The following is a 112,733-nucleotide window of genomic DNA, read 5'->3' as shown; positions in this document are numbered from 1 at the left end:
AGGAAGGTGTCGCCAATCTGAACGAATTGTCCGGGCGCGATATGTACGCCTATCGTATATGGCGTCGCGAAGGCAGATACTCCGGTGACGCACTCGCATCGGTCACACTTCGCGGCGACATGGCGACGATGCGTGCATTCCTCCGCTTCTGCGGAAAGATCGACGCCGTTCGCGAAGACCTGTATGATCAAGTTCCCCTTCCTCGGACTGATGGAGTCGACGTAAGCAAAACGACCCTCGATCCGGACCGAGCGATCGCGATTGTCGATTACCTGGAACGGTACGAGTACGCGAGCCGGCGACACTTAACCGTCCTATTGCTCTGGCATACCGGGTGTCGTGTCGGCGAGTTGCGTGCGCTCGACCTCGGCGATCTCGACCTCGAGGGCGAACGTCCGCGCGCCGATGGACCGGCGGTCCACTTCGTCCATCGTCCTGAAACTGATACACCGCTGAAAAACAAAGAGAAAGGCGAGCGGTGGAATGTCATCAGTGCGCACGTCGCGCAGACGGTGCAGGATTATATCGACAGTCCTCGAGTCGACATTGTCGACGAACACGGCCGGTCGCCGCTTGTGACCACCCAGTACGGCCGCGTTTCGGTGTCTGCCTGCCGAGATACGTTGTACAGAGTGACCCGGCCGTGCTGGCGCGATGAGGCGTGTCCGCACGACCGTGATCCGGATGACTGCGAGTGGACTCACTACTCGAAGATGAGCCAGTGTCCGTCGTCACGATCACCCCACGATGTTCGGAGTGGTCGAGTGACCGCGCATCGACTTTCTGATGAGGATCGTTCGTTGGTTTCTGATCGGATGAATGCGAGCGAAGAGATTCTGGACAAACACTACGATCGGCGTAGCGAGCGACAGAAAGCGGAGCAGCGACGGAGGTCCTTCGAACTATGAGCGTGAGTTGCCACGTTGACCGACGACAGACATCGACTGCAAAGTACCCCCATACGGGGAGGGCGGATCGAGTTTCTCGTCGAAGCGAATTGACCGGACAGCGGCTGGATTACCTTGTATACCGCCCGTTTACGGCGAGAGAGTCGAACGGAAACCCCGGTCAACGCTTTGTAGCACGCGTTCAGCGCTCTCCATCGACGAGCATCGCGTCCTCCTCGTCTGGGGATCGAACGGAACACGGGCACTCGAAACGAAGCCGATGGAGATGCCGACTGGCTGGGAGCCTGTCGGACGTACGTGACGCCAGCGATCTTCGGTCCACCTTTAGCTGATACTGCCGGCTGCTCGAGACAATTTGGTAGAGAATCTAGTGAGACTTCCCACGAACCCGACACCGATCTCCGTCTGACTTTGAAAAATGTATATCGCTATCGTGGGCCACACGTAGGACGTGATGTCCGAAGACGAAACGCGAAGGCGATTCCTCGCAAAGACTGGAACTCTCAGCATGGTATTGGTGGCGGGATGTACAGGTAGCCGGTCGAATGCTACCGATGTATCGAACGGCGAGATGGCCGACGGAACGGGAGACGTGACCGATCCCGCGAACGCACCACGGACCAGGATCGACCGCTTCAGCGAAGCGGCCGGCACGCTGATGATCCGCACCGAAGAGAACGGTCTGCCCGGACCGAACGAGCCCATCGATTTCGATCAGAAGCCGTTTTTGACGCGGGGGCTCGGCCCCGACGGCGAGATGGTCTCCTACTACAACTTCGACGTCCAACCGACTGACCCGGCGCCGATCTACGCGCTCTTCCGTGAGGGCGAAGACGCGCCGGTCGAAGGCCAACTCAACATCATCGACGAGATCCCCGGTGATGAGGGGTACAACGACTTCTGGCACGTTCACGAGGTAACGGTGCCAGCAGACTACGAGGCGAACACGGCGACCACCGTCCAGGACTTGCGGGACGGAGGGTACGATATCATGGCTACCGAGGTCCTGAAGAACTGCCCCGTCGTCCCCGATGAGTCGACCGCCTCCCTGCGCCACAGCGAGGGCGATACGGGCCTCGTGGAAGGCTGGTACAATGACCAGGTCGTGAGCTACTTCCTGTTCGAAGAGGCTCCGCTTGCGGTGACTGACGGTTCCGTCCCCGTCTCACCCATCTACGTCACCTTCAACGAGAATCCAGGCGAGGACGGGGGCGGACCGCCGTCCGGCTTCATGACCGAAGGCGGGAACGATCAGACCCACAACGTGGTCGCCACGGTACCCGACGACGGCGGCTACTCGCCGCTGTGGACGATCAACATTTACGACAACGCTGACTTCGCCAGCGTTACCGATCTCGAGTCGGCCACGGAGGTGACATTGCTCGAGTCGGACGCGACGACTGTCAACTGTCCCGTCGTCTCCGTTGGGATGGAATAGAGTCGGTCAAGCATCACGCAGTGAGCCTCTCTACGGACGTCTGTCCTGGGTTAGTCTCACTGGCCGGTACCATTCCAAAGGCAGGTCTCTCGAAGTGAAGAGATCCCATGCATTCCGACCAGTTCGACGAGGTGCAGTTCTCGGACTATCAGCGGGTGACCAGATATATAGCATCGTTCGATGAAAGCCCGACCACCGTCAGATGGAGAAGGCGCTCTGGTACTTGCTGGTCGGCACGCGTGGCGGCGAAAACCGGGTACGGATTATCCGCGTGCTCTCCGAGCGGCCTCAGAACGCGAATCAGCTCAGCAAGACGCTCGACCTCGAATACAATACGATTCGGTATCACCTCGAAAAGCTCGTCGAGCACGATATCGCGGAAACCGGTGGTGACGATTACGGCAAGCTGTACTTCCTTACTGACCGGTTCAAACGCCACGAAGCGGAATTCGAGCAGATCATCGATCAAATAGAGAACTGAGAAATGGTGATGGAACCCACTCTCGCAATCGCGACCGTACTGTCCAGCCTGAGCATCCTGTTGTTACTCGGTCTCACCGCCGTGTGGATACGCAACTATCGGACGTTCGGGTCGTCGATGGTCCTCGGATTGCTGGCCTTCGGCGTCGTTCTCTTGGCCGAAAACGTACTCGCTCTCTACTTCTTTTTCAGTACGAACATGCTCTATGCGGGTGATCCATTCGCACAGCGGATGCTCCTAGTGCTCCGGTTCCTCCAGCTATCCGCCATCGCGTTCCTCGCCTATGTGACGATGAAATGATGACTGCTCCACCAAACGGATCTCGATAGGCTACGGTGCGATATCTCGCCACGGAGAACGTTCGACCCGTAGCACAGCCACGCCGATAGGGGAGACGGGTATCTGGACGAACGAGGACACCACCGGCCATACGGTCACATCAGCCTCGGACAATCGGGAGACAAATAGCGCGGTCGACAGCAGTGATGACCGTATCCAGGGTCGAGGAAACCACAGTTCCGACGTATACTACTGCTTCCACAGCGACGAAGACTGTTCTGAGATACGGATGACGGTTGATGTCCGTGTCGCATTCATCGGGAATCCGCTCCGCGGTGGCGATTGACAGTGGCTACGATAGTGGCGACTACTGCGGATACTACGTCTCCTCGAGCACAGGCGAGCCATAGCACAGTCAGTACTATCAACTGCCGTTCTCGTCGCACCGTCGAACGAAGTGAATGAGCCGGTAGTGGTGTGCCTGTAGGGTTCCTTGGGTACGTCGCCTTTCCATTTCTGGTGGTACCTGTCATTCGCCTGCTCTGGGGGGAATGACTCGAGGCTGTGATCTCCGGTCATGGATGGCGTGAGACCACGGTGCTGATTCTCCGCGGGATAGCTGGCCCGTCGATCGACTTGTTCGCGGAACGACGGTCGCTTCGCGAAAGCCGCTACCATCTTCGAGTGCACCGTTGGCGGTGAGCGAACGTGGGCGAGTCATTCGACAGTCGACCGAAATTCGTATCGAACTGGTCCAGTTGATCGCCAGATGACAGACAGTAGATCCCCGATGTTCTCTGGTTAGTTTCAGACGAAAAACACGTGAACTGTATCGTTCGGTGGGCCCAATCATAAACAGTTACTGCATGGATCGTTTCTTAATATCCATTAGCATTGTCCAAAAACAATAGGAAGAGGGGGAGGACCTTTCTACATTTGAAACAGTATATTTACCTGGGACTTATTATAAATTTTCTTTAGAGATCGTATATGTATAATACCCCTCTTCGATGGCTCGAGTGTATGCCCGATAATAGTAGACGACGATTTCTGAAGGGGTGCGCACTGACCGTATCAGTTGCTGGGGGATTCTCAGGAGCAGGGAGTGCGACTTCCTGGGGTGACAAAGGAACCGACGACGATTGTTCCGATGGAGATAGAGAGAAGGACTGTTCTGAAGACGACGACTGTCCAGACAACGGTGACGACAACCCGCCAGGCGACGACAATCCGCCGGGCGACGACAACCCACCGGGCGACGACAATCCGCCGGGCGACGACAATCCGCCGGGCGACGACAATCCGCCGGGCGACGACAATCCGCCGGGCGACGACAATCCGCCGGGCGACGACAACCCACCGGGCGACGACAACCCACCGGGCGATGATGACTGTCCGCCGGGCGATGACAAGCCGCCGGGCGATGACAAGCCGCCAGGAGACGACAAGCCGCCAGGAGACGACAAGCCGCCAGGAGACGACAAGCCGCCAGGAGACGACAAGCCGCCAGGAGACGACAAGCCGCCAGGAGACGACAAGCCGCCAGGAGACGACAAGCCGCCAGGAGACGACAAGCCGCCAGGAGACGACAAGCCGCCGGGCGATGACTGTCCACCGGGAGACGATAAACCACCGGGCGGAGACAACCCACCGGGCGGCGACAACCCACCGGGCGGAGACAACCCACCGGGCGGCGACAACCCACCGGGCGGAGACAACCCACCGGGCGGAGACAACCCACCGGGCGGAGACAACCCACCGGGCGGCGACAACCCACCGGGCGGCGACAACCCACCGGGCGGAGACAACCCACCGGGCGGCAACAACCCACCGGGCGGCGACAACCCACCGGGCGGCGACAACCCACCGGGCGGAGACAACCCACCGGGCGGAGACAACCCACCGGGCGGCGACAACCCACCGGGCGGCGACAACCCACCGGGCGGAGACTGTCCACCCGGCGGCGATTGTCCACCGGGCGACGACAAACCGCCGGGCCGTGACTGTCCACCGGGCCACGACAAACCGCCGGGCCGCGACTGTCCTCCAGGCCACGATAAACCACCGGGCCGCGACAACCCACCGGGCGGCGGTGATGACTGTCCGTTTGACTGGTGGAAGGACAAGCGCCACCACAAGAAGAAGTGGTCGCACTCAGGGTGGAAAAAGAAGAAAAAAGAAGAATACAAGAGCAAGGTGTGGAAGGAATTAATGAAATAACCAATCGACCGACGATCTGATCCGATAGAACGAGCATTGTACCCACTACTTTCGGTCCCGTGCCGAATACGGAGATCAGGACGGGAACGGACGTAGAACTGACGTATTTTGAGTGAGTTCGAGTCGATTCGACCATCTCGAGTGGTTTCGAACGAGAAAAAGTGGAAATCATGTTTCCATGTATCCGCCTCGGCAGCGTTCGGGTACCAATGCTGCCGACAGAGGGGGCGCTCGCTTTGAAAGCCGACACTACGGGTTTGCTCCGAAGTAGATTTCTCTTCTCCTGCTCGAGTAAGTACCGTCTCACACGTTCTGAGTCGTCCTACGGGCGGTCCAAGACGGCGTCGGTGGACTTACCTACCCCGATCTACGAGGAACAGTGTCGAGGAACGTGTCGCCCGTGCGGCGATTTGCCGCGTGACTGACCCGTCATAATAGCACGGGACCTACAGATATGCAAGGCGAGTGCCTCGGGGTCGGCCGGAAATCGAATATTTCCGTGAACAAGCGAACCAACGGTTTCACCAGATCACGAGAGAGTGACGCTCTCTCGAACGACTCCGAGATATTCTTTGCTATCGCTAATACCGCTGATATCGCTGATACCGTTGATTCCGTTGATAAATCCCCGTGCATGGTCGGAGAAACCACGACAAGAATTCCCAACGACCACGGTACTACGCCGGGTTTCGAGGCCCGGTCACAACATATGAGTACGCAACGACTCCGACCGATCGAACGATATTTTCCGACCGAACCGTGGCTCGAAGCGTATCGAGACGCGATCAACGCGAGCGACGAATACGCCGACAAATCTGCTGGGTGGGGCGTCGACTTCGATGGCTCATTCGTTTTTCAGATGGAGAACGTCCCATTCGATAGCAACGCGGTCGCCGATCTGCCGCCGGAAATCGTCGAGACGATCAAAGAACTTCTCGATCGGCCCGAAACGCAACTCGAACCGCTCCTCGAAGAAGCCCCGCCAGACGTCCGCGAACGCATCGAGTCCCGGACCGGACCGCTCGAGGAACGGGTCACCGAGGAGGTCCTGACGACGACCCTTGCGGATGTCCCGGACCGACTGTGGCCGGAACTGCGTTCGACAGCCCCCGATTCTCTCGACGATCTACTAACCCAACTCGAGGAGAACGTCGCCCCCGACGGGACGATCTACGCGTATCTGGACCTCTCGGATACCGAGTGCCGTGGCGTCGATACGGTCACCGAACTCGATGACCGACAGTATGGGTTTCGACTCGTCGGGGACTACGAGCACTGGAAGACGCTCGTTGGGGGCAACGGCGACGTCATCGACATGCTGATGGCCGGCGATTTCGAACTCGACGGCGACGTGCAGACGATCCTGCAGTATTCCGGTGCTGCGGTCGCTCTCACCGAAATTTCAGCCGGTATCGACACACGATTCATCGTCTGATCCTGTTACCGATCTGCTGACCGCCGATTGATCCTCCCCGTTACCGATCTGCTGACCGCCGATTGATCCTCCCCGTTACCGATCTGCTGACCGCCGATTGATCCTCCCCGTTACCGATCTGCTGACCGCCGATTGATCCTCCCCGTTACCGACCTGCTGACCGCCGGTCGACCTGCCAGCCACCGATCGTCGGTTGCGGTGGAACCCCGTCGTTTCCCGTCTCAGTCCGCTCGAGACCCATCTCGATGCTATCGGTATTCGATGATGAGGCCATATACGAACCCGAGCGTCCCTCCGTATACCGTCCACGCGATGACGCCAGCGACGCCAGCGATCGTGACGTCGGGCACGGGCGTCGCCACGTTCGTCACGACCGTCAACCACATCGGCAGCAGAAACACGGAGAAGAGAATACCGATCGCGATCCCGTAGCCGTTACCGAGTACGACCGTCGTCGTCGTCAGCGCCGATCGCCGGAGCACGACCGAGAGGATCGTCCGAAGGGCCTCATTGGCCCTCGAGAGTTCCAGTACCTTCGAGACGAACCCGTCGATCGATCTCGAGACGTATCCGTGAAACGGCAGCGCGAACAACACACCGAGTGCGAACATCGCGAGCCAGCCGCCGTCCAGAGTCGGTGCGCCGACGACTGCACCAATCCGGCGAATCGCGTCAGTGTCGTACAGTTGGATGACCAGCGCAGCTTGAAACCCGCCGGCGAGTCCGCCAGCAATAGCGGCTTCGACAGCTCGAACGTCGACTTCGAACGATTCGATCTTCTCAAGGAGTGGAGCCAACGCGACCCTGTACGGCGGCTCGTCAGTATCGACGGCCGAACGGACGTCGGCTCGGCGACCGGTATCTGCTCTATTACCGGTATCGGTTCCACGACCGGATTCGGCTCCACGATCGGCGTCGGAATCTGCCATACTCGCCATAGAGTGTACATTGGTGACACACCTCATCATTAGTCCGCGCATCCACGGTTATTTATACGGAACCCAAGCTTCAGTGAAGTTAAAGACAATTTATGCGACGTTCGAGGCGCAAATGATTTAGTACAGGATGTGGGCCGAAAACATATGAGCGATATATTGGCTCGTAATCTCGGCGGAAAGCACATCGTCGGAATCGACGGCACTGATTTTGGAACGCTCCATACGATTACGATGGATCCAAAATCCGGCACTCTTCGGGACCTCGTCGTCGATTCGCATAGTCAACCCTCGTCGGCCCCCAGCATCCGATCAGACGCCGACGACCGACTACGAATCCCTGTTAGCCGCATCGAAACGGTGAACGATCAGATCGTCGTTCGGTCCGGTGACTAATCGTTGAGAAAGACACCGACTCGCGGACCTAAGCCATCCCGGCTCATAGCGATTGTCGATTCGATCTCGGCCTCGAGGGACGTCAGAACTGATTGCGACATCCCATCTGATCGTCGGCCGTCTGCTTTCTATCTCTCTACAGGCACCTGTTCGGACAGCGAGTTCATGATCGGTGCGAGACGAGTCCCCATGTGAACCGGCCCGTCCATATCGTACTGCTGTTGTATGTACCCTCGAATCGGATGGACGTTCCCGAGGATCAGACCGATAAGCGTCGTCGCGGGCCCGGTAATCTCGAGCATCGGATCGTCGAGTCGACCCGTGTCGCCGTACATCGTCTGCTCGTCACCATCGATGACGAGATGGCCCGCTATCGGGCAATCTTTGGCCTCAAAGTTGACGGTAATGTCGTCATCGATGTGCTCTTTGACCTCGGGTGACGATTCGGCGAGAACGTTCGTTCGGGTCCAGAGCAGTTCCTGAAACGTGGCGGCGATCACGGGATCGTCGGAGACCAATGACGCGATGTCAACCGTTCTCGACCGCTCGATCAAGCGGTTGAACGTTTCGGGATAGTCGCGCACGAACGTCTCGACATGACCCTCGATATCCTGGAGCAACTTCGGAAGGGCTGCCTCGAGTTCGGTATCCGATTTTCTCAGCGATGCGTCGATTTCTTGAACGATGTCGTTGGTCGCCATGGCTATCGGTTCGGGCTCATCCGGCGGAGAGTCCCGTTGCTAGCGTAGAGACGATGACTGTCGAACAGTTTGATCCGTGTAATACGCGGCGGTTTATATCCGGGCCTGTGACTGTCGGTAAACCGTTACTCTCCTGTCGCGCGAACGATAACCGAGAGTGAGTCGGGAGCATCGGCCGACTCAGTCACGTTCGCCGAACGCTGACGACCGATTTCGTCTCATCGCCGTTTTCGCCTTCCAGACGTGAATCTCGGAGCGTTCCCGTCGCACCTCTTCTCGAAAGATGCTGCCCGTTTCGGACCCAACTTCTCGCGACGGTCGATCCCGTTACGGTGGTCTGGTCGGCGTCCAGGTCACCGACAACACGGATGTCTTTGCCGGCGCCCCGGATTCGGGTTACGGAACGATCTGTGAGAGCAGTTTCGACTCTATTTTTCGCAGGTGGCCACCGACAGTACCCCCGGTACAGCCGAGTTCGGTTCCGATATCGTCGTGTGTAACGGCCCGCGGAACACTGTAATAGCCCATATCGACAGCAGTCCGCAGGATCTCCTGTTGGCGGTCGGTAAGCTGGGAGTATAGCCTGTCGGTGTTCGGTTCGTAACTCCCCGTCTTGAGGAGCTTGAGCCTGATCCCATCAGGAACGTCCGGAATGGCGTTCTGGAAGCTCTGGACGTCACCAATCATCGTCACGCACAATCCGCCGCGTCGCGTAAATTCGAGTGGCGTATCGAATATGAACTCGAATTTCTTGAGCATGCTCAGCAGGCCCACGAGTTTGTCATAAGGCTTGACGTGAATGTAGGCGTGTATTACGTCGTCCACACCCGAGAGCTGATACTTACACACCATCGAGGAATCCTGCAAAATCGGTTCGAGAGCAGTTCTGTCACCCGAGAATTGATAGATAGTCACGATCGACTCGTCGTCGAGTAGATTCACGTTGTGAAGAAGTTCGCGGTCGACGTCGGGATGGTCTGCAATCCGCTTGTCGACGGGGTGTAATCCCTCGTCGTCAGGGATGATGATGCATTTTGCGTATCTCATCTCACGACGACCACCACAACGTAGGCGTACTTTTTTGTGTTGGTTATTATCTATAGTCTATGGGATCTGGAGAGTATATGAATCGACTGCGATGACGAAATCACTCCCCCCAGTCCAATCCTGACGCTGATGAATCGGTGCGACGACTGGATAACGGATCACAACTGACGTGGAGAATTAGCCGCCAGCGTCGGCTGCCGCCCAGAGCGGATAGAGGTCGTCGTCGATCGGATCGACGATCGACTCCTCGCCGATAGAGAGGCCGGGATCGCCACCGTCAACTTCTCGGACGGTGCCGATTACGGCGGCTTCGATACCCGTTTCCTCGAGGTCAGCGAGACATGGGTCGAGCGACTCCGCTGGCACGGTCGCGATCAGCCCGCCAGAACCGAAAATTCGCAGCGGATCGACGCCGGCCGCCTCACACAGGGTCGCGGTCTCCTTCCGGATCGGTACGGCGTCTCGATCCGCGTCGATCTGTACGTTCGAGGCGCGTGCTACCTCGAGCAAACCGGCTGCAACACCGCCTTCGGTCGGGTCGTGCATCGCGTTCGCGTACTCGCGGACGATGCGGCTATCCGGGACGACACTGATCTCCTCGAGAAACGTTACCGCGCGCGTGCAAGTGTCGGGATCGACCCCGAGATCGTCGCCGAAGTCGGCCGCGAGAATAGCCGTTCCCTCGATCCCCGCCGCCTTCGTAAGGACGACGGCGTCGCCGGGTTCCGCACCGCCGGTCGGAACGAAGCGCTCGGTCGTTCCCATCGCCGTCAGGGAGAGGAGCGGTCGCTCGAGTTGGTCGACGTACTCCGAGTGGCCGCCGACGATCGATGCGCCGACCGTGCGGGCGGCCTCGTCGAGATCGCGGGTTATCTCCTCGAGAACGGTCTCGTCGGCCCCGCCAGGGAGTAATACGACGGCTGTCAACCAGCGCGGATCGGCTCCCGAAACCGCGACGTCGTTGGTCGCGACGGAGACGCCGAGCCGGCCGACTTGCGAGGCGGCCAGCGATATCGGATCGGAACTGACGACGAGCGTGTCATCGCCGTCCGGCCACTCGATTGCCGCAGCATCTTCGCCATCTGCGGGTCCCTGCAGTATCGTGTCATCGGACTCGGTTGCCCCCGTTCGCTCGAACACGTGCGTGAGCAGGTCGTCGGGACTCACCTTGCCGGGCATACCACGAACTGGGACAATGAGCGGTTTGTAGCTATCGAAGCATCGATCGCCGCGACGAATCGTATCCCTATTGAGACCACTTCGGTCCCCTTTTCAGTTCCATCCGGACGCACCCCTTTTCAGTTCCATCCGGACGCTCCCCTTTTCAGTTCCAATCGGAAACGATCCAGTTCGGCCACTATCACGGTCACCGATTCGGATGCCGGACTCGGGTGGGTGTCGACCGCGCTCAGTTAGTGGGCGCAACAGCGTCCATCGTCTGGCGGATCTGCTCGTCGTTTGCGCCTCGTGGGAAACTGACTGCGATGGCGTCGATGCCGTCGATCGCTTCGTAGCGCTCGAGTTTCGTTCTGGCAGTTTCGGGATCGCCCGCGGCACAGAGATCGTCGAGGATGTTTTCCTCGATCAGTTCGAGGGCGCGCTTGCGGTCGCCGTCTTGCCAGCTGTCGTAGATTTCAGTGGCTTCGTCATAGCCCTGGCGCTCGAGCGTATCGCGGTAGAAGGTACCCATTCCACCGATATAGAATCCGATGTGTTGCCGTGTGAGCGCGCGGGCTTGCTCGGGATCGTCCAGTGCACAGCAGGTAACGCCCGCGGTAACCTGAACGTCGTCCGCATCGCGGTCGCCGAGTTCGGCGCCGCGCTCGATATCTTCGATTCGGTCTTTCATCCCATCGGGGGTGAGCATGATGCCGTGCCAGCCGTCGGAAAACCGACCCGCGAGTTCGACGGCTTTGGGCCCCATCCCGGTGACCTCGACGGGTGGCTCCGGCTCGGGCGGGTCACAGCGCAGGCGAAAGCCAGACAGCTGGAAGTCCTCTCCGTCGTAATCGACGGGTTCCCCTGACAGCACTTTTCTGACGATTTCGACTGTCTCACGGGTTCGCTTGAGTGGATTGCCAAACTCCATCCCGTGCCAGTTTTCGATTACGACGGGGCCACTCGGTCCCAGGCCCAGCCGAAATCGTCCCTCCGAAAGCTCTTGCAGCGTCGCCGCAGTCTGGCCCAGTAGTGCCGGCGATCGCGAGTAAGTATTGAGGATACTCGAGCCGATATCGATCGACTCCGTCCGCTCGGCCATCGCCGTCAGCACAGTTACGCCATCCCGTCCCCACGTCTCCGGAAGCCACGCGCAGTCGTAGCTCTTCTCTTCGGCTGTCTGCGTATAGTCGGTAATCGATTCGATCGTCGGCTGCGCGGCGACTGGTAGGTGAACGTCTCTGTCAGTCATCGTCATTCACAGAAGGAGCGTGGCCCTTTGGCTGTATGGGAACCGGAGGCGAGAGGCTGATCGTTTATGCTCTCGCACTCCGGCATCCTCCCAGGGCTAAAGCCGTGGGGTCCTCTCTGGGGAGAAGTGGTTCGGCTACGGCCGTCGCGAGCTGCGGTGACTGAGGCTTCCGTTGAACGGATCAGCCGAAACGCTGGACGGTTCACGAATGGCCCGCGAAGCGAATCGACCCGTTCTCCTGCTCGCGGGAGCAGACGACGACGTCGACGCCGTCCTCGGCGAACCGCTCTGCGATCGACTTCCCGATGCCGCTCGAAGATCCCGTAATAATAGCGGTGTCGCCGTCACCGCTGAACCGGTCGGTACTCATGCTCCATCTCCTTTTTACTTATACAATTGACAAAATCCTCCATTGTTAAGTTCGAAGGCAAATACCAATCGAATGTTAATAGAGATACGTATTGATTCCGTACTGTTAAGTGAATTCGAATCACTGCCACTGATGTTCGCACGGCGGTCGAACGACCGTCGCCGCAAGATACGTTATGACGATGGAAACACCCGATTACGGTCCGCATCGACAGGCCGAGGTTTATCTCAGCGGAATGCTCGAGGACCAACCGCCCGAGTTTCCCGTTTCGTACGAGGACCTCAAAAAACGTGCCCGCGAGGAACTCAGCGATGAGGCATTCGCCTACGTCGTCGGCGGCGCTGGCTCGGAGTCCACGGTCGAGGCGAACGACCGCGCCTTCGACAAGTGGCAGATAGCACCCCGGGTCATGCGGGACGTCTCGGAGCGTGATCTGTCCATCGAACTCTTCGGTCGAGAGTACCCCGCTCCCGTGATGCTCGCCCCCGTCGGCGTCCAGTCGATCCTCCACGAGGAAGCGGAACTGGCGGTGGCACGGGCGGTAAGCGATCTCGAAATACCGATGATCTGTAGCTCCGTCTCCTCGTACACGATCGAGGAAGTCGGCGAGGAACTCGGCGATGGTCCCGGCTGGTTCCAACTCTACTGGAGTTCCGACAGGGATGTCGCGGCTAGCTTCCTCGAGCGCGCCGAAGAGGCGGGCTTCGAGGCCGTCGTCGTCACGCTCGACACCCCGAAGATGGGCTGGCGGGAACGGGATATCGAACTCGGCTACCTGCCCTTCCTCGAGGGAGAAGGGCTGAAAAACTACTTCGAGGACCCGGCCTTTCGCAACCGCCTCGATGGAGACGACCCGTGGGAAAACGAGGAAGCCGCGATCGCGTCCTGGCAGGAGTGTTTCGGCGATGCATCGCTGACCTGGGACGATCTCGACTGGCTTCGGGCACAGACTGACCTCCCGATCATCATCAAAGGGGTACTCCATCCCGCTGACGCCCGGAAGGCGGTCGATCAAGGCGTCGACGGGATGGTCGTCTCGAATCACGGCGGTCGGCAGGTCGATGGTGCGATTCCCGCACTGGATGCGCTACCGGACATCGTCGATGCGGTCGACGAGGCGGTGGGTTCCGATAACGACGTTCCGGTTCTCTTCGACAGCGGCATTCGGCGCGGGAGCGACGTCGTTCGCGCGATAGCGCTCGGCGCCGATGCCGTCTTGCTCGGCCGGCCCTACGCGCTGGGACTCGGGATCGGCGGTGAAGACGGCGTTCGTGCCGTCCTCGAGAACCTGTTGGCGGATCTGGACCTGACCGTCGGACTATCGGGGTGTGCGAGCCTCGATGACGTCACTCGATCGACGATCCGGAGGGCAGACTGATGGGAAAGGACGTGACGGCAGACGTCAGCGCGGACACGACCATCACCGAGTGGGAGGCCGTCTTCTGGGACATCGGCGGTGTCATCCTCCCACTCGACGACGTCCAGGCCGCCCATGCGGCCTTCGTCGAAGACCTGATCGAACGCCACGATGTCGACACGACGGTCGAGGAAGCGATCGACACGTGGCGGACGACCGTGGGGAACCACTTCCGCAAGCGCGATGGGACCGAGTTCCGATCCGCCCGCGACGGCTATCACCGGGGAATCGAGTCCATCGTCGGCGAGACGGTATCTCGAGACGAATGGAAGCCGCGGTTCGACGAAATCGTGCGCTCGTCGATCGAACCGATTCCCGGCGCGCCCGAAACGATCGAGCGTCTGGCCGAGCGGGAACTGCACGTCGGCATTATCAGCGACGTCGACGACGCCGAAGGCCGACGTATTCTCGAGCAATTCGGCGTTGCTTCGCACTTCGACTCGATTACGACCTCCGAGGAGGTCGGACGCACCAAACCCGATCCGGCCATCTTCGAGACCGCTCTCGACAAGGCCGGCGTTTCTCCCGGGCGGTCGCTGATGATCGGTGACCGCTACGCCCACGACGTCGAGGGGGCCGCGAATATGGGGATGCACGGCGTCGCGTTTGGAGCCGACGACGGCCCAGCCGTCTCGTATCGGATCGAGACACCCGAGGACGTACTCGATATCGTCGATGCACCCGACAACTGATCGATTGCGCGTATCGGAGTCGGACAGCGGAGACGCTGGTTTTCCTACAGCGGACTGCTATCTGTGAACGAAACCCTGAGCTAAAGCGGTGAACATTGTAAAATAGGAAAGACAGCGTAACTATTTTCGTTAGTCACCGTAGTTATGATACTGTATACCATGTCGAGCGCGAACTGTAACCCGACGACAGATTCCGTATCAATCCATCCAACCCCATGAGCGATACGTATTTCGAGCGTCTCATCGACGAGGACGCGCTGATCGCGTATCTGGAAGACCATCTCGGAGCGGTCGGTGAGTACGACATCGTCCGTCACCAGGAGGGCCACTCGAACGAAACGCTATTTGTTACCTGGGGTGACCGAAGGCTCGTTATCCGACGGCCGCCGCCAGGTGAAACCGCAGATACGGCTCACGACGTCCTCCGGGAGTATCGCGTCACCAACACACTGGCCGACACCGACGTACCGGTTCCGAACCCGATCCTCGCCTGCGAGGATCACGACGTCATCGGGAGCGATTTCTACGTCATGGAGCAACTCGAGGGGGACGTCCTCCGCGAGGACGAACCCGAACGGTTCGCCGAACCCGAACACCGCCAGCGGATTGGCCGGGAACTCGTCGACAATCTGGCGAAAATTCACGACCTCGATTACGAAGCGATCGGCCTCGACGAATTCGGTCGTCCCGCGGGTTACACGCAGCGCCAGGTCGACCGCTGGGGCAAGCAACTCTCGTGGGCGTTCGAGGTCACCGAAGAGGAGCGAGAAGTACCCGACCTCCACGACGTCGGCGATTGGCTTCGAGAGTCAGTTCCCGAGACCCATCCCCACACGCTCGTCCACGGCGACTACAAACTCGACAACGTCATGTTCGCGCCGGGGACACCACCGGAGCTCGTCGGAGTCTTCGACTGGGAAATGTCCACGCTCGGCGACCCACGTGCGGATCTTGGCTGGATGTTATCGTACTGGCGCGACGCAAAAGACCCCGACCCGACGATTCCCGAATTGACGACCCAGTTCATGGAACGGGAGGGCTACTCGAGCCGTCTCGAATTAGTCGAGCGCTGGGAAGACCGAACCGGCTTCGAGTTCGAACACGAACGGTTCTACCGCACACTGGCCGTCTACAAACTGGCCGGACTCGGTGAAATGTTCTTCCGGCGGTACCTCGAGGGCAACAGCGACGATCCGATGTATCCGAAAATGCGCAAACGCGTTCCGGCGCTGGCCGCGCGAGCAAAACGCATCATCGAGGGCGACGAACCGCTATAATCGTCCTCGTGCCGGTCTGGGAGACGGACACGGCTGTCGCCGGCTCAGATAGAGAACGATTGTCTGGCATTTCTCCCCGACGAGAGACGATCCGCTGTTCGAAGGAGACGTGTAGACCGAACTGGCTCGCGTAAAGGTATATAGAACGTTCATTTGTGATGGCAGATAGAAGTGACCGAAAGTCACGACGAACGGGCAGGGAGTGACTATTGAAGAACTGTTCGGTACTGAATTTCGCCGCTATCACGACTCAGCGGAGACGCGGAAAACCGGAAACAACCCGCTTAACATTGCTAATCCGTGTCGGTGGTATTAAGATACTTCCGACCGACGACACGTCCATGTCACTCGAAAGCATTGACCGCGTTGCAGTTCTCGGCGCGGGAAACATGGGACACGGGATCACTGAAGTAACGGCTATGGCCGGCTACGATGTCACGATGCGCGATATCAAAGACGAGTTCGTCGACGACGGCTACGAGTCGATCGAGTGGAGCCTTCGAAAGCTCGAGGAAAAGGAGATGATCGACGAACCGGCCGACGATGTCCTCTCGCGGATCGATACGACGACGGATCTGGAGGCTGCCGTCGCCGACGCCGACCTCGTGATCGAAGCGGCACCCGAGGAACTCGACCTGAAACACGACATCTTCTCGGACCTCGAGGAGTACACGAGCGAAGACACGTTGCTTGCAACCAATACCTCGAGTCTGCCGATTACGGACATCGCGGAGGCAGTCGACACCGCCGAGCGCATCCTCGGCCTTCACTTTTTCAACCCGCCGGTGAAGATGGACCTCGTCGAGGTCATCTATGGCGGAGAGACAAGCGACGAAGCCGCTGAGGCAGGCTACGAGTGGGTCGAATCGATCGACAAAACGCCGATCTACGTCCGCAAGGACGTCCGCGGCTTCGTCGTCAACACTATCGTCGGTCCGTTCGGCGGCGAGCCGGCGTGGATGGTTTCGGAGGGCGAGGCAACGATTCGGCAGGCCGACGCGGCGATGGTTCACCAGCGAGGCTATCCGATGGGGCCGTTCGAACTCGGCGATCTCACCGGAATCGACGTCGGCTATCACGTCCGAAAGGAAGCCAGCAGCCCAATCCCGCCGATCATGGAGGAAAAAGTCGAGGCCGGCGAACTCGGTCAGAAGACCGGCAAGGGTTTCTACGACTACGAGGACGGCGACGGCGCCGACTACGAGCCTGGTGAGGGCGAAGGGTTCGACACGCTCCGGGTGGAAGCCCGAATGATCAACCGCGCCGCCTATCTCGTCGGCGAAGGCGTCGCCAAACCCGAGGAAATCGATACCGGCGTCCAACTTGGTCTCGGGTTCCCCGAAGGCATCTGCCGACGCGGGGACAAGATCGGCCTCGACACGGTCCTCGAGAAACTCGAGACCCTCTTCGAGGAAACCGGCGCGGAGCGCTTCGAACCCCATCCCTACCTCGAGGAACTCGTCGAGGAGGGCAACACGGGCGAGGACGCCGGTGCTGGCTTCTACGATTACGGCGATGACGGCGGATTCGGCCCCTTCCACAACCTGAACTACGAACTCGAAGACAACGTCCTCCAGGTCGAACTCGACCGGCCGTCACGAATGAACGCCCTTTCGAACGATTTGCTTTCCGAGATAGACGACCTCTTCTCTTCGGTCGACACCGACGAGATCCGGTGTGCGACGATAGAGGGTGCGGGCGATCAGGCATTCAGCGCCGGCGCTGACATCTCCAGCTTCAGCGATGTCGATCCGACAGATCTGATGGACGTCACTCCCGCCTTCGAGACGATTAACGACTTTCCCCGTCCCGTCGTCGCAAAGATCGACGGCTTCTGTCTCGGCGGCGGCCTCGAACTCGCACTCTCGTGTGACCTGCGAATCGCCACAGAGCGCTCGTCGTTCGGGGTCCCCGAAATCACACTCGGTCTGATCCCCGGTGGCGGCGGGACCCAGCGTCTCACCCGCATTCTCGGGGAAACCCGCGCAAAGGAACTGGTCTTCCGGGGCAACCACATCGACGCAAACCGCGCCGAAGAGTGGGGTCTGGTCAATCGCTCGGTCGACCGCGACGAGTTCGACGAGATGGTAGCCGAGTTCGTCGACGATCTGCGGACGGGTCCGCCGATCGGTCTCAAGGTCGCCAAGAAGGTCATGAACGAAGGGCAAGACGCCAGTCTCGATGCTGCACTCGCCATGGAGAGTCAGGGCTTCGGTCTCTTGACGAGTACGGAGGACGTACTGGAAGGCACCGCTGCATTCGCCGAGGATCGCGACCCCGAGTTCGAAGGAAAATAACATGCCCGGCGGACCGGACGATCCGTCAGGGTGGCCCGAGTGGCAGTCGTTCGTAAATCGCCACGGCTTCCTGTCGTGGCTCGATGTCGAGGTCGATCACCTCGCAGACGGGCGGGCGGTCATGGTGCTCGAACAGAACGACGACTTCGAGAACCCCGTCGACAGCGAGGGACACGATCCGGTCCACGGCGGCATCGTCGCGACGCTGATCGATTCCTCGAGTGCGTTCGCGCTTCGAACCATGCTCGAGAACCCGTCAGGGGCTTACTTGACGACGACGGATCTCAACGTCTCGTATCTCCGGCCGGCGACCGGCGATCTGCGAGCCGAAGCCGAGGTGCTTCGGGTCGGCGGCTCGACCGGAGTCACCGACGTCACCGTCGTCGGTGCCGACGGTGAAGCTGCTGTCGGGCGGACCACGTACCGTCTGTTCCGGAACGGACTGGACGAGTAATCGACCCCCTCGCGTTCGACGACTTCGAGAGAGTCACGGCGACGCGTGTGATAGTCACGTCGTTTCCGGATCGTCTCCGAGATCCTCGAAAATCCGTGGGTCGGTCTGAAACTTGAGAACGTTATGGACCGCCGAATTGCGAATATTTGCGATGACCGTCCCATAATCCCTGTAGCAGTTGTGAATCCACTTCGAGATTTCCTGGCGATCCCGAAACATCATCACCGTTTTCCACTGGTAGTCACCATCGGAGAGGAAGAAGAACAGCGTGTGTTTGTCCGCCTGGATGTATTCCATCGCGTCGCGCCAGTTGTCGGCGAAGTGTTCGGGATTGAACTTGAATTCGAACAGCGCAAAGATGTAGTACTCTTCGTTCGGGATGATCGCCTCGCGGAAGACTCCTTCGTCGCGCATCCGCCGAATCGATTCGCTGACGGTTACGTGAGAGACGTCGATATCGTACTCTGACTCGAGAACCTGTGTGAGTTCTCGTGACGACAACTGTGGATCGCTGGAGAGTTCACTGAGAATTGCAATGTCGCGATCCTTGAACTCCCAGTTCGGTGGGTCGTTGCTCATGATTTCGTCCTCGTTACGGAATTCGCCATTTTATGCCAACCCGTCAGTCAGAAACTCGCGGAGGCGATCGGCGTACGCGTCCGGCCGATCCTCGGGGACCCAGTGGTAAGCGTTCGACAGCGGCGCGAGTTCGGTGTTGCCGATGTCGTCGGCCAACCGCTCGGCGTAGGCGTAGGGCTGCATGACGTCGTCTTCGCCCCACAGGAGCAGCGTTTCGGCCGTAATCGCGCCGTAATCGATCTCCGTCGTGTGGTTCGTGTTCGTCGCGATGGCGTTGCGAACCAGCGAGACGTGACCCTCGTCGGTGAGCCACGGCGCTTTCATTCCAGCGACGAACTCGGGATCTGCTTCGCCGTAGGCTCCGTCGACGAACGCCGAATCGAGGCGCCCTTCGAGTTCCTCACGCTCTACGTCGGCGGTCGACGGCAGACCGAGGTTAGAGACAAACTCGACCGGCCAGGAGTCGTAACAGACGGCATTCGAGAGGACCAGTCGTTCGACGACGTCAGGATTGTGCGCAGCAAAGCGTAGCGCGACGCCGCCACCGATGTCGTGGCCGACGAGCGCGATCCGTTCGACGTTCAGGTCGTCGAGTAGTTCCTCGAGCATCTTCTCCTGAGCGCGGATTGAACGATCGAAATCATCGCTCATTGCAGAATTGCCGTAGCCGAGCATGTCAGGCGCGATAGTCCTGCGGCCTTCGGCGACGTCCGGCACGACGTCGCGCCAGAGAAACGACCAGGTCGGAATGCCGTGGACGAAGACGACAGGGGGCTCTTCGGTTTCGTTGGACCCGTCCTCGTGGAACGCGACCTCCAGATCGTGGCCGTCGACGGTGACTGTCGTCGCCGACTGTTGGTCGGTCCAGGCGTCGTGATCGACCATTTAGAACCCTCCGTTTCGCCGAACAGCTCGCGGCGTCACGTTCTCGGTATCGCTTTCGACGGGCCGGTAACTGCCGTCCCAAGAAACTGTTCTGGACGCCATCATCAGTGACATACCGGCCATTCCGTTTCCATCATAAAGTCAGTTTGGGAGAGGGCTACCGATGTTAATGATCGACGGAGATCAAATGACAATCTACACCCGTCGTTGGCGAGGCAGTCGACGGTCTCGAACTGAACGAGAAACGAGGCACATGCTATTCGTCTTCCGAGCCCGCCGTGAGTCCGGTCAGCGATTCCCTTCCGATCTCCTCGAGGACGTGGTCGTGAAACGCCTGCAGGGCGGCGCTTTCGTCTTCGGCGAGGACCACGTCACTCGCTGACAGCGTCGCCAGGCCGAACGCTCGGGGCGTCGGCGAATCGAGCAATCGTCGGGAGATCGCGAGCTCACCCGCGTCGATGGCGTCGACGATAGCTTCGATCTCCGCCACGTTCAGTTTGTCCTCGAGGATCTCTCGATACGTTTCTTCGATCACTGCGAAGTTCTCGAGGCCCTCGGCGAAGCCGAGCAGCATCTCGCTCGAAACCTGTTGTTCGCTGGCCGATTTCTCGTAGCCCTTGTACCGTTTGAGTATCATGAGCGCCCGCGTCGCGTTGATCCGAAAGTATCGCTGGAGCAGATCGGTTCCCGACAGCGACGCACGGAGGTCGTCTCGAACGTCGTCTGGATCGAGGTCACCGATGATCCCCTCGATGTCGACCTTCCGGTTGAGCGGCATCGAGAGGACGAAGCCGTTGTCTGCGACCGCGACGCGGACGTTCGCGGTCGCCTCTTGCGCGCACCGATACGCGAGCAAGCGAGCGAACCCGTCGTTGACCTTGCGACCGTACGACGAATGAACGTAATAGTGACGTTCGTACTCCTCGCGATCGCGGACGACCTCGATCGCGAGCCTGTCGGGGGTGCTGATGCTTTCGGCTCCCGCGTACTGACACTGGTAATCGAACAGCCGAGCGATAGCTCGAACGCTATCGTCGTCCAGCGGGAACTGACGGAGCCACGCGCGGACTCGCGGTGGCCCGCCGCTTTCGTAGCGTTCGAGGAGTTCGTCCTGAAAACCGAGAATCTCACATCCCAGGTCGTAAGACAACGGGAGGCGCTCCGAGTACCACGAGGGAACGGTCGGACGCGCGCTCGTGCGGTCGACGTAGACCTTCGATCCTCGCCGGTACCGATACTCGAAGTGGTTGCCGCCGAGGATGAAGACGTCTCCTTTCTCGAGCGTATCGAGGTACTGTTCGTCCAGTTGGCCGACCCACTCGTCGCTCGCGCGCGTCTTGACGTCGCAGGTGAACGAGTCCGGGATCGTCCCGATGTTGGTCATATAGATGACCCTCGCGAGTCGGCCTCGCTTTCCGATCAACCGCTCGCCGACCGGATATTCCTCGTGGTGGTGTTCGCCATCGGGCGGGTCGTTTGCGTCTCGCCAGACCTTCGCGTAGACGTTGCGATCCTCGAGACCTGCGTATTCGGCCGTCAGGTATCGCATAAGTGATTCGTACTCCTCCTCGGTGTAGTTGCGGTAGGGATACGCGCGTCGAAGGATCGCTTTGACCTCGGATTCGGGCCGGATCTCGGCGATGGCCATCCCGTAGACGTGCTGTGCGGCGACGTCCTGGGCGTTCTCGGGGATCGATACCGAATCGACGAACCCTTCTTGGGCTTTCGAGAGCATGACTGCACACTCGAGCAGTTCGTCCCGATCGAGCGCGATTACGCGTCCGGTTACGGTCTGGCCGACGCGGTGGCCGGCCCGGCCGACCCGCTGGAGCAAGGCGGCGACGGACTTGGGCGAACCGACCTGAACGACCAGATCGACGTGGGGCATATCGATTCCGAGCTCGAGGCTCGTCGAGGAGGTGACCACGTCGAGGGCCCCCTCTTTCAGCCGGCCTTCGATGTCCTGACGGACCTCCTTCGAGAGGCTCCCGTGGTGACACCCCGAGTTCTCCTCGTCGTAGGCGTCGAACCGTTCTCGAAGGTTGTGGAGGACTCGCTCCGCACCCGAGCGCGTGTTGGTGAATACGAGCGTGTTCGTGTGGTTCTGAATGTGGTCGTGAAGCGTTCGATAGAACCGCTCTTGAACGACCTCGCGGGGCGTGTGTATCAGGTCGTCGGTCGGACATTCGAGTTGCAGGTCGAACTCTCGGGCGAAGCGCGCGTCGACGATCTCGTAGTTACGGGGCCGACGGCCGCGTTCTTCGCTCTCTCGGGGATCGTCTCGCTTCTCGTTCGCCCGGGGTTCAGTACTCCGATCGCGTGAGCCGGGGGATACCTTGCTGTCCCTGTCACTCGATTCGTCGGTGACTCGGGGTGTCTCGTATCCGACGAGAAACTCCGCGACGCGCGACAGCGGTTCGATCGTTGCCGAACAGCCGATCCTGGTGATCTCCTCGTCGGTCATCGCCTCGAGTCGCTCGAGGCTGACCGCGAGGTGGGTCCCGCGCTTGCCCGCGGCTACCGAATGAATCTCGTCGACGATGACGTACTCGACGGTGCGAAGCTTCTCGCGGAACTTCGGCGAATTGAGGAGAATTGCAAGCGTCTCGGGGGTCGTATTGAGGATGTGCGGGGTTTCGTCGAGCATCTTCTGCCGGTCGCTGGAGTCGGTGTCGCCGTGGCGGATTGCGTGGCGGATCTCTCCCATCGACCCGTCACCGTCGCCCTGTGCGACGATTTCTTCGATTCCCTCGAGCGGGACTTCGAGGTTGCGGTGAATGTCGTTCGCGAGGGATTTCAACGGCGATACGTAGAGACAGTAGACCGAATTCTCGAGGCCGGTGTCGGATTCCCGGACGCGCTCGTAGAGCGTGTTCAGTATCGACGTGAAACTGGCGAGGGTCTTGCCCGATCCCGTCGGTGCACAGATCAGCGTGTTCGTCCCCTCGCGAATCTTCGGGATCGCACCGCGCTGTGGCGGCGTAAAGAAGCCGCCGTTTTCGGGAACGAACTCGCCGAATTCCCGGAGCCACCACTCCTGAACCGCCGGCTCGAGGAGTTCGAACACGTCGCCGTCTCCGATCGTCGTCGAATCGGGGTCGAATGGGAGGACGTCGTCGGAAGTCGGCAACTCGAGGCGCTCGTTCCCGTCCATTATGATCGTCTGCGGGACCGGTGTGTAAGAGGGTTTGGACAGCGGAGTGAAAGTGGTGTGAGAGCGGACTATCCCGCCGCCGAGTTGCGACTCGGGAAACTACTACGTGGTCTTAGCTGTGGGTTTGTGACAGCGGTAATCTAATTACCCTTGTGTTCGTGACGTTCACGAAATGCAACTGTCGCGGTCGGTCGGCAGTCTCGTTGTGGTACTCGGTCTCCTCACGACCGGACTCGTCGGTGGAACGACAATCGTCGATCCCGACGGCGATGGGGTAGCGCCCGTAGCGGAACTCCGCGACGGGACCGCCGTCTTCGGGGCTGATACGGACGGCGATGGGCTCGACGATGGCGACGAACAACGATACGGCACCGATCCGACGGTCAGTGATACGGATGGCGACGGACTTTCTGATGGGCAGGAAGTAGTCGGGCCCGGAACGAATCCGCTCGAGACCGATTCCGATGGGGACGGACTCGATGACGCATCGGAAGTCCGCGACCACAATACCAATCCGACCGCGTCCGATACGGACGGCGACGGGATCGACGACGGCGCGGAGGTCACGGCGTACGGCACCGATCCGAGCGACGCGGATTCGGACGCCGACGGACTCGGTGACGGGGAGGAGGTATTCGACTTCGAAACCGACCCGCTCGCAGCGGATTCGGACGCCGACGGACTGTCCGATGCCGACGAACTCGAGCGGTACGAGACCGATCCAGTGGCCGCGGATACGGACGCTGACGGCCTCGAGGACGGCGCGGAAATTCGGGACCACGACAGCGATCCGCGCGAAGCGGACTCGGACGGGGACGGGCTCGAAGACGGCACGGAAGTTTTCGAACACGGGACTGATCCGACGACATCGGACACGGACGGTGATGGGCTCACGGACGGCGCGGAGAGTCGCCGCCAGGACCTGTATCCCGACGCCGACCCGCTCAGAACCGACATATTCGTCGAAGTCGATACCATGGAACGGACCGAATTCAGGCGTGCGGAAGCCGACCGGATCGTCACCGAATTCGAGAACGCACCCCTCGAGAATCCCGACGGCTCGACCGGTGCGTCTCTACACTTCGTTCGCGACGAGACGATTCCCTGGGCGTCAGCTACCGACGATGGCGATTTGAACGGCCATCGAACGCGAAATTTCGACCGGTTGGACCAGGGTTATCATTACCTGGTCATCGTCGAGAACGTGGCCGGGGATACGGCTGCGACGAATATCGTCGGCAAGGCCGGACTCGGAACGATGATGGTCGAATCCCAGCCCGAACGCGACGAAACGGGCTCGACGGTGATGCACGAACTGGGACACTCGCTTGGATTATCCACCATCGATTACGATGGCATCGACTCCGAAGAGTACGGGTTCTGGCGGTATCGGAGCGTTATGAACTACAACGCGCCGCCCGATTATTACGGGTTTTCGGAAGGAGGATTGACGGGGTTCGACGACTGGGGACACATCCACGACCACATGTACACGCCGTCGACGTCGGCCGTCACCGTCGACCGGTGACTCGTGGTGCCCGCTGTCGGCGTGATCCGCTGACAGAGATACCGTCTTGGAGTGACGACTCGAGACGGCACGATCAATGGCAACCGATGGCCGAGTTCTCTCCACCCGACTCGGCTATCGATCGGGAGCCGTCGACGCTTCCGATTCGGTGGACGCTGCGAGCACGTCCACGTTGCCTCTGCTGTCGATAGAGACCTGGTTCCCGCGGTACGTGAATTCGACCGACCTGACGAGATCACCCGTAGCGCCCCCCGACGGAAACAGTTCGTCGAGCGCGTCCGCATCGACGACTGCGTGAAGCGGCGGCCGCAGTTCGGCAGGGTCGACGTCTTCCTGAGCTGCTACCGCCTGAACGACCCGCATACTGGTTGGCATAGTTTTCGACATATTTCACCCGGCAACGAGGACCCAAATAATACCCTCGATACTTTACTGACGCGCGACTGACGCACGTCTGACTGACGGCACAGTTGCCGCCAGTCAAACCGTTCGGGGCACGTACTGGATCGTGAACCAGACGAGACGTCGCGTTGTATCCTCGTTCCGGGCTGTTTTCACCGCCAATACGGATAGACGGACTATGACGGGAGCGATCGCAGTCACGGGTGGAAACGGCCGTTTAGGACGGTGCGTACTCGCCCGCTTGAACGACGCGGGCCACCGAACGGTCAACCTCTCGCGGAGCAAACGATCTGAGAACCGCTCAGATGACTATCTCACGACCGATCCGGTCAACGCGGGCGAGGTCTACGGCTCGCTCGCGAGAGCCGACGCCGATTCGATCGTCCACCTTGGCATGCTTCCGACACCCGAGACGGCACCGGGATTCCGAACGGTCGAAAGCAAAGCGATGTCCTGCTACTACGTTCTGGAAGCCGCAGGGGAACTCTGGATCGACACGGTGGTGCTGGCCTCGAGTCTCAGCGTCATGGGGGCGGCTACGAATCTGCGCCGATCACCGTCGACTACCTGCCCGTCGACGAAGCGCATCGTCTCACACCGTCGACTCCCTATGGGCTCGGCAAACAGGCGCTCGAGATCGTCGCCGACGGATTCGCTCGCCGATCCGCCGACCGGCCGCGAACGGTCACCTTCCTCCGATTCCCGTGGATCGTCGACGACGACTGCGCTCGCGAGACGTTCGTAGCGGCCGACCGGACCCTGTCAAGATTGCGCGAATCCGGATCGTTCCATACCCAGCGCAACACGCTGTTCTCCTACGTTCACGAATCGGATGCGGCGGAGATCGTCGAGCGGGCCGAGGCGGAGTTCGACGGCCACGAGCGAGTCTGGGTGTCAGCACCCGATACGAGCGCCGAGACGCCCAGCCGCGAAATTGCCGCGGAACTCTTTCCCGACGCAGATCGGAGTGATCTCGAAGGATGCGCTTACGAGGCGTTGATCGACGGTACGAAGGCCGAATCGCTGTTCGACTGGGTGCCGGAACGGGAGCTGGCGCCAACTTCGGTAACGGGGTGAAACTGGTGATCGGATCGACGACTGGTTCGATTGGAGGGGGGACGGTTATCTTATGCATAAATTCGACCGAGACCGCCGGGACACCGCTTTGCAGGACTTCCCCCTTCATTTCACGCGTAACGAGTGGGACCGTCGAGAGCAGCGACCCGACCGTTCTGCGCGTCGGTTCGAATCGTTTCGGCGCACTCGGCGGGCATCAGCTCGTCGGCAACCTGCCCGGCCAACTCGTCCGTCGGAACTTCGCCTTTCGCCACCCTTCCCTGTTCGAGACGGTCGATTCGCTCCCGGAACAGGATGAACTGCTCGAGTCGACCGACCCGATCGTTCAGGTACGGACCCGTCGGCCCACCATATCGGTGAAACGAGTCGAACCTGCACAACGGACCCGTGAGTCGGTCAATTTGCCTCTCCCTCCTCGATTCACTATTCGAGAACTATCGCCGATGATCGCTGTGACGTTCCTTCGGTCGGCACCGACTGAAGTGGGCCGATCACCGTCCTACGACAGGGATATCGTTTCTTTCTGGTCGTGGGTTCACTTTTGTGAGACCGAACTCCCGGCGCGTTATTTGGTGAACGGTGTGCGCGTGCAGTCGCCGTCTCCGGGTGACCGTCGCGGTCGGGTCATCACACTTTGTAGGCGAATCCTAGATTTCAAACCGTGCGAAACTGATCAATTTCGGCGATAGAACCGATTTTGAACGTGTCTGATGGGATTTCAACGACTTGGGAAAATTCCGAAACCGGGTATAGCCTACTCTTTAGGAGGGGAATAATTATGGAGGTATGCATCGTTCCATTACGATGTTGGCATACTCGGTATAGTCAACAGATTGGGGCTCCGTCGACGGGCGCGTGACGTCGCGTCCGATCGGCCGGTTTTTTATATGCAGCGTCATCCGGGTGAATCCGGGGTACGTCCTGCTGCGACGATGAGAGGAGCAGTCACCGTAGCTTTCGGTAGCGGTCGACTGATCACGTGCTGAAGATCGCACTTTCATCGGCGATGGTCGACGGCAGATCGAACGAGGACCTGGTGACTCTCGGGTGACGTCCCACAGTGGCGGTAACCGAACGGCGATCGCGGTTGGCCATCGGCGAGGTGGGGCGTCGAACGGGACGTCCGTACGTTCCGCTGCCAGTCTGTCACAGAACGGCGGATAACGGAAACTATAGCCCGGCCGAATCGGTAGGTGCGAGTCGAAATGTCGTGGTATATTTTGATACTCGCAGGGGTGTTCGAGATCGGCTGGGCGATCGGACTCGAGTACTCCGACGGGTTCTCGAAACCGCTCCCCACACTTGGAACCGTCGTCGCTCTCATCATCAGTATGCTACTTCTTGCGCAGGCAGTGAAAGACCTCCCCGTCGGCACAGCGTATGCGGTCTGGACGGGTATCGGAGCTGTCGGAACCGCCTCCCTCGGAATTATCCTCTTTGACGAACCTGCCACACTCGTTCGGATTCTGTGTATCGGTGTGATCGTCGTCGGTATCGTCGGTCTCCACTTCGCATCCGGCGGTCACTGACTCGTTTCCGGCAGCGATCATTGCGTGGGACCGCAATCGCCGGTATCGGCCAGGACGCAGCGTTGTCGACCGACTGTACCGGCTCGCGTTCAGGTATTGATTTCGATACGGAAATTGCGACGACACGGTGTTTCGCGGATTTGGTTCACGGTTCGATCCCCCGAGATCTTGAGTGCCTACCCCCTGTCGACGGGACGGCTTCGCACGTGGTGAACTTCCACGAACCGGCCGCTCGGTACGGGTCCGTCCTCAGCTCACACAGCGTCGGCTAGAACGCCGATTCGCCCGAACGATGGACACGTCAGTTTGGCCTTGAGGTGACAACGTCACCATCGACGTCGACGCTCACCGCGAATCACAACCCGACGAAGCGCGTCAACGCGACCACCACAGCGGTTTCACCCGTCAGACTCGACGAAGAGATTCATCGAGGACCTCGGTCCTCGCGGTCAGTGACCGTGTCTACTGATCGTTTGGACGGTTTTGTCAAAATACTATTTGAGTGGGCGTTCCGCTGCTGAGTTAGATCGATGCCGACGACAGCGGAACTCGATAAAGGTGTTGCACAGTGTCGGTGCTGCGGAGACGTATACGCCGTACAGATATGGCCTTCCGGCACTGTTCGACCAATTGCCCAACGGAGCGGTTGTTCGTGTGGTTCAACTGATTTTCGGCTCGTTGGCGATCGAAACCAGAGCCGTCGCTCCGCTGGTACACCGACCGACTGAGATATTTCGTCGCGTGATCGGGCCCGCTCGAGGAGTGACCGATCCTCCCATCGATTCGGTCCTCCTTTGCCATCGCTCGCCGATCGTCTTCGTCGGTCGCCTGACAGGGCGGCTGGCTATCTTACTTAGGCAAGAGAATCCAGCCGTAAACGGCGTTGACGTGACGCGAAGCGTCTCGTTCGCACACCAGAACGCTATGCGTTCTGGGGACGGGCGTGAATCGCCGCACGACAGTCTTACGTGTTCGGATATCTGGAAATACTTACCGACGGAAACCAAGAATGATACTTCCGAGTCATCGGGGCAGAAGCGTGACCCCACCAACGGATAGGAGTCCCGGGGGCGTGGCACTCCCAGCAGTGTCGGTCTGTAAACGTACGTTCCCAAATCAGCCGACTTCGGTGGGAAGCCTCGTCGTCGGGCTATGCCCGACTGCCTGCGGGATCTTCGATCCCGCTCCGTTTCCGGCGAGGAGGATGTCACTGGCATCCGTCCGCCGACGTCGGTCAGTTAATTCGCAGGCCTAAACCCGGCCAGACACATTTGCCTCACGTCGTGACGACCCGGCGGTGTCTCCGGAGGCGGAACCCAGACGTCAATACCCGTTTAGACCCCGACTCGGCCGATCATGCGTATCGCAATCGTCACAGCGATGGGCTCGGTCGTCTACTACGGGAGTCTCTGAGCCGATCGACTGCGGGCCAAACCAGTTTGGCATAACCATCATGCACTGATAAACTCCTTCTGTATATACAATAAGAAATGGATAACGAGTCTGTCACACTACCGTCAGTGCTACGAGATCTGAATACGGGAATCACGCTCCACGAAATCGAGACGGGAGCGATTCTCGACGTGAACGAAGCGGTAGAAGAACTATACGGATATTCGACGGCCGAACTCCGGACGATGGCGGTCGAGGATTTCACTGCGCCCTCGACGAAATACACACAAGAGGAAGCCATTCGCCGTATCCAGGCCGCTGGCAGTGGTGATCCCCAGTCTTTCGAGTGGCAGATCGAACGCAGCAACGGGGAGTATCGGTGGGCGAGTGTCGACCTCACGCCGACGACGATCGACGATGGGAAATACGTCATCGCCGAGGTTTGTGATATAACGGTGTACAGAACGCGTGAGCAACTTCTCCGTCTTCTGAATCGAGTCATCCGTCACAATCTCCGAAACGAGATGAATATCCTCATGGGTTATGCCGATCGGATCAAATCAGCGATCGAAAACAACGATCTCCGAGAAGAGGTTGAAACGATCGAATCCATCGCCTCAGAGGTCGGACGGCTGAGTGAATCGATTCACGAGATCGAACATATTGTCGAACCGGCTGCGACCGAGCGGCAGCGAACGAACCTGCAAACGGTCGTTCAAAACCGCGCCGGGGAAATCGAGGCGGAGTATCCAGCGGTGGATCTAACGGTCGACGCGCCGTCTAGCATCTGGGTTACCGCCGACAAAGGGCTTCAATATGCGCTCGATCATGCGCTGGATAACGCGATTACGCACAACGATCTCGAGACGCCGACCGTACGGGTGACGGTGACTGACGATCCCGAAAACGACCGGGGTGTCGTTCAAATCGCCGACGACGGGCCGCCGATTCCAGATATCGAGACCGACGTCCTGGATACAGAAGCAGACGTCCACAGCACCTATCACGGCTCCGGTGTCGGCCTGTGGGTGATGAAGTGGTGTGTCGACTCCCTCGGTGGACAACTCACGTTCGAGGAGAACACGCCGCGAGGCAACATCGTCCGAATATCGCTCCCGAAAGAAAATCCACCTGAATCCGCCACACAGCAGGCGTCCAATCCCGTCTGACTCCATCGATTCCAGTCGCCAGATTTGATCGGTTCCATTTGCGGCCGTCCCGGAGCGAACAGCCCAAACGCGTACACCGGGCCGGCAAACGTCACCGGATATCGACCGGTGCGCCTCCGACCACGCCTCGAGTCGAGCGCGTCCGGGCGGTCGTTCGCGGCACTCGAGGCCGGAGACTTCCGTTCGTCCGGTTGCTGGCCGTTCGGTCGGGACGGCCGCACCGCCCAGCCGAGACGGCTGCACCGTCTGGTCGAGGGCTGTTCTCTGGTCGAGGGCTGTTCTCTGGTCGAGGGCTGTTCTCTGGTCGAAGGCTGTTCTCTGGTCGAGGGCTGCCCGCTTAGTCGGAGACGTGTAACACCGGTCGGTCGAGACGATTACTCAGCTCGGTCGAAATCGGGTGATGGCCGCGGGTGTATGCGAACAGGACCCTCCTCGAGTTGTTTAGTAAGCTATAAGTAACCAATGATAATTACCCAAATTCGAGGCGCAGGACGGCCGATATGAATGAAATCGGCCGGGTGGTGCAACACCCGACCTGCGTCCTCGGACCTATCGAGGACAATGTATACTCAGACACCAACCTACGAAAGAATTTCGGACGCACAGACCGGGAAACCGTCTCGAGAGTCGCTTCTTTGCCGTTTCGTGACTCCCTGCCAATCCGGCGAGCGCCCGTCGCTCTTTCCCGACGACCCGCTCTCACTCGAGGTGTTCGTCTCCGCACCGGTCGGGACGACAGATCCCGCCAGTGCCCGTCGCGAGGCGGGTGAGTTCGCGTGACCGACGGCCACCAGTTCACGCGCGTTCGGCTCGAAGAGGTCCTCGCCGAGGTCGAGACGCTCGACGACCAGCTTCCCGGGCCGATATCGTTGCGAGCGTCGGTCGAAAATATGGAAACCTCGATCGAACTGCTCGAGCGGGTCGACTCCACCTGCAACGTAACGCAGGAGCAGCGTCGCTGACGAGCGCAATTATTCTGTCCGGTACGATTTCGACTTATCAGGCACTGTTGGAATCCGCAGAGAGTTACACGGTCACCCGGTAGTCTGACCGGATGCAGGCCCTCCCAAAATCACGGGTACTCCAGTTCGTTAGGCAGGCATTTCACTTGGCTCGGCGAGCTGTCGCTCGCTACTCTTCGACGTTCTCGAAACGGCGGTACACACTTCACCAGCACATCATCCTGCTGTGTCTCACAGTGCGGAAGAATACGACGTACCGGATGCTGCTTGACGAACTCATCGAGATGCCTCGGATTCGCAGAGCAATTGAACTTGAGGAACTCCCCTCTCCTTCGACGTTGTGTAAGGCGTTCAATCGGCTCGGTATGGCTGTCTGGCGCATCCTGCTCACCCTCTCGGTCACACTTCTCCCAACTAACGGCGTCGTCGGGATCGACGCCTCCGGCTTTGACCGTAGTCACGCCTCAAAACACTACACAAAGCGAACGAAGTTGACGATTCAGCAGTTGACAGTCACACTTCTCGTGGACACGAGAGCGAATGCCATCCTCGATCTTCACGTGACGACAACCAGAACGCACGACTCGAAGATCGCGCCGTCGCTCAGCAAGCGGAATAGCGGTGAAGTAGCGATTTTCCTCGGCGACAAGGGATACGACGACCAGAAGATTCACGCGTTAGCCCATGAAGATGGTGTCCGTCCGCTCATCAAGCACCGAGAATTTTCGTCTCTCCACAAGGCGCGGAACGCTCGACTGGACGCCGACAGCTACGGCCACGTAGTCAGAACGAGACGGAGAACCCTCGCCTCAAACGGAAATACGGCGCATTCATCCGCTCACGACACTGGTGGAAGCAGTTCCGTGAACTCGTTGTCGGCTGTCTCACTCACACCATCGACAAGGCACCCTGAACGTTAGAGATTGGGGAACGATCTAACACGGCAAGCGATGATTTATTCACCGGTTGTCAGAAAATCCGTGCAAGATACAGAGGGCTCGGCACGTAGCGCCTGTTCATTTCGGTGTCGTCTGCTCCACTACGTTCCCGGAACCGCTGAACAGCGTTGGGTCGGTCTCCGCTTCTGGAGTCGTTTGTTCACTATCCGGACCCTGGAGGAGGCAGCTGATATTTCCGTGTCATTGAATTTTCAGACTACTAATATATATACTCAGGCTGTGTACCATGTATCGAGTTCTGATGAAAGCCATTCAATCGATAACTGCCACTGCTGTTGTGCTGATGTTCGTCCTCAGTGTATTCGCAGGCACAGCTGCTGCCGCCCATGACCCAAAAGATCCAGATCACGGCGATCTCTTCCCCGACGCGAACTTCGGCGAAAATGAGAATTTCCCTGGTGCCGACTGGGATGAGAAGAACTTCCCTGGTTCCGACTGGGACGAGAAGAATTTCCCTGGTGCCGACTGGGACGAGAAGAATTTCCCTGGTGCCGACTGGGATGAGAAGAACTTCCCTGGTGCCGACTGGGATGAGAAGAACTTCCCTGGTGCCGACTGGGATGAGAAGAACTTCCCTGGTGCCGACTGGGATGAGAAGAACTTCCCTGGTGCCGACTGGGATGAGAAGAACTTCCCTGGTGCCGACTGGGATGAGAAGAACTTCCCTGGTTCTGACTGGGATGAGAAGAAGTTCCCGGACTCGATCTTCGACGGTGGCGGAAACAATGTCCAGGATGGCCCCGAAATTCAGGGATAACCTATCCGGAAATCGTAACGGGGCTTGACCGAAACACCCCGAATTCTCGACGTAATTCAGTAACTACAGAGCAAGCAGTTACCGAAGCGGCTATTGATCTGTCTGAACTATGCCAGAAGCCGCCTGCTGAATATAGAGGATGAGTTCAGCACGATTATCTCGTTTGTTTCACGACCAATCTATTGAACCAGCCGTTCCGTAGATCTGCATACTGAACAGCCGGTCCCGAAAGCACTTATAGAAGTTTTTGTAGAAGTGAATATGAAGCGACGAGCACTTCTTACTTCGATCACCGTGGGTGCGGCTACAGTCGCTGGTTGTATTGGGAAACTGAATAGGGATGAGAACGACGAACGGAAGTATGAGGCGTGTAACCACAGTGTCCTCAGGTATCGAAACTTGCCGGATGATGTCAAGACTGAGGTTGATACTGCACTCAATGAGGGCCATTACGTGAGCGACGAGCAGTTGCTATGGCAGCAGGTTGCTGGACCAGAGGTGGAGGCGCTCGTGCAGGGAACGAGACACATAGACTCGGACGGGGAGATAGAGGACGACACAGTATTATATGCTCCACAGGTGGACGTTACGAATGGTACCCACATAATCGAGTTTGAGGAGATAACGCCACATCTGACTGTAGTTGAGGTGCCTGAAGTGCCACTACATATCTCGATCACTATCAAATATACAAGTGGAACAATTGTTAAGGAGATAGACCTCCCCATCAAACAGATATATAGTAGTCCAGAAGTATCGCTCCCCCGCGATTATGGGTCATATATAGTGGAGGTTACGGTTGAAGACTGGGGGACAGAGTCGGTGACAGTCCACAGTCCTAAAGACATATCGTTATCTATCAGTGAAAACGATATATCGTTGTCCATCCCTAAAACCGAGGGGATAGAATCGTCTGGTTCAGCTGATGATGAGGCAGAACCGTCAGATTCAGCCGGCAATACATCTCCGGCTGTCTGCCCGTGGGCAACATAAAGAGGGACAGGGAGCTCTTGAATGACTAAGGCGTTTGCTTGGCCTGTATTGAGCGTTCACCTTTCACGTTGGTCGCTCCTCACTCCGTGCTACATTCGCGCTATCTATTCAGCACGACTCTTTGAAGAGATACGCTGATTGGTAGGAATCCCACCGGTCAATAAGCCGACCTACCTAATGGCTGTTTCAGCGGAAAAGGTGTCGAGACAATAGGATTTCAACAGTGCCGCAGAATGCGATCTCTTCTGGGAAGTTATAGATTCGATCGAGCAGATTTCCCCGAGATTGCACAGCTTCTCGAACAACTGCTCGTTCAGTACAGATGAAAAACTGAGTAGCGGGCGCGGCCGATCAGAGTACGGGTTCCAGCGAACGCAGCGACGGCCGCGAAGCGGCCCATCACTCGCCTGATCGCTCCCTCCAGACGAGCGCCAGCCCGATGCCGGCCATCGGAATCGCCGCCGCGATCACGGCGAGGTGCCACGGGCGAAGCCAGTAGGGGACGCGGACGACGTGGGTCAGCGACTCGTGGACCGTGCCGAACAACGGGAGACTGCCGTCGAACGGTGAGAAGTCGTCTCGGTCGCCGGGCGACGGCCCGTCGTCGTGCCCGACAGCGTCACTGTACCTCTGCGCGCCGACTCGCTCGCCCTCCGGGAGGCGGTCGGCCTCGTAGACGAGGTGAGGACCGCGGACGCTCCATGCGGTCGAGCCGTCGGGCGTAACCTCGACGACGCGATGGTGCCGGGAGTCGGCGATTAGTGTGTTGCCGTTCTCCAGACGGTCCGCGTCGCGCGGCCAGTCGAACGCAAGCCCGTTGGCTGATGCTATGCTCCAGGCGATGGACCACTCGTCGTCCTCGCGGTGGAGTTCGACGATCCGTTCGTTCTCGCTGTCGGCCACGAGCAGGGCGCCGTCACCGAGGTACTGGGGGTTGTGCTGGCCCTCGAACAGCACTCGGTCGGCTCGCCCGTCAGCGACGCCTTCGATCACTTCGACGACGCCTTCGCCGCGCTCGATGATCAGTAGTTCGTCGGCGTTCCTGACCGAGACGAGGTATCGGCCGTCGCCGAGCGTATCGACGTCATTTATGTGGAGCCAATCGGTCGCGGTAGGGTCCGCGGGCTCGTCGTACCGTTCGCTGGCGTTCCAGCGCCAGGTGACCGATCCGTTTTCGGCCACGGTGATCAGGCTCTCGTATTCCATATCTACGACGAGGATTTCGCCGGAGGGGAGCCGTTCGATGTCGTGGACCTCGCTGTTGTGGGCAGTCCTCACGGGAACGGTCCATTCGCGGACGACCCGCGGTTCCGGCTTCGGGTCAACGATCTTGAACCCGGTACGGCCGCAGGGCTGATCAAAACGGCCGCAGTCCTCGACGTCTTCGTACGTCATCGCAACGAGGACGGTGCCGTCGTCGAGACGCGTCGCGTCGAACGCCTTATCGCCGACGTCGAGGCTCCAGGCGACGTCGCCGGCCCCGTCGAATGCCGTCACGACGCCGTCGCTCTGCCCGGTGGCGAGCGTGACCCTGTCACGAGGATCGTCGGTCTTCTCTATGGGCGGCGCTACCAGGGCAGTACCGCCGAGTGAGAGCGCGACAGCGGCGACGGCGACGGCAACCAGAGCCCAGCCGACTCGACGGCGGGAGAGTGACCGCATGGTGTGTAGCGCCCACGCCGCAAGTGATAGTCCTTATCGGATACACGGATTATAGTACCCAGAACCAACTGGTCGGCTACGTCGAAACCCACGGGAGTCGGGAGTTCGAGGATGCGCTTTCGGCCGAACGGCGGTCCGGCCTTGCAGTTCTCGCCGCGAGTACGGGTGGGGATCTGCGAGCCATCCCGTCCGACGGCCCGAAGAGACGGAGAAGAGATCGTTCGGTCGGTGTGCTCCCAAAGACAGCCAACCTTCATACGCTGAATCGTAGCAAGGGCACTATGCCGCTGCCCTCTCTGACCGAAAGAGCCGGCGAAATAACGGGGGATCTCTCTCTGACGGGTATCCCGATCGAGCTGTATCCGATCGTTCTCTTCGCCGGTGCGCTCCGACTGCTCCGGCTCGAGTCCGAGAGTTACTGGCTCGACGAGGCCTTCTCTGTGACCACCGTACTGTCGAACACACCGTCTGAACTCCTCGTCAGCCTGCCGGGAAACGATCCGCATCCACCGTTCTACTATCTCCTCCTTTCCGGCTGGGCAGCGGTCTTCGGAACGGGTGAACTGGCCACGCGATCGCTGTCAGCCCTGGCCGGTATCGCCACGGTAGTAGTCCTCTACGGGGTCGGTCAACGACTGTTCGATCGGGAAGTCGGGGCGATTGCAGCGTCCCTCCTCGCCGTCTCACCGTTTCACGTCTGGTACTCCCAGGAGGTGCGAATGTACAGTCTGCTCGGACTGCTGACTGTGCTCTCGTTCTACTGGTTCGTGCGGATACAGACGGAGACACGGAGTGACGATACCGGTGTGCGGGCCGAGATCGGGTACGTCCTTGCCACGGTCCTCCTCGGCTATACCCACGTCTTCGGACTGTTCGCGATACTCGCCCAGAACGTGTACGTCTTCTCTCGGTACCTCCTCCGAATCGTCCCCCGGTCGCGACTGACGGTACGCCGCTGGATCGCCCTCGAGGGGATCACTGCTCTCCTACTCGCCCCGTGGTTGGTGCGGTTATTCCGCCGCACGGTGGCGGCTCACGGCGGTGAGACGAGCAACGTCGGGTGGATTCCGCTCCCGACGGCCGCGACCGTCAGGGAGACCTTCGCCGCGTATCTCGGCGGTCCCCTGTTCAGTGAATCGTTCCCACTGGCCATCTCGCTCGTCGTCACCGGATTCCTGATACTCTCGCTCTCGAGCGACCGGTGGACGGAAACCGACCGTCGACACGCTTCGCTGAACGCCACGTACATTGTCGTCCTCTGGTTCGCAGTGCCGATACTCGTTCCGATCGCGCTCTCGCACGTCGTCACACCGATCTTCGTCGATCGCTACTCGATCGGGGCGTCGCTGGCGTTTTTTCTCCTGATCGCGAAAGGAATTCGGACCGTCTCACGCCCGTCGCTTCGGTACGTCGTGACCGGACTGTTACTCGTCGGTCTCGCGTTACCGCTTCCAGCGTACTATCAAAACGATCAGAAAGAACAGTGGCGAGAGGCCGCCGCTACCGTCGAATCGAACGTCGATGCCGACGATGTCGTCCTCGTGAGCAAACCGTTCACCGAGCGGACGTTCGACTATTACTTCGATCGATCGGGCGTCCCCACAGTTCAGATCGCGCCCGACGCACCGCCGGACGAAATACGAGCGTCGGTCGACGGACACGACGACGTCTGGATCGTCCTTTCCTACACCAGTTCGTCGACCGACCGACGGATTCTCCAGGCGGTAGCGAACCGCTCCGAATATCGAGACCCTGCCGCGGTGAACCGGTACAACGGAATTACCGTGGTTCGGTTCGAAGGGACGTCGAACGACGGATAAAATCGCCGTCGGCATCGGCACCATCGACGCACCCCGAGCCGACCGCCATCGTAACTCTCCGCTCCTCACCCCGGCCCTCGCACGGGGCGTCCGCCGGCGACGTTCCGTCCCCTCCTTTCGCGTGGCTCGCGAGTTCGACTCGCCCGACCTCGCGAACCTAACCGCGATCGGTTCGACTCGGCCATCCGTCACAGCGCTGCGCGTCCAACCGGTCGTCGGTCATCGCGATCCACCGCACTTCGTTCCAGCTCAACCGATAGTGACAGGTTTCGGGCGTCATCTGCTCCCAGTAGATGGTCTGCATCGACGGGACGTTCCCGTCGTCCGGCGTTATCGGCAGGGTCCCCCCTTCCGGCTCTGCCTCCTGTTGCAGCGTGCGTAGCGTCGACTTCGGGGTCGGCGAGCCGACGTGCCAGACCGGTCCCGAGAGAACGACCAGTACGATAACAGCGGCGGCGGCGACGGTCGTCCATCGACGGCGGCCGGTCGGGGACACATCGTCACTGCGGCGAACCGTCGTCACCGATTGCCCGACGGTTGCGCGTTCCACTGCGACGGCGACGCCGAGCGCGACGAAGGCGAGCCAGAGAAGCGCGTCGGTCGAGCCGTCCAGGTCGACGACCAACACCTGCAGGCCCAGTATCACGCCGCCCGCCGGCACCCACCACCGCGTCCGGACGTCACGGACAGCGGCGTGCATCCAGCCGTAGAACGCGACCGGGAGGAGCAGCGATCCGTAGCCGAACACCAGCAGTATCGTGTAGCCGCGCTCTGCCAGTGTGTACGGCGAACCAGCGGACAGCGGTGCGATCACCGCCTGAACGACCATCGGAACGAGCGCGCCCGCAATGGCGAATACGAGGGCGACCGCCCCGGTAACGACGACGCCGCCCGCGATCGCCCGAAGCGCGTCCTCCCAACCGCTGCGCTGGTACGCCATCCCGACGATCAGCGGGGCGAACGCGACCCCCGACTGCCACGAACCGGCGCTCAGTGCCGCGGCGGCCCCGGCGAGGAACGGTCGGTCACGAAGGGCCATAGCGAGCGCGAGCACACCGAAAAACAGCGAATAGAACTGCGCTCGAATGCCCTCCGGCGAGAGCAAGAAGAGCTCCGGGACGACGAGCATCGTCAGACCCGCGGCCACCGCGGCCGTGTCGTCTCCGGTCACGAGATACGCAACCCACCCGACGAGCAGGACGCTCGAGCCGGCGACGAGCGTGGTAAGCGTCGAGCCGAGGCCGTGTAGAACGAGCATGTTCCCGCCCGAGAGGAGGGAGAGAACGGCCGCGATACCGAACGGGACAGGCGGGTTAACGTCCCAGACGTCGACGTACGGAACGCCGCCTTCGAGGACGTACCAGCCCGTGTGCTGGAAGAACGCCGGATCGGTCGCGATCGCCGGCCATTCGACGAGCAAATACCCGGCGAATCCGACGGCGAACGGGACGGCGACGCACGGTCCGAGAACGGCGAGCCAGTCGAAGCCCGTCTCGATGCGCGATCGGGCGGCCATCTCAGATCCGTTGCGAGACCTTTTTCGCGACTGTCAGCGCGCCCTGATCCCACGCGACGCGGTGGTCGAGCCCGGTCTCGTCGTCCGCCCCGTCGGCCCCGTCGTTCTCGAGGTACCACTCGTACGTCTCCACGAGCGCCTCGCGGTTGGAGTACGCTGGCTCCCAACCGAGCCGTTTCAGCTTCTCGACGGAGACGTAGGAGTCTTCGTGGGCGGTCTCGTACACCCACGGATACAGCGGGGAGAGGTTCAGTTCGTCCAGTACGCGGAGGACCGCGACCGTGAGAAAGGCGGGCGTTCCGATAGTTCGTTTGCCCGTCCCCGCGTAGTCGATGGGTGCCTGGAAGTCCTCTTTCATCGTGGCGAACTCGTCGGTGCCGACGTTGAACGTGTCGTTCACCGCTTCCGCGTCGCCGGTGAGCATCAGTTCGATGGCAGTGACGAGGTCGTGGACGTGCAGCAGCTGGTAGCGGTTGTTCCCCCAGCCGACGAGCGGGACGTTCGCGCCGTCTTCGATCCAGTCGAACAGCACCTGAAACACGCCGAGTCGTTGCGGGCCAATGAACGTCTTCGGTCGAAGAATGGGGACGCACATCCCCATGCGGCGGAAGTCCTGACAGACCTTCTCGGCCTGGATCTTGGCCTCGCCGTAGGGGCCGACGCCGTCCAGGGGCGACTCCTCAGTAATGGGGTGTTCGTCGTGGGTCCCGTACACCGCGGTCGAAGAGATGTAACAGACCCGCCCAACGTCGCGTTCTTTCGCCGCCCAGAGTACGTTTCGCGTCCCGTCGATGGTCGTCTCGCGGATGCGGTCGGCGTTCCACAGCGGGAGTGCGGCCGCCGCGTGCACCACCGCGGTCGCGCCGTTCTCCTCGAGCGCATCGGCCACGGACTCTTCGCTTCGGACGTCCCCCTCGACGTAGTCGATTCCATCCGTGTCGTCGGCCTCGTCGAAGGACTTGCGGTCGAACGCGGTAACATCCCACCCCCGGTCCCGGAAGTGCTGGCACGTATGCAGGCCGAGGAATCCGGTGCCCCCCGTGACGAGAACCGAGCCGCTCGAGTTGTTGCTGTCGCTCTCACGATCATTCATCGTGGTACCAGGCCGGACGTCGATACGGCACTACAATAGTATATCGTCGTTTCACAGCCGTTTGCCGAATCATACCCTCGGGGACCTCGATTCGAAGAACGACGGTGCGAAAGGGCGGGAGACGCGTTCGACGAGGGGCCGTCTTCCCCCGTGTCGTCCGGACCGACGAACCAGCGATCCACATCGGTAACAGTATGTTACGGTCTTCTGTCCCCGACGGTCCATCGCGGATCGGTCACACGGCTCCTGCGGGAGGTGTACGGCGAACTTTCGAAGCGGCGGTACCACGCCTCGTTTCTCGATTTCACTTCCGAAACAGATCATTAGGGTCACCGATCTCGGTCCAGATCTGCGATCTCAGTAGCCAATCGACGATTAGCGGCGGCGGAGCGTCGTCCGGGCGCTGAGAGCAAGCCGGTTCTTTTTGACGCTCAGCGTGGGAGAGTGGCGAAGATGTCCCGCGCCTTCGCCGACGGGAGCCCGGTCGTCGGGACCGTCTCCGGTCTGCTGAAGGAGATGCGTCCGTGGCAGTGGTACAAGCAGAGCGTTCTGCTGCTGGCGCTCGTCTTCTCGAGGAGTCTGTTCGACCCGGTCGCCGTCACGAACGTGACCCTCGGGATCGCCGCCTTCTGTGTCATCGCGGGCGCGACGTACATCAGTAACGACATCCTCGACGTCGAGGAAGACCGCAACCACCCGCGGAAGAAACACCGCCCCATCGCCAGTAGACAGGTACCGATCTCCGTGGCAGTGCCGTTCGCGTTCCTGCTCTTTGCCGGCGGACTCGCCGTCTCCTGGTATCTCGGGTCGCTGTTCCTTCTCGTCGTCTGTACGTATCTCGTCCAGAACGCGCTCTACTCTCTGTTTCTGAAGGACGTCGTCATCGTCGACGTGATGGTCATCGCGGTTGGATTCGTCCTCCGGGCCGTCGCGGGGGTCGTCGCTATCGACGTTTACCTGAGCCCCTGGCTCGTCGTCTGTACGTTCCTCGGGGCCCTGATGCTCGCCCTCGGTAAGCGCCGCCACGAAATGACCGTCAGCGATGATCCGGCCGCGTCGCGCGCTACCCTCGCCGAGTACACCGAGGAGACGCTCGACCAGCTACTCGTCGTCGTTCTCGCGGCGCTGATCGTCTCCTATTGCCTCTACACGTTCTTCCGCGGCGGGCAGTGGATGTTGATCACGCTCCCGTTCGCCTGTTTCGCGGCCTTCCGCTATCACTTCCTCGCTCACACGCGGAACGTGGGCGGCGACCCAACGTTTCTCTTCGGCGACCGCCCGTTCCTCGCCAATCTCGCCGTCTGGGGACTTCTCGTCATTGCAGTCCTTTACGGGGTTCCGCCCCGCATTCTCGAGGTGGTCGCGTGATCATCTCGTCCGACATCCTCCCGAGACCATGACACGACGATACGATCTCCAGGTACACACGGACGCCTCGCCCTGCTCGAGCACGCCGCCCGAGCACGTGGCCGCTGCCGCGACCGCCGCTGGGCTCGACGGTATCGCCGTTACCGACCACGACACGCTCGCCAACGTCGACGCCGTCCGGGACGCCGTTCCGGACGGGTTCGACGTGATCTCCGGGGTCGAAGTGACGACGACCGAAGGTCACCTTCTGGCGCTCGACGTCGCGGAAGCGCCGCCACAAACCGACCCGCTGACGGTGGTCGACCACGTCCACGACCAGGGAGGCGTCGCCATCCTCTCGCATCCGTTCGACGCGCTGCGACAGTATTTCGAGACGGACCTCGAGGCCCTCGCTGATGCCGTCGACGGGGTCGAAGCGATTAACTCCCGCTGCATTCGCCGCCGGTTCAACGGGCGAGCGACGGCGTTTGCTGCCGCGTACGACCTGGCGGCGACTGGCGGGAGTGACGCCCACTTTCCGATGGAAATCGGTCGCGCGTACACCGGCGTCGAGAGCGATGGCTCGCTCGTGGACGCCGTCCGCGAGGGGCGTGTCCGTCCGAGCGGTCGTGGGCGATACCTGTCGGGACACGCCGCGACGAAACTCCACCAATTCCGTACCGCCACCAGTCACGCCGTCGCGAACCTCACGTCAGGTGGGATCCTGCGGAGATGAGCGACCACGGTGAGGCCGTCGTCGATCGCGGCCGGACGGTCGTCCGCGACCATGGCATCTGGCTGACGGCGCTGCTCTCGGTCGCCGCCTTCCTCGGCCTCGCCATCTACGCGAACGTCGGTGACGTGATGGACGCTCTCGCCGCCCTGAACTGGAGAACGTTCGCGACCGTCATCGGCCTGTCGACGGTCGGGTACGGCTTCCGGTTCGCCAAGTGGCACTATTACCTCCGGCACCTCGAGGTTAGCGTTCCGCTCGATGCGAGCGCGATCACCTTCTTCAGCGGCCTGATGATGGTAGTCACGCCGGGGAAAGCCGGCGAGGTCTGGAAGGCGTGGTTCCTCCGAGAGGCGCGCGGCGTTCCTGCGAGCAAGACCACCTCCGTCGTCGGCGCAGAACGTGTCACGGATCTCGTCGCGCTGAGCGCGATGGCCGCGCTCGGACTCCTTGTATACAGCCGGTCGTCGCTCCCCGTCACCGTCGTCGTCGCTACCATCGTGGTCGGAATCGGGCTCCTCCAGTGGCGACGAGCCTGTCTCGAGATCCTCGGTCGTCTCGAGGTATTTCCGATCGTCGGCGACTACGCGACCGAGCTGGAACGGTTCTACGAGAGCGCGTACCGCCTGTTCCAGTTGCGGCCGTTGATAGTCTCGACGCTACTCAGCCTCGCAGCGTGGGGGCTCGAAGGCATCGCACTCTGGCTGGTCCTCGACGGGTTCGGCCTGGAGACCACTGTCGTGATCGGCCTGTTCGTCTTCGGTCTCGGGTCGGTCATCGGCGCGATATCGATGCTCCCCGGCGGGCTCGCGGCCGCGGAAGCGTCGATGGTCGCCGTGTTGCTCACGTTCGGCTACCCCGAAGCCGTCGCAGCCGCAGCCACGATCGTGATCCGCGTGGGGACGCTGTGGTACGCCGCGGCGCTCGGCACGACAGTGTTTCTCACATACAAGGCGACTCGCTGAGCCCTTTCACCACCGATCAACTCGAGGCACAGGTCGTGATCCAACGCGGGATAGCTGGCAGACCGATCAACCCACCGTTGCACGATAACCATCTCACAGGTCCAGATGAGTAACCGGGTACGTCGCGTTGGGTCTCCAACGCAGGCGAGTCCTGCGGATGACGCCCCAGTCGCGCTCGAGCGCGGGGACGCGATCAGGGCGCTCCGGTCTCACGAGCGTGCGCTCCATTCCGGCGAAGAGGGCCGCCGTGCAGACATGGCCTGACGGATGAGGCAGTCGCCTGTGAGGTCGGACCAGCGCTGGACGTCCAACCGTCGCCCGTAGAGTTGTTTAGTAAGCTATAAGTAACCAATGATAATTACCCAAATTCGAGGCGCAGGATGGCCGATATGAATGAAAGCGGCCGGGTGGTGGAGCACCCGACCTGCGTCCTCTCCGCAATTGAGGACAATGTATACTCACACACCAACCTACGAAAGAATTTCGGACGCACAGGCCGGGAAACCGTCTCGAGAGTCGCTGCTTTCCGGTTTTTCCAGATCCCTCCAGTCCGACGAGCGGCCATCGCTCTTTCCCGACGGCTCGTCGTCGCTCGAGATGTTCGCCTCCGCACCGGTCGGGACGACAGATCCCGCCAGTGCCCGTCGCAAGGCGGGTGAGTTCGCATGACCGACGGCCACCAGTTCACGCGCGTTCGGCTCGAGGAGGTCCTCGCCGAGGTCGAGACGCTCGATGATCAGCTTCCCGAGCCGATATCGTTGCGAGCGTCGGTCGAAAATATTGAAACCACGATCGAACTGCTCGAGCGGGTCGATTCCACCTGCAAAGTACCGCAGGAGCAGAGTCGTTGACGAGCGCAATTATTCTGTTCGTTACGGTCTCGAGAATCCGATCGTGCTGACGGCCCACCATTCTGGGCGAATTCATCGTCGACGGATTGCTCGAGTCCATCGGTTTCGTGGTCGTCTCTCGAAGAAGTGGCCCGAGGTCCCAAATCCGAAAGTCGAAATATGGTGACTCGGCTCCGCTGTGAGGGCCTTCCAACGGTTTCGAAGAGCGATAGCTTCGATGGATTAGTGAAACTCACCCTGCTCGAGCCACCAGTCTCAACTGGGCTTAGTTGGGTCATCACTCGGCGCGACATCGCCAGGATGGCTTTTCAGAACTTCGAGAGCGACAGGTTTGATTCTCGAGTTTAGCAGCCCCCTTTCTTAGGGACTGAACAGGGCGCAGTTTGGACACCAAACAGAACCATTAGACCGGGTGATCTTCCGTCCATTACATTCCGCACAACGCCCATCCGCATAGTGGGCCATAGGATATCGGGATCAGAGGCCGACACCTATGTGCCTTCTGGAGCGGATATCGCCGTTCTCAAAACACTCTCACTCTATATTACATTGAGTCACACGCACCGACTCGGTGACTGCGATGGACTGAAGCGACGATATCGCAGGAACTGACGTCGACGAAATTGAACGAATACCAGCATACCATCAGTCAACCGGCGTACTGTACGTACAAGAATCGCACGTGTAGTCCGTTCATCCGTTCCGTGTCCGCTCCGGTAGCGTGTCGTCATGGCAAACGACGAATCGTCGATCCATCCACTGCTGTGGCGTGTCGGCACGATCATCGAGAAGGTGAGCAAGAAGCGGGTGGTCGTCACCGATTGCGTCTCCGGCGAGAAGCTCGTCGACGTCGATCCACGGCCGCTCGAGGGTGTCAATAAGGCGGTTACATCCAGTCAGTCTCTCTCCCAGGACTGTCTTTTTGGCTCCGTTCATGTGGACAGAGAGGAGCACCGTAGCAGTCAGACGGGAGACACCGCGCACAGGGAATCACCCAGGGAGGGCTATAAATCGGCGTTTCTACGTGATTGGCGTCGCATCCAGCTCGATCCGACCGGTTTCCTTCACGATCACGTCGACGGCGACCGAGGTGGCCTCGTCGCCCTGGACCACATCACCCAGATCGACGGATGGCCACTCGCTGTGGTCGAGGCTTTTACTCGGCTTCATCTCTCTGGCGTGGACGGTCCAGACCCCTGCCGTTGATGGCCAGTTCGCATTGATGATGTACTCCTCGTCGGGATTTAGACTGTGCTCGGACCACTGGACGACCTCGCCGTCCAGTTCGACGAAGAGGGAAATCCCAGTCTGGCGAGTGCGGATGGTTTCCTCCTCCGGTGGGACATCATCTCCGGCGTATCGATTCCGGAGCACGATGCTCTTGAGGGTGGTCTCCGGAGTGGACTGTGAGTCAGAGTCTGAGTCTGAATCGAGGGTGGAACAGCCACCGAGCAAGGCAATCGAACCGGCGAGGAACGTCCGTCTGTTGAAGGGTTTCGTCATGGTGGGGGTGGTGTGGCAGCGTCAGGTCGGCCGTGAGTGTTCTGAATCTGCTCTCGGTCCCTGCGGTATGGGCCTTGTGTTCGGACTCTCCCTGGACGCTCCGTCGCGCTCTTGATTCACGCTGACTCACCTCGGTTCTCGAGAGTTCGTCGAACGTCCTCGTCGGTTGCCTGATGGGCGGTGGGCTATGAGCGTTCGACTCTCGACGTCGTACAGCCGGTTCGCGGGAACGAACCCACTACGCATCGGCCTCCCCTCTGTGACGGCCCGGCGACGTCTCTGGGTCGGGAACTGCAACATCGACACCAGCGGCGGAAGCCCGGCTCAATCGAGCATACATATCCAGTCACCACACCGATGGGTTCGGTCGTCACTGTCACCGAAGACACGGCGGAACTGGTCGGTGATGCGAGCTCCACAGTGGCGATACGTCGAGGTGTCGACCGACGGCCACGGTGCGACCATCACACCGACCACCTCCGGACAGTCTATCGACTATGTGGTAATATACCGAAACCTGGACTTGGATTTTCGGCTGTCTCGAGGGGCTGAGCTGCCAGGAGTTGAACACCTAGATAATTTCGAGTGAGACCGCCGAATTCAACGACTCGCGCTATTCGAAGAGCAACCCGTTTTCGTATTCCGCTCCCACTGTTGCAGCACTGACGGTGAGTGCGACAGCTCCGAAAACCATATACGAGCTCTATACATATGTATACATATGAGCACGGACAGAAAATCGATTCCGGTCTCGATTCCGGAAGGGTTGGTTGAGGAACTCGACAAACTCGTCGAGGAAGGAACGTTCGGGTCGCGGTCCGAGGCCCTCCGGTACGGCGCCCGATTGGTTGCACGGGAAGCCACTCAGAAACGCCTCCACGAGCAGACGGCGACCTCAGCTGAGCGGGACATCGAAGAGCGACTGGAGCGAAAACGTGTACGTTGATACCGACGTCGTTCTCGCCGTTCTCAAGGTCGACGATTGGCTCAGTTCTGAAGTTGAGTTCGATGCCGTTGACAACCAAAAACCTCCGTCGCGACCTGTATCGAGGTACAGTATGCAATGCAGGACGATTGGGATCGAGAACGACGGACAACAGTTCACGAACAACTCGACGAGGCAGGAGTCGCGCTCGTTCCACTGCGTCACGAACACCTCGCTGCCGGGTCGACGTTGCAACGGGCGTACGACCGCCTGAACCTTTTCGATGCCGTCCACCTCGGCGTCGCAACGGTACTCGACGAACCGATACTCTCCACGGACACGCTGTATCCGACGATCCGGGAAGTCACTCACATCGATCCGCGAGATCTCGAATAACGTCAGTCTCTGTCGAGAGAACGTCGACCGATTTTCGATCGCAGGCTGGGGACGACCGTCGGCAGACCTTTCGCTGCTCCGACTACTCTTCGGAACGCGAGTGAGAAGCATGCAGCGGCCGAAATATCGCTTTGCGGTGGTCTCCGCTCCCTGTTTTGCGTCGCAAAAAGTGGGACCGCCGAGAATTGAACTCGGGTCCTACGGACCCCATCCGCAGAGGATACCACTACCCCACGGTCCCGCAACCGAACCGATGGTCGTCTGCTGTTTAACAGTGTCGTTTCGCGGTCGGGGTGGTACTGAGCCACCCCACTGTGACCGTGCCGGTTCAAACCAGCACGCGCTCGAGTTCCACGACGGTCCCGCGCTCGGCGTTCGGATCGCCGACCAGTTCGCCGAGGCACACGGCCGCCTCGTTCGGCGTATAGCAGGCCACCAGCGACCCCCGGTCCAGTCCGTCATCGGCTTCGAGGACGCCCGGCGCGTAGACGGGTGCCCCTTCGGCCACTTCGCGAGCCGCGCTGTCGGCGATTACGACGCTCGGTATCCCCTCGAGGATCCGTTCGGCGGGATCGACGACGTCGTACAGTACGTCGGGGTCATCGTCTTCGCGCCAGAACGCCAGCGCGTCGAGAAAGTCGAACGGGCTGTAGAGCGTGCGGTCGTCGAACGGGTCCGTCGCGGTCCGGCGCAGATGGCCCATGTGACCGCCGGTACCGAGTGCCAGTCCCAGGTCGTGACACAGTTTGCGGACGTAGGTTCCACTCTCGCATCGTATGCGCAAGAGGAGCCGACGCTCGTCGGTCTCGAGCACCTCGAGATCGTATACTTCCCTCACGCGGAGGCGACGGGAGACCGCGCTCTTGCGCGGCGGTTTCTGGTAGATCGGTCCCTCGAACTCGGAGACGATGGCTGCTGCGTCACCGGGGACCGGAGCGTGACACTCGAGGACGGCGATGTATTCCTTGCTTCCCTCCAGAAAAACCGGCGCGAGCCGAGTCGCGTCGCCGAGCATCACCGGGAGGCAGCCGGTCACTTTGGGATCGAGCGTCCCCGCGTGAGCCGCTCGGTCGATCGTCGTGCCGGTGTCGCGCTCCGCGAGCGTCTCGTCGACGGCGTCTCGCAACCAGCCGCTGACCTGGTGCGAGGAGGGACCCGGCGGTTTGTCGAGGTTGACGACGCCGAAGGTGAGCAATTCGGCTGGCGACCGGTCTGCCGGGGGGCCACGGAGAACCATTAGAAGTCCGACTCGAGGTCGACGAGCACTTTTCCTTCGTCGCCGTCGGCGTCGTAGCGCTCGACGGCGGTAACGAGCATGTCGAGGACGGCATCCGGTTCCCAGCGAGCCGTGTTCACCGAGAGGTCGTAGATGGTCAGATCTCGAATGTCGATCCCGTAGTAGTCCTGATACCGCTGGGCCTCGCTGGCCTCGCGGGCTTTCGTCTCTTCGGTCGCCCGATCGGGATCTTTGTCCTCGCGGTCGGCGATTCGCTCGCCGCGAACCCGGGCCGGCGCATCCAACCAGAACCGAAAATCGGCCTCGTCGCCTGCCAGCCAGCCGGCGAGACGGGACTCGAGTACAAGATCGTCCTCCTCGACGGCGATTTCCCGCAATCGCCTGTCGAGGTCACGATCGATCTCGTCGTTTTCCTCGGCGAGTTTGTTGAATTCGAGCGGGGTGTAGCCTCGTTCGTCGGCCAGATCCCGGAAGATGTCGCCGCCGCTGACGTGAGCGAGACCGAATGCGTCCGCGAGTAGCTCCGCGGTCGTACTCTTCCCGCTTCCCGGCGGGCCAGAGACTGTGAGCAACATATCTTATGTGGGGACGGTAGTACTAAAGAGGCTTTTCGTCTCCTCGCTTCGGCCGTTTTGCCGATCACCGCGGCTCGAGATCTCCTCAGAATCTAATCTGGATCGGCGACCAAGAGCGGCCAGCAGCCCGAGCTATCGCTCTCCGGAAGTCGCCGCGTACCGGACACTGCATCCACGCTCTTTCGAGAAGTGTCGGGCCTGAATGGGCACAATCGTTGTCGGTACTATCGAGCACGGGTCGATTTCCTTTTGTCTCGGCTCCTCGTCGTCGCACGTGTGGAGTGTCACGTCTATTACGAGGGTGACGACGATCCCGACAAATGCACGGCGCGTCGTCTCGAGAAGTTCGACAAGGCGACCCTCTACCGATCGATGGGGCAGGTGCCGTACGGGGTCGTTCTCAATCCCCACGCGGAGCGGGCGCTCTCGCCGGCTGACGCCGAAGAGGGTCTGGGAACGCTGGTCGCCCTCGACTGCTCGTGGGAGTCCGCCGAGGCGGCATCGTTTTCGATGCGCGGCGTCCACCGAGCGCTTCCCTTTCTCGTCGCCGCGAACCCGATCAACTACGGCCGGCCGTTCCGACTGACCACCGCCGAGGCACTGGCCGGTGCAGCCTGTATTTTCGACGAGTGGGAACTGGCCGCTGACGTACTCGAGCCGTTTCGCTGGGGCGATACCTTCTTGACGCTCAACGAGGAACCGCTCCGTCGCTACAGCGAGTGTACGGACTCGGGCGAAGTCGTCGCGGTTCAGGAGGACTATCTCGCCGACGAGGAGTGACGGCTTCGCCCGATTCGAGGTCTGGAATCCGAGCACCGCCGAACGGGGCGGTAATCACAGCCGTTAAATGCGCCACGGAAAAAGGGAGGGTATGGCCAGTTTCGACGCCGCTGAGAAACGGACGCTCGAGAAGATGATCTGTATGCGCTGTAACGCTCGCAACCCCCCGCGGTCGGACCGCTGTCGTAAATGCGGGTACGAGAAGCTTCGGCCCAAAGCGAAAGAACCTCGCGCAGCATAACGCCCGATCACTTCTGGCGTGCGTTCGAACGCACAGACGCTTCGCTCGGTCGTTTCTCCCGAATACTTCCCAGTACGACGCTCCGGCCTTGTCGAAACCCTTGCTGAGATACGTGACGATTGAATGAACTCGGTCACGATGGAAGGCCTCCCAAGTCACGACTTCTCCGGTTCGTTGAACGGGCTCTGATCCTGGCTCGCCGTGGTGGGGCACGGTTTGCGTGTTCGGATACCGTAGAAATACTTACCGACGAAAGCAAGAACGATTCCTCCGAGTCATTGGGGCAGAACCGTGATCCCACCAACGGATAGGAGTACCGGGGACGTGACACTCCCAGCAGTGTCGGTCTGTAAACGCAAATTCCAAAATCAGCCGGCTCTGGCGGGAAGCCTCGTCGTCGGGCTATGCCCGACTGCCTGCGGAATCTTCGATCCCGCTCCGTTTCCGGCGAGGAGGATGTCACATCTCAGACTCGGTTGTTCATATATCTCCCGCTCGAATGGTACTACATCTCACACGAGGAGTGCGACTGTCCGAGATTCTGAGAGGAACGGGCTGCTGAATAGAGAGCTTGGAGTCAGCATGGGATTGTAAGTGATCTCGAGCCCACGTTGCACATTGCTTCCTGTGACAAAGTTTCGATATGTATCGATTTATGTTTTGGCGTTCTGTACTGCCGACGTCGATGATCTCGGATCCCCGCCGCGCCCTGGCGAACAGAATCTACTACGGGTGGATCATCGCGTGCTTTCTCGCGTCCGTCGCCGTCTTTGGAACCTCCTACGCGTTCGGGGTCTTCTATGATGCGATCGAGGCGTTCGGCGCCTCCCGGTCGCTTCTGGCGCTCGTGTTCGGCCTACAGACCGCCGTCCTCTACGTCGCAGCCGTCGGCTCCGGACGCCACGTCGAGCGATGGGGACAGCGGAAGATGACGGCGGTCTCCTCGCTGCTAGTAACTGCCGGGATCGTCTGGACGGCGCTCTCGCGATCGTACCTCGAGTTGCTCTTTGTGTTCGGCGTCGTTGCCGCCCTGGGCATGTCGGGGCTGTACATTGTCGGCTACGCGACGTTATCCGCATGATTCGAGCGACGCCGCGGCGCCGCAACGGGCCGCGTCCGCCGGGCTGGGTGTCGGCCTCGTCGTCACCCTGGGCGCCGACGTCCTCATCTCGGCGTTCGGAATGCGGACGGCGATGCTCGTTGTCGCGGGCGCCAACGCCTACCTCGGGACCGTCGGGACAGTACTGTTCGCCGACAAACCCGAGGTGGTTGGTGCCGACATCGGCGTCGAGTTCGAGGTACCCTGCGAAATGATCGCACGATACTCATCCGATATCAATATCGATGGGTGGAGGTGAAGAATCAGAGACAGAGCTATCTGAATACGAGGCTGTCGTTTCTGTTTCCATCCACCCGTCCGAGTAACTCCTCGATTCTATCGAATTCTGGCCCTTTACTAACCTGATCGTACTCTTGCTCCCACTCGATGTACCCCGCCTTTTCGAGCTTCGGAAGATGAAGATGATACATTTCAATTTGAGCCGATTCTAAGTCTCTACTGCTCTCCACGCTATTGGTGACGGAAGCGATTACGCCCTCCTGCGGGTTCTCTTCACGTAGTGACTGTAAAAGTTGGAAGCGCCGTGCGTGAGAGAGAGCCTCTAAGGCCGTATCAACTGTGTCACGGTGGTTCTTGCCAAATTCGGGCGGTCTGTCACTCATATTCCACACTAGTTCATGGTGTCGGTTGGGGTTTCGGCCCGCCGTGTCAGGCTTTTAAATCGCTACAAGAGAAGTCAGCGACCAACGTTGCCGGAGAGTGACTAAGCCTCGACAGTAGTCGTCATGAGATGGGAAGTGATGAGATTTTCCGTCCCTCTATGGAGGAGTTCTGAGACGGATTGATGAGAGATGTCGAGTTCGTCTGCGAGTTCTCTCGTAGAGATATCACGAGGCACCGTATAGTATCCGAGTTCAGCGGCGGTTACAAGGTCGTTTCTTTGAGCGGGTGTCACCTTACCCTCTGTCTGCCGTGGGGCACCCGGTTCGTAGAGGTTCAGCAGTTTAAAGGTATGGCCTCGTTTTTGCAATATCGTCCGAAATTCGTCGAACTGATCACGGCTAACGAAGCGTATCTCCAACTCCCATCTGTCGTCGGTTGCATCTGCCCGTAGGATTGATCCCTCTTTATCGATGTAAGAGGAGAGCCGTTCGTACGTCTCCTCGTTCCAATTGATATGATAATATTTCACGTCACCATATTCGTCGCTCCCAATGGTTTCATCCACAGAAGGATCGTTTTCGAGAGCGTTATCGACGGCCTTGAAGTCATCTGCAGCGATCCAGAGGCACGGCATCGTCCATTGGGTGCTGTGCGCGGCGATACGTTCGGCTTCGACCGTCATCTCCGGGACCGCATCAAACGCCTGTTCGAGTGCCACCGCATCGAGATCGAGTTGGAAGGTGGCGATTAGCATGGTAGTGCTAGGTGCTCTGGTGATATAACGAAGGCGCTGGTAAATCTGATACTTTTTTCATTTCGATAGGAAATGAGAAATTAGTATCTGTGGCGTTTTATTGCCCGCCTGTACTGAGCAACGCCTTTGCAGGCCCAGCCAAATGGCGCAGAACAGTCGCGCTGTGTATTCAGCATGGCTGCTGAAACCTATCACTGGACGAGAATTTCGACGGGATATCCCCCGAATTTCGATGGCTGAGGCTGTCAGCAAACTCGTTCAGCGCGTCTTCGGGGCATCGAGAGCGGTCGTATCCAGTATCTCGGCCACGATTACGGCAGTTGCGGGTAAACCTGCCAACCGACAGTACCGCTCCGGACGTCGAGGCACGGTGGCAGGTCGCGCGTTTTGCGTCCGCTTTCGCTCGCGTTACTCGTCGGGATATTTGGGCTCTCGCCTCTCTGCACGCTCGAGTGCCGTCTCGACTACGTCCCGAACGTCGCCGTGGAAAACCCCGCCGTGACCGGCATACATGTGCTCGACTCCGTCGGGCAGTCGCTCTAACAGGTCCTGTATGCTCTCGATGAGTCGCTCGCGAGACTGGCCGGTCATGTCGGTGCGGCCGAAGCTACCGTAGTCGAACGCCCCGTCGTCGTGGACTACGACGTCGCCGGAAAACAGCGACGAGTCAGAGACGAACGAAACGTGGTCCTCGGCGTGGCCTGGCGTGAAGACTACGTCGAATTCTTCGTCCCCGATCCGGACTGCGTCGCCGTCGGTTAGTTCGTGCGTTCGCGCAGAATGGTCGGCGTACGCGTACACGTCCGGGTCGAAGGCGTCGACCACGGCCTCGAGTTGGGCGACGTGATCCCCGTGTTGGTGGGTCAGGACGACCGCCTCGAGATCGTCTGTCTGGGCGCGAATTTCGTCGACGACGCCGTCCATCGCACCGGCGTCGACCAGTGTCGTCCGGTCGCCGATAGCGAGGTACGCGTTACAGGTAAACGTCGTTGCATCCTCGGTGACGTGATAGACTTCCATATCCAAACGCTCGATGGCCGATGTGAAAAACGGTGTCATCCATATCGTCCGTCGTTCGTCCGTCAAAAACGGTAGGCGTTGCTCCGCCCAATATTTATCGGATATATTATAATCATAGAGAACACTGATGGAGGTGGACTACCATCAGAAAATATCATCTCATGTAGGTAAATACGACGCTGGTAACCATGGAACTTTTCAACCGGAATACCGTAGTGAACACCGTATGGGATTCGGGAGCTACGACGAATCCGAGCAGCAAGAAGTGGATGCTGATTTTGACGACGATGATGCAGTGAAGTCGGGAGAGAACAAGCATAAGGGAACAATCGAGTTCGAAAACGGGGCGTCCAGCGACGAATTACTCGACCGGCTCAAGGAGATCAAAGACGACGAGGAAAACAACGGCGAGCCCTGATGAAACCCGGGGTCCGGGCACTTGGCATCGCCGAGTCGTACCGTACTGACCGGAATCGGAGTACGCTCGCCGGTGCCATCGTTCGGGCCGACCGCGTCTGTGACGGACTGGCCTACAGCGCTTGTTCTGTCGGCGGTACGGACGCGACTGACGCCGTTATCGAACTGATCGACGAACTGAACCGGCCGGACGTCAGGTACGTCCTGCTCGGTGCTATCGCCCCCGCCTGGTTCAATGTACTCGATCCGTCGCGCATTCACGAGGCTGTCGACCGACCGGTACTGGCCGTCACGTTCGAGGGCAGCGCCGGACTCGAGTCCAGTCTTCGTGACGCGTTTTCGGGCCCGGAACTCACGGCGCGTCTCGCTATCTATCGGTCGCTTCCCGGCCGACGACGCCTGTCGGTGAACGACGAAACGGTGTACGTCAGAGCCGTCGGTCTCGAGCCCGCCGAGGCGAACGAGATCGTCAGGGCGTTCACGCCCGAGGGCGGCCGTCCGGAGCCGATTCGCGTCGCTCGATTGGCGGCTCGAGCCGCCGACGTGTACGCTGGGTCGGACAGCTGATCCGGGCGGGAGCCGGCAGACGGCCCGACAGTGGCGAGCCGAAAGAGGTAGGAGGCGGCCGCCTGAGCCACCAGTATGGGCGACATGGAGGATCTCTGCGTAACGGAGTGTACGCGCTGTCCGGCGCTCGTCGATTCCCGAAGCCGGATCGTCAACGGCACCGGACCCGAGGACGCTGACCTGTTGTTCGTCGGCGAGGGACCGGGGGCCACTGAAGACGAGCAGGGCGAACCGTTCGTCGGCCGGAGCGGGTCCGTCCTCGACGACGGTCTCAGGGCGGTCGGACTCGCGCGCGCCGACGTTCGCATCACGAACTGCGTTCGCTGTCGACCGCCGGAGAACCGCGATCCGTCGGCAGACGAACTCGAGAACTGTCGGGGGTACCTCGAGCGGGAGATCGACCTGGTCGACCCCGAGGTGATCGTCACGCTGGGAAAGGTGCCGAGCGAACACGTGATTGGACGCTCGGTGGCGGTGACGAAAGAAGCGGGTGACCTCGAAGAGGTCCGAATCGACGGGACGCCGCGACGAGTGTTGCTCTGTGTCCACCCGGCGGCAACGCTGTACGACAGGAGTCAGCGTGAGACCTTCGAGAACGCGATCACGCGTGCAGCGGATCTTGCGGCTGTCGACGGCAGCGGGGGCGGTCAGACGCGGCTCGACGGCTTTTGACGTGACGAACCGAAGGCGGGGCTGGCCGATTGCACGAAGGGAAATGCACTTCAACGCGTTTGTCCGAGTAACGGTATGAGCAGTGTCTCAGCGACGCAGGAACAAACACTGGCCTCCGTCGTCGTCGTCGATTACGGACTGGGGAACCTCCGAAGCGTCACTCGCGGCCTCGAGCGCGCGGGCGCGGACGTCGAGATCACCGACGATCCAGCCGCTTTCGCCGCGGCCGACGGTGTCGTCCTTCCGGGGGTCGGTGCGTTCCGCGAGGGCGTCGAAAACGCCGATCCGATCCGCGAAGACCTTCTCGAGGTAGCCGACCGCGGCCAGCCGTTGTTCGGCATCTGTCTCGGGATGCAGATGCTGCTGACCGCGAGCGAGGAAGGGGAAACTGATGGCGAATCGGCCGTCGAAGGGCTGGATCTCATATCCGGAACCAACGTCCGGTTCGCGGAAGGACAGAAGGTCCCGCACATGGGCTGGAACGAACTCGACGTCCAGCGCGATCACCCGCTCGTGGACGGGGTAGACGGAAACTACGCCTACTTCGTTCACTCGTATTATGCGGTGCCGGAGGACGCCAGTGCGACGGTCGCAACGACGGACTACGAACTCGAGTTCCCGTCGATCGTCGCAAACGAGGCGGGCAACGTCTTCGGCACGCAGTTTCACCCCGAAAAGAGCGGGGAAACGGGGCTGCAAATCCTGCGGAACTTCGTCGAAATCTGCGCCGACGGATAAACCGACTGCACCCGTCTCGAGCGACGAGTGCGGACTTTCTCACAGATCGAGATCGAACGGTACAAATCGGCGAGTCATCTGAGTGGGGTCATGGACGTCGTCGGCCGGCTGCTGGCGTTGCTCGTGGTGTTGCTGCTCGGTTCCGGGTTTCGGTCTTCCGGCATCCTCAACGGCAGCCGGACCCAACGCCTGAACGCCGTCGCATACTACGTCGCGTTGCCGGCGCTGATTTTCGTCTCGACGTTCGAGCAGTCTATCGGGGCATTGCTCTCGCCTGCGTTGCTCGTCGGCCTCCTGGTCGTCCTGTTTGCGACCGCTTGCCTCGCGTGGCTCGTTCATCGAAATCGCGACTCGAGGGCGCGTCGAAGCGTCGCGATCGTCCAATCGTATCACTCGAATCTCGGGTATCTCGGATTGCCGCTCGTGGCCGCGACGTTTGGCCCGTCGGTAACGGCGATGGCGAGCGTCGTACTTGGGATCACGACGCTGACCCAGCTACCGATGACGATTCTCGTTCTCTCGACGCTCAACGGTACGGACGTTTCGATCGGACGCGAACTCCGCGGACTCGTCACGAACCCGGTACTGGCGACGCTGGTCGTCGGGCTTACCGTCGGCTCGATCGGTCTGGCTATTCCGTCGCCGCTTACAACCGGTCTCGAGGCCGTCGGCTCGCTTGCACTGCCCGTCGCACTGCTCTGTGTCGGGGCGTCTCTGGAGGTCGATCTGCCCTCGGTCGACGTGGGTGCGACAGTTACCGTCGTCGGGCTGAAAATCGGCTGGATGCCCGCTTTCGCCTGGCTCGTCTTCTCCGTTCTCCCCGTCGAACCTGCGGCGTTTACTGCCGCCGTGGTGATGCTCGGGACGCCGACGGCCGTGTCTACGTACGTTTTCGCGAGCGAACTGGGCGGCGACAGTGAGTTCGCATCGCTGAACGTCTTCATCACGACGCTGTCTTCCGTCGCGACGCTGTTCGTCCTGATAACGCTGGTCGGTTGACCGATCGCAGGCTGCAAGCGGCGGGCAAAGAGACGTGAGGAATCAGCCCCGTGGCTCCCGTTATCGAGAAAAGAACTGCTTGAGACGCCCGATCAATCCGTACTCGTCGTCCGCTGTCCGCTCACTCTCCTCACTGCTCGAATCGGGGTCGACCGATCCAGCGAGCGGGCCAGCATCGGCGGACAAATCGTCCGCGGTACCGGATATGCCCGCCTCCGATCGGGTCCTGTCGAGGTCGTCCATCGAGAGGTCGACGTCGTCGATTTCGGGAGACGACTCGCGACCCTCGCCTGCTTCGGCCGCCCGGACGTCCGCGCCGGTGACGGTTCCATCTTCGATGCGGGCAGCCAGATCCTCGACCGAGCCCGTGAAATCCTCGGACCGCTCGTCGGGAACCGGCGATGCGCCGGCTGCTGACGTCTCCATCGACGCCGATCCGCTCTCGGTCGCGCCGTCGGTAGCCGCTGCTCGAGCGCTTCCGTCACCGTCGAACTCTGATTCGGGCGCGTCGGAGTCGCCGTCCCCGTCCGGCTCGACCGCAACGGCGTCGGTTGGTTCGGTAGTCGCAGAGGATGCGTCGGGTACGTCCATCGAGGTCGACTCCGTCGCCTCGAGTGAGTCGAGAATGTCGTCGACGTTCTGCTCGGAGACGACGCGCTGGGGACCGCCGCCGGGCTCGAGGCTGGCGCTCGTATCGGTCTCATCTGCGCCGGCCTCGTCGGTCGCGGAGGATGATGATCGCTCGTCGCTCATGGTGGAGGTCTGTCGGTGCGGGAGGCATAACCTTTCCCCTGGACGTTCAGTGTATAAATTCGACCCATGATCGGAAGCCTCGCCGGTGAGTGTGTCTCGTCGGCGTAACTGGGGTGTTCTCTCACAGTCGACGGACAGAGCTATTCCGCGAGCGTCGGATGGGATCGGACGACGTTGAGGACGGCCCCGATGAGGATGATGATCCCGGCGAAGTAGAGCCAGGTAACGAACAAGAGAACGGCACCGACGGCGCCGTAGGCTTTGTACTGGGCGGCGTTTGCTGCGTACACCTGAAAGCCGACCTGCAGGACTGTCCAGCCGACGGCGGCGAAAATCGCACCAGGGACGATTTCGCTCAGTTCGACCGGGACGGGTGGCAAGACGTAGTATACGGGGAGGAACACGAGAACGAGCCCGACCAACAGGACGAGCCAGCTCAGGACACCGACGAACGGGAGGGCACTGGCGACGGTCGTGAGCAACGCGCCGATCCCGATCATCAACGCGAGTGCGCCCGCACCGGCGACGATTACGGTAAGTCCGTCGCGAATCTGGTCGACTAGTGAGTTTTCGGCCACCTCGCCGTAAACCATGTCGAACGCCAGGCTCAACCCACGAAAGACTTTGAGCGCGCCCCAGGCGGCGACGAGGAGCGCGACTACGGTCGCTTCTGTACGCCCCGTTTCCGTGGTCAGCGCCTCCGTGACCAGCTGTTCGCCCGCCGCTGGAAGATAGTCGCCAGCGACCGTAATCAGCCGCTGAGCAGCCTGTTCGCCGCCGATCAGCGACCCGACGACGAGTGCGAGCAAGATCAGTGGAATAAGCGAAACGAACGCGTAGTACGCGAACCCGGCCGCAAGAAAGGTCAGATCGCGGTCCCGGGCCGTCCGGTAGACTGCGGTGACCGTCCCTGAACTGGTCATAGAGATGCTACGGCTCCCGGGACCAATAACCTGTTAGCTGTTCGCAGTTACTGCGTACGTTTCGTTTCGATCGATTTCGATGGTCTCGTCGGTGCAGTGGCGATCGCTTGCGACCCGATCACCACTCGTGACAGAAATTCTGACTCGCGAAGACCGCGCCATCGTCGGCGATGTAGACGCCGACACCAGCCCGGTCCCACTGCGGCACGTCACCGTCCTCGAGGATGGCCTGTCGATGCTCCGTGGAGTTCATCCACTGGTTGACTAATCCGGTCGCGAGGCCTTCTGCTGTCTGGTGGCGAACGACGCCGTCGCCATCGGGTTGTCTCGTCCGCCGGTCGATCCAGGTCCTGGCGATGTTTTCGCCGTACCCCTGGCAGTAATCGTCGACGTCACTGAACCGGCCGTATGGGCCTTCACCGTCCGGGTTAGTGTGGCTGAAGTACTCGCGAGTGGCCATGTCATAGCTGTGAGCCCGCGCGACGGAGGCGATCGTTCCGTCCCACTCGAGTGGCTCCAGACCGTGATCGGTCCGGCGGTCGTTGACTTTCGCGTGGACGAAGTCTTCAACTGTCGCGGACCTGATCGTTTCGACGCCGGTTTCGTAGCTCGTGTTCCCGGGGTCGTCCGGATCGGTTACGTCGGGGTTTCGCTCTCCAGCCGGGGGAGGATCAGCACTCGGCGTCGGCGCCCCGTCGAGGCCGAACCCGTCGATGAGCTGGGGTGCGAATAGCGCGGTTCCGAGTGCAAGCGAACAGACGAGGGCGACGACGACGAGGAAGTTCACCAGTCCCCGAAGGAGCGCACGGTCTGCGCTCCGGTCCGTGTTCGCCTCCCTCGTCTCGCGGCTCTTGCCCGCCATCGGGTCGACTATTGAACCGTCGGTACAAGATAGTCGTGGTCGCTTCCAGTCCGTGAGAGGTAGCTGTCAGATCGTGGACCTGGAAGGCGTTGCGTCCGTTCTATCGGTGGTCTCGCCGAAGACCGTCTCGTGGATTCCGATGACGAGTGCGGGGACGACAGCCATGAAGAGGTGTTCCTCGAGCGGGATGCCGGCGACGTCGATTCCGGTCCGAAGTTTGATATCGAAAACGCCGACGGCGAGGGTATATCGGTCCCAGACGTAGGCGATTGGGTACAGCACAAGTATGGTAACCGCCGCCTTCCGCAGGGCGTTTGCCCGACGCAGAAGGACGACGGCGACACTTCCCCAGACGATTTCGGTCACGAGGTACGTGTATCTCCCGAAGACGCTGATATCGACCATCACGAGTCTGATTCAACGGCACGATCAAAAACCCTCGTGCCTGGAACGGTCCGCAGTCGAACCCCCCGTGCCTGGAACGGTCCGCAGTCAAAAACCCCCGTGCCTGTAGCCACCCGGATAAAACGGGCAGTATGTTAAATACCTCGGCGACAGTACGTCCCGATAGAAGGATGAATATCGCTGATATCGCCACTACGGAGTTCATCGAAGTCGACGTCGGCACGCGAATGGGTAAAATCCGATCCATGTTCGAGGACGGCAACCCCAAGGGAATCATCGTCACTAACGATGGGGAATACGAGGGCGTCATCAGCGAGCGGGAGGTCCTCCAGTCCCACGTCGAGGACGACGCGAAGGTGGCAGCACTTACCAAACCCAGCCGGAACGCACCGGCTCCCAAGGTCGACCGTCGGGAGGACGTTCGTGAGACCGCGCGCGTACTGGTCGAGAGCAACGCGAAAGTCGCGCCGGTCTTCGAGAACGGATCGCTCTGGGGTGTCATTTCCAACGACGCGATTCTCGAGGCGGTCCTCGAAAATCTCGACGCACTCACCGTCGATGACATCTACACGACGGATCCGGTCACACTGGACGAGGACGACGGGATCGGCAAGGCGATCAATCTCCTGCGGGAACACGGTATCTCTCGACTGCCGGTTATGAACGAGAACGGCTACCTTTCCGGCGTCGTGACGACCCACGACATCGCCGATTTCGTCATTCGAAAGAGCAACTCGACGACGACCGGCGACCGGGTCGGCGACTCCCAGCGGATGCTCGACGTTCCGGTCTACGACATCATGACCAGCCCCGTCGAGACAACGACGCTCGACGCGACCGCAAAGGAGGCCGTCGAAGCCATGCTCGAGGACGATTACGCGGGGCTGATGGTCACGCCGGACGACGACGACCGGGTGGTCATCGGCGTCATCACGAAGACGGACGTTCTCCGCGCGCTTACGTTCACGGAGGAAGAACACATGGACGTCCAGATTACGAACGTTTCGATGCTCGACACGATCACCCGGGAATCGATCGTTCAGAGCGTCGAGGACGTCTCCGACAAGTACGCCGACATGCAGGTGATGCACGCCCACGTCCGCTTTCACGAACACGACGAGAAACTTCGTGGCACCCCGCTGGTTCTGTGTCAGATCCGACTGCGGACCAACAAGGGCCAGGTCGCCGGGACAGGCGAAGGGTACGGCGCTGAGAACTCGTTCCGCGTCGCACTCGATAAACTCGAGCGCAACGTCCTCGAGCTCAAAGGCGTCACCAGCGACGAGGAGTACCGCGGACAGCTCCTGCGAAAACTGAACGAACTGTAATTCCGGAAGTGACGACCTCGGGGGTGAGCGCGGTCAACTCGATCGTCATATTTTGGCCCCGGGTACAGTACCGGGCCGGAATTTCTTCGGTCCGTTACCCGTCCGTCGCACAGTGTCCGGTCCGGCGCGGCCGGCAGGACGCGCCGACCCGTTGGACGACGTGTGGCAAGCGGGGACCCCATCAGGGCCTGGCCGTTCCATCCCCGCCGCTGAGTCCGCGTTCCGTAATACTGAACTGAGCCGATTCACCGGCGGGCTTCGACCGGTGCTTCTCGAGCGTCGCGCGCCGGTTCCCGCCGCGGAAGCGCTCGAGGCGAACGATGGTCCCTGTCCAGTGTTCCAGGGTGTTGCCGCCGAGGCCCTTGGTGCGATCTGATTCCGGATCGGCAAAGACCTGGTTCGTCAGGACGACGGCCAGATCGTATTTTCGGGCCAGCGAGAGCAAATGGGTCACCTGGCGAGTAACGCTGCGCAGCGCTTCGCCCTCGTCGCCGTCGGCAGTACGTTCGAGTCTGTAGAAACCAGTTGCGCTGTCGAGAACGATCAGATCCGCGCGTTCGGCGAACTCCTCGGCGTCGCGGACGGCCTCAGCCTGTTCTTCGAAATCAAGCGCATCCTCGATGACGATCCTTGAGGCGACGGCTTCGACGTCCTCGGTGGCGTCCGTCTCCTGGGAAATACCGTCGGTGACTGCTGCCTCGAGCAGTTGTTGAAAGCGGTCGACCGAGACGCCTTCTGTGTCGATGTAGACGACAGTTCCGTCGTCGACCGCCGTCCGGACGGCCGCCGACAGCGCGAGGTTCGTCTTTCCCGCGGCCGGCGGACCGTACAACTGCGTGACGGTCCCGCGTTCGAACCCCCCACCGAGCAACTCGTCGACTGGGTTACAGCCGGTTGGAATCGCCTCGTCTGTCACGGTTCGAGTTTGCAGGGTACGCGCAAAAACCTCCCGGAACGTGCCCGCACTGGCGATCGGCCGCGCCTCACGTCCGGGGTATCGGGTACCCTCTCCGTCCTCGGCGGGTATTCCTCGCGTTCGGTGTGATGGACGGACCCGCAGTGGCGGACGTCGACCGGTCGAGCGGTGTACGCCGCGGACCCCTCGAAAATGGCGTCGAGGTCCCGGTGTCTGTGAACGATAGCGCGAGGAAATTCCTCGCTAGACGAATTCAACGTCAGTAATTTCGAATCGTGCCCCGCCAGTGGGGCTTGTACAGACGTCGATATCCCAGCCGTGCGCATCGATGATGTTCTTTACAATCGCAAGGCCGAGGCCGCTTCCCTGCGTTACGTTCGTATACCCCCTCTCGAAAACATGGTTCCGATCGCATGGGTCGATTCCGGGCCCGTCGTCTTCGACGTAAAACCCGTCTCTCGTATCGAGTATACCGGCTGTGATGGTGACGGACGTATCACTGTGTTCGATCGCGTTCCGGAACAGGTTTTCGAGTGCTTCTCTCACCCGTGATGGATCGCAATTCAAGAGCCCTCGTCCGCGTATTTCGAGCGTCGAATCCGTCATCACGATGTTCTCGCTGCTCGTCTCGACGACTTCCTCGAACGATACCTGCGAGCGGTGATCGATCGTTGCCCCTTCTTTCGCGAGCGCAAGGAGATCCTCGATGAGTACGTCCATAGCAGCAATGGCTTCCGAGACGATATCCAGGTACTCACTCTCAGAATCTTCCATCGCGAGTTCGATGTTTCCGTCGGCTACGTTCAGCGGGTTGCGCAAGTCGTGTGCGACCGTCGACGCGAACTGTTCTAACTGCTCGTTTTTCTCGACGAGACTCTGTTCGCGGATTTTCCGTTCCGTAATTTCCCGGGTGAACCCGGCGATCGACTCGACGTTCCCGTCAGCGTCCGTGACCGGTTTGCAGCGTGATTCTACCCAGAGGGTAAACGCCTCCGACTTGTTCACGCGATACTCGATCTGGAGGCTTTCTCCCGCTGATGCGCGCTCGGTTGCCCGTATTACTCGATCAACGTCATCCCGATGAACCTGGTCCAAAAAGGAGAGCGGATTCGCTTCGAACTCCGCTACTGGTTGTCCGAAGATGGCCTCGTACGCCGCGTTGACGAAGCGGAGTTCTTCCCAGTCCGATGAAAAAACCCAGAAGACGTCGTCTGTCGTATCGGCTAACTCACGAAGTTGCTGGTTCAACTGTTCCGTCCGTTTCTGTGACCGATAGCTGTCGACGTGAGCGATTATTTTTTGAGCGATCAGCGGCGATTGGTTCCCGATAGCTTTTTGACGATGTAATCCGTGACACCGGCTTCGATACTGTCACTCGCTGCTTGTTCGCTCCCCGTTTCGGTAAAGAGAATAAACGGAATCGCGTCATCGATAGCTCGAACCGACTGGAGAAACTCGACGCCGGTCTGACCCGGCATATGGTAGTCGCTCAAAATGCAATCGATTCGCGTTGTCTGGAGTACCTTCAGTCCCTCCTCCGTCGACCCGGCAGTGCAAACGTCGAGGCGCTCACTTTCGCGTTCCAATCGAGTGGTGAGTAACCTCAGTAGCTCAGTATCGTCATTGACGCACAAGACTGGGATACCCCTCTCCGTAGCCATAATCTGAAACGTAGATGCTATTATTTGACTCCTCTGGCCTATTTCGAATTATTTACACTTCGATTTTGAATTTCCCCACACTTTCGATGAGTCTTGTCCACAACTAACACATTCCATCTGATGAGGGCAGTAATACTGCTGTTGCCACCGTCTCTGCAAATCGTTCGTCAGTACGTATTCATGACGATGTTCCATTGCTCACCCGCTGTAGATGGGAACGGAGTTGCTCGTCTCGGCTGCTCGAACCCGATCGATTTACACAGTGGCGACTTGATCGAGATCCATCCCGTTTCTTTCCCAGACGATCGGCTCGTTTGCACCGCTCGAGTGGGTCGTCGCCTTCGCCCAGTAGAAGATCTATCATCCCACACGGATTTCGAGTCGCTACGATATAACTCGTGGCTCATCTGTAGACCACGACAACTGAACCATCAGATCGCACCTACCTATTCTCCTTTCTATAAAGATGCCTATACCTAAATTGTAACCTGTTGCACGATCCGTCTCACATGCATCGAAGACGCGTCGTGGAACTGGCGACGATGAGCGTCGTCACTCTCTCAGTCGCCGGTTGCACTAACGAGCCAGCAGGCACAGAGGGTGGCGAGGATCACGCCGGTGCTGGCGGTGGAAACGAGACGAGCGAGGAGGAAGAAGATGAACCCGCGAACGAACCCGATGGCCAGAAATTCACCGGGGCGAACGTCGGTATCGTCGACGACGTCTCACTTCGAGGCGGTCTCACCATCATCGATGCCACACACCAGGGTGACGACGAATTCGGCGTTCGCCTCATCCCCGAGGACGGTGACGGATTTCTCTTTGCCGACTCGTCTGGCTCGTATGCGGGTCAGACGGCCTGGCATACCCCGGGCGGAACGTACGAACTGAGCGTCGTCGCAGACGGTGACTGGGAAGTGATCGTTCAACAACCGCGCGACACGAGCGGCGACCGTCCGCCCGTCTCCATCGCTGGTGAGGGGAACGAAGTACATGGCCCCTTCGAGTTCGGGGGTAGACACTGGCCATCCGGCGACTACGAGGGAGAAGAAATCGGCGTTAACGTCCTCTCCGCGTCGGATACCTCCCGCACGTTCGTCTTCCATCAGGGGAGTATCACCAATCCGACCGCGTTCGATTTCGACGGTGTCGGCTACCTCGAGGTCAAGTCTGACGGCGAGTGGTCGATCGAGATCGACTAGCACGTCGCTTACGTACGTTTATTCGTCACGGGGGCGAAGTTTCTCCCGTGATCGTCGTCGCCACGTCTAATTTCGAAGTATATCACGGCGTCGTCAACGAACTCCGCGACCGCGGAACGACGTTTACAACCGTTGAACCCGGCGAAGAGTTGCCGGAGCAGACGACTGTCGTCGTCACCGGGGCTGATCACGTCGATGCCTTCGGGGACGTGACGACGGTCGTCGCCGATCCCGACGACCCACGGCGCGCGGTCGATCAGGCACTGGCGGCCCTTCGAAGCGACGGTGGTCGAACGATTATCGGCGTCGACCCGGGTCAGAAACCCGGTATCGCCGTCCTCTCTGGGGAAACGATCGTCGCCGCCTTTCAGGTCCCCATCGGTGACGCGGTTGACGTGATTCAACGCGAGGCGGCCGAGGCACACTCCCCGGTCGTCCGAATCGGCGACGGCTCACGCCTCGAGGGTGCGAGACTGCTCACCGATCTCGAGGATATCCGAGTCGAACTGGTCGACGAAACCGGGACGACACCCTACCTCGGCACCGGATCGCGAGGGATGGGCGACGTTCTCGCCGCGGTCAACATCGCCCGTCTCGAGGGCGAAGTCGTCGACGCACGGGAGATAGAGCCGACTGACGGGGAGATTCAGGTCATCAAAGACCGTTCGCGCGAGCAAAGCGAACACAACCGGGCGATCGACGAGGTCCTGGCGCGTCAGGTTGCCGCCGGCGAACTATCTATTGACGAAGCGCTTGCCGCGCATCGTGACGATGGCGACGGTTCTGAACCGGAATCGAGGGAACTGGGCGATCCCGACGAAACGTAGCTGTGTCGAAACGTCGCGTGGTTCGTTCCGGAATCCCGTTCCGGTTGCGATCGCGGGGCCCAGTACTGGCTCTGTCACCGGTGCTCCGGGCCTGAATCGGCGTCACGCGCGACGATCGAGCAATGAACGCGAAACCGAAAAAGAAACAGAAACCCTCAGTCACGTCGGTCGAAAACCGACCGTGTGACGAACCGGGTTAGGCGCCTACCCAGGCGTTCGTCGAAGAAACGGACGTTAACTGAACGTTCTCGTTCTCCTGCAGGGTGACCTGCGAACTGCTTGCACTGCCACCGTCTTCGGCGACCGCAACGGAGGTGTGCTGTTCGTTCACGTTCTGCTGGGTAATGAACTGGTGCTGTTCGATCGCGGCGCTTGCCGCTTGATCGGCATCGTTCGTTTGCGTCGCGTTTGCGCCGTAGTCGTACGACATACCGGGGTTGGACATACCCGCGTTTCCGTCGACCGTCACCGTCGTACTCGAGGTTCGGGTGACGTCGTCGGTGACGTAGCCCGGACTCGCGTAGACGTTGAGCGCGTTGGCGTAGGCCACCTGTGCGTTGTAGTTCGTCTGGTAGGCCATCTGAACGGAAGTTGCCTCGCTCCCGTTCTGTGCGATCGCCATGGCGCTGTTTTGCAGGTTGACGTTCATCTGTTCGACGCCTTGCTCCTGGGCGACGCCGGCCGTCGCAGTCTGCTCGACATCGTCGTCCTTGTTTTTCTTGTCCGGCTTGGCCGGCTCGACCTGGCTCTCGAGAACCTCGTCGCTGACGTCGCCTGCCGTCGCGACGTTCATACCTGGGCTAGACGCCAACAGGTTCGAGGCGCTGGCGCTGCCGAGTTGTTCGTTGAGGTTACTCTGGTCAGTGAACTGAATCGCCGTGGCGGTGCTGTTCTCGCCGACCGCGATGGCGACTGCACCGTCTTGTTCGTTGACGTTCGCCTGCTCGGCATCCTGTTGTTGCGTGACGAGAGCCTCCGCGCTCTGGCCGGTGGACGGACCGCTATCACCAGACTTGTCCTTTTTGTGTCCGAATTTCCCGTCTCCGAGGTAGACGTTGGACGCGTTGGCGACGCCCTTCTGGAGGTTTTCGTTGCGCTGGTAGGACTGCTGGAGCGCAGTCGCCTCGCTGTCGTCGACGGCGAGTGCGAACGCGGTACTCTGGTTGTTGAAGTTAGCCTGCGCAACTTCTTGAGACTGGCCGACAGCGGCGATGGCTTCCTGCGTGACCGTCTCGTCTTTGTCTTTCTTGTCTTTGACTGCCCAGCCGTCGAACTGCTGGTCCCCGCCATCACCGATGATGATGTTGACGTCACCAACGTTCTCGAACTGGGTCTGGGCGCTTCGAACGTCGACGTTCTCAGCCGTGACCTCTCCGCTCTGTACGTTGTCGTTGTGCTGGTTCGACTCCTGGATCGCGGTTGCGTCACCGCCGTCGATCGAGATCGACACCGCGGAGCCCTGCTCGTTGATGTTGACCTGATCGACGTTCTGGTACTGGACGACTTCGGCCGCTGTGTCGGCCGAGTCACCCGCGTGCTGGTTGACGTACTCCTCGAGCGACTGCTCGCCGAGGTCCGCGCCGAAGACCAGATACAGTTCTTCACCGTTCTCGAGTGCGTGTACTGTCCCGTTCTCGAGATCGCCGTCGCCGCCCGCGGTGGCTGCCGGGACACCGGCACCCATCATCGCCAAGGCGACCATACAGGCCATAAGGATCGTCGTAGATCGTGACCGTCTCGTCGTGTTGTTTGTCATAGATCGCGTGATTGCTGTCGTGATTGTCTTTCGTTTCCGAATCTGTACGCCGCGAACCATCCTATCCGGATGACTTACTTTGTTATCGATTTACTGCAGAAGGTATGAACGTGGCTAGAGCGTAGAAATTAGTGCATTATGCCCGGAAACGACCGGCTGTAACGAGTAGGTCACGGAAACCCTTGTCTCGGAGAGTCTCCGTCCGCTCACAGCAGCCTGAACGGCTAATTCTATTCTACAGCGTATGTTTTCTATAAATTATCGTTCGTCTTGGAATCGTTACAGCCATTCTACCTAGGAATTACCGAAGAGTATCACCGATCATTGCCATTAGATATACAACATTTCGCGTACGGCAGGCGGAGTTATCCGTATTGAAACGATACGAAACTGATGTAATAGTGTGGTCGTAACGAGGATAATTTTCCCTCACAGACGATAAAAAATCCCTCACAGGGTATAGAGCGACCCAAAACGATATCTAATCCGCTAATTCGTCCTGAAACCGTTTGCCGGGTTCAAATGGGTCCCGGTACTGTGTAGCGACTGGGCAACACGTCAGAAGCGCAAAATTGGGGGCCACCAGAGCCCGTAGACGAGGAGCCACGGCTCTGCGATTGAGGCCGTTTCGTTCCCAGTCCCCAATGACGTGTGCCTGACGATCAACCATGAAACGTCAACTCACAATCACACTGACGGTAGCGATGATCGGCAGCCTCTTTCTGATGGGGTTCGCCGGAACGGCAGCGGCAACCGAAAGGACTAGCCTTGACGATCTCGACTTCCAGAGCGCGGACGCAATCGTGGACCAAGAGCAGGACGGAGTACAGGTGAACCTCAATAACCAGGAGGCTGGACCGATCATCCAGGACGGGAACGCGAGCGTTGAAGCGGGCGACGGCGGTAACGTCGTCGTCTCCGAGAATGCGACTACGACTGGGGACGACTTCCCACCGGGCCCGCCGAACACCGCCCAGTCTAACGATGTCAGCGCCATGAATAATGGTCCGCCGCCATTCCTCGATGACGCGGCGGCGGCCAACGAATCGGTCGTCGTCGATGCGAGTGGCGGTTCGGCCGACAACGCCAGTGCAACCGTGACCAACAACGCGAACATAACGCAGACCGCGGACCAATCCAACAGCCAACGGCAGAACGCCGATGCAACGGCTGTCTCCCTCCGCGGTATCGTCGTCGGATAACGCACCGACACAACGTCGTAGCCGATTTTTTTTGGAGGCGGTACCTCGTGGCGATTCAGGGATTCGTCCAGGAGCCGATACCAGTTCGTCTCCGATCCGACCGCCGTCGATCCCATCGCGTTCGACGCAATTCGATCCGTGAACAGATGAACAAGAGCGGTTCGAGAGGACGGAGGACGCTGCCCCCTAGCGAGAGACCGACTCGCGAGCGATCGTCTCCGACCGCCTGATCACCTCGCGAACCGGCACACCGCTCTCCTGAGCCACCGCTTCGGCGTCGTCGTACTCTGCACTCACGTCGTGGACCTCGCCATCGTCGTCGCTCGCAATTTTCACGACGACCTCGTACTCGTCGCCGCCGATCTCGAGACGAACCGTCTCGAACTCCCGATTCGCGATCCACCGGTGGGTCACCCCTGCATCGCGAACGCCAAGCGTCCCGGTCTCCGCGGCCAGTCGCCGAGCGATGCGCTCCCGATCCGCCGGCTTGCAGATGACTTTCACGAGATGACCGGGTCGGGACTTTTTCATCGTCGCGGGCACGATCGAGACATCTCGCGCACCTGCGTCGGAGAGCGTCTCTTGCAGTCCGCCGAGCACCTCCGGCGTTGCGTCGTCGAGGTTCGTTTCGAGAACGGCGATATCGTCTTTCACGAGGCCGCCCTCACCGGCTCCGACCAGTACTCGAAGCACGTTCGGATGTGGATCGAGGTCGTAGCCACCTGCGCCGTAGCCCGAGGCCGAAAGCGAGAGCGGGGGCAGCGAGTCGACGCCGTCCGCGACGTGGCCCAGAATCGCGGCCCCGGTCGGGGTGAGCAACTCCGCGTCGACCGGCCCGCCGCGCAGTGACCAGTCGGCCTGCTGTGCGATCTCGACGACAGCCGGCGCCGGGACGGGATATTCGCCGTGGCTCATCGACACCGTCCCGTCACCGGTCGAAAGCGGCGTCGTCACGACCCGATCGGGCTCGAGATCGTGCAACAGGGCCGCTGCACCGACCACGTCCGCGATCGCGTCGTCGGCACCGACCTCGTGGAAGTGAATCCCCTCGAGCTCTTCGCCGTGGACGCCCGCCTCCGCCCGACCGAGTAATTCGAAGATCGCGAGGGCGTCGCGTTCGACCGCCGGCTCGAGGCCCATGTCGGTCACGATCTCGCGGACCTCGAGATAGCTGCGATGCGGGCCGTGGCCCTCGGCGCGGACAGCGTCGTGGTCGTGATCGTGGCTGTGGTCGTGGTCGTGGCTGTGGTCGTGGTCGTGGCTGTGGTCGTGCTCGTGACTGTGTTCGTCTTCGTGGTCGTGGTCGTGGCTGTGGTCGTGACCGTGCTCGTGATCGTGCTCGTGACTGTGTTCGTGTTCGTGCTCGTGTTCCGAATCGTCGTACGAGCGGTCACCGTTATCGCCGTCATCGTCGCCCGTCAAGAACACGTCGACCGTCGTCGCGGCAATGCCGCTTTTCATCGCCGAGTCGATTCGATACTCGACCTCGAGGGCGTCCGTTACGGACTCGAGGGCGTCGGGGGAAGCACCGGCATCGAGCAGAGCGGCGAGGATCATGTCACCACTCGCTCCCATGCGGCCGTCGAAAGCCAGAACTCGCATGCGTACTGTCGGGTCGGGAAGCCGCAAAAATCCTCCTGTCACCGGCGATCAAACGGTGTATCGATAGGCCCAAAACCCACCGAGTCCGGTACATCTTTGTAGCATCCAGTCCCAAGTATCTATGGTAGCAACTAGCATAGGAATGTGGGCTAACACAAAACATATCCGCTCACGTATCGGAGTCATTGACATCGCCGTCCATCCCTAAATCATGAACGAAGTCCAATTGGAGGTTGCCAAGGCGTACCCGAACGACTCGGGTCGTGGTATCGCCCGGCTCGACCCGGACACGCTGTTACACCTGAAGCTCAGTCCGGGCGACATCATCGAAATAGAGGGCGCAGACACGACTGCCGCGAAGGTCTGGCGTGCAGACCGGCAGGACTGGAACACGGACACCGTCCGGATCGACGGGTTCACCCGACAGAACGCCGACGTCGGCATCGGCGAACGGGTGACGATCCGGAAAGCCGAAGCGACGAAAGCCGACAAGCTCGTACTCGCACCACCGGAAGAGGCGTCGGTCCAGTTCGGCTCAGACGCCGCCGGCATGGTCAAACGACAGATTTTGAAGCGCCCGGTCGTCGGCCGCGACATCGTTCCCGTGATGTCCTCGACGAACCATCCGTTCATGCGGTCTCCGGGACAGGCGATCCCGCTAATCGCCGTCGAAACCGAACCGGAGGGGGTCGTTCTTATTACCGAAGACACTGACGTCGAACTCCGCGAGGAACCCATCTCGGGCTTCGAGAAGACCGGCGGCGGCATCACGTACGAAGACATCGGCGGCCTCCAAAACGAGATCCAGCGGGTCCGGGAGATGGTCGAGCTCCCGATGAAACACCCACAGATCTTCAAGAAACTCGGAATCGAGCCCCCACAGGGCGTTCTCCTGCACGGTCCGCCCGGGACCGGGAAAACCCTGCTCGCCAAAGCCGTCGCCAACGAGACCTCCGCCAGTTTCTTCTCTATCGCCGGCCCGGAGATAATCTCGAAGTACTACGGCGAATCGGAGCAACAACTCAGGGAAATCTTCGAAGACGCCACCGAGGAGTCACCCTCTATCATCTTCATCGACGAACTCGACTCCATCGCCCCGAAACGGGAGGACGTCACCGGCGAGGTCGAACGCCGTGTCGTCGCCCAGCTGCTGACGATGATGGACGGTCTCGAATCGCGGGGTCAGGTGATCGTCATCGCAGCGACCAACCGCGTCGACAGCGTCGATCCCGCGCTGCGTCGCCCCGGCCGCTTCGACCGCGAGATAGAGATCGGCGTCCCCGACGAGACCGGCCGCGAGGAGATCCTTCAGATTCACACCCGGGGCATGCCACTCTCGGACGACGTCAACCTCGGCCACCTGGCCGACGAGACCCACGGCTTCGTCGGTGCCGACATCGAAAGCCTGACCAAAGAGGCGGCGATGAAGGCGCTCCGGCGGTATCTTCCCGAAATCGATCTCGACGAGGAGGACATCCCGCCGAGCCTCATCGACCGGATGATCGTCAAGCGCGAGGACTTCCGTGGCGCGTTGAACGAAGTCGAGCCCTCGGCGATGCGGGAAGTTCTCGTCGAACTCCCGAAAATCACCTGGGACGACGTGGGCGGTCTCCACGAGGCGAAAGATCAGGTGAAAGAGTCCATCGAGTGGCCGCTCTCGACCCCCGAACGGTTCGAACGACTCGGGATCGATCCGCCGGCAGGCGTCTTGCTCTACGGGCCACCCGGAACCGGGAAGACGCTGATGGCGAAGGCCGTCGCCAACGAGACCAACGCCAACTTCATCTCCGTTCGCGGCCCGCAACTGCTCTCCAAGTGGGTCGGCGAATCGGAGAAGGCCATCCGGCAAACCTTCCGCAAGGCGCGGCAGGTCTCACCGACGGTTATCTTCTTCGACGAACTCGACGCGCTCGCGCCCGGTCGGGGCGGTGAAACCGGCTCGAACGTCTCCGAGCGCGTCGTCAACCAACTCCTGACCGAACTCGACGGGCTCGAGGAGATGGAGAACGTGATGGTCATCGGTGCGACAAACCGGCCGGACATGATCGACCCAGCATTGCTGCGCTCGGGCCGGTTCGACCGCCTGGTTATGATCGGCGAACCCGACGTCGACGGCCGCGAACGTATCCTCGAGATCCACACCGAGGAGACGCCGCTCGCTGCTGACGTCACGCTGCGCGAAATCGCCGAGATCACCGACGGCTACGTCGGCAGCGACCTCGAGTCGATCGCCCGCGAGGCAGCCATCGAGGCCCTGCGCGAGGACCATGAGGCGGACGTTGTCGAAATGCGCCACTTCCGACAGGCCATGGAGAACGTCCGGCCGACGATCACCGACGACATCCTCGAGTACTACGAGCAGATCGAAGAAGAGTTCCAGGGCGGCACGAGCGGCCCCACCCCGACGGGCCGTCGCGGCAGTCGGATCGGATTCCAGTAAGCGCGGCCGATCGTTCCGGACTAACTCCGGCTTCTTTCTCGGACCGATTCCCCGTCTCGTCGATACGATGCTTCTCGAACGCTACCGACCGAATAGCAAGGCGGCTCGTCGAGGGAAGAGCTCTGTTACTGTCGATCCGTTGCCGTCCGAGCGGCCTCGATGTGACGCCGCTCGATCCGAACGTCCGATGCCCGCTCGTTTGCCGTTTCGGGGTCGTGCTCGCTCGCGACCTCCCGGATCGCGCGCATCGACGCGTCTCTGACCAGCGCCTCGAGGTCGGCGCCGGTGTACCCCTCGAGTTCGGCGGCGAGTTCGGCGACGTCGACGTCGTCGAGTGGTTTGTCATCGGTGTGGACCGCGAGGATTTTTTCTCGAGCCGCTCGATCCGGTTCGCCGACGAAGACGTGAGTGTCGAGTCGGCCGGGACGGAGCAAGGCCGGATCGATCTGGTCCTTGCGGTTGGTCGCGCCCAGGACGACGAGATTGGGGTTTTCCCGCATGCCGTCGAGTTCGGTCAACAGTTGGGAAACGATACGCTCGGTGACTTCGTGGCCGTCTCCTCGAGCGGCCGCGATGGCGTCGAGTTCGTCGAAGAAGACGATCGAGGGGGCCGACTGGCGGGCGCGTTCGAACACCTCGCGGATCGCCTTCTCGCTTTCGCCGACGTAGCGATCGACGATTTCGGGGCCGTCGACGCGGACGAAATTAACGTCCGTCTCGCCCGCGAGCGCCCGAGCAAGCAGTGTTTTCCCGGTTCCTGGCGGTCCGTAGAGCAAGACGCCGGAGGGCGGATCCGTGTTGGTCTCCTCGAAGAGTCGATCGTAGGTCAGCGGCCACTCCACGGATTCCCGAAGGGTTTGCTTTGCGTCTTCGAGACCGCCGACGTCCGAGAAGTCGATGGTCGGTGACTCGGCGACGTATTCGCGCATCGCGGACGGCTCGACGGACGCGAGCGCGGCGTCGAAGTGCTCTTTCCCGACCGTCGGATTCCGATTCCACTCGCGGCGGTCGTCGGCTTCGGTCGGTCGATCCCGGATGGCGGCCATCGCAGCCTCGCTCGCGACGGCATCCAGATCAGCACCGACGAAGCCGTGGGTCCGTCGTGCGATGGCGTCGATATCGACGTCGTCGGCTAACGGCATGTTTCGGGTGTGTACCTCGAGGATCTCTCTGCGCCCTTCCTCGTCGGGGACCCCGATCCCTATTTCGCGGTCGAAGCGACCGCCGCGGCGGAGCGCGGGATCGATCACGTCGACGCGGTTGGTCGCGCCGATGACGATCACTTCACCGCGGGCATCGAGGCCGTCCATCAGGGTGAGTAACTGGCCGACGATCCGGTTTTCTGCATCTCCTTCGTCGTCGCGCGTACCGGCGATCGAGTCGATTTCGTCGAAGAAGATGATTGTCGGTGCGTTCTCGCGGGCGTCCTCGAACGTTCGCCGGAGCTGTTCCTCGGATTCGCCCTTGTATTTCGACATGATCTCCGGGCCCGAAATCGTCTCGAACGAGGCGTCGACTTCGTTGGCGACGGCGCGTGCTATCAACGTCTTGCCGGTGCCGGGCGGACCGTACAGCAACACGCCGGACGGCGATTCGACGCCGAGCCGCCGAAACAACTCGGGTTCCGACAGCGGGAGTTCGATCATCTCGCGGACGAGTTCGAGTTCCTCGTCCAGACCGCCGATGTCTTCGTAGGTGACGCCCGAACTCGGCCCGGAATCGGCCGACTGAGCTTCGAAAGCGGGATCGGCGGATGCTTGCGTCCCCGTCGATCCGTTGGCCCCCCGGTCTCGGTCGACTGAGCCGGACGCGCTCGAGCGTTTGGCTCCGTCTTCCCCATCGCCGGGGGTAACGAGGTGAACGGTGGTTGCGCTCGTGATTCGGACGTCGCCGCCGGGATCAGTATCGCTGACTCTGAGCGGCTGTTGATCGATGCCTTCGATTCGGACCTGTTCGCCGCTACGGACCGGTCGGTTGCGAAGTTTCTCTGCAGCGCCGTTTTCGGCGGTTCGGCGCTGACTTTCGGAGAGACCCGGTGGTGCGATCAGCGTGATCCGTTCGGCGTCGGCGATGGTGGACTTGTCTTTCGGCCGGACGGTGACCGTATCACCGACGTGTACGGCGGCGTTAGCTCGTGTATCGCCGTCGATCTGAATCGCATCGTCGGGTGTCGATGGGTCGGCCGGCCACATCTTGGCGACGGTCGACGCATCTCCCTCGATCACGACGGCATCGCCACTCAGAATGCCGAGTCGACGCCGTACCGATTCGGGTATCCGTGCGACACCTCGGCCCGCGTCTCCTTTTTCGGCGGCGCGCACCGATAGCGTGACGCCGTCCGACTCCGACGAACTCATACACGTTCCTTTCGGCCCGGTCGTCTTGAGAATTGTCCCCTCGCGAGCAGTCGAGCCTCCGCGGTGACTCAAGTGGCGCGACGCCAACTCGAGCGCAGATTAGAGCGCGTTTTCGAGCAGTCGATCGATTCCGCGGCGGAGTCGCTCGGAGGCCGACGGTGCGGAGATACCCAACCGATCCCCGATCTCCTCGGTCGAGGCTTCTCGCGGAACTGCGAAGTAGCCTGCTTCGTGAGCTGCAACCAGAGCGTCGTGCTGTTCGCGGGTCAGTCCGAAAGGCGGATCGTCAGTCGACGATTCCCGGGTGAGTCGCTCGAGTTTGAACGTCCCGCCCCGATCCGTACAGAACGATCGGTATTCCGCAAGCGCTTCTCTATCCGGGAATCGCGCCCGACCCCACCAGCCGTCGAGAGTGACGATCCCACCGAGGGGAGTGGTTCCGAGTTCGACGTACTTCCGATAGATCGGAAGTGGCGGATCCCGCAACTTGATTCGGTATATCTCGCCACCGTCCGTATCGCGTATCGCGGTGTGTGTTCCGACCGTCGGATCGTCCGACAGTGCATCAGCAAAGTCATCGGCCGCCCCAACGGCTCGACAGAGGACGATCGGTCGATCCGGATCGACGACGAGAATCCGTTCGATGTAGAGCGTCACATCTGGGACGGCCGCTACCGCCTCGGTCAACGGCAAATCGGGGGAGCGATGTTGAAACTCCGCAATGAGTCCCATGCATCCTGTTTCCCACTCCTGGCACTTAAACAGCCTAATAGATGAGATACAGGTTGATCGCAAAGCGGTGTACACGTTCAAGGTGAGCATGAGTGCTGACGATCTCCCCGCGATGCAACTCGACACGTCGATTCGCCCGCACAACTACTACCGAAACGCGGTCGAGAAACACTGGGATCCTCACGAGATCGATCTCGAAGCGGATCTCGAGGGTGTAGCCGAACTCCCGGGACCGGCGTTCGAGGGACTCAAGCAATCACTCGCACTGTTCGGGGCTGGCGAGGAATCGGTGACGGAGGATCTCGCACCGCTGGCAGTCGTACTCGAAGACGTCGAAGACCAGATGTTCATCACCACACAGCTCTACGAGGAGTCCAAACACGTCGACTTCTTCGATCGCTACTGGCGCGAAGTGGTTCACCCGGAAGAAAAACGCCGGGGACAGGATCTCTCGTCGCCGACTGACGAACGGTGGTTCAACGAGCCCTACGACGAACTGTTCGAGCGCAACGACCGTGCGATGGCACGACTCCTCGACGAGGACACACCCGAGAACCGGGCGAAGGCCCACTGTCACTACCACTTGACGATCGAGGGAATCCTCGCCCAGACCGGCTACTACGGACTCACGCTCGCGTACGGTGAGACCGAACCCGCCTTGCCCGATCTGCCAGGATTGGTCGAGGGGCTCAAACTGGTTCGCAGCGACGAGGGACGCCACGTCGGCTTCGGCATGGCGAAGCTCAAACAACTCGTGAGCAGCGGTGAGGTCGATCCCGATCTCCTCCGTGAGACGGTCGATACTCTGGTTCCACTCGTCCAGGAGAGCCTGACCCACGGAGATGGGGCCAGTTCCGAAGCGGGTCCTGGACTGAGCCCGTCCGATCTGGCGGACTATGCGTATTCGAAACACCAACAACGAATGCGACAGATCACCACCGCGAGCGAGACTATTCCGGACGTCGAAGAACTGACCGAAATCGAGGCCTGACGATAGCGAGCCACAGAATCGGTGCGTCTCGATCGAATCGGCTGCAGTCACCGGAGAAATGCCTTTTGTCGTTCGTCTCTCACCGTTTCCCATGGTCGCCCAGACAGAACGTGACGACACAATCTGGTACGAGTGTGAGACCTGTGGCCTTCTCTTCGACGAGAAGTCGGATGCAACAGAGCACGAAAAGCACTGTGACGACAGCGATCCGTCCTATATCCAGTAAGCCGCCCTCGTTCGATAAATAGTCACTCGAGTCGATCGCGGTGATCGATCGCGAGCTCGCGGGCCTGATCGAGCGTGTGGGTTTCGGTCCATCGGACGCGTTCGCCGTCTCCGTAGGCCAGCGCGGTCTTGAGTTCGTCGCGCAGGACGCCGTGGTCCACCGCGAGTACCGTCCCCGATTCGTCGCCGAGTTCGTAGACGCCGGGTCGATCCGGGGCGTGGCCGATCGTTTCTCGCTCGAAGTCGCGCCACGGTTTCTGCAGGGGCATCAGTTGCTTTCCTCGACGAGTTCGTAAGCGTGTTCGCTCATCTCGTCTTCGGCGAAGACGAAGACGCGTCCGTCGACCGCCGAGAGGTCTGCCTCGATGCGGATCGAGTAGGCTTCCGTCGCAACCGTTATGCCCGGAAAGAGTTCCTCTTCGTCGTCGGATTCGAGCATCACGCGACCGACGCCAGTCGTCTCGAGGATGTCGTCGTGCGTGTTTCGGTCGTTGACGTAGGTCATGACGCCCTCGACGCCGTCGGGATCGGTGACGAGAACGTGAACCTCCTTGCCCGGCGGCGTCGTGACGGCCCCTTCGACCGGTTCGGGCGGGCCGTGATAGAATACGTCTCGGCCATCGAGGTACTGGACGACGACGCCGCCGTCGACGAAATCGACGCCGATCGTACTGGGGGCGACGTTGTTGCGTGCACTCATTAGGTGCCCTTTCGTCCGGACCGGGCAAAAGAAATGCGTTCCTCGAACCACCGCTCCCAACGGGTCGCCTGCCATCGGACCCCGCGTATCGTCAGCCGTAAGTATCCCGTCTGAGAGTATCGAGTATGGACGGCCGTGCTGTCGCCCCCGCAGCCGGGACGATACTCAACGCGCTCGCGACCGGAACCGGGTCCGCGTTCGCGATCGATCTCGAAACGACGGCGACCGTGGAACTCACCGACGACGGCGAGGTCATCGGCGAAGTCGCCGGCCAACCGGAGGCCGATACGACGCTCGTCGAGCGGTGTGCGTCGATGACGATCGCCGAATACGCAGGCCAGGCGGGCCTCGAGGAGGCAACCGTCGGTGCCCGCGTTCGAACCGAGAGCGAAGTGCCGATGGCATCCGGACTGAAGAGTTCCAGCGCTGCGGCCAACGCGACGGTACTGGCGACGCTCGACGCCCTCGCGGTTGCCGACGCAGTCGAGCGAATCGAAGCCTGTCGACTCGGCGTTCGGGCCGCCCGCGACGCCGGCGTGACGGTAACCGGCGCGTTCGACGACGCCAGCGCGAGCATGCTCGGCGGCGTGACGGTGACCGATAATGCGACCGACGCGTTGCTCGCCCACGAAGAGATCGACTGGCTTGCGTTGGTCTATACGCCACCCGAACAGTCCTATAGCGCCGATGCCGACGTTTCGGCCTGCGAGCGCGTCGCCCCGATGGCCGACCTCGTCGAGGAACTCGCGCTCGACGGTCGCTACGGCGAAGCCATGACCGTCAACGGGTTCGCATTCTGCGGCGCACTCGAGTTTTCGACGGGGCCGATGATTGATGTTCTTCCCGACGTCGACGGTGTTTCGCTCTCCGGAACCGGCCCGAGCTACGTCGCTGTCGGGGATCGGGAGACGCTCGAAGCGGTTCGGGATCGATGGGACGACCGGAACGGAACGACACGATTACTGCAGACGCGCACAGACGGAACACGAACGACATGACTCGAGAGTCAGTGAACGCGGAGACGGACGGCGGAACCGACGAAGCGAACCGAACACCGGACGAGATGAATCTCGACGAACTACGCGAAGAAATCCGCGCGATCGATCAGGAAATCGTCGAGTTGATCGCTCAGCGAACCTACGTCGCCGACACGATCGCAGCGGTCAAAGACGAACAGGGCCTGCCGACCACCGACGAGAAACAGGAACAACAGGTGATGGAGCGGGCGGGGGACAACGCAGAACAGTTCGACGTCGACGCGAATCTGGTCAAAGCGATATTTCGGTTGCTCATCGAACTGAACAAGGTTGAGCAGCGGGAGAGCAGATAAGGTTCAAACACAGGTATTAGGCACTCTATCTTTCACGGAGAGATTTGAAGATCGTTTCTGAGAGATTCTTCTCGTTCAGTCGGAGTCGATGAGCAGCCGGAAGTCCGGATACTCGTCCGCGTCGAATACGTTCCAACAACACCGCCCGGTACCCCGCTCAGTCACAATGAGAGGAACACAGCGAAGCTGCGGTCAGTTCTTGCTGCTGTGTTCTGACCCAAAGACACACGATTCTGTGTATGCATAGGTTTCTGTATGCCCAGTATCACTGTCAATGTCGACGACGACCTCAAAGACCGGATGGAGAAACATCCGGAAATCAATTGGAGCGAGGTCACTCGCCAGGCTATCCAGGAGAAGATCGAGACACTTGACATGATGGACGAACTCACGTCCGGAAGCCAACTTACTGAGAGCGATGTCGCAGAAATAGCCAACAAGGTCAACGAGAACGCACGCGACCGTGTCGAAGAGGATTCGGAGTAGTCCCGACGAATGAATTGGTTATTGACGCCAATGTCGTCATCTCTGCACTCATCGCCGACTCGAAAACCCGCGAACTCATTGTTACGCTCGAACCAAATCTCCTGACACCCGAGTTCGTCCACAATGAAATTGAGAACTACGAGGAACCGATCGTCGAGAAGTCAGGTTTGACTCCAGATCGAGTGACGCAGTTCATTGACCTTCTTTTCCAGTACATCGAAGTCGTTCCCGCCAGCGAATTCTATCCGTATATAGAGCAGGCCGAAAAGGCAATCGGCGACACCGACCCGGATGACGTGCTGTATATCGCGTGTGCTCTTGCCAGCGACGCCAATATTTGGAGCGACGACTCCGATTTCGAGGAACAGCATGTCGTCAAGGCCCACTCGACGAGCGACGTGATCGAATCGTTCGATACGCTCTAGACGATCCCAACAGGCGCCTGTAGAACGAGGAATCACTTTATTTTATATGTGGTGGCAATAGAAAGTCTGTAACGCCCGTATTCGGTGCCTTGAAATTGGGCTGAGAGCCAATTTTCACGCAGATCTGTTACGGATTTCAGCTACTTGAACAAGGTCGAACAGCGCGAGAGTAGGTGGCCGAGAGAACGGGTGTTACGGGACTTCTAGCAGGGAAATTCGTTACGGGTGCGTCGATTCTCGACATCATCTCACGAATTTTTGGACTCACGAGCAACCGGAAGATTCGACCAGGTCTGTTACACACGCAGCCACGACAACCGCTACGAGTACCTCGCTTCGTTCAGTTGGAACTCTCTCCTCAGTTCGAAGTTATTCCTCGCCGATCGGGTCGAGCGGAACTCGTTCGATCCCGATCTCTTCGTAGTCTTTCTCGGACGAGAGTACGTCCATCCCACGCGTTTCCGCAGTCGCTGCGTGGAACGCGTCGAATGGAGTCATCCCTTCGTCGTAGTAGTTGACGGCTTTCAGAGCTACCTGTTTCCCTTCCTCGTTTCGCACGGGGACGAGTTCGAACTTCTCGGATCGCTGTCAATAGTGAGTGAACTGCTGATAGGGATTAGCGTAGCCAGCCGGGGTCACAGCCACCTCCGACTGGCCGAGGGGTATCGATTCGACACAGCTGAATCTATGGATTCCAACGCTAATCCCTATGAATATGCGCTCTGTATGCAACAGCGACTTGACAAAAATATTGTTCGAGAGCGACTTCCGTTTAGGTGGACACGTGGCCTCGGGTCCAGCCGGGGTCGTGGCCGGTGCGGTCTATGAGATCGGACCGACACGCCGGACAGTAGTCAGGGGTAACGGATTCGCTTCGGGGAACGTATACCGCGCCGCCACACTTCACGCACTCATCCGCGACGATGGTCATGCAGTCCGCACAGACGCTGAAGTCGTCAGCCGCGAGTTCACGCAGGGGTTCGAGCCGTTTATCGAGGAGATACTCGTCAATGACTGTCTGGCAGTTGTGGCACGGTTTCATGGCAATGCATTGTATACCTCGTAACCGAATAGTAAATACCTGCCTCCGAAATCGAACTGGCTGTCGAAATCTGGACGAACAGTACGCGCGTCCACCCGTTCCACGTGTATATTAAAACAGGAGCCGTGGTACCGCGATGCACGGAAGGATTATCAGTCACCGGAGACAACGTTTGCTTGTAATGGCAAACGGTAAGGTTGATTTCTTCAACGACACTGGCGGCTACGGTTTCATTTCGACTGACGACGGCGACCTCGACGACGACGAAGACGTTTTCTTCCATATGGAGGATGTTGGCGGAGAGGACCTGACTGAAGGTACTGAGGTCGAGTTCGACATCGAGTCCTCACCGAAGGGGCCTCGCGCGACGAACGTCGTCCGACAGTAATACCGAGACACACTCATCGCTCACAGCGACGAACAATACCCTCGATTTTTCAGCCGATTACTCGGTCCAGCTACGGCCATCTGTTCATTCCAGAAATACTGACATCAAGAACGTGGCGTGACCAATACGCGCAGTGTATTCAGCAAGGCGTCTAAATCCTATCATCGATTACGGATTTCAACTACCTGACCAAGGTAGAGCAGCGAGAAAGCCGGTAACAGGCAGCGCTCGGGCGCAATGGTATCATTTGGCGGCATTACCCTACTTCCCCCCGACTAGTTGGCAACCTTTTATATCAACTTCGATATATATTTCAGGTTTTCTAGGTGAGTTACATCCAAGCAACTTATCCCTCTCCGATAACTATCAATGATATATTCCAATCCCATTCTGTTCGATTGATTTGGATTGACTGGTGTCATAAATGCGAGAGTAGGTCGCTGACGTCTCGTCATCAATTGCGCAAGTGAGGGCAGAACCCCTCTCAAAGTGAAAACAAAGTGACAAGATATCCGACCGCCTCCATCACCATTCAAAATGAGTACTATATCAACTAACATACTGTTTCGAGGAAGAACGTGGGCATGTACCGGATTTCAGCTACTGTTGCATATTGACCGTCGAAGAACGACCAGCAACATATGAGTACAGAAAACTTCACTCCGTTTCAGGATCTGACGGGGCTCTCACAAAGGTATGGACTAGCGTTCGTGATGGTCGCCAGCTACTTCGGCTCCGGTTCGGTATTCATTGCCAGCCAGGCCGGCGTCATGCACGGGTACACGCTGCTATGGGCCGTCGTCGGAGCGGCGTTGCTCGGATTTGTTGCCCAAGATATGAGCGCTCGACTGGGAATCCATGGAGAGTCGCTGATGGTGTTCACTCGCGAGAAACTGGGTCGACCACTGGCAACGACAATCGCAATTTTCCTGTCGATCGGCTGCGTTGCCTGGACGCTCGGGCTGGTCGCTGCGGTCGGTGCTGGTATCTCGTTCCTGCTCGGGGGTGGTGTGGCGTGGCAGCCCCTCGCCGTACTCACGACGTTCGCTGCGATTGGCGTCGGACTGCTCCACTACGACACCGTGGAGAACATGATGATCGCGATGATGGTCTCGCTAATGGTCGTCTACGTGGTCGTCGCCCTGCCGAGCGGCGCCGACCCGAGCAGTGTCGCGACTGGATTCGTACCAGGCACTGACACACTGGGTGCGCTGGCGATGGCAGCAGGTCTGCTCGGCACGACCGCATTATGGCCGAATTTCTTCCTGGAATCGATTCTCGTCCATACGAAAGGCTGGACAGATGAGAGCGACCTGCCGGAGGCTCGGACGGATCTGGCGATCGGCTATGCCGTCGGTGGAATCACGACGATCGTGATCTTGATCGCCGCGGCTGCGCTGCTGCGTCCGATGGGCTATACCGAACTCGAGTCGTTCATCACGCCGGGCAAAGCGATGGTCGAGGTGCTCGGGACGTGGGCGATGGTGTTATTCGTTGGCGGTGTGATTGCCGCGGCGTTCAACAGCATTATCCCGATTATGTGGACGCCGGCCTACATTATTCCACAGGCCGCGGGCTACACGGTTCAGAAGGGTGATCGGCTGTTCAACGTGCTGTTCGCGGCACTGACCGGGATCGGCGTCCTCTCGCCGCTGGTGAGCTGGTGGCTGGATCTCTCAGTCGTCGATATGGTGATCCTGTTTCCGATGTACAATGGAATCTTCGCACTGCCGGTCGCGGCTACGCTGCTGTTCTGGGCAGTTAATGATCGCGAGATGATGGGTGAGTACTGCAACACCACCGCACTAAACGTCGTCAATGCGTTGCTCGTACTCCTTGCGGTCATCTTGGCGGCCCTGTCGATTCAAAGCTTCACCGAGCTTATTACCGACGGTGGGTTCTAACGGATCACCCACTTGTGGTTCTCGATGCTGCTGGTTTCATCGTCGAGCTTTTTGTTACCTCTCGAGGCTAGGCTGGCTCTCGTCGGAGTGAGAGGCGAGATGCGTCTCGCTCGATATCGATTCTCTCGTCCCATTCGCGGGTGAACTCCTCGCTTTCTTCTTTCGGTGTGATTCCGACGTCGTGGAAGCCCGCATCGTCCAGCATCGCTCGCAGTTCGTCGACGGTCGACGCACCACTCACACAGGCAGCCACCGACTCAGGATCTGCTCGACTCTCGTCCGGAAGCGAGGCCGTCATCACGACGTCCGAGATAGCAAGACGACCTCCCGGGCGAAGCACCCGATACGCGTCGCGGAATACCTGCGCCTTGGTCGGCGAGAGGGTGATGACGCAGTTCGAGATGACGACGTCGTCCGTCTCGTCCGAGACGGGCAGGTGTTCGATTTCGCCGAGGCGGAATTCGACGTTCGTCGCATCGTTCTTCACGACGTTCCCTCGAGCCTTTTCGACCATCTCGTGGGTCATGTCGACGCCGATTACCTGTCCCGACTCACCCACCGCTCGAGCAGCGAGGAAGCAATCGAACCCAGCCCCTGACCCGAGGTCGAGGACCCATTCACCACTATCCAGTGATGCGATAGCGTTCGGGTTCCCGCACCCGAGTCCCAGATCGGCCCCCTCTGCTACTGCGTTCAGGTCCGCATCGTCGTAGCCGAGTTCCTGAGAACCCGACGGTGAGGACTCGTCGGTACAGCAGTTCCCCGAGTCAGTGCAACCGTCAGCGTTCTCTTCGGAATCGGTGGCGATTCGAGCGTAGCGATTGCGGACGGCACGTCGCTGTGCTGCGGGGTCGAGCGTCTCGCGTTCGCCGGCTACCGCCGTCGGTTCGTCACTCATTACGGTTCGCCTCTATTTCGTCGAATAGTTCCCACCCGCTCGGCGATTTCGTCCCTGATTTCGCGGACGCGCTCGAGGTCTCGCCCATCAGGGTCATCGAGTGCCCAGTCACGCACTGTCACACCCGCAGACGCGTTTAGCTGGAGCGTCGAACAACCCATCGTCGCGACGTGATCACAGGACTCCAGTTCCTCGGTCGTGATCGCACGCGGTGTGCGGTTCGAAAGGTCGAACCCTTCCTCAGTCATCACCGTTGCGACCACGTCGTGGACGTGATCTGCAGGGTGTGTACCCCCAGTCAGGATCTCGACCCTGCCTTCGAATCCGCGTCGCTCTCGTTCTCGTTCGGCGTACGCCGTCGACATCTGGCCGCGGCCAGCGTTTTGCACGCAGACGAATGCGACACGAATCGGTTCTGAATTGTCGGCCATGTTCACGTGGTACCTTCTCGTGTGATATCGAGTGCGTCAATCAGACTCTCGGCACTCTCTGTCGTTCGATAGTATCGCCAGGTACCCTCTTTTCGCCGTGACAGGAGTCCGGCGTCGGTGAGGTCGGAGCGTGCGTGACTGACGGCGCTCTCACTCACGTCGAACAGCGGCGTGATTTCGCACACACAAAGTTCGTCGGCGGCGAGGAGTCGAACGACTCGGTAGCGAGTTTCGTTTCCGAGAGCCTTCAGCCCGGCCAGGTCGGGTTCGTAGTCCCCGGGAACAGTCGTCGTGAGGGAGTCGAGGTCGTTTCGCCTCGCCGCCACGTCCGCGTCACAGCACTCGCCGACCTAGTCTTCCATGAAGCGCCGGAGTCTGGTCGTTTCTCGAGTCACGTTCGAGTATTTGAACATCTATTCATATAATGCGTCCGAGGCCAATTCGATCGATCTGCAATCGGTCGCCGCCGCACAGAACGGGAGACAACTCGAGCAGTCCGCCGTCACGCTTGCGGCAGTCTCATATCGATTCCCACACCGAGGTCGCACGAATCCGGTTGCATGGCAGCGCGTATTCCGTCCGTTGTGACTCTCTGACCGGCACGTTCCGACAGGACCGGTCACATCGAGTGAGCTGTTTCGAGCGTCGCGTGGTGTACCGACATCAATTATGTCTCTCGACCGTAATTACAAGCATGGCAATCGTCGCTGAGATCTTGCTCGAGGATCACGCGCTCCCGCTGGTCGGCCTCGCGAACTCGATTCCGAGCGGAGAGATCGCAGTCTCTGACTCGGTTCCGCTCGAGGACGACAGATACCTTCTCACGGTGAGCGTCGACGACGAGTCGCGTGACGCCTTCGAGCGTGAAGTGGACGCCCAATCTGAGGTCGTCGACACGGCCGAAGTCGGGCAGACGGCGGACGGATGGTTCTACCAGGTGACCGTCGACAGCGGGGCAGAGTTATTTGCCTCACACGACCCGGAGGAATTCGAAGGCGTGCTTCTGGACGCGACGGTTACCGGCGACGGCGTCCGAGAGTCGAAGGTGTTCTCGGATTTCGAGGCGTTCAGCACGCTTCGGGACCGGTGTGAGGTCCACGATATCCCGTTCGAGTTGCTGACGATCGCCTCCGATCCCGAAAATCCCGGAGAACGGGATACGTTCGGGCTCACGGAGAGGCAGCACACGGCGCTCTCGCTGGCGTTCTCACGCGGCTACTACGACTCACCGCGTGGCGTGACGACGCAGGAACTCGCCGACGAACTCGGAATCTCCGCCCCGTCTGCGTCCGACCTGCTCCGACGAGCTGAACGCCAACTCATCTCGCAGCTATTCGGCTCGAAGCGCCACTTAAACGGACTTACTGCTTAGCACGCCGCTCTCCCGTCCGGCGCTCGTATCGATACACGATGTCAGAACCGACAGCTTCGACGAGCGGTACTCGAGAAACGTGGGAATTAGACGATGCAGTTGCGATCGTGACGGGTGCGTCCTCCGGAATCGGAGAGGAGACCGCCGCGGCGCTGGCAGACGAAGGAGCACGCGTCGTCCTTGCGGCCCGTCGCACCGACGAACTGGAGGAACTCGCGGACCGAATCGAGACGGCCGGCGGCGAGGCACTCGTCGTGCCGACTGACGTTACGGTCGAAGACGATATCGACTCGCTGGTCGAGACGACCGTCGACGAGTTCGGGCGGATCGATATCCTCGTCAACAACGCCGGCGTGATGCTCCTCGAACCCCTCGAACGTGCCGAGCGGTCGAACCTTCGGCAGATGGTCGAGGTCAATTTACTCGGGTTGATGAACCTCACGCACGCCGTACTTCCGCTCATGCAAGCGCAGGACGCGGGCCACATCGTGAACGTCTCTTCGGTCGCGGGCCGTCGAGCATCGGCCAACGTCAGCGGGTACAACGCGACGAAGTTCGGGGTGAACGCCTTCACCGAAGCGCTTCGTCAAGAGGTCACGACCGACGATATCCGAACGACCGTCATCGAACCCGGCGCAGTCGATACCGAACTCGCGACCCACATTACCGACGAACAGATACTGGACGAGTTCGCCGAGATGGACATGCCAATGCTTTCACCGGAGGACATCGCACGCTCCATCGTCTTCGCGACCGCGCAACCCCAACACGTGAGCGTGAACGAACTCCTCGTCACGCCCACCGGACAGACCTAACCGCTGCAATCGCCGGACGTTTGGAATCCTTCGTCGTGAGTTGTCCGCTCGAGCGGCCTATCGACGAGATAGCGCGGCGATGGTTCCCCAATTCGATACCGTGAGTTGACGCGGATCGGTGGCCGTCACTCGTTCGATCCGGGACAGCATCCGGACTGAGATTCCCCGACCACGGAACTTCTGCCACCCCTTTATCGGCGTGACCGGCGTACCACTAGTGACTCCTCATGGTTTCGATTCTCATCCCGTACGGAACTGGAGAGGGACAGACCGCGACGGTTGCCGACCGAATCGCCGCCGGTCTCGACGAACGCGGCCACGATGCGACGGTAATCGACGTCGACGACCTCCCGTCCGACCTCAAGGTCGAGTCGTTCGACGCGGTCTGCATCGGCGCCTCCATCCACGTCGGGAAACACCAGTCGGTCGTCCGGGAGTTCGTGATCACCAACCGGGATGCGCTTGCCCACCGACCGACCGCGTTCTTCCAGTTGTCGATGTCGTCGGCCGTCTCCGACGAAACGCGTCAGGCGGCGGCTGCCGGCTACGTCGACGAGTTCCTCGAGGAAACCGACTGGCACCCCGACCGGATCGGGCTCTTCGGCGGCGCGCTCCGGTACTCGAAGTACGGCTTTCTCAAACGGCTGGTGATGAAGCGGATCGCCCGGAACGCGACCGGAGATACGGACACGTCTCGTGATTACGAGTACACCGATTGGCACGAGGTTGACGCCTTCGCGGCGGACTTCGCCGCGTTCGTCGAGAGCCGACTCGGCGTGCGACCGGCCGATATGCGGGACGGTGCCACGAGCGGCGGCGATACCAGTGGTGACGCATCGGATGACGAGGAGACGCGCGAATGACCGACTCTCGAGGCGAACGCGGGCTCCCGCGTTCGTCCCTCCTTGCGACGCTCGCGACCCTGGTCCTGACAGTCGTCGCGACGCTCGTCGGGCTGTTCGTTCCAGGGATCTACAGGGATGCGCCGGTGCTCATCCCACAGCTGTACGGACAGGACCTGCTAACGCTGACCGTCGCCGTCCCGGCGCTTGCCGGATCGTTGTATCTAGCCGCTGGCGGATCGCTTCGCGGATACGTGCTCTGGCTCGGCGTGACGGGGTACCTGCTGTACACCTACGCGTCATACGCGTTCATGACGGCGTTCAACGAACTCTATCTCGTGTACGTTGCGTTGCTCTGGCTTTCGCTCGCCACGTTCGTCGGCGGAATGGTCAGACTCGACGCAACCGCCCTGAAACGATCGGTCGGCGAGACGTCGATTCGCTCGTTCATCGCGTTCCAACTGCTGTTCGTCGTGTTGATCGCGTTCGTGTGGCTATCGGAGATATTCCCGGCGATGATGGCGGGGACGACCCCAGCGAGTATCGCCGAGGCTGGACTTCCGACGTCCGCCATCTACTCCCTGGATCTGGGTGTCGTTCTCCCTGCTGCGGTGGTCTCCGCGTATTGGCTCTGGAACCGTCGGGCGTGGGGGTATGCGTTCACTGCGGTCCTGCTCGTCAAAATCGCGACACTGGGCGGGGCCGTGTTGGCGATGGCGGTCTTCATGATCCGGGACGGGCAACCGGTTCCGGTGGTACAAATCGGTCTCTTCGGGACGATCACGCTCGGGAGTATCATCCTGTTGCGTCGGTTTTTGTTCGCGATCGGTCCTGCGTCCCGACGGCCACCGGTCGAGTCCGTGACGGAACCGGAAAGCGAGGTCTGATTCTCCCGCTCTCGAGAAGGGCCGACAGCGTTCCGGGTACAGCCCACGAACGTTGCTGGACCGCTTTCCGTCCTGAAATCCTGGTGTCTGCTCCCCTGTCTTCGTTTCCTGGCGTCAGCTACGCTATCTACGTTCCCTGGCGTCGGTGACGCTATCCTCGTACCGGATGCGGTCTCCTGATTTGGTGGTGGGCCCCGACAGAGAGCACGCGGTTCGCGAACCAGTTACGGCCTACGTTTCTTTCACCCTCGGACCGTACGTCCGAACATGTCCTTGCTCACAAATCGTGCGTCCGATTTCGCGCCAACCGACGGTGGATAAGATGGCGGACCCGGAACCTGAATCGTCCGTCGCTGGCGAACAGACGTCGGCGTCTACTATCCTCGAGTCTGCCATCGAATCCGGGCAACACGAGATGGAGCGAGAGACTGAGGGGCTCCTGTTGTCAGGATTTTCGGCAGGTCTCGACATCGGTTTCGGGCCGTTGCTGATGGCCGTCTTCCTCACGCTCTCTACGGGTGGCTACGGTGATCTCGGAACGGAACTGTTGCTGGCGAGCGCCTATGCAGTCGGATTCATTTTCGTTATCATCGCCCGCTCCGAGTTGTTCACCGAACACACGACTCTCGCCGTGATGCCAGTCCTGGATGGTCGAGCTTCGCTCGGAGGCCTGGCGCGGGTCTGGGGGTTGGTCTGGGTCAGTAACATCGTGGGCGGTGTGATATTCACCGTGTTCGTCGTGACACTGATGCCCAACCTGGGTGTCGCGTCGCCCGAAGCGTTCGGAACGATCGCCAACCGGCTGATCGATCACGATCTTCAGTGGCTGTTCGTCGCCGGTATCCTCGCGGGCTGGCTCATGGGACTGGTGGCGTGGCTGGTCACCGCTGCACAAGAGACGATCAGTCGACTCGTCATCATCTGGCTCGTTACCGCTTCGATCGGCCTGCTTCACCTCCCACACTCGATCGCCGGCAACGTCGAGGTGCTGTTCGGGGTATTCGTCTCGCCGAGCGTCTCGATACTCCACTACGCGAAGTTCCTCCTGCTGGCCACCGTTGGAAACGCTGTCGGTGGTGGCGTGTTCGTCGCCCTCCTGAAGTACGGCCACGTGGTTCGCGGTGGCGGCTGAACCCGGGTTCGTCGTCGGTGCGAGATGGACTCGGCGTCTTCGCAGCGACGAACGATAGCGAAAGCAGGAATTCGCCCGTCTGAATCCAGTCAATGGCGGATATCCGTGCTGCGAGTCAGTACTCCCAGCGCCGTTCGATACGCGACTCGACCTCGGGATACTCCTCTCGGAGTGCGTCGACGTCGGTTTCACCGTTTACGTTGATCACGTGAACGTCGCCCCGTCGTCCCGAGTACACGTCCTGGAAATCGTACACGACCCCGATCACGTCGACGTCCCTGGGAACGTCGTCGCTTTCCGCAAGGAACTCGACCTGTCGATCGACGTTGTACTCTACGAGGCGGTTAATCGCGTCCGTTCTGTCCACCTCGTCCGGGAGCCGTTCGACGCCCGATTCGAGGAACGGCTTCAACAACTCGAGACAGTGGGTGATCCCGGCGGGCTCGGAAACGCCGTCCGTCAGGTCGTCGTAGGTCGCTGTAACGGCTCCGCACCCGGTGTGTCCAACGACGACGATGGTCTTCGTCCCGGTGTGTTCGACCGGATAGAGCACGTCACCCGAGACGGCCGTTCCGGATTCGGTTCGCTGGACGACGCGATTTCCGATGTTTCCACACGTGAACACCCGTCCTGGCTCGTCGTTGCCCCACATGTGATCTTGCAGGACTCGAGAATCGGAGCAACAGACGGTGACGACGTCCGGTCGCTGGGAGTCCTGAACGTCGTCGAACGTGGTTTGAAAGCTCTCTGCGTGGTCCGAATTGCGCTGTAGCATCTCGATGAAATCGTCGCGCATAGGTGAAGGGGTAACGGCTTCCAATATAATTCCAGCCTTTCTGGGTGATTTTCGTGAGGGCCTGCGGGTGCGATAGGTGCGAGGTAGTCGGCGATCTCGGGACAACCGATCTCGTACCGATCGAAACTCGGTCTGGGAGACACTACTGAAGCCGAAGACTCGTTCTCATTCGGGTACCGGATTCCTCCCGACCGGCAGGATATAGCGTGCAAACAGCATCCATAATTCAGTTGTTTCTATGAAACACACGCAGATAGTAATTTCACTGGCGCAACTGACCGAATTAATAGTATTATAACTGAAACGTCTGTTCTGCGTTGATTATTCCGGTATTTCGGAGTGTATTGGGCTCACGTCCCGTGGTAATCGCTTCTTTCCATATATCGTACATTCGATGTGTGGGACAGAAAGCTTATTATGGAGTTACCTAAAGGATCGATTACCCCTACCCGGTGTGAGCGTATCCGCCAGCCCAGCAGTTCGGCGCTGACGGTCGGCTCACTCTCCAGGTGAATCGCGCGCTAACCAATCGAAACACGATATAACACACAACACATGACAAGCGAAACGACCTACCGCGAAAAGGGACGAGCAGTCGTCCTCGCCGCGCTTATGGTCCTGTCTGTTGTTGCCATGACCGCATCGTTCGCAGGAACGGCCGCGGCGAACCATGGTACAACGACGGACACGACACTCGAAGCGGCGGATACCCTTTGGTCAGGGCAGGAAGTATTGATAGATAACAACACGATCTACAATGGTGATGGCTCACTCCAGGTTCGAACCATTGACGACAATGGGGACCCTGGAACGCTCGAAGAGGAGTTCACTGTTGACAACGGCGGCCATTACGTTCTGGATACGTCCGGACTCGACGGCGAGTTCGGTATCGCCGTAAATCGTACCGCGTGGGCGAATGACAGTAATGGCAACGGTTACACCTTCGAGGTTACCACGCAGAATCTCAACACCACGTTCGTGGACTCCAACGGTGACACGATCAGTGAAGTCGAAAAAGGCGGCACTGCCGACCTGAAGTTCGACTCCAACCGCGGCGTATACTCCGTCAACGTGACGGCTGATAACCTCGACTCGTCGGAACTCAAAACGGTCCTTAATGATAGCGGTGAGTTCGATGAAGTTTCCGCTGACAGCGAAAACGACCGTGTCACCCTCAAGAACATCAGCGACGGTACGTACGAACTGTCCTTCGCTGATCGCGATACGACTGACTTCACCTTCGACATCGAAGTCACCGATACGACGGCTGCAGACAGTGCACCGATCACCGTCACGGCCGTCGAAGAAAACGAGCGGTCGTTCACCGACAGCCCATCTGGTGAGCAGGGCGACCTCGTCGTGATGCCGGTCGATACTGACGGCGCCGCTAACTCCGTCGTTCAGGTCGGAGACTACGAAGAGACCAACTACGAGGTTGGCCTCAACATCTCCGCCTCCGATTACGATGAAGACCAGTTCGGCATCGCGATGAATACCCTCAAGGCAGGACAGACCCAGGGAGAACCAAGTACCTTCATGCCTGTCAGCAGTGAGGGAGAGGACATCAGCAACGATGTTTCCGTTGACGTCGCGTACGTCAATGTAAGCGATGATACATCCAGTACGCTCGGTACTTATCTCGGCAACGGCGAGTACCTGCTGACCATCGGCGACCAGTGGGACACGATTGATACCGACAATGGTAACGGTTCCGCCACGATCGCCAACCAGCAAGATACGACGTTCATGCTGCTCCAGGAGCGTTCTGCCCTCGGCGAAACTGGCTCCCAAACTGCACCGGCGAATGACAACCTCGCCGACATGGACGACTACGAGGATGCAACAGTTACTGAAACCACGACTATCGCCCAGCAAGACCACCTGATCGTTACAGTTGACGATCTCGGCATGACTGGTGCATTTGTCGGCACCAGCAACGGCGACGACGTCACTCAGAAATTCCGTAATAACGGCATCTCGGTCGAATTCGTACAGGAGAATCCTGGAACGAACCGAGATCCTCAGGTGCTGAACCTCACCGGTAACGACGGTGCAGACTCGGTCAACATCACCGCACTCAACGGCGGCGATTATGCCGGTAGCGAGCTTATCCTCGAGGTCGATGGCAACGGGAACTTCAGCTACGACACTGAGGCCTACGAAGCGAACGTAACGGTTACCGAGGCCAATCCGTTCATCGAAACCTCCGATGACGAAGTTTCCTCGTCGACCAGCATAACGCTCGAAAAGCGGTCCGTTGATTGGCTGGACAGTGCTGAAGAAGTCCCTGCCCTCGACGGCGCCACTGCAGATGGTGAGACTAACGTCGCGCCAGGTACAGAACTGCGCACCCGTGCTCGATCGTCGGGTAACTTCGTCGAAAACGACGAACCTGTCGTCGAAGTTGCCGACGACGGTGACCGGGTTTTCACCGCCGAATTCAACCTCGGCGACTACGAACCTGGCACTGAATTCGACCTTCGCGTCCGCGACGTTGTGACGAACAACCCTGCTAGCACGGTCGAAATTACGTCCACTCTCGTCGAAGGCGAGACTCCCGAGGCCGACATCAGCGTCTCCGGTAGCGCACCCTCGGAAGTCGCTGTCGACAGTGACGCTACGCTCACCGTGACGATCGCCAACGACGGCGACGCCGCGGCGACCGTCGACTACTCCGCCATCGTCGACGAGACCGACGTCAGCGAGAAGGGCGAACTTCAGCTTGACGCAGGCGAAGAAGTCACGAAGGAGTACACGCTCGACACGAGCTCCGAAGGCGAAATCAGCTGGGACGTCTCTGCTGGTGACGCCTCCGACTCCGGTACCGTCACTGTCACGAAGGGCAGCGGCTCCGGTAGTGACTCCGGCAGCTCCGACTCCGGTGGAGACTCCGGCGGCGACTCCGGTGGAGACTCCGGCGGCGACTCCGGTGGAGACTCCGGCGATGACTCCGGCAGCTCCGACTCCGGCAGTGACTCCAGCGGCGACTCCGGCGGCGACTCCGGTGGAGACTCCGGCGGCGACTCCGGTGGAGACTCCGGCGGCGACGGAACGCCCGGCTTCGGTGTCGGCGTTGCGCTCGTTGCGCTGCTCGGTGCTGCGATGCTCGCACTGCGCCGCGAGAACTAAACTGTAGAACTACCGGACTTCGTCCGGCCCTAATTTCCGCGGTTTTCTTTTATTGGACGTCACATCGGCCAGCGACAGCGCTCCGTTACGACAGGAGCGAACGCCGGACTCCGACTCGGGACTCGAGACTGGCAGTCGAAGAAGTCATAGACTGGCTGGGTGACTCACCGCTGACTGTCAAAGGAACTGGTGATGTGCAGTATCGGTGTGGGCCGTGAACCTGTCGCTTCAGCTGTGACCCAAAGAGTGATACTGTTCGCACTTTCGCCTCGAGCATCGTACTCTATCGACACATGGGCCACACTGCTTGTTGACGTGTGATTCTGAACGGCTCCGAAACGTGTCCGACATCGATCGAGCGAACCGGCGTCGTCGGTCTTTCGGGGGCAGATTGCGACGAACGGTCGGGACCGTCGCCTCTCGGAATACAGTTCGAATCTCGAGCGACGCGCTGACAGAAGTGACGCGCCGATGGAAGTGTACAGCGATACGGTGAGCGGTTCAGGAGAGACGACCAAACTCGTCAGTCGTCGGCCGCAGCAGGATCTGCTTCTTCGGCGCTCGAGTTAGCTCGTTCTCCGTCCTCGAGGTACTCATCAGCATCTAATGCGGCTTTCGATCCCATCCCTGCGGCGGTCACGGCTTGCTGGTAGTGGAAGTCGACGACGTCGCCGGCGCCGAATATACCGGGGACGTTGGTTTCGGTCTGGCCGCCGCCGTCGCCGCCTTTCGTTTTGAGATACCCCTCGTCGTCCATCTCGACGCCCGTGTCCTCGAGGTACCCGGTGTTGGGAGTGTGACCGATCGCGAAGAAGACGGCACCGACATCGAAGTCGAATTCCTCGGTCTCGGGATCGTCAAGACGGTCGGTGGGATGACCTGCGTCGTTTTCGACCAGCGTAACGTGGTCGATGCCGCCCTCCTGGGAGCCGTGGATCTCGATCAGTTCGGTGTTTTTCATGATCTCGATCTCACCCGCCTCGACTTTCTCGTAGACGCGGTCGACCCAGTAGTCTTCGGCGCGGAACTCCTCTCGGCGGTGGGCGATATAGACGGTGTCTGCAAATTTCGTGAGGAAGGTAGCTTCCTCCATCGCGGCGTCACCGCCGCCGACGACGAGCATGTCTTCGCCGCGGAAGAACGCACCGTCGCAGGTCGCACACGTCGAGAGCCCGTAGCCCATAAGCTCGTCCTCACCAGGGATACCCAGTGTGCGGGCGCTGGCACCCGAGGCGGCAATGACAGCGTCTGCGGTGTACACGTCGCCGTTCGTCAGTTCGATTCGGAACGGTCGACTGGAGTCGTCGACCGACTCGATGATACCGTTTTTCAGTTCAGCGCCGAATTTTCTGGCCTGTTCTTTCATGTTGTTGACCAGTTCGGGACCGCCGATGCCGTCGGGGAAGCCGGGGTAGTTTGCGACGTCGGTGGTCAGGGTGAGTTGACCGCCGGGTTCGTCGCCTTCGATGACCAGTGGTTCGTTGTTCGACCGACCGGCGTAAATCGCCGCGGTAAGGCCGGCGATGCCTGTGCCCGCGATGACGAGCGTTCGATGCTCGAGAATCTCGTCGTCCTCGGCTGCGGTTGCACCGCCGTCTGGATACATCATTTCCGGTGTTTCGTGTGGGATTCCGAGCATGTCGTCCAGTTCACCCGTCTGGTTCAGAGCGCTCGTCTCGTCCCAGCCACCGAGCAACTCGTCGTCGACGAACACTTCGGGAGCTGTCTTCCGTCCGTTCGTTCGGTCGACCATCTCAGAGAAGAGTTCGTCGTCACCGCTGACGCCGTGTTCTTCGTACGCGACGCCTTTTCTTTCAAAGAGGTCTTTGGCCTTCTCGCAGTAGGGACAGTCCTCCTTGGTATAAATCTCGACGCGTGGCTGGTCGGTCATGTATCAGGTTTGGGATAGAGGACCTAAACCGATTACGTTCTCAGCAACGACCCCCTCTTACTGTGACGATCGGGTAGCTTTCGCAGCCCTCGTAACGGTCTCCACGAATCCGAGGTCGTTCGGTCCCTGTAACGTATTCGAGGCCTTCGGGTACCGGTAACGAATCGTTCCTCGAGGCGGGTCCCGTTCCTCGATGCGGGTCCCTGAACCGATTCTATCGACGAAGCGAAGATGAAGGCGTCTTCGAATCGATTCCCACGGTGGGAGTAGCACGCGAGCGACGCCCGGGTCAAAGTTGAAACGGAATCGAGTTTCCTTTTTGCTGCTGTCGCCGTGATCGGCGATCCGGATGTAATAAATGGTTTTCTCGGAAAAGAGAGGAGTAATAGTCTCAGACAACGGAGGAAACAGACTACTGAACGTCGCCTCTTCGGAAAGAAAATAGCGGCTACCTGAGATCACTGAGGATTGTACCTTTATTTCCGAAGTACGATCGGGACGTACCAGTCGAAGGTATCGGATGAGTCGACCGGGAACTCACTACTGCGTGCTGCGATCGATCGAGACGATGCATTTACGACCGTGAGCAACGAGCGTCGACTATGGCTGCCGACCTCGAGGAGAAAACTGATCGGTACGGCGAATTGCTCGCAGAAGCCCTCGAGGCAACTGAAATAGCGCCGCCAGAGGGCACGCCGATGGCCGAGGGAGCAGCCGACTATTACGAGATGGCGGCATCCTATCTCGAAGACGGGAATCACTTTCGAGAGCAAGACGACCTCGTCAACGCTCTGGCTTCGTTCTCGTACGGCCATGCGTGGCTCGACGCAGGCGCTCGCATCGGACTGTTCGACGTCCCATGCGAGGGCCACCTGTTTACGGTGGACTAACGCGTCCGCTCTGGAAGCGTGTGAACATTGCCCCTGCTATCTCAAATGATTAATCGCTATATAACCGGAACATATATAACAGCAAACCCGATTTGTTTATAAAGTAGGCGAAACATTTATGTGGCTTACGACCTTACTCAATGTTAGCTGAGGCCACCGGGTTTCTTCTGGTTACCCCACCCGGAAGCCCCGAGTAACCCACCCGATCCACCATGACAGATACCAGCATCAGGACGTACACGAACGAAAGAGAGACCGAAGACGAAGAAACAACTGCGGTATCCGACGAACGCGAACGCTGCCCGGAATGTGGCGGTCGACTCGTCTCGGACGACGAACACGCCGAAACAGTCTGTGAGGATTGCGGTCTCGTCGTGGAAGAAGACGAGATCGACCGCGGTCCAGAATGGCGAGCGTTCGACGCCGCCGAAAAAGACGAGAAGTCCCGCGTGGGTGCGCCCACGACCAACATGATGCACGATCAGGGCCTCTCGACTAACATCGGCTGGCAGGACAAAGACGCCTACGGACGTGCACTCTCGAGTCGCCAGCGACAGAAGATGCAGCGTTTGCGCACCTGGAACGAGCGGTTCCGAACCCGCGACTCCAAGGAGCGCAACCTCAAACAGGCACTCGGTGAAATCGACCGGATGGCCTCCGCACTCGGCCTCCCCGAGAACGTCCGTGAAACGGCAAGCGTCATCTACCGACGCGCACTCGAAGAGGACCTCCTCCCGGGTCGGTCGATCGAAGGCGTCGCGACTGCCTCGCTATACGCCGCCGCTCGTCAGGCAGGCACTCCGCGCAGTCTCGACGAAATCTCGGCCGTTTCCCGCGTCGAGAAGATGGAACTGACCCGTACCTACCGCTACATCATTCGGGAACTCGGCCTCGAAGTTAAGCCAGCCGACCCCGAACACTACGTCCCGCGATTCGTCAGCGACCTCGACCTGTCGGACGAAACTGAGCGTATGGCTCGAGAACTGCTCGAATCGGCCCGTCAGGAGGGTGTCCACAGCGGCAAATCTCCGGTTGGCCTTGCCGCAGCGGCGGTATATGCTGCAGCGCTGCTGACCAACGAGAAGGTCACCCAGAACGAAGTCAGCGAAGTCGCGAGCATCTCCGAAGTCACCATCCGAAACCGGTACAAAGAACTGCTCGAGGCCTCTGACACGGCTGCACCCGCGTAAATCGGGTTCGACCGTCGTCATCTAGCGACTCGTTCTGTTACGGGTGGTCTTTTTTCGTGCTGCAACCGATCAACGGACGGTTCGTATCGGCGAAACGGCTAGCCAGTTCGCCGTATCGTCATCGATCGGCCGTCTTCGGTCTATCCGAGTTCGAAAGACACAACATTATTTACAGTATGGGCCTCTGTCCGGTCTCGCCGGTCGACTACCGGAAAACCACCTTACGGTACTGATAACGCTTGGTCGAGCGGAGCGTTTGGGCCAGAGTAACGGTTTTATCGGGATTTCGCCCGTCGAAACTCGAAATGTTCCCCTCTACCGGTGATCACAATGGCTGGTACATACGTAATAAATTTTATTGTAACATAGTAGTTTCCACAAGTGGTTGCTTGGAACGCAACCAGTCTGCAGTAGATACAGAGGTTTGACAAAATGAAGGAAACACGCCGGAACGTACTGAGTAACACGACGAAGCTCTCCGTACTGGCGGCAGGATTCGGTGCGACCGGGTCAGTCGCCGCCGAGGACGGTGACTATCCGACCTGGGATCCAGAGACCGTCTATACCGAGGGCGACCGCGTCCTCCACGCCGATTCCGTCTGGGAAGCCAACTGGTGGACGCGCGGCAACGAACCCGGAACTGGCGGCGAATGGGGGCCGTGGGACGAAGTGGACGCGTCCGACGCCGGGCTGCGCGCGACGATTACCGGCCTCGAGACTGGTCTCGAGGCGGGCCAGGAAGTCGAACTCGACGGCTCCGACTCCACGGGCGACATCGACTCCTACGAGTGGGATCTCGGAGACGGAACGACTGCGACGGGCGCAGTTATCACCCACACGTACGACGGGCGGGGGACATACCAGATCGAACTCACTGTCGTCGATACCGCCAGGAACACGGCCACCGAGAGCGGCGAGCTCACCGTCGGTCGAGACGGAGACGAACCCGACACTGGCGAGATCACCGCCGATACGACGCTCGCCGAACTCTATCCGGACTACGAGGAACGCGAGATCCCGGGCACGTTCTCCGCGAGCCTCCCCGCTGAATCGGGATCGACTTCCTCGAGTGTCGGAACGGCCGCCGAAAATTTGAGCGATGAGGAGAAGATCGATCGCTACGACGTCGATCTCGAGGCGGTTCGAACCGGCGTCAGAGACGGCTCCCTGCGGCTGGGTGACTGTGGTACCGAAGCGCTCGACCACGTCAAGAACCTGGAATCGGCCGGGTTTCCGACGCACGCGACCTGTCAGCTGCTGCCACGATTGATGTTGCTCGGCTCCGAGACGGAACCGCCGACGTATCAGGGGAGTACGCGCGAAAACGTGTGGGACGAAACTGCGGGTCCGATGGCATCGACGAACGATCCGTCGGAGCTGATCCAGGACCCGTGGCCGACCGACGGAATCGGCGAGGAACCAGAGGAGGTCGCGGAACGCGACCGGATTCACGACCAACCCGAACACGAGAACAAGGTCGGCTGGACGTTTCATCGCAATTTGCCCGACGAGATTCTCTACTCGGAGAACGCCGTCCTGGATGCGATCGACGACAACGTCCATCCGGTGACCGGTGACCCGCTCGGCGGTGATGGCTTTACCAGCAATTCGCCCATGGAAGTGTCCGCCGAGATTCACGGAGACGGATGGTGGTGGCATCAGGTACTGTTGTTCAAGAACACGGGCTCCGTTCCGCACCACCTCGATGGCGCAGTACTCTGGTGGGTTGGCCCAGCCGCGTACGGCAAGACGATGAGTGCCGCCCACTACAACAACGAGCAACGACCGAGCCACGGGAACGGCCATCCCCAGCGAGACGTCATCGAAATAGTCTACGATGAAGAACGAGACCTCTCGGTATACGTTATCCGGCTTGCGTACCACGATTCGCCGTACAATATGCGAACGGCGTATCCCAACCAGTACTGGTCGCTCGAGATCAGCGTCGGAGATCCACTCAATGATCGATATCCGACCGCAGAAGACCGTCAGGAAGTCCTCAACCTGATGGTCGAAACTGCCCACGTCGAACTCGAAACCGACATGGATCGCAACGACGATCTGTTGGACGAACTCGACCTCAGAAACCGGGTGGCAAACTGAACTCGGACCACTCCAGTAGTGTGTTTCGAGTGATAAACCGTCGGAACTCTCTTTGTGAACTACCCCCCTACCGCTCGCCTTCGGCGCTCGCTGAGGATAGCGCGGGACCGAAGGTCCCACTGACCATGCGAACGGCGGAGCCGTGAACAGAAGAGGCCCTAGCGCCTCAATTCAGGTAAAACCGTTCTCCACCATCGAGTCCTGTGAGACGATGACCGAGACGGGTTCAGGCCGTCCTCGTGGTTGGCGCCCGAACAGGTTCTGTGGGACGGGGTATTTTTCCTCGGTCGAAAATACCACCGACGCACTGTAGCCGACTGTAATATCTGTTTACCACTTCTCGTTTTTTCGCAAAGTGAGTCCCTGAAGCACTTGTACGCCCATCAGAAGCGACTCTCGAGCGGTGGATCGAACACGAAGCACCGATGGCCGGCGCGAACTCGGTTTTCCTCCTCCCTCGGCGCAGGCCGGTTCGGACGGTCCGACGCTCGAGGCGGTCGGTGCTTCCACGATCCGGGGACGTCGTCCCGTCTCGAGTTTCAGGCACAACTTACCACTGCCCGGAGAACTGCGGTAACGTTTTTCAGTTCCCCTGTGAAAGAGTATGACATGGATAAAACGACCGTCCAGCTGTTGTGCCCAGAATGTGCGAAAGATTGGCAGACTTCTCCGGACGAACTCCCGACCGCCGCCGAAATGTTTCACTGCCCGAACTGTCACGCGTCTCGCCGGACTGCCGAATTTATGCGAACGGATCGCGACCTACAGACGCTGAAGCAACTCGGTTAATCGGCTGTCGTCTCGTCATTTGCGTGACTCGTCGGCGGTCCTCTCTTCCTTTTCGATTGGCAAAGCGAGCAACTGAGAGACGCCATCGTCGGGATTTCCACTCCAGAAAAAGTGTATTTCTGTTACCGAAGTGGCGAACTGCGTTGACGCGCGCTTGGCGTTCGAAAATAAGCGCACGCGGGATGGCCGTGGCAATTCGAGATGTGCGTGCCGCTCCCAATCACCGTTGCGTACCACTGAAAGACGCTCACTGCATGGCAGGCGCTTGCGTGACTGTTCTTCCCCGATCCATACCGTACTCCCTGCAGCGAGCGAACGCGGGTAATCTCAGGCGAAGTAAAGGTGGGGTAGTGTATCCGGCAATCGTTCCATCTGTATTTACTGTTTAACTCTTCGTCGTCATCATATCGGAATTAGAGTAGAAATATTTTCTTACTCGGGTAATACACTGTATTATCTCTTCCAGTCCGGTGGTTCGTTCGCGTAGGGACTGCATTCGAACCAATTCCTAGAGTGACACACCAATCTGCCAATAAAGGTTGCGTGTTAACGCAACTCAAGATAATAATATAACCCTGCAGTGGGTAGGACCGCATGGTTATGAAGAAACAGGAGCTCATTCACCTTCACGGCCTTCTCGCGGAGGTATCGAACCAGTGCGCGGAGTGGAACGGTTGTCAAATCGATCTTGAAGAGTACGAATCGCGCGGAATTCGGCCGACCTCGATCCATAAATCGAAAACTGACCACAAAGCTGCTGTTTTTGCGCTCGCCGGCGGAATCACGACGAACATGCGCGAGGGTGAGCAGGAAGCAGTCGCCGCAACTGCGGACTGAGAAACGTATCGAATCCTCCGATTGATTAGTACCCCCACTGGTAAGACTGTCGGTCGATTTACGCCGTGTCGCTGGTTATCGATTCTCTACTGAAAATCTCGCACGCAGCATTTCGGCGAAATCGGCAAAATCCAACGGCGGAGACAGAGTCACTCGACCAAGTCTTCGAATTCGGGGAGAATTTCGTCGTCGTCCCCCTCGTTATCTGATTCGGCCACTGATTCGTCGTCTGTGTCTGCTTTCTCATCCGTCGAATCGGCATCGGTCGAATCGCTGGCCGCTGCACTCGAATCCTCAGAGTCGTCTTCTAATACGTCGACGCGTTCGATCTCGAGTGGAATGTTCTCGAGGCGCTGACCGATCTCCTTTCGTGCGATCCGCGAGGCGTGTTCTTCACGCTCGACGTTGAAGACGGTCATCTCCAGTTCGAGCGCGACGAGTGCTTCATCGGCCGCAATAAAAGCAGGCGGTAGTTCCTCGCCCGATGGAGAGGTTCGCTCGCCCATGTTGATTTCGACGTAGTTCAGGTCAGGGTTCAACATCTCGCCCGTCTTCGAGATGGCGATACGAATCGCCTCGTCTTCAGTTTCAACGTCGAATACCGGCACGGCAGCTTCGACGACAACCCTGCAATTCATACTCACACATTCTATGGCCTCCAGTAAGAAGGTTCGCTTCATAGCGACGAACGTGGTGATTGCAGACTCCGTTCCGTTGGTGTCGAATTTCCGACAGGGACGATTGACTTCGAGCCGGTTCGAAAGGCAAATGCCCACGCCCTCGAAGAGGCCAACGAATGGAGACGGGGACGATCCCGATCGAAGAACTGGCCGGCGGGCTGGATCTGTATCGAACGCTCGAGAGCGGGCAGAGCTACCTCTGGCGGCGCGAGGACGGTGAGATGTACTCCGGTACGCGAGCTCCCGGCGCGTGGTACTCGACGGTCGTCGGAACCGACGTGATACGCGTTCGAACCCATCGTGACGCCGCAGGTGATCTCCTCGAGTGGGAATCGACGGTCGACGCCGAGCAGATCGTTCGTCGACTGCTGCGGCTAGACGACGATCTCGACGCGATGGCCGACGCCGTACCGGACGATCCGTTGCTCCGCGAGGCCTACGAGACTCACCGCGGGATGCGGTTGGTCGACGATCCCGCATTTGGAACGTTGATCTCGTTTATCTGTTCGGCACAGATGCGCGTGAGTCGAATTCATTCGATGGTCTCGACGCTTTCACGCGAATACGGCGAGGAAATACCGTTCGATGGCGGCGTCTACCACGCGTTTCCGACGCCGAACCAACTCGCGACGGCGACCGAGGCCGAACTCCGCGATCTCGGACTCGGATATCGGGCCCCCTACGTCGTCAGAACGGCCGAAATGGTCGCGCGCGACGAGGCCCATCCGTCCGATGCACGGGATCTGGAGTACGAGGCAGCTCGAGACTACCTGACGCAGTTCGTGGGCGTCGGCGACAAAGTCGCGGACTGCGTGCTTCTCTTTTCGCTGGGGTTCGACGAGGCAGTCCCGCTCGATACCTGGATCAGGTCGGCGATCGAGGAGTATTATCCGCAGTGCGATCGCGGCTCCTACGCAGAGACGTCGCGAGCGATTCGTGAGGCCCTGGGCGGGGAATACGCGGGCTACGCTCAGACGTATCTCTTCCACCATTTGCGCTCTAGCGCGTAACAACCCTTTGCGCTCCTGCGCGTGACGTCCCGTTGCGCGCCGGGGCAGACGATCGAGTTCCGCTCACGAAATAGTTCGTTTCTCTGCCTGTTCTGATGATCTGCTCGGCTCGACGCGACGAATCCGACGGGTGTTACGGCCGCTCGTGTGGGTCCGTTACTCGTCGTAGTCTTCGCGGCCGGTCACGGCCCAGTAAGCCTGTGACACGAGTGTAATCGCGAAAACAACGACGAGAATACCCGCAATCCATCGGGCAACGTACTGGCCGAGCAACCAGTACGCCACGACGCTCGCTCCGATGACGAAAAGCACCGCACCAACGAATAATTCGAGCAATTCCCGGACGGTCGTGCGACTGGTCGAGACGTCGAGGTACTCCTCTTCGAACCGTTCGATGATGCCCATCAGCAGAACTCCTCGAGCGTCGTCTGGTTTCGTTTCAGTGGCGTTGCTCGGTAGCCGTACTCGGTCGCGAGGTGATCTGCAAACGCCTCGTCGAAGCCGTGATTCGTGTAGACGACGTTCGGATCGATCGCGAGAACCGTTTCGACGAGTTCGTCGAAATCGCAGTGGTCGGTCAGTGGAAACGTCACGTCGTAGTTTCCGCGGTAGCGAAAGGAACTGTCGACGGCCCATCCCGAGAACCCCGCTTTCAAGCCGTCCTCGCGGGCGACCGCCGTCTCGACCCAGTCGGCTCGAGCCTGATTCGCGGGAAGGATCACGATCTCGTCGGTCAACCCGCGAAGCGAGTCGTAGCGCCGCCCTGAGAACTCGAGACCATCTGAAGACGACCTCGCTTCCGAGTTTACGGATATTCCGTTCGCGAAGTTGCCGTCCGTCGCGCGCTCTATCGCCCGGTTCACGTCGTATATCGAGTCGGAGATCAGAATTTCCCGTTCGTCGGCTGTCGCTTTACGTGCGAGCCACTGGAGCTTCTGGGCCCGGCCCAGTGAGTAGCCGAACAGGAAACAGGGCCGGTCGCCGTTGTCGCGAAGCCAGTCGGTAATCGCGGCCTCGAGTTCGTTTTGTGGGGAAAACCGATACTTGGGGAGTCCGTATGTGGTTTCCATTACGAGCGCGTCAGCATCGACGGCGTGGGGATCGAACCCCTTGAGGTAGCACCGATCGCGCGTCGAGAAGTCGCCGGTATAGCAGTAGCGCTGGGGGCCACCGTCGTCGGAGCCGACGAGTAGGTCCCCGGCCTCGAGGTCGATGATCGCCGCACGGGATCCGACGACGTGGCCGGCCGGGACGAGATCGACGCCCGGGATGCACTCGACGAACTCGAAGCTGCTGCCGGTTCGGGCCGCCGCGATCGCCGCGGTTTCGGCAGAACAGACGACCGTCTCCGGCGTCGTCCGGAAGGTGTGGTCGGCGTGGGCGTGACTCACCACGTTGACCCTGCCGACGGCGCTTCGGGCGTCGGCAACGACGCGGGGCTCGTTTTCCCGTTCGAAATGGATTCCGTCTCGGTGCCGTACCTTCACTGGTTTCATACAGGGACTCTATGAACCTGCCGTTGTCGATTCGAGACTCGCGTGGACCATCGATCGTCGTCACTGGTGCCCACGGAATCGGATTTTTCACGATCGCGGTCGATCACGTGCACATGGCAGATCGAACCCGCGCACACGTGTTCGTCTCGGGGACGGTACAGGGCGTCTACTACCGCGCAAACACCCGTGACACGGCGCGCGAAAACGGCGTCGACGGATGGGTAAAGAACCTCGAGGACGGTCGCGTCGAGGCGGTCTTCGAGGGCCCCGAGGACGCGGTCGAGTCGATGATCGAGTGGTGTCACACGGGGAGCCCCGCGGCCGACGTCGACGGCGTCGAAGCTGAGTACGAGGAACCGCGGGGAGCGGACGGATTCGAAATCGTGTACTGACGGTTGCGAACGAACGCGATGTGGTTCGTTCGAGATCGACGAAAAGCTGCGAACAGCGTTCTATCGGCCGATCAGCATTTTGATGGCTAGTTCGACGTATTCGACGAACGAAACGGTCGGCGTGCCCGGCATGTAAAACGAAACGGCAGGTTGGTCACGCGGCGTGTCGAATTGCTCAGCGCGACCAGTTCCGGCGGATTCTTCGATTTGTGTCGCGTCCATACCTTCCGTACGGTCCTCGAGCCTTTATATACTCGGAAAGATAGTTTTTGAATAACAAAGCAATAATCGTTATTGTGAAACCAACTCACGGGTAGCCGTCACACTGTCTCCGATCTCCGACCGCGACGGAACCGGGATGTAAGCGGGAGTCACGCTCGAGCGGACGGTTTATAGGAAACAGACGGGAGAAACCCGTCGATCTCCGACGGAATTCCGGAAGAAATCCGACTATCAGTATCGCGCGGAACCGAACTCCGATCTTCGGCGAGGGGCCCAGCGACGGTTGTCGTATCATACGGTGGAACAGTTCACATCACATATCTGTTGATCCTACGCTCGCGAGCGCCTTCGACTCCGACAACTGTGTCACTGCCTACTGCCGGGGCCGAGTGGATCGTACCCACGTTCTTTCCCCCACGTCGACTGGCGAATTCGCGTCCGTGATGCGTTCGTCAGAGAGCGGGCTCGAACCCTGCGGGGCATCCAGCCCGCCGATCGTCGCGAGCGCGAGGGCGGGTGTGTAGGGCGTGAATTGCCACGCCATCGGTCTTTGTGTTGCACAAATGATGTTTCCCGCCCGCTATAAGTCTTCCCGCCAGAACTGACGCGACACCCGAATTGGCTCGAAACGGTGTGACACCCGAATCGGCTCGGAACGGTGTGACACCCGAATCGGCTCGGAACGGTGTGACACCCGAATCGGCTCGAAACGGTGTGACACCCGAATCGGCTCGGAACGGTGTGACACCCGAATCGGCTCGGAACGGTGTGACACCCGAATCGGCTCGGAACGGTGTGACACCCGAATCGGCTCGGAACGGTGTGACACCCGAATCGGCTCGAAACGGTGTGACACCCGAATCGGCTCGAAACGGTGATCGACTGCGAACTGACGGCATCCCGTCGGCTCGAATCGGACGATATCACGCAGGTCCGTCCGCAATCTTCAACGGTCGGCCGGTCGAACCCTGCCCTATGATTACTGGCGAGCGAATGGCCGCCGTCGACGAGAACGCCGCGGCGCTCGGGGTGCCGCGAAAGCAATTGATGGAGTCGAGCGGGCACGCGGTCGCCCGTGCGATTCGAACCATCGCCGATTCCGGCACACGGGTCGCCGTCGTCGCCGGTCGTGGAAATAACGGCGGTGACGCGTTCGTCGCGACTCGCTTTTTAGACGAGTACGAGGTCACGACGATATTGCTCGGTCGCGCCGAGGTGATCGGAACCGACATCGCCCGCGAGAACTGGGAGGCCTTGCAGCAGGCCGACTACGACGTACGGCAGGTGACCGACTCGAGCGGGTTCGAGCTTCCCGAAGCGGACGTGATCGTCGACGCGATGCTGGGGACGGGAATTAGCGGCGATCTCCGGGAACCGGCGGCGACCGCCGCATGGGCGATCAACGAGGCCGACGCAACCGTCGTCGCGGTCGACGTGCCTTCGGGCTTCGACGCCGACCAGGGCGATCACGCAGAGAATCGAATCGAAGCCGACCACGTCGTTACCTTCCACGATACGAAACCGGGCCTCGGTGACCTCGCGGCCGACGTCACCGTCGCAGACATCGGCATTCCACCTGCTGCAGAGCGGTTCGTGGGTCCCGGCGACGTCGATCTCGCTCGTCCGGCCAGCCGTGACGGGCGGGCGTTCGTGATCGGCGGCGGTCCGTACACCGGCGCGCCGGCCCTCGCATCGCAGGCAGCGCTGCGGGCCGGGATGGAACTATCGTTTGTCGCTGCGCCCGAGTCCGTCGCCGGTGAGATTCAGGGATACGCCGAGGACCTCATCGTCCAACCCTACGAAAGCGACCGTCTTTCTCCGGACCAGGTCGACGATCTGGTCGACACAGCAGAGCGCCACGACGACGTGATCGTACTCGGCCCCGGCCTCGGTACAGCGGACGAAACGCTCGAGGCCGCCCGTCTATTTCTCGAGTCCTACACAGGGCCGGCGGTCGTCGACGCCGATGCGCTGGCGGTGGTTCCCGACCTCGAGACTGACGCGACGCTGGTCTGTACGCCCAATCGCAGGGAACTTGCCCGGATGGGCGGCCCGGAGACCGATTCCCTGTGCGAGACGGCAGACGAAGTCGAAGCCTTCGCTGCCGAACTGGGTCACGTCGTCCTCGCGAAGGGCGTCGACGACGTGGCGACCGACGGCGAGCGAACTCGGATCTGTTGTAGCGGTGCACCCGGCATGAAAGTCGGTGGCACAGGCGACCTGTTGGCCGGAATCGTCGCGGCGCTGTTAGAGCACGCCGGTCCCCTCGACGCTGCGGCGGCGGCCGCGTACGTCAACGGACGAGCCGGAGAACGGCTCGCCGACGACGGATCGATGGGGTTTCTCGCCTCCGAGATGCTCGCGGAGATCCCCGCCGTCCTGTGGGGTGTTGCCGATGAGTGAAGACGAGGCGATCGACGGAAACACGGACGCGGACGACCTGACCCACACCACCGCGGAAGGCGACGTGCAGATGGTCGACGTCGGCGACAAGCCGGATAGCGATCGCCGAGCGGTTGCAGTCGGGGAGATTCGCCTCAGACGTTCGACGGTTGATGCGATCAGAGACGACGAGGTCGGGAAAGGGGACGTGCTCGCGACCGCTCGAATCGGAGCGATTCAAGCCGTCAAGCACACGTGGGAGACGATCCCGATGTGCCACCAGATCCCGATCACGAACGTCGATACTGACTTTTCGCTCGCCGAGGACCGCGTCGAACTCCGGGTCACCGTCGAGACCACCGGCAAGACGGGTTGTGAAATGGAAGCCCTCGAAGGCGTAACGACCGGTCTGAACGTCGTCTGGGACATGGTCAAAGCGGTCGAGAAAGACGACGAGGGACAGTATCCCGACACCGGAATCGAGAACGTGCGAGTCCTCCAGAAAGCGAAACGTCGGTCGTGATCGGTCGCTGGTCGCGAACCCTATGGGCCGCTCGACATCGGCCATCCGAGCCGGCAATCACCGGCCGCCAGCCGAATCGAACCCGAGCCGGGGACCGCCGACTCAACTTTCGGCGACTGTGGTCGGTCTCGGATCGGCTGGCCAGATATCGAGGCAGCGGGGCGGATCGTCCGAGATGGTTACGCGGAGGATTTACGCTGCGAGAGCGTCTATCAACGCGTCTACTTCGTAATCGTTGAGCGTGTTTTTCTCGTTTTTCACGGTCGAAATAACGAACTTCGAAGAGGTGCGGTTGATTTGATCGATTGATTCGTACCCTTCGATGAGTTTTTCGACCATCTCCCGGTCGGTAAGGTGTGCGATGACGACGAAATCGGTATCGCCCATGGTAAAGTACACCTGATTGACCCCCTCGACTGCGGCGAGTTCCTCGCCAACTATCTCGTGGTATCCTTCCTCGAACGTTGCCCATATCTCGGAGATGATCGTGATCGAAAGCCCGACGTTCTCGAAATCGATGTCGTAGATGTCGTTTTCGACGATGCCGGACTCACGGAGTTGGTTCAGGCGGTAGTGAACGGTTGACTTCGGTATTTCTGTCTCCTCTCCAATCTCATCTGCATTTGCCGTTCCAATTTTGGCAATTGTACTTAAAATCCGGATGTCTTTCTTATCCATCTGTGAAATATGAACTCAGTCTAAAAGAGGCGAGTGAGTTTAAGTATATATCGTCTCGGAAATCCGACGGAGTGTCGTCGAAGAGAGATTGACGAAATATGGCCGCGATCGCGGTCCTTTCGTACGATTCTCTCCTGATTGATGGCCACTTGTAAGAGCTGACACGCCCTGTTCTACAGCGACGGTAAGAGAAACGGGGTTCGACATTTCTCGTTCGAGTGACACTCGACACAGCCCTCTCCGTCGAGTTATTATTCTGACTGCGAGGTCGTTAGAGATCCATCCCACCGTTGACGTCGATCACTTCTCCCGTTACGTACGAGGAATCTTCGCTCGCGAGAAACCGCACGACCGCCGCGATGTCCTCGACTTCTGCGAGTCGTTCGAGTGGGATTCCCGCGATGATCCGATCGAGTACCTTGTCGGGGACGCTCTCGAGCATGTCGGTGGCGGTAAAGCCCGGTGCGACGCAGTTCGCCGTCGACCCTCCCTGGGCGAATTCGAGGGCGATCGTCCGCGTGAATCCGAACATGCCGCTTTTCGCGGTGGCGTAATTCGCCTGTCCAAAGTTACCCTGTTTCCCGACGACGCTCGAGATGTTGATCAGTCGGCCCTCGTCGGCGTTCCAGATATCGTCGTAGAACAACTGGGTGCAGTTGAACATACCGCCGAGGTTGATGTCCATCACACGGTCCCACTCTTCGCGGGACATTTCGGTGAATTGCTTGTCGGCCGTTATCCCGGCGTTGTTCACCAGTACGTCGCACTGACCGAATGCGTCGTGACAGACCTCGCGAATGTGCTCGACCTCCGCGCGGTCGCTGACGTCGGCTTTGGCTGCGACTGCGGAGCCACCTTTGGATTCGATAGCGTCGATGGCGTCGTGTGCCGCCCCTTCTGACGTCCGGTAGTTGACGACTACGTTCGCTCCCTCTTCGCCGAGGTATTCGGCAATGCCTCGACCGATACCCCGTGCTGAGCCAGTGATGACACAGGTTCGACCGTCCATAGACATGGTTTGAACGTTCGACGTCCGGTGATAAATAACGTCCTATTGATTTGCAAAATATTCACTGTGGGTGTGAATTCGGCTGCCGGCTGAAATGGTGGCCAGAGTCCGCAGCGCGAGCCGACTGAGGCGAGCGTCCGATGTGCCCGATCGGTGGCGCGGCTCGGACGCGAACTACCGTTCGCGAGCCTGCTCGATCCACCCTTCGATCCGGGCTGGAGCAATCCCCGTCTCGGTCGTGAGCTCCTCGACATCGGCATCTGCGAGATCATCGAACGTCTCGATCCCGGCGGCGGCGAGAGCGTCCGAGTATGTCTGACCGATGCCGGTTAGTTCGGTGAGGTCGTCGGTTTTCGATCCGATCTCGTCGGCGACGTGTTCGATTTCGTCTTCGCCTTCGGCAGCGACGTCGGAACTCGAGGTCGTCTCGACGTTCGAGCCGCCGTCAGCGAGGTCTTCGATACCCGATTCGTCACCTGCGTCTTCGGCGAGCGCAGCATCCGTTTCGGGCGGCGTTTCGGTATCCGTCTCCGTTTCGAGCTCGGCCTCCGTCCCGTTCGACCGCTCCTCGAACCAGTCACAGACCTGGGGCCAGAGGTCCGCGTGGCTTCGCGAGGAGACGGACATCCCGATGTGGCCCGTCGCGAACTCGAGTATCTCGGTGTCTTCGGACTGGATGACGTCGTTGAACGGTTTGGAGGCCGACGGTGGGATGAGGTGGTCGTATTCAGCGACGATCTGAAGGACGGGCATGTCGATTTTGGAGAGATCGACGCGCTCGCCATCCAGCGTCAGTTCGTTCCGGTAGAGCTTGTTTTCCTGGTAAATGTCGCGGATGAACTCTTCGTAGGCCTCGCCTGCGACGTCGATTCCCTCGTCGAGCCAGCGCTCCATTCGGGCGAAGTTTTCGACGAAATCTTCGTCCTCGACGTTGTCGTAGAACCGGACGTACTTCGTGACGTTGTTGGCAACCGGGTCCATCAGCGCAAAGCCGACGTCCAGGAACTCGGACGGGACGTTGTCGAAGGTTTCGGTGACTGTCTCCGGATCGTAGTACGCTTCAGCTCCCCAGAGCTCGAGGACGCCGCCGTCCCCGTCAAAACAGAGGCCAGCAGCCATAAGCGCCAGATTCTTGACTTTTTCGGGGTACAGCGACGCGTACATGGCCGATTTCGTGCCGCCCATGCAGTAGCCGAGGATGTTGATCGCATCCTGACCGGAGCGCTCGCGAACGACGTCGACGCAGTTGTCGATGTACCGGTTGACGTAATCGGAAAGCGACAGCGTCCGATCGAGTTTGGACGGTTCACCCCAGTCGATCAGGTAGACGTCGAAGCCTGCCTCGAGCAGCGTCTGGACGACCGAGCGGTCGGGTTGCAAATCGAGGATGTAGGGCTTGTTGATCAGTGCGTACACGACGAGGATCGGTATGTCGTGTTGCTCTTCCGTCATCGGCTCGTAGTGAAGGAGCCGCAGTTTGTTCTCCTCGTAAACGACCTCGCTCGGCGTCTGCCCGACCTCGACGTTCTCCGAGGTTTCGGTTCGTTCCGGTGCGACTGTGGTTTTGTCCGCCAGATCGGCCGCGCCCTCCCAGGCCTGGCGCTGCATGTCCAGTGCGATCGAATACGGGTTTTTCATTGCTCGTCTTCTAGGTGTTCGAGAACGCGGTCGAGTTTTTCCTCGACGGCGTGCTGGCGGCGTTCGAGTTCGACGAGTCGGTCGCCGATTTCGACGACATCCGTTTCGGTCGCAAAGCCGAGCGTCCGGAGCGTCTCCTGAGACGCCTCGTCTGCTTGTTGCTGGAGTTCGAGAACGTCGCCGACGGTCTCGCCAGTCATTTTGGCGAACGCAGTCGTCGACATGACGTCTTTGAACGCCTCGTTGGCCGTATTGAGCCAGATGTCACGGAACTCCTCGACGTCGACGTCCTCGCCCTCGAGTTGATCGTTCATCCGGTCTACCATCTGCTTCGAGGCGTTCATCCACGTTTCGTAGGCGCGAGCGTAACCCTCGACGCCGTCGGAAATTTCGGTGTCCTCGCTGATGTCGCCAACCGTTTCGGACCAGCTCTCGACGAACCGGGCCTGGGCCTCCATGTTGTCCTCGAGTGCATCGAGGAATTGTTCGTTCCACTGCTCGACGAACGCGTTCCAGTTCTGTGCCGGGGGTTGTGAGTCTGCCATGGGTGAAAAGTAACGGTGTGCTGTAAAAAACGACGTCCCTGCGTTACGCCGAAACGTCGAACTCGTCGGCGGCTTCTTCGACGTTCTCGGCGACGGCGGTGACGTTTTGCTCGACCTGCTCGTGTGCGTCGAGGTAGGCGTCGAACGATGTATCGACGACGTCGGCGTAGCTCTGGGCGAACTCTTCGTAAGCGACTTCGGATTCCTCGATCGCTTCGAGGACGGCCTCGAGCGACTGGGACTGCGCTTCGGTTGCGGAGTCGAACCCTTCGTCGACGAGTTCTCGGAGTTCGTCGAAGTCGGCGCTTCCCTCGGGAAGTCCCGTTTCGACGGCGTCGAAGTATGCGTGGACGGCGCCGCGAGTTACTTCAGCGTTCGACTCGAACATCGCACTCGACGTTTCGACCGCGTCGGCGAAGGCACCGAGCGACATTTGCTGGGCTTCGAGGGCGTCGTGAGTGAGATTCTGACTCTGTTCGATTGCGGTACGCTGTGCGTCGAAAACTGCGCTGAATGGATTCTGGTTCATGATTGCTCCTCTCGGTTTCGTTTGACGGGGACGACGATCGTCTGGACGATATCGCCCTCTTCGATATCGAGGGCTTCCCGTTCGGGACCGGGAATGCTGATCCGACCGCCGCTCTGAACGCGGGCTTTGAACGTCGCCGTTCCCATGCTCATTGGGCCGAACGCCGACCCGTTCTCGAACGGATTCGCCGACGTCGCCTGCAACAACTGCTTCATCATCTCCTGCTGGGATTCGGCGACCTGCTCTCCTGCTTCCTGCATCCCTTCTGCGAACAGCGCGGGTGGGAACCAGAGCGATCGGTCGGAGTCGTCCGTCATCAACAGCTCTTTGGACTGGAGATCACATAAGCCTTTCCACGAATCACCATCTCATGGCAATAGATGGCATCTAGTGGTTTGCAGTGATATTCAGTGGTGCTAATCGGTTCGGTTCCGGCGGACTGACGGCATACGACGGCGATCTGGTAATCTATTTTTACCGACCGGAATCGCCA

At 60.0% G+C, this 112,733-nt stretch carries 115 protein-coding genes, 1 tRNA gene and 5 pseudogenes (1 of these 121 only partly in view); 68 read left to right on the top strand and 53 right to left on the bottom strand.

The genetic code is table 11. The features are described 5' to 3' along the window. From HYG82_RS28565 to HYG82_RS28540, 6 genes are all read left to right on the top strand, one after another. Nucleotides 1–908: the 3' portion of a tyrosine-type recombinase/integrase gene (locus HYG82_RS28565; RefSeq protein ID WP_179260474.1), read on the top strand. It extends 133 nt beyond the left edge of the window; only the last 908 of its 1,041 coding nucleotides appear in the window; its start codon lies off the left edge, out of view; the stop codon is at nt 906–908. A 454-nt stretch (nt 909–1,362) separates the two neighbouring features. Continuing rightward, nucleotides 1,363–2,346, top strand: a complete 984-nt coding sequence (locus HYG82_RS28560; RefSeq protein WP_179260473.1) for a hypothetical protein — start codon at nt 1,363–1,365, stop codon at nt 2,344–2,346. Between the two features lie 202 nt (nt 2,347–2,548). Continuing rightward, on the top strand, nt 2,549–2,827 hold the full coding sequence (locus HYG82_RS28555; protein ID WP_179260472.1) for an ArsR/SmtB family transcription factor: 279 nt from the start codon (nt 2,549–2,551) through the stop codon (nt 2,825–2,827). Between the two features lie 3 nt (nt 2,828–2,830). Further along, complete coding sequence (locus HYG82_RS28550) at nt 2,831–3,127, top strand: DUF8036 family membrane protein (RefSeq protein WP_179260471.1); 297 nt, start codon at nt 2,831–2,833, stop codon at nt 3,125–3,127. Between the two features lie 1,002 nt (nt 3,128–4,129). Beyond that, nucleotides 4,130–5,326: a twin-arginine translocation signal domain-containing protein gene (locus HYG82_RS28545; protein ID WP_179260470.1), complete on the top strand. Its 1,197-nt coding sequence runs from the start codon at nt 4,130–4,132 to the stop codon at nt 5,324–5,326. 709 nt (nt 5,327–6,035) lie between these two features. Then, complete coding sequence (locus HYG82_RS28540) at nt 6,036–6,761, top strand: SCP2 sterol-binding domain-containing protein (protein WP_179260469.1); 726 nt, start codon at nt 6,036–6,038, stop codon at nt 6,759–6,761. A 248-nt stretch (nt 6,762–7,009) separates the two neighbouring features. On the opposite strand, the gene HYG82_RS28535 is transcribed toward HYG82_RS28540, so the two are convergent. Further along, entirely contained in the window at nt 7,010–7,690 is a 681-nt protein-coding gene (locus tag HYG82_RS28535) for a hypothetical protein (protein WP_179260468.1), read from the bottom strand. Between the two features lie 153 nt (nt 7,691–7,843). Here HYG82_RS28535 and HYG82_RS28530 point away from each other — a divergent pair, with 153 nt between their 5' ends. Next, a complete protein-coding gene (locus HYG82_RS28530; protein WP_179260467.1) occupies nt 7,844–8,092 on the top strand; it encodes a PRC-barrel domain-containing protein in 249 nt (82 codons plus the stop codon). 128 nt (nt 8,093–8,220) lie between these two features. On the opposite strand, the gene HYG82_RS28525 is transcribed toward HYG82_RS28530, so the two are convergent. From HYG82_RS28525 to HYG82_RS28505, 5 genes and pseudogenes are all read right to left on the bottom strand, one after another. Next, nucleotides 8,221–8,793 (bottom strand): hypothetical protein, encoded by a 573-nt coding sequence (locus HYG82_RS28525; protein ID WP_179260466.1) that lies wholly within the window; start codon nt 8,791–8,793, stop codon nt 8,221–8,223. 396 nt (nt 8,794–9,189) lie between these two features. After that, nucleotides 9,190–9,840: a helix-turn-helix domain-containing protein gene (locus HYG82_RS28520; RefSeq protein ID WP_179260465.1), complete on the bottom strand. Its 651-nt coding sequence runs from the start codon at nt 9,838–9,840 to the stop codon at nt 9,190–9,192. Nucleotides 9,841–10,017: 177 nt separating this feature from the next. Continuing rightward, nucleotides 10,018–11,019 carry an AIR synthase family protein gene (locus tag HYG82_RS28515; protein ID WP_179260464.1) on the bottom strand — a complete coding sequence of 334 codons (1,002 nt, stop codon included), beginning with the start codon at nt 11,017–11,019 and terminating at the stop codon, nt 10,018–10,020. Between the two features lie 229 nt (nt 11,020–11,248). Then, nucleotides 11,249–12,250, bottom strand: coding sequence for a TIGR04024 family LLM class F420-dependent oxidoreductase (locus HYG82_RS28510; protein WP_179260463.1), 1,002 nt, complete (start codon nt 12,248–12,250; stop codon nt 11,249–11,251). 232 nt (nt 12,251–12,482) lie between these two features. Beyond that, nucleotides 12,483–12,620: pseudogene (locus HYG82_RS28505) on the bottom strand (SDR family NAD(P)-dependent oxidoreductase); the annotation flags it as partial. Between the two features lie 175 nt (nt 12,621–12,795). Here HYG82_RS28505 and HYG82_RS28500 point away from each other — a divergent pair. The 5 genes from HYG82_RS28500 to HYG82_RS28480 all read left to right on the top strand — a co-directional run bounded on the left by HYG82_RS28500 (nt 12,796) and on the right by HYG82_RS28480 (nt 18,757). After that, on the top strand, nt 12,796–13,998 hold the full coding sequence (locus HYG82_RS28500; RefSeq protein WP_235217857.1) for a lactate 2-monooxygenase: 1,203 nt from the start codon (nt 12,796–12,798) through the stop codon (nt 13,996–13,998). Beyond that, nucleotides 13,998–14,729 carry an HAD family hydrolase gene (locus HYG82_RS28495; protein WP_179260462.1) on the top strand — a complete coding sequence of 244 codons (732 nt, stop codon included), beginning with the start codon at nt 13,998–14,000 and terminating at the stop codon, nt 14,727–14,729. The genes HYG82_RS28500 and HYG82_RS28495 overlap by 1 nt, the downstream gene beginning before the upstream one ends. A gap of 215 nt (nt 14,730–14,944) precedes the next feature. Next, entirely contained in the window at nt 14,945–16,006 is a 1,062-nt protein-coding gene (locus HYG82_RS28490; RefSeq protein WP_179260461.1) for a phosphotransferase family protein, read from the top strand. Nucleotides 16,007–16,347: 341 nt separating this feature from the next. Beyond that, entirely contained in the window at nt 16,348–18,303 is a 1,956-nt protein-coding gene (locus HYG82_RS28485) for a 3-hydroxyacyl-CoA dehydrogenase/enoyl-CoA hydratase family protein (protein WP_179260460.1), read from the top strand. 1 nt (nt 18,304) lies between these two features. Further along, nucleotides 18,305–18,757 (top strand): PaaI family thioesterase, encoded by a 453-nt coding sequence (locus HYG82_RS28480; protein WP_179260459.1) that lies wholly within the window; start codon nt 18,305–18,307, stop codon nt 18,755–18,757. A 54-nt stretch (nt 18,758–18,811) separates the two neighbouring features. Here the strand turns inward: HYG82_RS28480 and HYG82_RS28475 are convergent, their stop codons facing one another. The 3 genes from HYG82_RS28475 to HYG82_RS28465 all read right to left on the bottom strand — a co-directional run bounded on the left by HYG82_RS28475 (nt 18,812) and on the right by HYG82_RS28465 (nt 23,375). After that, nucleotides 18,812–19,336, bottom strand: a complete 525-nt coding sequence (locus HYG82_RS28475) for an Lrp/AsnC family transcriptional regulator (RefSeq protein ID WP_179260458.1) — start codon at nt 19,334–19,336, stop codon at nt 18,812–18,814. A gap of 30 nt (nt 19,337–19,366) precedes the next feature. Next, entirely contained in the window at nt 19,367–20,221 is an 855-nt protein-coding gene (locus tag HYG82_RS28470; protein WP_179260457.1) for an alpha/beta fold hydrolase, read from the bottom strand. Between the two features lie 256 nt (nt 20,222–20,477). Further along, nucleotides 20,478–23,375 (bottom strand): ATP-dependent helicase, encoded by a 2,898-nt coding sequence (locus HYG82_RS28465; RefSeq protein WP_179260456.1) that lies wholly within the window; start codon nt 23,373–23,375, stop codon nt 20,478–20,480. A gap of 172 nt (nt 23,376–23,547) precedes the next feature. Here HYG82_RS28465 and HYG82_RS28460 point away from each other — a divergent pair, with 172 nt between their 5' ends. Then, entirely contained in the window at nt 23,548–24,903 is a 1,356-nt protein-coding gene (locus tag HYG82_RS28460) for a zinc metalloprotease (protein WP_179260455.1), read from the top strand. Nucleotides 24,904–25,017: 114 nt separating this feature from the next. Here the strand turns inward: HYG82_RS28460 and HYG82_RS28455 are convergent, their stop codons facing one another. Continuing rightward, the gene (locus HYG82_RS28455) at nt 25,018–25,290 is read right to left on the bottom strand and encodes a HalOD1 output domain-containing protein (protein ID WP_179260454.1); all 273 of its coding nucleotides are present in this window, start codon (nt 25,288–25,290) and stop codon (nt 25,018–25,020) included. Nucleotides 25,291–25,483: 193 nt separating this feature from the next. Between HYG82_RS28455 and HYG82_RS28450 the strand changes: the two genes are divergently transcribed. Then, nucleotides 25,484–26,050, top strand: a complete 567-nt coding sequence (locus tag HYG82_RS28450; protein ID WP_218834209.1) for an NAD-dependent epimerase/dehydratase family protein — start codon at nt 25,484–25,486, stop codon at nt 26,048–26,050. 23 nt (nt 26,051–26,073) lie between these two features. Next, nucleotides 26,074–26,382: an NAD-dependent epimerase/dehydratase family protein gene (locus HYG82_RS28445; RefSeq protein ID WP_218834208.1), complete on the top strand. Its 309-nt coding sequence runs from the start codon at nt 26,074–26,076 to the stop codon at nt 26,380–26,382. 110 nt (nt 26,383–26,492) lie between these two features. Here the strand turns inward: HYG82_RS28445 and HYG82_RS28440 are convergent, their stop codons facing one another. Beyond that, nucleotides 26,493–26,762 (bottom strand): hypothetical protein, encoded by a 270-nt coding sequence (locus HYG82_RS28440; RefSeq protein ID WP_179260453.1) that lies wholly within the window; start codon nt 26,760–26,762, stop codon nt 26,493–26,495. Nucleotides 26,763–27,587: 825 nt separating this feature from the next. On the opposite strand from HYG82_RS28440, the gene sugE reads away from it, so the two are divergent. From sugE to HYG82_RS28410, 7 genes and pseudogenes are all read left to right on the top strand, one after another. Next, entirely contained in the window at nt 27,588–27,911 is a 324-nt protein-coding gene (gene sugE / locus HYG82_RS28435; protein WP_179260452.1) for a quaternary ammonium compound efflux SMR transporter SugE, read from the top strand. 1,490 nt (nt 27,912–29,401) lie between these two features. Then, nucleotides 29,402–30,472: an ATP-binding protein gene (locus HYG82_RS28430; protein WP_179260451.1), complete on the top strand. Its 1,071-nt coding sequence runs from the start codon at nt 29,402–29,404 to the stop codon at nt 30,470–30,472. Between the two features lie 645 nt (nt 30,473–31,117). Further along, nucleotides 31,118–31,252 (top strand): hypothetical protein, encoded by a 135-nt coding sequence (locus HYG82_RS44280; RefSeq protein WP_284145030.1) that lies wholly within the window; start codon nt 31,118–31,120, stop codon nt 31,250–31,252. Further along, complete coding sequence (locus HYG82_RS28425; protein ID WP_179260450.1) at nt 31,249–31,434, top strand: hypothetical protein; 186 nt, start codon at nt 31,249–31,251, stop codon at nt 31,432–31,434. Before HYG82_RS44280 ends, HYG82_RS28425 begins: the two co-directional genes overlap by 4 nt. A 92-nt stretch (nt 31,435–31,526) precedes the next feature. Further along, nucleotides 31,527–32,347 (top strand): annotated as a pseudogene (locus HYG82_RS28420) (IS5 family transposase). A 287-nt stretch (nt 32,348–32,634) separates the two neighbouring features. Beyond that, nucleotides 32,635–33,150, top strand: coding sequence for a pentapeptide repeat-containing protein (locus HYG82_RS28415; protein WP_179260448.1), 516 nt, complete (start codon nt 32,635–32,637; stop codon nt 33,148–33,150). A gap of 261 nt (nt 33,151–33,411) precedes the next feature. Further along, the gene (locus tag HYG82_RS28410; RefSeq protein ID WP_179260447.1) at nt 33,412–34,143 is read left to right on the top strand and encodes a hypothetical protein; all 732 of its coding nucleotides are present in this window, start codon (nt 33,412–33,414) and stop codon (nt 34,141–34,143) included. 399 nt (nt 34,144–34,542) lie between these two features. On the opposite strand, the gene HYG82_RS28405 is transcribed toward HYG82_RS28410, so the two are convergent. Beyond that, complete coding sequence (locus tag HYG82_RS28405; RefSeq protein WP_179260446.1) at nt 34,543–35,805, bottom strand: arylsulfotransferase family protein; 1,263 nt, start codon at nt 35,803–35,805, stop codon at nt 34,543–34,545. A gap of 281 nt (nt 35,806–36,086) precedes the next feature. Between HYG82_RS28405 and HYG82_RS28400 the strand changes: the two genes are divergently transcribed. Continuing rightward, nucleotides 36,087–37,625, top strand: coding sequence for a glycosyltransferase family 39 protein (locus tag HYG82_RS28400; protein WP_179260445.1), 1,539 nt, complete (start codon nt 36,087–36,089; stop codon nt 37,623–37,625). Between the two features lie 157 nt (nt 37,626–37,782). On the opposite strand, the gene HYG82_RS28395 is transcribed toward HYG82_RS28400, so the two are convergent. Beyond that, a complete protein-coding gene (locus HYG82_RS28395; RefSeq protein ID WP_179260444.1) occupies nt 37,783–39,141 on the bottom strand; it encodes a DolP-mannose mannosyltransferase in 1,359 nt (452 codons plus the stop codon). A gap of 1 nt (nt 39,142) precedes the next feature. Continuing rightward, nucleotides 39,143–40,234: an NAD-dependent epimerase/dehydratase family protein gene (locus tag HYG82_RS28390; protein ID WP_179260443.1), complete on the bottom strand. Its 1,092-nt coding sequence runs from the start codon at nt 40,232–40,234 to the stop codon at nt 39,143–39,145. 453 nt (nt 40,235–40,687) lie between these two features. Between HYG82_RS28390 and HYG82_RS28385 the strand changes: the two genes are divergently transcribed. From HYG82_RS28385 to HYG82_RS28360, 6 genes are all read left to right on the top strand, one after another. Then, nucleotides 40,688–41,602 carry a decaprenyl-phosphate phosphoribosyltransferase gene (locus HYG82_RS28385; protein WP_179260442.1) on the top strand — a complete coding sequence of 305 codons (915 nt, stop codon included), beginning with the start codon at nt 40,688–40,690 and terminating at the stop codon, nt 41,600–41,602. Between the two features lie 28 nt (nt 41,603–41,630). Then, entirely contained in the window at nt 41,631–42,317 is a 687-nt protein-coding gene (locus tag HYG82_RS28380) for a CehA/McbA family metallohydrolase (RefSeq protein WP_179260441.1), read from the top strand. Further along, on the top strand, nt 42,314–43,279 hold the full coding sequence (locus HYG82_RS28375) for a lysylphosphatidylglycerol synthase transmembrane domain-containing protein (RefSeq protein WP_179260440.1): 966 nt from the start codon (nt 42,314–42,316) through the stop codon (nt 43,277–43,279). Before HYG82_RS28380 ends, HYG82_RS28375 begins: the two co-directional genes overlap by 4 nt. 105 nt (nt 43,280–43,384) lie before the next feature. Next, nucleotides 43,385–43,543, top strand: coding sequence for a hypothetical protein (locus HYG82_RS28370; RefSeq protein WP_179260439.1), 159 nt, complete (start codon nt 43,385–43,387; stop codon nt 43,541–43,543). A gap of 186 nt (nt 43,544–43,729) precedes the next feature. Further along, nucleotides 43,730–43,948, top strand: coding sequence for a hypothetical protein (locus HYG82_RS28365; protein ID WP_179260438.1), 219 nt, complete (start codon nt 43,730–43,732; stop codon nt 43,946–43,948). Then, nucleotides 43,945–44,130, top strand: coding sequence for a hypothetical protein (locus tag HYG82_RS28360; RefSeq protein WP_179260437.1), 186 nt, complete (start codon nt 43,945–43,947; stop codon nt 44,128–44,130). The genes HYG82_RS28365 and HYG82_RS28360 overlap by 4 nt, the downstream gene beginning before the upstream one ends. A 693-nt stretch (nt 44,131–44,823) precedes the next feature. Here HYG82_RS28360 and HYG82_RS28355 read toward each other — a convergent pair. The 3 genes and pseudogenes from HYG82_RS28355 to HYG82_RS28345 all read right to left on the bottom strand — a co-directional run bounded on the left by HYG82_RS28355 (nt 44,824) and on the right by HYG82_RS28345 (nt 46,110). Next, nucleotides 44,824–45,114, bottom strand: coding sequence for a hypothetical protein (locus tag HYG82_RS28355; protein WP_179260436.1), 291 nt, complete (start codon nt 45,112–45,114; stop codon nt 44,824–44,826). 36 nt (nt 45,115–45,150) lie between these two features. Further along, the gene (locus HYG82_RS28350; RefSeq protein ID WP_179260435.1) at nt 45,151–45,633 is read right to left on the bottom strand and encodes a hypothetical protein; all 483 of its coding nucleotides are present in this window, start codon (nt 45,631–45,633) and stop codon (nt 45,151–45,153) included. Between the two features lie 238 nt (nt 45,634–45,871). Beyond that, nucleotides 45,872–46,110, bottom strand: a pseudogene (locus HYG82_RS28345) (DUF7563 family protein). A gap of 244 nt (nt 46,111–46,354) precedes the next feature. Between HYG82_RS28345 and HYG82_RS28340 the strand changes: the two are divergent. Both HYG82_RS28340 and HYG82_RS28335 read left to right on the top strand, forming a co-directional pair. Next, entirely contained in the window at nt 46,355–46,579 is a 225-nt protein-coding gene (locus HYG82_RS28340) for a ribbon-helix-helix domain-containing protein (RefSeq protein ID WP_179260434.1), read from the top strand. 117 nt (nt 46,580–46,696) lie between these two features. Next, entirely contained in the window at nt 46,697–46,954 is a 258-nt protein-coding gene (locus tag HYG82_RS28335; protein WP_235217856.1) for a PIN domain-containing protein, read from the top strand. A 170-nt stretch (nt 46,955–47,124) separates the two neighbouring features. Here the strand turns inward: HYG82_RS28335 and HYG82_RS28330 are convergent. The 3 genes from HYG82_RS28330 to cmk all read right to left on the bottom strand — a co-directional run bounded on the left by HYG82_RS28330 (nt 47,125) and on the right by cmk (nt 48,766). Then, nucleotides 47,125–47,195 (bottom strand) — tRNA-Pro (locus HYG82_RS28330). Between the two features lie 87 nt (nt 47,196–47,282). Further along, a complete protein-coding gene (locus HYG82_RS28325; RefSeq protein WP_179260433.1) occupies nt 47,283–48,191 on the bottom strand; it encodes an RNA-guided pseudouridylation complex pseudouridine synthase subunit Cbf5 in 909 nt (302 codons plus the stop codon). Beyond that, entirely contained in the window at nt 48,191–48,766 is a 576-nt protein-coding gene (gene cmk / locus HYG82_RS28320) for a (d)CMP kinase (protein ID WP_179260432.1), read from the bottom strand. The genes HYG82_RS28325 and cmk overlap by 1 nt, the downstream gene beginning before the upstream one ends. 276 nt (nt 48,767–49,042) lie before the next feature. Between cmk and HYG82_RS28315 the strand changes: the two genes are divergently transcribed. From HYG82_RS28315 to HYG82_RS28300, 4 genes are all read left to right on the top strand, one after another. Next, the gene (locus HYG82_RS28315; protein WP_179260431.1) at nt 49,043–49,546 is read left to right on the top strand and encodes a DUF367 family protein; all 504 of its coding nucleotides are present in this window, start codon (nt 49,043–49,045) and stop codon (nt 49,544–49,546) included. 91 nt (nt 49,547–49,637) lie between these two features. Then, nucleotides 49,638–49,787 carry a 50S ribosomal protein L40e gene (locus HYG82_RS28310; protein WP_179260430.1) on the top strand — a complete coding sequence of 50 codons (150 nt, stop codon included), beginning with the start codon at nt 49,638–49,640 and terminating at the stop codon, nt 49,785–49,787. A 685-nt stretch (nt 49,788–50,472) separates the two neighbouring features. Further along, a complete protein-coding gene (locus HYG82_RS28305) occupies nt 50,473–50,868 on the top strand; it encodes an MFS transporter (RefSeq protein ID WP_179260429.1) in 396 nt (131 codons plus the stop codon). Then, nucleotides 50,840–51,145 carry a hypothetical protein gene (locus tag HYG82_RS28300; RefSeq protein ID WP_179260428.1) on the top strand — a complete coding sequence of 102 codons (306 nt, stop codon included), beginning with the start codon at nt 50,840–50,842 and terminating at the stop codon, nt 51,143–51,145. The genes HYG82_RS28305 and HYG82_RS28300 overlap by 29 nt, the downstream gene beginning before the upstream one ends. 16 nt (nt 51,146–51,161) lie before the next feature. Here the strand turns inward: HYG82_RS28300 and HYG82_RS28295 are convergent, their stop codons facing one another. The 3 genes from HYG82_RS28295 to HYG82_RS28285 form a co-directional block, all read right to left on the bottom strand. After that, nucleotides 51,162–51,509, bottom strand: a complete 348-nt coding sequence (locus tag HYG82_RS28295) for a helix-turn-helix transcriptional regulator (RefSeq protein WP_179260427.1) — start codon at nt 51,507–51,509, stop codon at nt 51,162–51,164. A 101-nt stretch (nt 51,510–51,610) separates the two neighbouring features. Then, on the bottom strand, nt 51,611–52,264 hold the full coding sequence (locus HYG82_RS28290; RefSeq protein ID WP_179260426.1) for a helix-turn-helix domain-containing protein: 654 nt from the start codon (nt 52,262–52,264) through the stop codon (nt 51,611–51,613). A 408-nt stretch (nt 52,265–52,672) separates the two neighbouring features. Continuing rightward, nucleotides 52,673–53,284 carry an MBL fold metallo-hydrolase gene (locus HYG82_RS28285; protein WP_179260425.1) on the bottom strand — a complete coding sequence of 204 codons (612 nt, stop codon included), beginning with the start codon at nt 53,282–53,284 and terminating at the stop codon, nt 52,673–52,675. Nucleotides 53,285–53,510: 226 nt separating this feature from the next. Between HYG82_RS28285 and HYG82_RS28280 the strand changes: the two genes are divergently transcribed. From HYG82_RS28280 to HYG82_RS28260, 5 genes are all read left to right on the top strand, one after another. Further along, complete coding sequence (locus HYG82_RS28280; protein ID WP_179264413.1) at nt 53,511–53,702, top strand: DUF5786 family protein; 192 nt, start codon at nt 53,511–53,513, stop codon at nt 53,700–53,702. After that, nucleotides 53,702–54,268 carry an endonuclease dU gene (locus HYG82_RS28275; protein WP_179260424.1) on the top strand — a complete coding sequence of 189 codons (567 nt, stop codon included), beginning with the start codon at nt 53,702–53,704 and terminating at the stop codon, nt 54,266–54,268. Before HYG82_RS28280 ends, HYG82_RS28275 begins: the two co-directional genes overlap by 1 nt. Before the next feature lie 75 nt (nt 54,269–54,343). Continuing rightward, nucleotides 54,344–54,940 (top strand): uracil-DNA glycosylase, encoded by a 597-nt coding sequence (locus HYG82_RS28270; protein ID WP_179260423.1) that lies wholly within the window; start codon nt 54,344–54,346, stop codon nt 54,938–54,940. Nucleotides 54,941–55,015: 75 nt separating this feature from the next. Next, the gene (gene hisH, locus HYG82_RS28265; RefSeq protein WP_179260422.1) at nt 55,016–55,678 is read left to right on the top strand and encodes an imidazole glycerol phosphate synthase subunit HisH; all 663 of its coding nucleotides are present in this window, start codon (nt 55,016–55,018) and stop codon (nt 55,676–55,678) included. A gap of 90 nt (nt 55,679–55,768) precedes the next feature. After that, entirely contained in the window at nt 55,769–56,677 is a 909-nt protein-coding gene (locus HYG82_RS28260; protein ID WP_179260421.1) for an AEC family transporter, read from the top strand. A 60-nt stretch (nt 56,678–56,737) separates the two neighbouring features. On the opposite strand, the gene HYG82_RS28255 is transcribed toward HYG82_RS28260, so the two are convergent. The 4 genes from HYG82_RS28255 to HYG82_RS28240 all read right to left on the bottom strand — a co-directional run bounded on the left by HYG82_RS28255 (nt 56,738) and on the right by HYG82_RS28240 (nt 59,620). Continuing rightward, a complete protein-coding gene (locus HYG82_RS28255; RefSeq protein ID WP_179260420.1) occupies nt 56,738–57,430 on the bottom strand; it encodes a prolipoprotein diacylglyceryl transferase in 693 nt (230 codons plus the stop codon). Between the two features lie 140 nt (nt 57,431–57,570). Then, complete coding sequence (locus tag HYG82_RS28250; protein ID WP_179260419.1) at nt 57,571–58,353, bottom strand: YihY/virulence factor BrkB family protein; 783 nt, start codon at nt 58,351–58,353, stop codon at nt 57,571–57,573. A gap of 118 nt (nt 58,354–58,471) precedes the next feature. After that, nucleotides 58,472–59,215 (bottom strand): CAP domain-containing protein, encoded by a 744-nt coding sequence (locus HYG82_RS28245; protein ID WP_179260418.1) that lies wholly within the window; start codon nt 59,213–59,215, stop codon nt 58,472–58,474. A 66-nt stretch (nt 59,216–59,281) separates the two neighbouring features. Next, the gene (locus HYG82_RS28240) at nt 59,282–59,620 is read right to left on the bottom strand and encodes a lycopene cyclase domain-containing protein (RefSeq protein ID WP_179260417.1); all 339 of its coding nucleotides are present in this window, start codon (nt 59,618–59,620) and stop codon (nt 59,282–59,284) included. Nucleotides 59,621–59,790: 170 nt separating this feature from the next. Between HYG82_RS28240 and HYG82_RS28235 the strand changes: the two genes are divergently transcribed. Next, nucleotides 59,791–60,948, top strand: coding sequence for a CBS domain-containing protein (locus HYG82_RS28235; RefSeq protein ID WP_179260416.1), 1,158 nt, complete (start codon nt 59,791–59,793; stop codon nt 60,946–60,948). Between the two features lie 181 nt (nt 60,949–61,129). On the opposite strand, the gene radB is transcribed toward HYG82_RS28235, so the two are convergent. The 3 genes from radB to HYG82_RS28220 all read right to left on the bottom strand — a co-directional run bounded on the left by radB (nt 61,130) and on the right by HYG82_RS28220 (nt 63,525). After that, nucleotides 61,130–61,879: a DNA repair and recombination protein RadB gene (radB, locus tag HYG82_RS28230; protein WP_179264411.1), complete on the bottom strand. Its 750-nt coding sequence runs from the start codon at nt 61,877–61,879 to the stop codon at nt 61,130–61,132. A 228-nt stretch (nt 61,880–62,107) separates the two neighbouring features. Beyond that, the gene (locus HYG82_RS28225) at nt 62,108–63,112 is read right to left on the bottom strand and encodes a sensor histidine kinase (RefSeq protein WP_179260415.1); all 1,005 of its coding nucleotides are present in this window, start codon (nt 63,110–63,112) and stop codon (nt 62,108–62,110) included. Nucleotides 63,113–63,171: 59 nt separating this feature from the next. Further along, complete coding sequence (locus tag HYG82_RS28220) at nt 63,172–63,525, bottom strand: response regulator (RefSeq protein ID WP_179260414.1); 354 nt, start codon at nt 63,523–63,525, stop codon at nt 63,172–63,174. Between the two features lie 509 nt (nt 63,526–64,034). On the opposite strand from HYG82_RS28220, the gene HYG82_RS28215 reads away from it, so the two are divergent. Beyond that, on the top strand, nt 64,035–64,727 hold the full coding sequence (locus HYG82_RS28215; protein WP_179260413.1) for a hypothetical protein: 693 nt from the start codon (nt 64,035–64,037) through the stop codon (nt 64,725–64,727). A 47-nt stretch (nt 64,728–64,774) separates the two neighbouring features. Continuing rightward, nucleotides 64,775–65,554 (top strand): RuvC family protein, encoded by a 780-nt coding sequence (locus HYG82_RS28210; protein ID WP_179260412.1) that lies wholly within the window; start codon nt 64,775–64,777, stop codon nt 65,552–65,554. A 196-nt stretch (nt 65,555–65,750) separates the two neighbouring features. On the opposite strand, the gene HYG82_RS28205 is transcribed toward HYG82_RS28210, so the two are convergent. Continuing rightward, a complete protein-coding gene (locus HYG82_RS28205; protein ID WP_179260411.1) occupies nt 65,751–67,256 on the bottom strand; it encodes a hypothetical protein in 1,506 nt (501 codons plus the stop codon). A gap of 722 nt (nt 67,257–67,978) precedes the next feature. Here HYG82_RS28205 and HYG82_RS28200 point away from each other — a divergent pair. Further along, nucleotides 67,979–68,512, top strand: a complete 534-nt coding sequence (locus HYG82_RS28200; protein WP_179259072.1) for a hypothetical protein — start codon at nt 67,979–67,981, stop codon at nt 68,510–68,512. 186 nt (nt 68,513–68,698) lie between these two features. Here HYG82_RS28200 and larC read toward each other — a convergent pair whose 3' ends face one another. Next, nucleotides 68,699–70,114: a nickel pincer cofactor biosynthesis protein LarC gene (gene larC / locus HYG82_RS28195; RefSeq protein WP_179260410.1), complete on the bottom strand. Its 1,416-nt coding sequence runs from the start codon at nt 70,112–70,114 to the stop codon at nt 68,699–68,701. Between the two features lie 211 nt (nt 70,115–70,325). On the opposite strand from larC, the gene HYG82_RS28190 reads away from it, so the two are divergent. Further along, the gene (locus tag HYG82_RS28190; RefSeq protein ID WP_179260409.1) at nt 70,326–72,554 is read left to right on the top strand and encodes a CDC48 family AAA ATPase; all 2,229 of its coding nucleotides are present in this window, start codon (nt 70,326–70,328) and stop codon (nt 72,552–72,554) included. Nucleotides 72,555–72,679: 125 nt separating this feature from the next. On the opposite strand, the gene HYG82_RS28185 is transcribed toward HYG82_RS28190, so the two are convergent. Both HYG82_RS28185 and HYG82_RS28180 read right to left on the bottom strand, forming a co-directional pair. Continuing rightward, complete coding sequence (locus tag HYG82_RS28185) at nt 72,680–74,911, bottom strand: AAA family ATPase (protein WP_179260408.1); 2,232 nt, start codon at nt 74,909–74,911, stop codon at nt 72,680–72,682. Between the two features lie 99 nt (nt 74,912–75,010). Next, the gene (locus tag HYG82_RS28180) at nt 75,011–75,643 is read right to left on the bottom strand and encodes a helix-turn-helix domain-containing protein (protein WP_179260407.1); all 633 of its coding nucleotides are present in this window, start codon (nt 75,641–75,643) and stop codon (nt 75,011–75,013) included. A gap of 88 nt (nt 75,644–75,731) precedes the next feature. On the opposite strand from HYG82_RS28180, the gene HYG82_RS28175 reads away from it, so the two are divergent. Together HYG82_RS28175 and HYG82_RS44275 are read left to right on the top strand one after the other, a co-directional pair. Then, complete coding sequence (locus HYG82_RS28175; RefSeq protein ID WP_179260406.1) at nt 75,732–76,634, top strand: ribonucleotide-diphosphate reductase subunit beta; 903 nt, start codon at nt 75,732–75,734, stop codon at nt 76,632–76,634. A gap of 91 nt (nt 76,635–76,725) precedes the next feature. Then, nucleotides 76,726–76,860: a DUF7128 family protein gene (locus HYG82_RS44275; protein ID WP_284145029.1), complete on the top strand. Its 135-nt coding sequence runs from the start codon at nt 76,726–76,728 to the stop codon at nt 76,858–76,860. 22 nt (nt 76,861–76,882) lie between these two features. Here HYG82_RS44275 and HYG82_RS28170 read toward each other — a convergent pair whose 3' ends face one another. Both HYG82_RS28170 and HYG82_RS28165 read right to left on the bottom strand, forming a co-directional pair. After that, the gene (locus HYG82_RS28170) at nt 76,883–77,128 is read right to left on the bottom strand and encodes a DUF7508 domain-containing protein (protein ID WP_179260405.1); all 246 of its coding nucleotides are present in this window, start codon (nt 77,126–77,128) and stop codon (nt 76,883–76,885) included. Further along, entirely contained in the window at nt 77,128–77,559 is a 432-nt protein-coding gene (locus HYG82_RS28165; RefSeq protein WP_179260404.1) for a DUF5796 family protein, read from the bottom strand. The genes HYG82_RS28170 and HYG82_RS28165 overlap by 1 nt, the downstream gene beginning before the upstream one ends. Before the next feature lie 125 nt (nt 77,560–77,684). Between HYG82_RS28165 and HYG82_RS28160 the strand changes: the two genes are divergently transcribed. The 4 genes from HYG82_RS28160 to HYG82_RS28145 all read left to right on the top strand — a co-directional run bounded on the left by HYG82_RS28160 (nt 77,685) and on the right by HYG82_RS28145 (nt 79,800). Beyond that, entirely contained in the window at nt 77,685–78,557 is an 873-nt protein-coding gene (locus tag HYG82_RS28160; protein WP_179260403.1) for a shikimate kinase, read from the top strand. Continuing rightward, nucleotides 78,554–78,889: a chorismate mutase gene (locus HYG82_RS28155; protein ID WP_179260402.1), complete on the top strand. Its 336-nt coding sequence runs from the start codon at nt 78,554–78,556 to the stop codon at nt 78,887–78,889. The genes HYG82_RS28160 and HYG82_RS28155 overlap by 4 nt, the downstream gene beginning before the upstream one ends. Before the next feature lie 255 nt (nt 78,890–79,144). Beyond that, nucleotides 79,145–79,375, top strand: coding sequence for a hypothetical protein (locus HYG82_RS28150; protein WP_179260401.1), 231 nt, complete (start codon nt 79,145–79,147; stop codon nt 79,373–79,375). 14 nt (nt 79,376–79,389) lie between these two features. Next, entirely contained in the window at nt 79,390–79,800 is a 411-nt protein-coding gene (locus HYG82_RS28145; protein WP_179260400.1) for a PIN domain-containing protein, read from the top strand. A 369-nt stretch (nt 79,801–80,169) separates the two neighbouring features. On the opposite strand, the pseudogene HYG82_RS28140 reads toward HYG82_RS28145, so the two are convergent. Together HYG82_RS28140 and HYG82_RS28135 are read right to left on the bottom strand one after the other, a co-directional pair. Then, a pseudogene (locus tag HYG82_RS28140) lies at nt 80,170–80,370 on the bottom strand (PIN domain-containing protein); the annotation flags it as partial. Nucleotides 80,371–80,572: 202 nt separating this feature from the next. Continuing rightward, nucleotides 80,573–80,842: a DUF7571 family protein gene (locus tag HYG82_RS28135; protein ID WP_179260399.1), complete on the bottom strand. Its 270-nt coding sequence runs from the start codon at nt 80,840–80,842 to the stop codon at nt 80,573–80,575. A gap of 181 nt (nt 80,843–81,023) precedes the next feature. Between HYG82_RS28135 and HYG82_RS28130 the strand changes: the two genes are divergently transcribed. Both HYG82_RS28130 and HYG82_RS28125 read left to right on the top strand, forming a co-directional pair. Further along, nucleotides 81,024–81,230, top strand: coding sequence for a cold-shock protein (locus tag HYG82_RS28130; RefSeq protein WP_076581923.1), 207 nt, complete (start codon nt 81,024–81,026; stop codon nt 81,228–81,230). Between the two features lie 641 nt (nt 81,231–81,871). After that, entirely contained in the window at nt 81,872–83,134 is a 1,263-nt protein-coding gene (locus tag HYG82_RS28125; RefSeq protein ID WP_179260398.1) for an Nramp family divalent metal transporter, read from the top strand. A 67-nt stretch (nt 83,135–83,201) separates the two neighbouring features. On the opposite strand, the gene arsM is transcribed toward HYG82_RS28125, so the two are convergent. From arsM to HYG82_RS28110, 3 genes and pseudogenes are all read right to left on the bottom strand, one after another. After that, nucleotides 83,202–84,032 (bottom strand): arsenite methyltransferase, encoded by an 831-nt coding sequence (arsM, locus tag HYG82_RS28120; protein WP_179260397.1) that lies wholly within the window; start codon nt 84,030–84,032, stop codon nt 83,202–83,204. Further along, the gene (locus HYG82_RS28115) at nt 84,032–84,463 is read right to left on the bottom strand and encodes an arsenate-mycothiol transferase ArsC (protein ID WP_179260396.1); all 432 of its coding nucleotides are present in this window, start codon (nt 84,461–84,463) and stop codon (nt 84,032–84,034) included. The genes arsM and HYG82_RS28115 overlap by 1 nt, the downstream gene beginning before the upstream one ends. A 2-nt stretch (nt 84,464–84,465) precedes the next feature. Continuing rightward, nucleotides 84,466–84,876, bottom strand: a pseudogene (locus tag HYG82_RS28110) (ArsR/SmtB family transcription factor). Nucleotides 84,877–85,157: 281 nt separating this feature from the next. Between HYG82_RS28110 and HYG82_RS28105 the strand changes: the two are divergent. The 5 genes from HYG82_RS28105 to HYG82_RS28085 all read left to right on the top strand — a co-directional run bounded on the left by HYG82_RS28105 (nt 85,158) and on the right by HYG82_RS28085 (nt 89,511). Further along, on the top strand, nt 85,158–85,835 hold the full coding sequence (locus HYG82_RS28105; protein WP_179260395.1) for a helix-turn-helix domain-containing protein: 678 nt from the start codon (nt 85,158–85,160) through the stop codon (nt 85,833–85,835). Nucleotides 85,836–85,873: 38 nt separating this feature from the next. Then, the gene (locus tag HYG82_RS28100) at nt 85,874–86,650 is read left to right on the top strand and encodes an SDR family oxidoreductase (protein ID WP_179260394.1); all 777 of its coding nucleotides are present in this window, start codon (nt 85,874–85,876) and stop codon (nt 86,648–86,650) included. Nucleotides 86,651–86,877: 227 nt separating this feature from the next. Then, the gene (locus HYG82_RS28095) at nt 86,878–87,513 is read left to right on the top strand and encodes a flavodoxin domain-containing protein (RefSeq protein ID WP_179260393.1); all 636 of its coding nucleotides are present in this window, start codon (nt 86,878–86,880) and stop codon (nt 87,511–87,513) included. Continuing rightward, on the top strand, nt 87,510–88,379 hold the full coding sequence (locus tag HYG82_RS28090) for a hypothetical protein (protein ID WP_179260392.1): 870 nt from the start codon (nt 87,510–87,512) through the stop codon (nt 88,377–88,379). Before HYG82_RS28095 ends, HYG82_RS28090 begins: the two co-directional genes overlap by 4 nt. A gap of 322 nt (nt 88,380–88,701) precedes the next feature. Further along, nucleotides 88,702–89,511 carry a formate/nitrite transporter family protein gene (locus HYG82_RS28085; protein WP_179260391.1) on the top strand — a complete coding sequence of 270 codons (810 nt, stop codon included), beginning with the start codon at nt 88,702–88,704 and terminating at the stop codon, nt 89,509–89,511. Between the two features lie 115 nt (nt 89,512–89,626). Here HYG82_RS28085 and HYG82_RS28080 read toward each other — a convergent pair whose 3' ends face one another. After that, complete coding sequence (locus HYG82_RS28080; RefSeq protein ID WP_179260390.1) at nt 89,627–90,307, bottom strand: carbonic anhydrase; 681 nt, start codon at nt 90,305–90,307, stop codon at nt 89,627–89,629. Between the two features lie 555 nt (nt 90,308–90,862). On the opposite strand from HYG82_RS28080, the gene HYG82_RS28075 reads away from it, so the two are divergent. Then, nucleotides 90,863–93,436: a BGTF surface domain-containing protein gene (locus HYG82_RS28075; RefSeq protein WP_179264409.1), complete on the top strand. Its 2,574-nt coding sequence runs from the start codon at nt 90,863–90,865 to the stop codon at nt 93,434–93,436. A 523-nt stretch (nt 93,437–93,959) separates the two neighbouring features. Here HYG82_RS28075 and HYG82_RS28070 read toward each other — a convergent pair. Beyond that, entirely contained in the window at nt 93,960–95,327 is a 1,368-nt protein-coding gene (locus tag HYG82_RS28070; protein ID WP_179260389.1) for an FAD-dependent oxidoreductase, read from the bottom strand. A gap of 602 nt (nt 95,328–95,929) precedes the next feature. Between HYG82_RS28070 and HYG82_RS28065 the strand changes: the two genes are divergently transcribed. The 5 genes from HYG82_RS28065 (at nt 95,930) to HYG82_RS28045 (ending at nt 101,136) form a co-directional block, all read left to right on the top strand. Beyond that, entirely contained in the window at nt 95,930–96,217 is a 288-nt protein-coding gene (locus HYG82_RS28065; RefSeq protein WP_179260388.1) for a DUF357 domain-containing protein, read from the top strand. A 212-nt stretch (nt 96,218–96,429) separates the two neighbouring features. After that, nucleotides 96,430–97,407: a transcription initiation factor IIB gene (locus tag HYG82_RS28060; protein ID WP_179260387.1), complete on the top strand. Its 978-nt coding sequence runs from the start codon at nt 96,430–96,432 to the stop codon at nt 97,405–97,407. 432 nt (nt 97,408–97,839) lie between these two features. Next, nucleotides 97,840–99,510: a PKD domain-containing protein gene (locus HYG82_RS28055; protein ID WP_179260386.1), complete on the top strand. Its 1,671-nt coding sequence runs from the start codon at nt 97,840–97,842 to the stop codon at nt 99,508–99,510. A 609-nt stretch (nt 99,511–100,119) separates the two neighbouring features. Beyond that, entirely contained in the window at nt 100,120–100,299 is a 180-nt protein-coding gene (locus HYG82_RS28050; RefSeq protein ID WP_235217852.1) for a DUF7836 family putative zinc-binding protein, read from the top strand. Nucleotides 100,300–100,899: 600 nt separating this feature from the next. Further along, complete coding sequence (locus tag HYG82_RS28045) at nt 100,900–101,136, top strand: UPF0058 family protein (protein WP_179260385.1); 237 nt, start codon at nt 100,900–100,902, stop codon at nt 101,134–101,136. Nucleotides 101,137–101,285: 149 nt separating this feature from the next. Here HYG82_RS28045 and HYG82_RS28040 read toward each other — a convergent pair whose 3' ends face one another. Continuing rightward, complete coding sequence (locus tag HYG82_RS28040) at nt 101,286–101,774, bottom strand: DUF555 domain-containing protein (RefSeq protein WP_179260384.1); 489 nt, start codon at nt 101,772–101,774, stop codon at nt 101,286–101,288. Nucleotides 101,775–101,932: 158 nt separating this feature from the next. Between HYG82_RS28040 and HYG82_RS28035 the strand changes: the two genes are divergently transcribed. After that, complete coding sequence (locus tag HYG82_RS28035) at nt 101,933–102,826, top strand: DNA-3-methyladenine glycosylase family protein (RefSeq protein ID WP_179260383.1); 894 nt, start codon at nt 101,933–101,935, stop codon at nt 102,824–102,826. A 156-nt stretch (nt 102,827–102,982) separates the two neighbouring features. On the opposite strand, the gene HYG82_RS28030 is transcribed toward HYG82_RS28035, so the two are convergent. Then, the gene (locus HYG82_RS28030) at nt 102,983–103,231 is read right to left on the bottom strand and encodes a hypothetical protein (protein WP_179260382.1); all 249 of its coding nucleotides are present in this window, start codon (nt 103,229–103,231) and stop codon (nt 102,983–102,985) included. Further along, nucleotides 103,231–104,322: an MBL fold metallo-hydrolase gene (locus HYG82_RS28025; protein WP_179260381.1), complete on the bottom strand. Its 1,092-nt coding sequence runs from the start codon at nt 104,320–104,322 to the stop codon at nt 103,231–103,233. Before HYG82_RS28025 ends, HYG82_RS28030 begins: the two co-directional genes overlap by 1 nt. A 113-nt stretch (nt 104,323–104,435) precedes the next feature. On the opposite strand from HYG82_RS28025, the gene HYG82_RS28020 reads away from it, so the two are divergent. Next, nucleotides 104,436–104,714, top strand: coding sequence for an acylphosphatase (locus HYG82_RS28020; protein ID WP_179260380.1), 279 nt, complete (start codon nt 104,436–104,438; stop codon nt 104,712–104,714). A gap of 60 nt (nt 104,715–104,774) precedes the next feature. Here the strand turns inward: HYG82_RS28020 and HYG82_RS28015 are convergent, their stop codons facing one another. Next, entirely contained in the window at nt 104,775–104,936 is a 162-nt protein-coding gene (locus tag HYG82_RS28015; RefSeq protein ID WP_179260379.1) for a hypothetical protein, read from the bottom strand. Between the two features lie 975 nt (nt 104,937–105,911). Here HYG82_RS28015 and HYG82_RS28010 point away from each other — a divergent pair. Both HYG82_RS28010 and moaC read left to right on the top strand, forming a co-directional pair. Beyond that, the gene (locus HYG82_RS28010; protein WP_179260377.1) at nt 105,912–107,339 is read left to right on the top strand and encodes an NAD(P)H-hydrate dehydratase; all 1,428 of its coding nucleotides are present in this window, start codon (nt 105,912–105,914) and stop codon (nt 107,337–107,339) included. Beyond that, nucleotides 107,332–107,841: a cyclic pyranopterin monophosphate synthase MoaC gene (moaC, locus tag HYG82_RS28005; RefSeq protein WP_179260376.1), complete on the top strand. Its 510-nt coding sequence runs from the start codon at nt 107,332–107,334 to the stop codon at nt 107,839–107,841. Before HYG82_RS28010 ends, moaC begins: the two co-directional genes overlap by 8 nt. A 192-nt stretch (nt 107,842–108,033) precedes the next feature. Here the strand turns inward: moaC and HYG82_RS28000 are convergent, their stop codons facing one another. The 6 genes from HYG82_RS28000 to HYG82_RS27975 form a co-directional block, all read right to left on the bottom strand. After that, the gene (locus tag HYG82_RS28000) at nt 108,034–108,519 is read right to left on the bottom strand and encodes an Lrp/AsnC family transcriptional regulator (RefSeq protein WP_179260375.1); all 486 of its coding nucleotides are present in this window, start codon (nt 108,517–108,519) and stop codon (nt 108,034–108,036) included. Nucleotides 108,520–108,790: 271 nt separating this feature from the next. Beyond that, nucleotides 108,791–109,534, bottom strand: coding sequence for a beta-ketoacyl-ACP reductase (locus HYG82_RS27995; RefSeq protein WP_179260374.1), 744 nt, complete (start codon nt 109,532–109,534; stop codon nt 108,791–108,793). Between the two features lie 168 nt (nt 109,535–109,702). Beyond that, complete coding sequence (gene phaC, locus HYG82_RS27990) at nt 109,703–111,166, bottom strand: class III poly(R)-hydroxyalkanoic acid synthase subunit PhaC (RefSeq protein WP_179260373.1); 1,464 nt, start codon at nt 111,164–111,166, stop codon at nt 109,703–109,705. Then, nucleotides 111,163–111,711, bottom strand: a complete 549-nt coding sequence (locus HYG82_RS27985; protein ID WP_179260372.1) for a poly(R)-hydroxyalkanoic acid synthase subunit PhaE — start codon at nt 111,709–111,711, stop codon at nt 111,163–111,165. The genes phaC and HYG82_RS27985 overlap by 4 nt, the downstream gene beginning before the upstream one ends. 43 nt (nt 111,712–111,754) lie before the next feature. Further along, nucleotides 111,755–112,240, bottom strand: coding sequence for a hypothetical protein (locus tag HYG82_RS27980; protein WP_179260371.1), 486 nt, complete (start codon nt 112,238–112,240; stop codon nt 111,755–111,757). Then, a complete protein-coding gene (locus HYG82_RS27975; RefSeq protein ID WP_179260370.1) occupies nt 112,237–112,557 on the bottom strand; it encodes an AbrB/MazE/SpoVT family DNA-binding domain-containing protein in 321 nt (106 codons plus the stop codon). The genes HYG82_RS27980 and HYG82_RS27975 overlap by 4 nt, the downstream gene beginning before the upstream one ends. Nucleotides 112,558–112,733 lie beyond the last annotated feature (176 nt).

It is taken from the genome of Natrinema halophilum, from assembly GCF_013402815.2.
In the GTDB taxonomy this organism is placed as follows: Archaea; Halobacteriota; Halobacteria; order Halobacteriales; family Natrialbaceae; genus Natrinema; species Natrinema halophilum.
This window is presented reverse-complemented; position numbering and strand designations above follow the sequence as displayed.

Bases quoted from the DNA above. Each gene is read 5' to 3' on its own strand.
- HYG82_RS28185 (WP_179260408.1), bottom strand. From the start codon at position 74,911: ATGAGTTCGTCGGAGTCGGACGGCGTCACGCTATCGGTGCGCGCCGCC.
- HYG82_RS28130 (WP_076581923.1), top strand. From the start codon at position 81,024: ATGGCAAACGGTAAGGTTGATTTCTTCAACGACACTGGCGGCTACGGT.
- HYG82_RS28560 (WP_179260473.1), top strand. From the start codon at position 1,363: ATGTCCGAAGACGAAACGCGAAGGCGATTCCTCGCAAAGACTGGAACT.
- moaC (WP_179260376.1), top strand. From the start codon at position 107,332: ATGAGTGAAGACGAGGCGATCGACGGAAACACGGACGCGGACGACCTG.
- HYG82_RS28040 (WP_179260384.1), bottom strand. From the start codon at position 101,774: ATGAATTGCAGGGTTGTCGTCGAAGCTGCCGTGCCGGTATTCGACGTT.
- HYG82_RS28135 (WP_179260399.1), bottom strand. From the start codon at position 80,842: ATGAAACCGTGCCACAACTGCCAGACAGTCATTGACGAGTATCTCCTC.
- HYG82_RS28285 (WP_179260425.1), bottom strand. From the start codon at position 53,284: ATGGAAGTCTATCACGTCACCGAGGATGCAACGACGTTTACCTGTAAC.
- HYG82_RS28240 (WP_179260417.1), bottom strand. From the start codon at position 59,620: ATGGTCGATATCAGCGTCTTCGGGAGATACACGTACCTCGTGACCGAA.
- HYG82_RS28310 (WP_179260430.1), top strand. From the start codon at position 49,638: ATGGCCAGTTTCGACGCCGCTGAGAAACGGACGCTCGAGAAGATGATC.
- HYG82_RS28475 (WP_179260458.1), bottom strand. From the start codon at position 19,336: ATGAGCAACGACCCACCGAACTGGGAGTTCAAGGATCGCGACATTGCA.
- cmk (WP_179260432.1), bottom strand. From the start codon at position 48,766: ATGTTGCTCACAGTCTCTGGCCCGCCGGGAAGCGGGAAGAGTACGACC.
- HYG82_RS28060 (WP_179260387.1), top strand. From the start codon at position 96,430: ATGACAGATACCAGCATCAGGACGTACACGAACGAAAGAGAGACCGAA.
- HYG82_RS28050 (WP_235217852.1), top strand. From the start codon at position 100,120: ATGGATAAAACGACCGTCCAGCTGTTGTGCCCAGAATGTGCGAAAGAT.
- HYG82_RS28090 (WP_179260392.1), top strand. From the start codon at position 87,510: ATGACCGACTCTCGAGGCGAACGCGGGCTCCCGCGTTCGTCCCTCCTT.
- HYG82_RS28190 (WP_179260409.1), top strand. From the start codon at position 70,326: ATGAACGAAGTCCAATTGGAGGTTGCCAAGGCGTACCCGAACGACTCG.
- HYG82_RS28515 (WP_179260464.1), bottom strand. From the start codon at position 11,019: ATGCCCGGCAAGGTGAGTCCCGACGACCTGCTCACGCACGTGTTCGAG.
- HYG82_RS28460 (WP_179260455.1), top strand. From the start codon at position 23,548: ATGCAACTGTCGCGGTCGGTCGGCAGTCTCGTTGTGGTACTCGGTCTC.
- sugE (WP_179260452.1), top strand. From the start codon at position 27,588: ATGTCGTGGTATATTTTGATACTCGCAGGGGTGTTCGAGATCGGCTGG.
- HYG82_RS28430 (WP_179260451.1), top strand. From the start codon at position 29,402: ATGGATAACGAGTCTGTCACACTACCGTCAGTGCTACGAGATCTGAAT.
- HYG82_RS28220 (WP_179260414.1), bottom strand. From the start codon at position 63,525: ATGGCTACGGAGAGGGGTATCCCAGTCTTGTGCGTCAATGACGATACT.
- larC (WP_179260410.1), bottom strand. From the start codon at position 70,114: ATGCGAGTTCTGGCTTTCGACGGCCGCATGGGAGCGAGTGGTGACATG.
- HYG82_RS28165 (WP_179260404.1), bottom strand. From the start codon at position 77,559: ATGAGTGCACGCAACAACGTCGCCCCCAGTACGATCGGCGTCGATTTC.
- hisH (WP_179260422.1), top strand. From the start codon at position 55,016: ATGAGCAGTGTCTCAGCGACGCAGGAACAAACACTGGCCTCCGTCGTC.
- HYG82_RS28250 (WP_179260419.1), bottom strand. From the start codon at position 58,353: ATGACCAGTTCAGGGACGGTCACCGCAGTCTACCGGACGGCCCGGGAC.
- phaC (WP_179260373.1), bottom strand. From the start codon at position 111,166: ATGAAAAACCCGTATTCGATCGCACTGGACATGCAGCGCCAGGCCTGG.
- HYG82_RS28295 (WP_179260427.1), bottom strand. From the start codon at position 51,509: ATGAGTGACAGACCGCCCGAATTTGGCAAGAACCACCGTGACACAGTT.
- HYG82_RS28270 (WP_179260423.1), top strand. From the start codon at position 54,344: ATGGGCGACATGGAGGATCTCTGCGTAACGGAGTGTACGCGCTGTCCG.
- HYG82_RS28540 (WP_179260469.1), top strand. From the start codon at position 6,036: ATGAGTACGCAACGACTCCGACCGATCGAACGATATTTTCCGACCGAA.
- HYG82_RS28530 (WP_179260467.1), top strand. From the start codon at position 7,844: ATGAGCGATATATTGGCTCGTAATCTCGGCGGAAAGCACATCGTCGGA.
- HYG82_RS28255 (WP_179260420.1), bottom strand. From the start codon at position 57,430: ATGAGCGACGAGCGATCATCATCCTCCGCGACCGACGAGGCCGGCGCA.
- HYG82_RS28480 (WP_179260459.1), top strand. From the start codon at position 18,305: ATGCCCGGCGGACCGGACGATCCGTCAGGGTGGCCCGAGTGGCAGTCG.
- HYG82_RS28065 (WP_179260388.1), top strand. From the start codon at position 95,930: ATGGCTGCCGACCTCGAGGAGAAAACTGATCGGTACGGCGAATTGCTC.
- HYG82_RS28235 (WP_179260416.1), top strand. From the start codon at position 59,791: ATGAATATCGCTGATATCGCCACTACGGAGTTCATCGAAGTCGACGTC.
- HYG82_RS28200 (WP_179259072.1), top strand. From the start codon at position 67,979: ATGAAACGTCAACTCACAATCACACTGACGGTAGCGATGATCGGCAGC.
- HYG82_RS28495 (WP_179260462.1), top strand. From the start codon at position 13,998: ATGGGAAAGGACGTGACGGCAGACGTCAGCGCGGACACGACCATCACC.
- HYG82_RS28075 (WP_179264409.1), top strand. From the start codon at position 90,863: ATGACAAGCGAAACGACCTACCGCGAAAAGGGACGAGCAGTCGTCCTC.
- HYG82_RS28150 (WP_179260401.1), top strand. From the start codon at position 79,145: ATGCCCAGTATCACTGTCAATGTCGACGACGACCTCAAAGACCGGATG.
- HYG82_RS28390 (WP_179260443.1), bottom strand. From the start codon at position 40,234: ATGAATGATCGTGAGAGCGACAGCAACAACTCGAGCGGCTCGGTTCTC.
- HYG82_RS28280 (WP_179264413.1), top strand. From the start codon at position 53,511: ATGGGATTCGGGAGCTACGACGAATCCGAGCAGCAAGAAGTGGATGCT.
- HYG82_RS28360 (WP_179260437.1), top strand. From the start codon at position 43,945: ATGACCGACGGCCACCAGTTCACGCGCGTTCGGCTCGAGGAGGTCCTC.
- HYG82_RS28020 (WP_179260380.1), top strand. From the start codon at position 104,436: ATGGCAGATCGAACCCGCGCACACGTGTTCGTCTCGGGGACGGTACAG.
- HYG82_RS28395 (WP_179260444.1), bottom strand. From the start codon at position 39,141: ATGGCCGCCCGATCGCGCATCGAGACGGGCTTCGACTGGCTCGCCGTT.
- HYG82_RS28205 (WP_179260411.1), bottom strand. From the start codon at position 67,256: ATGGTCGCCTTGGCGATGATGGGTGCCGGTGTCCCGGCAGCCACCGCG.
- HYG82_RS28115 (WP_179260396.1), bottom strand. From the start codon at position 84,463: ATGGCCGACAATTCAGAACCGATTCGTGTCGCATTCGTCTGCGTGCAA.
- HYG82_RS28465 (WP_179260456.1), bottom strand. From the start codon at position 23,375: ATGGACGGGAACGAGCGCCTCGAGTTGCCGACTTCCGACGACGTCCTC.
- HYG82_RS28030 (WP_179260382.1), bottom strand. From the start codon at position 103,231: ATGGGCATCATCGAACGGTTCGAAGAGGAGTACCTCGACGTCTCGACC.
- HYG82_RS27995 (WP_179260374.1), bottom strand. From the start codon at position 109,534: ATGTCTATGGACGGTCGAACCTGTGTCATCACTGGCTCAGCACGGGGT.
- HYG82_RS28535 (WP_179260468.1), bottom strand. From the start codon at position 7,690: ATGGCAGATTCCGACGCCGATCGTGGAGCCGAATCCGGTCGTGGAACC.
- HYG82_RS28380 (WP_179260441.1), top strand. From the start codon at position 41,631: ATGACACGACGATACGATCTCCAGGTACACACGGACGCCTCGCCCTGC.
- HYG82_RS28490 (WP_179260461.1), top strand. From the start codon at position 14,945: ATGAGCGATACGTATTTCGAGCGTCTCATCGACGAGGACGCGCTGATC.
- HYG82_RS28350 (WP_179260435.1), bottom strand. From the start codon at position 45,633: ATGACGAAACCCTTCAACAGACGGACGTTCCTCGCCGGTTCGATTGCC.
- HYG82_RS28070 (WP_179260389.1), bottom strand. From the start codon at position 95,327: ATGACCGACCAGCCACGCGTCGAGATTTATACCAAGGAGGACTGTCCC.
- HYG82_RS28170 (WP_179260405.1), bottom strand. From the start codon at position 77,128: ATGCCCCTGCAGAAACCGTGGCGCGACTTCGAGCGAGAAACGATCGGC.
- arsM (WP_179260397.1), bottom strand. From the start codon at position 84,032: ATGAGTGACGAACCGACGGCGGTAGCCGGCGAACGCGAGACGCTCGAC.
- HYG82_RS28485 (WP_179260460.1), top strand. From the start codon at position 16,348: ATGTCACTCGAAAGCATTGACCGCGTTGCAGTTCTCGGCGCGGGAAAC.
- HYG82_RS28455 (WP_179260454.1), bottom strand. From the start codon at position 25,290: ATGTCGAAAACTATGCCAACCAGTATGCGGGTCGTTCAGGCGGTAGCA.
- HYG82_RS28340 (WP_179260434.1), top strand. From the start codon at position 46,355: ATGAGCACGGACAGAAAATCGATTCCGGTCTCGATTCCGGAAGGGTTG.
- HYG82_RS28160 (WP_179260403.1), top strand. From the start codon at position 77,685: ATGGACGGCCGTGCTGTCGCCCCCGCAGCCGGGACGATACTCAACGCG.
- HYG82_RS28010 (WP_179260377.1), top strand. From the start codon at position 105,912: ATGATTACTGGCGAGCGAATGGCCGCCGTCGACGAGAACGCCGCGGCG.
- HYG82_RS28080 (WP_179260390.1), bottom strand. From the start codon at position 90,307: ATGCGCGACGATTTCATCGAGATGCTACAGCGCAATTCGGACCACGCA.
- HYG82_RS27975 (WP_179260370.1), bottom strand. From the start codon at position 112,557: ATGACGGACGACTCCGACCGATCGCTCTGGTTCCCACCCGCGCTGTTC.
- HYG82_RS28260 (WP_179260421.1), top strand. From the start codon at position 55,769: ATGGACGTCGTCGGCCGGCTGCTGGCGTTGCTCGTGGTGTTGCTGCTC.
- HYG82_RS28450 (WP_218834209.1), top strand. From the start codon at position 25,484: ATGACGGGAGCGATCGCAGTCACGGGTGGAAACGGCCGTTTAGGACGG.
- HYG82_RS28415 (WP_179260448.1), top strand. From the start codon at position 32,635: ATGAAAGCCATTCAATCGATAACTGCCACTGCTGTTGTGCTGATGTTC.
- HYG82_RS28545 (WP_179260470.1), top strand. From the start codon at position 4,130: ATGCCCGATAATAGTAGACGACGATTTCTGAAGGGGTGCGCACTGACC.
- HYG82_RS28095 (WP_179260393.1), top strand. From the start codon at position 86,878: ATGGTTTCGATTCTCATCCCGTACGGAACTGGAGAGGGACAGACCGCG.
- HYG82_RS28520 (WP_179260465.1), bottom strand. From the start codon at position 9,840: ATGAGATACGCAAAATGCATCATCATCCCTGACGACGAGGGATTACAC.
- HYG82_RS28555 (WP_179260472.1), top strand. From the start codon at position 2,549: ATGGAGAAGGCGCTCTGGTACTTGCTGGTCGGCACGCGTGGCGGCGAA.
- HYG82_RS28105 (WP_179260395.1), top strand. From the start codon at position 85,158: ATGGCAATCGTCGCTGAGATCTTGCTCGAGGATCACGCGCTCCCGCTG.
- HYG82_RS28400 (WP_179260445.1), top strand. From the start codon at position 36,087: ATGCCGCTGCCCTCTCTGACCGAAAGAGCCGGCGAAATAACGGGGGAT.
- HYG82_RS27985 (WP_179260372.1), bottom strand. From the start codon at position 111,711: ATGGCAGACTCACAACCCCCGGCACAGAACTGGAACGCGTTCGTCGAG.
- HYG82_RS28015 (WP_179260379.1), bottom strand. From the start codon at position 104,936: ATGGACGCGACACAAATCGAAGAATCCGCCGGAACTGGTCGCGCTGAG.
- HYG82_RS28100 (WP_179260394.1), top strand. From the start codon at position 85,874: ATGTCAGAACCGACAGCTTCGACGAGCGGTACTCGAGAAACGTGGGAA.
- HYG82_RS28525 (WP_179260466.1), bottom strand. From the start codon at position 8,793: ATGGCGACCAACGACATCGTTCAAGAAATCGACGCATCGCTGAGAAAA.
- HYG82_RS28325 (WP_179260433.1), bottom strand. From the start codon at position 48,191: ATGGTTCTCCGTGGCCCCCCGGCAGACCGGTCGCCAGCCGAATTGCTC.
- HYG82_RS28035 (WP_179260383.1), top strand. From the start codon at position 101,933: ATGGAGACGGGGACGATCCCGATCGAAGAACTGGCCGGCGGGCTGGAT.
- HYG82_RS28125 (WP_179260398.1), top strand. From the start codon at position 81,872: ATGAGTACAGAAAACTTCACTCCGTTTCAGGATCTGACGGGGCTCTCA.
- HYG82_RS28215 (WP_179260413.1), top strand. From the start codon at position 64,035: ATGCATCGAAGACGCGTCGTGGAACTGGCGACGATGAGCGTCGTCACT.
- HYG82_RS28055 (WP_179260386.1), top strand. From the start codon at position 97,840: ATGAAGGAAACACGCCGGAACGTACTGAGTAACACGACGAAGCTCTCC.
- HYG82_RS28085 (WP_179260391.1), top strand. From the start codon at position 88,702: ATGGCGGACCCGGAACCTGAATCGTCCGTCGCTGGCGAACAGACGTCG.
- HYG82_RS28045 (WP_179260385.1), top strand. From the start codon at position 100,900: ATGAAGAAACAGGAGCTCATTCACCTTCACGGCCTTCTCGCGGAGGTA.
- HYG82_RS28290 (WP_179260426.1), bottom strand. From the start codon at position 52,264: ATGCTAATCGCCACCTTCCAACTCGATCTCGATGCGGTGGCACTCGAA.
- HYG82_RS28275 (WP_179260424.1), top strand. From the start codon at position 53,702: ATGAAACCCGGGGTCCGGGCACTTGGCATCGCCGAGTCGTACCGTACT.
- HYG82_RS27980 (WP_179260371.1), bottom strand. From the start codon at position 112,240: ATGAACCAGAATCCATTCAGCGCAGTTTTCGACGCACAGCGTACCGCA.
- HYG82_RS28375 (WP_179260440.1), top strand. From the start codon at position 42,314: ATGAGCGACCACGGTGAGGCCGTCGTCGATCGCGGCCGGACGGTCGTC.
- HYG82_RS28370 (WP_179260439.1), top strand. From the start codon at position 43,385: ATGAGTAACCGGGTACGTCGCGTTGGGTCTCCAACGCAGGCGAGTCCT.
- HYG82_RS44275 (WP_284145029.1), top strand. From the start codon at position 76,726: ATGGTCGCCCAGACAGAACGTGACGACACAATCTGGTACGAGTGTGAG.
- HYG82_RS28245 (WP_179260418.1), bottom strand. From the start codon at position 59,215: ATGGCGGGCAAGAGCCGCGAGACGAGGGAGGCGAACACGGACCGGAGC.
- HYG82_RS28175 (WP_179260406.1), top strand. From the start codon at position 75,732: ATGAGTGCTGACGATCTCCCCGCGATGCAACTCGACACGTCGATTCGC.
- HYG82_RS28305 (WP_179260429.1), top strand. From the start codon at position 50,473: ATGATCTCGGATCCCCGCCGCGCCCTGGCGAACAGAATCTACTACGGG.
- HYG82_RS28550 (WP_179260471.1), top strand. From the start codon at position 2,831: ATGGTGATGGAACCCACTCTCGCAATCGCGACCGTACTGTCCAGCCTG.
- HYG82_RS28180 (WP_179260407.1), bottom strand. From the start codon at position 75,643: ATGGGACTCATTGCGGAGTTTCAACATCGCTCCCCCGATTTGCCGTTG.
- HYG82_RS28500 (WP_235217857.1), top strand. From the start codon at position 12,796: ATGACGATGGAAACACCCGATTACGGTCCGCATCGACAGGCCGAGGTT.
- HYG82_RS28410 (WP_179260447.1), top strand. From the start codon at position 33,412: ATGAAGCGACGAGCACTTCTTACTTCGATCACCGTGGGTGCGGCTACA.
- HYG82_RS28155 (WP_179260402.1), top strand. From the start codon at position 78,554: ATGACTCGAGAGTCAGTGAACGCGGAGACGGACGGCGGAACCGACGAA.
- HYG82_RS28000 (WP_179260375.1), bottom strand. From the start codon at position 108,519: ATGGATAAGAAAGACATCCGGATTTTAAGTACAATTGCCAAAATTGGA.
- HYG82_RS28405 (WP_179260446.1), bottom strand. From the start codon at position 35,805: ATGCGGTCACTCTCCCGCCGTCGAGTCGGCTGGGCTCTGGTTGCCGTC.
- HYG82_RS28335 (WP_235217856.1), top strand. From the start codon at position 46,697: ATGCAGGACGATTGGGATCGAGAACGACGGACAACAGTTCACGAACAA.
- HYG82_RS28365 (WP_179260438.1), top strand. From the start codon at position 43,730: ATGTATACTCACACACCAACCTACGAAAGAATTTCGGACGCACAGGCC.
- HYG82_RS28470 (WP_179260457.1), bottom strand. From the start codon at position 20,221: ATGGTCGATCACGACGCCTGGACCGACCAACAGTCGGCGACGACAGTC.
- HYG82_RS28385 (WP_179260442.1), top strand. From the start codon at position 40,688: ATGTCCCGCGCCTTCGCCGACGGGAGCCCGGTCGTCGGGACCGTCTCC.
- HYG82_RS28025 (WP_179260381.1), bottom strand. From the start codon at position 104,322: ATGAAACCAGTGAAGGTACGGCACCGAGACGGAATCCATTTCGAACGG.
- HYG82_RS28510 (WP_179260463.1), bottom strand. From the start codon at position 12,250: ATGACTGACAGAGACGTTCACCTACCAGTCGCCGCGCAGCCGACGATC.